We start from the raw sequence: 111,552 nt of genomic DNA, 5'->3' as shown, positions 1-111,552 counted from the left end.
GCGTGCCGATGGTGCTCTTCGGCATCGGCCTGTGGCTCTGGGCCGCGCGTCGCCCACGGCCCGCCACTGCCTGAGCGGCAAGCCCTCAGGGTAAGCCCGGGCTGCGCATTGGGTGCGCAGCCCTTGCGCTGCGCGGATTGCGGCCCCACAATTTTGCGTAATTACAGAAAATTACGATTCAAGCTCTTAGCCCGCCTTGCAGCTGTCCGCCTTCCATGCGCCTCGTTCCCAACTCCCTGCACGACGAAGTCGCCGCCACGCTGCGCGAGCAGATCTTCGCGGGCGAGCTGGCGCCGGGCAGTTTCCTGGACGAGGCGGCGCTGTGCGAGCGGCTGTCGATTTCGCGCACCCCCTTGCGCGAGGCGCTCAAGGTGCTCACGGCCGAAGGCCTGCTGCGGCACGAGCCGCGGCGCGGCTGCTTCGTGCGAGAGGTGACGGAGCGCGATCTCGACGAGATATTTCCGGTAATTGCGCTGCTCGAAGGCCGCTGCGCCTACGAGGCCGCGCGCAATGCCAGCGATTCCGAGCTGCACGACCTCGATGGCTTGCATGAACGGCTGGTGCGCCATGCCAAGGCCAAGCGCATCAACGACTACTACGCCACCAACCACCTCATTCATGAGGCGATCATCCAGCTGGCCGACAACAAGTGGCTGGCGCAGGTGATCGGCGACTTGCGCAAGATTCTCAAGCTCGCACGGCTGCAGCAATTGCATGCACCGGGCCGGCTGGAGCAAAGCCTGTCGGAGCACCTGGCGGTTTTTGCGGCCCTCAAGGCGCGCGACAGCGAAGGCGCGGATGCCGCCATGCGCACGCACCTGACCCGCCAGCGCGAGGCCCTGCGCGAAGTCGCGCGGCAGCAGAAATCAAGGGTGATGTCATGACCTGCACCAAGAAGGGCATCTCCCCGTCCCACAGAATTGGAGTGTGTCGATGAGTGCGACCGAATGGTTCCAGGCGCGGCTGCGTTCTGGCGACAAGACCGGCAGCAAGGTGCCCGTGGCGCCTGAAGGCACCGCCCGCAGCGCGCCCAAGGCTGCCGCAAAGCCCACTGCGCGCTCGACCGCCGAGCGCATGCAGGCCACCTTGCGCAGGGCCGACGAGGCGCTGTCGCCGCGTGCCTTGCGGCGCGTGCTCACGGCCTTGCAGTCGGTCATCGATCCGCGCGTGAGCGAGGTCGAGGGCGGCCGGAGGGCGCATGCCATTGCACTCGAATACGCAGCCGCCACGCCCGAAGAGCGCCGCGACTACTGGGCGCTGATGAGCGAGCATTTCGCGGCCGATCCGCAAAAGCTCAAGTCGGCGCGCGACCACCACCAGGCGGCGGTCGGAACGCCCGACGAAGGCCAGGCCGAACTGAAATTGCGTCGGGCGCTGGTGTCGCCCCGCATGCGGCTGCTGCAGCGCTTTGCGGTAGAGCCCGAGGGCATGCGCTTCCTGGTCGACCTGCGCGCCGAGCTGCTGCCTTTTCTCAAGTCCGACAAGCGGCTGATTGCGCTCGACGCCGAACTGGAGCACCTGTTCTCCACCTGGTTCGATGTCGCGTTTCTCGAATTGCGCCGCATCGACTGGGATTCGCCGGCTTCGCTGATCGAGAAGCTGATCCGCTACGAGGCCGTGCACGACATCAAGAGCTGGACCGACGTGAAGAACCGGCTCGACGACAGCGACCGCCGCTGCTACGGCTTCTTCCATCCGCGGCTGCCCAACGAGCCGCTGATCTTCGTCGAGGTGGCGCTGGTCGACCGCATCAGCGACGGCATCATGCCGCTGCTCGACGAAACCGCCGTGCCCATTCAGCCGGCCAAGGCCACCACCGCAATCTTCTATTCGATCAGCAACACCCAGAACGGGCTGCGCGGCGTGAGCTTCGGCGATTCGCTCATCAAGCGCGTGGTGGAGACCCTGCAGGACGAGCTGCCGCGCCTGAAGACCTTTGCCACGCTTTCGCCGATTCCCGGCTTTCGCGCCTGGCTGGCCAAGAACGCCGCGGAGCTGCTGCCGCGCCTGGATGAAAAGCGCGAGGCCGAACTCGGCCGCCTCATCGGTTCGCTGCCCCCCACCGCCGAGCGCCTGCTTGCGGCGGTAGACGGCGCAGCCACGCTCGACGCCAAGTCGCCGCTGCGCCAATGGCTGCTGCAGGCCGCCGCCGAATACCTGGGCCGCACGCTGATCGACGGCACGCCGGCCGATCCCGTGGCCCGCTTTCACCTGGGCAATGGTGCCCGGGTCGAGCGGCTCAACTGGGCCGGCGATCCGTCGCCCAAGGGCCAAAGGCAATCGTATGGCCTCATGGTCAATTACCTCTACGATCTCAAGCGGCTCGACAAGCATCGCGCATGGTTGGCCGAAGGCAAGGTGGCGGTTTCGGGAGATGTCGAAGGCCTGTTCTTCAAAAAAGGCTGAGAGTTCTGAAAGAAAGTCCGGCGCGCGAGGCGCCGGCGGCCGCATGCCGCGGCATTCCACAACGACAGGAGATGACAGATGACTCAGGGTTTTCAACGACGCGACGTGCTGCGCCTGGGCGCAGCCGGTGCAGCCGTTCTGTGCGGCGGTGCGCGTGCGCAGGGGGGTAATTGGCCGACGCGGCCGGTCAACATGATCGTGCCGTTCCCGGCCGGCGGCGGCACCGACGCCTTTGCGCGCCCGCTCTCGGCCCAGTTCTCCAAGGTGACCGGGCAAACGCTGGTGATCGACAACCGCGGCGGCGCCGGCGGCACCGTGGGCGCAAGCATTGCGTCCAAGGCGCAGCCCGACGGCTACACGCTCTTCATGGGCGCGGTTCACCACGCCATTGCACCGTCGATCTACCCCAAGCTCGACTACGACATCGAAAAAGATTTTGTGCCCCTGATGCTGCTGGCCAACGTGCCGCAGGTGGTGGTGGTCAATCCCAAGCGCGTGACCGCCACGACGCTGCAGGAGTTCGTTGCCGCCGCCAAGCGCAACCCCGGCAAGCTCAACTACGGTTCGGCGGGTTCGGGCACCTCGCACCACCTGGCGGGCGAGCTGTTCAAGCTGCAGACCGGCACTTTCATCACCCACATTCCGTACCGCGGCGCGGGCCCGGCGCTGTCCGACCTGATCGCGGGCAACGTCGACCTGATGTTCGACGGCCTCGGCTCTTCCGCCCAGCACATCAAGGGCGGCCGCATCAAGGCGCTGATGGTGGCCGGCGCCAAGCGCAACCCGGCATTCCCGGACGTGCCCTGCGCCGCCGAGGTCGGCCTGCCCGACTACACCGTGACCACCTGGTACGGCTTGTGGGCCCCCAAGGGCACGCCCGCCGACATGCAGGCACGTATCGTCGACGAGATGAAGAAGGCCCTGGCAACTGATGAGCTCAAGGCCATCTGGGCGCAGAACGGCTCGGAGATTCCGAGCCTCACCATGGCCTCGTACGGCGGCTTCGTCAATTCCGAGGTCAAGCGCTGGGCGTCGGTGGTGAAGGCCTCGGGCGCCAAGCTCGAGTAATGGGCGAGAGCACGGTCTCATTGCGCCGCGAGGGCCCGGTCGCGTTTGTCGCCTTGTCGAACGCCGGGCGCCTCAATGCGATGACGCGCGCCATGTGGCGCGAATTGCGTGCGGTGTTCGACGGCATCGGTCAAGCGAACGAGGCGGGGCTTCGGTGCGTGGTCATCAGCGGCGAGGGCGGTGCCTTCTGCGCGGGTGGCGACATCTCCGAATACCCGTCGTTCCGGTTCGACGAAAGCAGCTTGCGCGAATTTCACGAGAACGAAGTGTGGGCCGCGCTGCAGGCCATGCTCGATTGCCCATTGCCCCTGGTCGCCCAGATCGAAGGCGCGTGCATGGGCGCCGGTATCGAGATAGCGAGCTGCTGCGACATCCGGCTCGCAGGCGCGTCGGCAAAGTTCGGCGCACCGATCGCCAAGCTGGGCTTCCCCATGGCGCCGCGAGAGGCCGCGCTGGTTCACGGCGCCATTGGCGACGTGCTCGCGCGCGACATGCTGCTGGCCGCGGGGGTGCACGGCGCACAGCGCCTGTACGACGCCGGCTTCTTGCTGCAAGTGCTGCCCGACGATGAAGTGGCTGCTGCCGCCCAAGCCCACGCCGCACGCATCGCCGCACTGGCGCCGCAGGCCGCCCGGCTTCACAAGCGCACCTTCGCCATGCTGAAGGCCGGCGCGCAAACGACCGAGAGCCTGCTCGCAACCGCCTACGACTACGCCGACTCCGCCGAGCACCGCGAAGGCATTGCCGCCTTTCTTGCCAAGCGCAAACCGAATTTCTGAAGTACCTGCTCGATGAAGACGAAAGCCAATCCCAACCTGTTTGCCGCCTTGCGCGCGGCGTTTCCTGCCGACCTCGACGGCATTGCCGTTGAAACTGACAACGGCCTGTTCTATTCGTGGAGAGACCTCGACCGCGCGAGCGCGATGATCGCCAACCTGCTGGATGCGCTGGGCCTCGAAGAAGGCGCCCGCATCGCGGTGCAGGTCGAGAAGTCGGTCGAGGCGATGATGCTGTATCTCGCCACGCTGCGTGCCGGCTATGTGTTCCTGCCGCTCAACACCGCCTATCAGAGCGCCGAGATCGAATACTTCATCGGCAATGCCGAGCCTGCCGTGGTGGTGTGCACCAGCCGCAATGCCTCGTGGGTAGGCCCCATTGCCAATGCCGCGGGCACACGGCACGTGTTCACGCTGGACGACGACCGCACCGGCACGCTGCTGGAGGTTGCCGCGCAGTGCAGCGACCGGCACGTGGTGGCCCGCAAGAATGCGGACGACCTGGCCGCCATTCTCTACACCAGCGGCACCACCGGCCGCAGCAAGGGCGCCATGCTCACCCATGGCAACCTGCTGTCGAATGCCGAAGTGCTCAAGGACTACTGGGGCTGGACGAAGGGCGACGTGCTGATCCACGCGCTGCCCATCTTCCATGTGCACGGCCTCTTCGTTGCGCTGCACGGTGCGCTGCTCAACGGCAGCAAGATGATCTGGTTCTCCAGGTTCGACCCCCAGCGCGTGGTCGAGAAGCTGCCCGAAGCCACCGTGTTCATGGGCGTGCCCACGCTCTACGTGCGCCTGCTGGCCGAACCCGGACTCACGCGCGAGGCGGTGCGCAACATGCGGCTGTTCGTCGCGGGTTCGGCGCCGCTGCTCATCGAGACTTTCGACGAATGGCGCGAGCGCACCGGCCACACCATTCTCGAGCGCTACGGCATGAGCGAAACGGTGATGCTCACCTCCAACCCCTACAGCCCGGCGCAGGGCGAGCGCCGCGGCGGCACGGTCGGCTTTGCGCTGCCTGGCGTTCAGCTGCGCGTTCGCGACGACAGCGGCCGCGACTGCACCACCGACGAGATCGGCAACATCCAGGTCAGCGGCCCGAACGTGTTCGTGGGCTACTGGCGCATGCCGGAGAAAACGAAAGAAGAATTCACTGCCGACGGCTTCTTCAAGACGGGCGACGTCGGCAAGATCGACGGCCGGGGCTACATCACCATCGTCGGGCGCAGCAAGGACCTGATCATCAGCGGCGGCTACAACGTCTACCCGGCCGAGATCGAGGGCTACATCAACGAGTTGCCCGGCGTCGCCGAAAGCGCGGTGGTCGGCGTGCCGCACCCCGACTTCGGCGAGGTGGGCGTGGCCATCGTCATTCCCAAGCCGGGCGCCGCGCTGGACGCCGATGCCATCGTGGCGGAGCTCAAGTCGAAGCTCGCGAACTTCAAGATTCCGAAGCGCTGCTTTGTGGTGAACGAGCTGCCGCGCAACACGATGGGCAAGGTGCAGAAGGCGCTGCTGCGCGAACAGCACAAGGGCCTGTTCGCCTAGGTTTCGCCTAGATCTCGCCTAGTTTTGCGCCGCTTGCGGAGCCCTCGGTGCGAGAGCGGTGGTGCGCGGTTCATGAAAGATCATCGCGTCCACCACGCCGGATGAAGGCCGGCGGAACTCCACCCCGTAGCCTTCGAGCGTGTCGACGTTGAAGCTGCGTCCGTCAGCCGGAAGCAGCCGGTAGGTCGGCTGGCCCGGAATGGTCATGCCGAGTTCGCCTTGTGCGTCGAGCCTGATCTCGATGACACGGCCGCTGTGCAGGTAGTCGCCGGCGCACAGCCGGCGAAACGCCGGGTCCAGCACGTCGCCGGCCGCAACGCGGCGGAACACGATGTCGTCCACCATTTCCTCGAGAGGAACCTCCACGCGATCGATGCGGCCCTGCCGGTCGTAGCGGAAGGTGAGCGTCCGGTTGCTGGGGTGCATCACGGTCGGGCGGTCGGGTGTGATGAACACGTCGTAGTGGCGGTGCTCCAGCGGCTCCTCGAAGCCGCGCCAACGCCAGGCAAGGCCGTCGGCAGCCTGTTCGATGTGGATGCGTCCGTACGCCGGATGCTCGTAGCCGCCCACATAGTCTTCCAGCGCGTGGCTCGGCCGGGTGCCGCTTCGGCGGACTTCCGCCTTGGCTTTCTTGTCGAGGCCGAGCTGTTCCACTGCCTGTTTGCGCCGCGGCGCCAGGCGGCCGAACCAGTCGACCGGTGTGCGGCCGCAGATGCGGTCGAGCACCGCGTAGGTGAGGATGGCGGTGGTGCTGCCCGGCGCCCGGTTGGTCAGCACCACCACGCCCGCGCGGCGTTGTGGCTGCATGGTCATGAGCGTGCTCCAGCCGGCCCAGGAGCCCGAATGCGCAATGGTGCGCTCGCCCCGGTATTGCTCGCAGAAAAGTCCGAGGCCGTAGTGCGAATCGCCGATTTCGGGGAATTCGGAGCGGCCCATGTGCACGCGCGGCGTGGTCATCTCGCGCAGCGCCTGGGCCGAAAGCAGCTGGCGGCCATCCACCTTGCCGTCGAGCAGGAATCGCGCCCATTTCGCCAGGTCCGACACCGAGGCGTTGATGCCGCCTGCCGGCGTGGCGCGAATGGGCGAGAGCGGCGTGCGGTAACGCTCGTCGCCATCCATCGCGTGGGGGCGGGCGGCGTCTTCGGCGGCGCCAAGCGCCTCGATGGAAAAGCCGAAGTGGCTGAAGCCCAGGGGCTTCATCAAGCGTTCGGTGGTGAAGTCCTGGTAGCTCTGGCCGCTGATGCGCTCGGTGACCATTCCGGCGACCAGGTAGCCGAGGTTCGAGTACTGGAAGGCGTCGCGCAAGTCCTTGCTCGGTGCGAGGTGCCTGAGTGCGGCCAGCATCTGGGCGTTGCTCAGGTCACCGGGCATGTGGATCCAGTCGTGCCGCGGCAAGCCGCTGTGGTGGCACAGCAGGTCGCGCACTGTCAGTCGCTCGGTTGCCACCGGGTCGTGCAGGCGAAATTCCGGAAGCACCTCGCGCACCGGCCGTGACCATTCGAGCTTGCGCTCATCGACCAGCAAGCCAAGCCCTGCCGCGGTGAACGATTTGGTGATCGAGCACAGCAGGAACTGCGTGTCCACCGTCACGGGCAGGCCCGTCTCGGTATCGCGCGCGCCATAGCCCTTGAGCACGGCAATCTCGCCGTCCTGGATCACGGCCAGGGCAAGCCCGGGTACTTTCCATTCCTGCATCGAGGCTTCAACGAGGCTGTCGAGTTCGCTCCACATGGTCCGGTCCTTGCCTTTGCTTGCGCTTGAATAGGGCCGCGCATCCTAAAGCAAATGCCCGAAGCGCGGTCTTCTAGGCCTTGGCCAAGCCATTCATGAGCCCGCTGCGTGCGTGGCAGTTGATGTACTCGTAGCTCTGCTCGTCGGCCTTGAGCACCGACACCTCGTGGTACACGCGCAGCTGCAGCTGGAAGTTCAGCGCCTGCACGTAGCGCATGAAGCTGCCGAAAATCGCAACGTGCGTGGGGTGCGACTCGGCCCAGCGCTCCATGTCGGCGAGCGATCGCCAGAAGCTCAGGCCGAACGATTTCTCGAGCGGCGTGCCCTTGGCGTCGAGATGGCGCATGTAGCGGTTGCAGTAGCAGCCGATGCCCAGCCCCTGGTCGCGCAAGAACTCCATGCCTTCGCGCAGCACCGGTTCCATCTCTTCCAGATAGAGCGTGCGTTCGTGGCCGGCGGTGTCGGCCCATTCCTGCCCGGAGCGGATCATCGCGATGTTCTCGTGGCCCGCGATGCGCACGCGCTGCCCCGGCGTGGGAGCGCCCGCAATGATGGCGCGCGTGCCCGAAGGTGCCATCGCATCGGTCTGCGACAACGGAATGCGGTCGCGCATCGAACCCCAGTAGCCGTGCTCCTGCAGTTCGCCGCTCACGCCGCCCATCACCACGCCCACGCCCTCGAGGCGGTCCGGCGTGTTGAACATGGTCTCGAAGTGCTCGACGCGCGGTGAAACGGTTTCGCGGAAATAGCCAAGGCCGTCTGCCAGCCGCTCGTCGGAGCGCCACCATGCATCGACCTCGGGCGCGGCGCACCAGCGTGCATGGGCTGCGGGGTCGTCCCAGTACGCGATGGCGATCATGTTGTCGTAGCCGTCGGCATCGACGTGGTGTGCGAAGTCGTGATGACCCGGGCCGTCGGGCAGCGCGAAGCCGGCTGCGATCTTCATCAGCGCAGCACAAGCTCGCCCTTGCATATCGGCGCCGCGCGACTGCACGCCGAAGTAGCCCATCACCACCTGCCTCACCGCGGCCGGCGCGCGTGCCGACCAGACGGGGTAGGGCGGCGCGTAATCGTCCTCCACGCGGCGGTGGCGCGTGCGTGGGCATTTCAGGTGCTCTGCAATGGCGGATTCCATGGCGTGGCTCCTGCCGGTTCAGGCGGCCAGCTGCTGGCGCGCCGCGGCGGCCGGCTCGGGCGTGGCGACGATGGCTTCGAAGGCACCGCCTTCGACCTCGGGCGTACGCTGCAGCACCACCGGTTCGCGCCGCGTCTTGTTCAGCAGCAGCTGCGTCACGTCGGGCCGCGAGTAGTGGCCGCTCGGGTCGGCCGCGGCCTTGGCAAGCGCAATCATTCCAAGGTCGATGTCCGCGATCACCAGCCCTTCCTGGTCTTCGGCCAGGGGCGTACCGAGCGGCGAACCGTCGGGCGCGTAGATGCGCGCAAAGCCGCCGCCGACGCGCAGCAACTGCTGCTTGCCCGCATCGGTGCACATCAGTTCGCTCATCGCCTGTGAAACCGTGGCGCACGGCGCGACGACGAAGCATTGGCCCTCCGCCGCGTACACCTGGCTGGCCGCATTGTTGAGCTCGGCACCGAGGGCGAAGGCCGCGCCGCGGTAGAGCGAGAAGCTGGGCCAGGCGCCGCAGTGGATCTGCTCGTTCTGTGCATACATCGCATATTTGCTGAGCGGCTGCAGGTGCTCCCAGCATGAGAGCGACCCGATGTTGCCGATGGCCGTTTCGGCCACCGCAAGGTCGGAGCCATCGCCTTCGCCGAACACGGTGCGCTCCACGTGCGTGGGCTTCAGCTTGCGGCGCGTCTGCACGGTGTTGCCCTGGTCGTCGATCAGCGCCTGCGCAATGTAGAGGCTGCCCGCGGCCTTTTCGCTGTAGCCAAGGGACACCCAGATCTTGTGCTTGCGCGCGGCATCGCGAATGCGGTCGAACTCGCCCGACCCGACGACCAGCGCGTTGTCGTGATAGCGCTGCACGAACTGCATGCCCCAGGCCGGCGAATCGAGCCAGATCCACCACGGGTAGCCGGGCACCCAGGTCTCGGGAAAGGCGACGAGCTTCACGCCCTGGCCGGCCGCCTGGGCCATGAGGTCGATGGTCTTGTCGATGGTGCCGTCGAGATCGAGGAACACGGGCGCGGCCTGCACGGCGGCAACGCGGAGCTTGGGGTGAACGGTGGCGGGCATGGCGGGTCTCCAGGAGTGGGGGGGTGAAACAACTTCGCACACCTCGCACCGGGTTTGCGCGGTGGCATGCGGGTTGCTTCAAGCGTAGATTCGCCGCCGCGAAACCCCTTGACCCGAACTTGCGGCGTTCTTGTTCCAGCGTTGCATGCCGGCTTTTCGAAGAAACCCGAGGAACCCCGATGAACCAGTTGTTCAGCACCGATGCCGTTCCGCGCGACCAGCGGCTCGCCTACTGGACCGACATGATCTGCAACGTGTACGTGCAGCTCGGGTGCGATGCGGTGCGCAAGGACGATTCCGGCAATTTCGAAGGCAGCATCCGCCAGCACACGCTGCCGAGCCTTGATGTGTCGGTGGTCAAGTCAGGCCCGCAGAAGGTCATGCGTACGCCGAGGCACATTTCGCGGTCGGGCGACGATTACTTCCTTGTCAGCATTCAGGCTCGCGGCCAAGGCGTGGTGCGGCAGGACGGGCGCGACGCCGTGCTGGCGGCGGGCGACTTTGCGCTGTACGACAGCACCCGGCCCTATGAACTGCTGTTCGACAACGCCTTCGAGCAGATCGTGCTCAAGCTGCCTGGTGAACGCCTGCGCGGCGAACTGCACGACACCGAAGCATTGACGGCCACCACCGTATCGGGACGCGAGGGCGCGGGGCACCTGCTGCTCGGCATGATCCGCACGCTGCGTGAAGACATCGACACCTTGCAGCCTGCGTCGGCACTCGCGGTGGCCAACGGGGTGCAGAGCATTCTTGTCGCCGGGCTGCAAACGCTGCCCGCGGCGCGCGCGCCGGGCCTCAGCAACCTCACGGCCTACCACCTGGCCCGCGTGAAGCGACGCATCGACGAACAGCTGGCAGACCCGTCGCTGTCGGTAGGCAGCATTGCGGCGGAACTGGGCGTTTCTGCCAGCCACATTCACCGCATCTTCAAGAGCGAGCCGCTCACGCCTTCGCAGTACATCTGGGAGCGCCGGCTCGAAGCCTGCAGCCGCGATCTGCTCGAGCCGCGCCTCGCCGGCCGGCCGGTGGCCGACATTGCTTACGGCCGCGGCTTCAACGATGCGGCTCACTTCAGCCGCGCATTCCGCGAACGCTTCGGCTGCTCGCCGCGCGAGTGGCGGCAGCAGCGCGTTCAATAACAACAAAAAACAGAGGGCGCGGCCTTCGCCGGATTACTGCACCAGCAGCACTGACGTGTCGGTCTCGGAAATGACCTTGGTGGCCACCGAGCCCATCAGCGCGCGGCCAAAAATGCCGTGGCCGTGGGTGCCCAGCACAATCAGCTGGGCATGCGCGGCAGTTGCCGACTTGAGGATTTCCTCGGCCGCATGGCCGTGGCGCTGGTCGACGGTGAAGTTGCTCACGTTGTTCTGCGCGAGCAATGCCTTCACGGGGTCGAGCACCTTGGCGCTTTCTTCAGCGTAGTAGTCGTCGACCACCTGTTTGCTCAGGTGGCGCGCCACATGGCCGTGGACGCCGGTACACACATGCACGATGACCAGCTCATGCCCGTCCACGAACATGGCGCGGTTGGCGAGCAGGTAGTTGAGCGCCTTTTGCGTATAGGCGCTGCCGTCGACTGCGATGAGGATTTTCATGAGGCCGGTTATACGGCCCGCGCTTGCCTGCCGCAACGGGTCTCACCCGAGACCCAAGGGGCTTTCACTTCAACAGCCGCGCAGTGTGCGAAGCTGCGCGCTGGCTCAGCCCTGCAGCCCCTTCCAGAGCATGTAGGCGGCCAGCAGGTACAGGATGCTCGCGAACACGCGCTTGAGCTTTTTTACCGGCAGGTTGTGGGCCGCCTTGGCGCCCAGCGGAGCCGTAAGCACGCTGCACACCGCAATGACCGCGAGCGCCGGAAGCCAGATGTAGCCGAAGGCACCATCGGGCAGGCCCTGCACCGACTGTCCGCTCACCACATAGCCCAGCACGTTGGCCACCGCAATCGGAAAGCCGAGCGCGGCGCTGGTGGCCACGGCGTTGTGAATGGAGATGTTGCACCACGTCATGAACGGCACGCTGACGAAGCCGCCGCCTGCGCCCACCAGCCCCGAGATGAAACCGATGGCGCCGCCTGCCGACAGCTGGCCCGCCGTACCCGGCATCTGCCGCGTGGGCTTGGGCTTGCGGTCAAGAAACATCTGCGTGGCCGAGAAGCCCACGAACAGTGCGAACACGATGGCCAGCACGGTGCCCTTGAGCAGCGCGAACACGCCCAGGCTGCCCAGCAGGCTGCCGATGACAATGCCGGGCGCCAGGCGCCGCACGATGTCCCAGCGCACCGCGCCGCGCTTGTGGTGCGCCCGCACGCTCGACACCGAAGTGAAGATGATCGTCGCCATCGAGGTGGCAATGGCCATCTTCACAGCCAGGTCGGAAGCCACCCCGCGGTGCCCCATGATGATGGTGATGAACGGCACCATGAGCATTCCGCCCCCAATGCCGAGCAAGCCCGCCAGAAAACCGGTGCCCAGGCCGAGTGCGGCCAATTCGGCGATCAGGAGGGGGTCGAGCAGGGAGTTCACGCAGCGGAGCCTTGAAAAAAAGCAACGGCCCCGTGCAGCGCATGCCGGGGCCGTTTGAACGGAAAAAGGTGTCTGCAAGTGGGCGCCGAACCCGCATCCTGAACCAGGGTTCAGGTGGGCGAGGGCAGCAAGGCTTCGGGTTCATCTGACGCGAGATGATCACGCCCGCCAAGCGATGTACCAAGCCCGGCTCCGGAGAGCATTGGAACAAGGAAATATTAAGCCCGACGCGCACCGCAGACAGTTCGGATTTTACGCCCCCCGCGGGCCGGGCGCCTCTGTTCAGAGTAAATGGTCATCGCCCGCAAGGGCTTGATCGAGTTTCTGAATGAGCTGGGCGGCCTTGGCGTCGTCCTCGCCGGCCTCTGCCGCGGCTACCGCGGGCACAGCGATTGCCGGGGCGGCCGCAGATGCCGGTGCGGCTGCCGCGGCGGCCTGCTGCGCGGCCAGGTCGAAGGCCAAGTTGAGCGAAGCAAGCACGGCAATGCGGTCGCGCGCCTTCACCTTGCCGGCATCGCGGATCTTGCACATGGCCGCGTCCACCCGGTCGACGGCCTCGCGCAACTGCGCCTCGCCGCCTTCGGGGCAGCCGAGCAGATAGCTCTGGCCCATGATCTGAACTTCAATCTGCTTCATGCGGGGGAATCTTCGGAAGGTGGTTCGGCCGGCAGCCGCTCGAGCAGGGCGTCGAGGCGGGTGCGGGCCGCGGCGAGCCGCGACTTCAGCGCATCGCGCTCGCGCGTGAGCGCTTCGACCTGCTCCTGCAGCAGCGCATTGGTGCGCTGCACCTCTTCATGACGCACGAGCAGGCGTTCCACACGCTCGGCGATCTGGTCGATGGGGCTGGAAGCGGGCATGGTTGGCGATTGTAGTTTCCCAGGGAGGCGGTCCCCATGGCGCTGAACGCCGCGTGGGACCGGGACGGATTCTGCGGCCTGCGCGTTGCTCTTTCCAAACTTTCCGGAGCAGGCCGGCAACAGGCTGCGCAACTTTTGGCTTACTGCGCCTGCGAGAGGCCCTAGAATCCCGCCCGTTGGTGCCTGCGTCGTGGTTCACACGCCGCGGTTCAACGGGAAGCAGGAGTGAACGCCCCCGGAAGCGGGACAAGGCCGAAGCCGCCTGCGCTGCCCCCGCAACGGTCAAGCAGTCGACGCCATGCGCGTCAACCTCATCCATCAAGCCACTGGGCGCCCTGAAACAGGCGCCTGGGAAGGCGGTGAGGTCGCACTGCCAGCCCGGATACCGGCCAACGAGGCGGCTGCCGCATGCGCGATCGATTCGCGCGCATGAAGCAGCCATTGCGCCCAAACGCTGGCGGGGAGGCCGGCGACGGGCATAGACGTTCGTTCGGTCCATTCATGATTTCCTGCGTTTCCCTTTCCCTCGGCCGTGCTCCCGCGCGCCGTCGTCGCCTTGCCTGCCTGCCGCTCGCGCTGGCTTCCGCTTTCGGCGGCCTGGCACTGATGCAGCTGCCCTCGGCAGCGCACGCCCAGCAAGAGGCGCCCGCGCTGGGCGAAACCGTGGTCACGGCCAACCGCACGCCGCAGGCCCTGTCGGATCTGGTGGGCGACGTGTCCATCATCGACCGCCAGACCATCGAGCGCAGCGGTGCCGTCGGCGTGGCGGACGTGCTGGCGCGCCTGCCCGGCATCGAGATGACGCGCAACGGCGGCCTGGGCAGCACCACCAGCCTGTTCATCCGCGGCGCCGACACGCGCTTCACCGCCGTGTACATCGACGGCGTGCGTATCGACTCGCAATCGACCGGCGGCGCCGGCTGGGAAGGCATTCCCCTTGCGCAGATCGACCGCATCGAAGTGCTGCGCGGCCCCGCTGCGGCGGTGTACGGCTCCGACGCCGTGGGCGGCGTGGTCCAGCTCTTTACCCGCCGCGGCGAAGAAGGCGTGGCGCCCTATGCGGGTGTGGGCTTCGGCAGCCACGGCCTTCGCAAGGCGGAAGCGGGCGTGAGCGGGAAGTCGGGCGCGTTCGACTATTCGCTGGGTGTTGCGCATGAAGAGAGCAAGGGCTTCAACGCGCTGCCTATCGAAAAGCGCACGCCCTCCAGGGACGGCCTGACCGACCCCGACCGCGACGCATACCGCAACGACTCGGGCAACCTGCGGCTCGGCTACCAGATCAACCCGGCCCAGCGGCTCGAGGCCACGCTGCTCTACAGCGACACCGAAGCGGGCTACGACTCGCCGGTGAGCACCAGGACGCGGCCGCCGATCCGGTTTACCAACGACGTTTCGCAGAACACGCTGCGCACGGCGGGGCTTTCGTGGTCTGCCAAGTGGAACGACATCTACAGCACGCGCGTGCAGGTGACCGATTCGCAATCGGTCTACAAGACACAGCCTTCGTTCTACCGCACCGAGACGAATCTTCGCGGCTACCTGTTCCAGAACGAATTGCGCTTCGGCCCGCATCTGGTAACGGCCACCCTCGAGCGCCGTGAAGACGCGCTCGAGAACGCGCCCACCACCTTCACCGGCCTGCTTTCGCGCAAGCGCTCGCAGGACGCGGTTTCGCTAGGCTACGGCTTCGTGCAGGGCGCGCATTCGCTCCAACTGCATGTGCGGCATGACGACGACAGCGAATTTGGCGGCAAGACCACCGGCAGCGCCGCCTACGGCTACGCCATCACGCCCAAGCTGCGCGCCACCGTGTCGGCCGGAACCGCATTCCGCGCACCCACGCTGTACCAGCGCTTCAGCGAATACGGCACGCCGACCCTCAAGCCGGAGTCGAGCCGCAACGTCGAGCTTGGCTTGCAATACGCCGACGGCGGCACGCATGCGGGCATCGTCGTGTACCAGAACCGCGTCAACGACCTGATCGTGTTCGACGGCGGGGCCACGAATTGCGATTCGGGCTTTGGCTGCTACGCCAGCACGGCGCGTGCGCGCTACCGGGGCATCACGCTTTCGGGCGGCCACCGCATCGGCGACGTGACGCTGCGCGCATCAGTGGACTTCCAGGATCCGCGCGACCTGGAAACCGACAACCTGCTCGCACGCCGCGCGCGCCGCCATGGCACGCTGGGCGCCGACTGGCGCGTTGCCGGCTGGACGCTGGGCGCCGAGGTGCAATCGTCGAGCAAGCGCTTCGACGATGCGGCCAACACCCGCACGCTGAGCGGCTATACCGTGTTGAACCTGGTGGCCAGCACGCAGATCACGCGCGACATCGGCCTGGTGGCGCGCGTCGACAATGTGGGCGACAAGGACTACACGCTGGCACGCGGCTACGCCACCGGCGGCCGCAACGCCTACATCGGCCTGAAGTGGACGCCGCATTAAGCAAGCCTTGCCGCCGGCAACCCCGAAGGAAGAAAGATGGCCATGACCATTGCGCATGAATTCATCCTCGGGGGCCAGAAGAGCGGCAAGTCGCGCCGCGCCGAGCAGCGCGCCATCGACTGGATGGCCGAGGCGCCCGCTACGCGCCGCGCCGTGCTCATAGCCACCGCCCAAGCATTCGACGACGAGATGCGCGAGCGCATCGCGCGCCACCAGGCCGACCGCGCCCGCCGCGTGCCAGCCATGCGCACCGTGGAAGAGCCGGTGGAGCTGGCGCGCGCCATCGTCTCCGAAAGCGCGCCCGAAACGCTGGTGGTGGTCGACTGCCTCACGCTGTGGCTTACCAACCTGCTGATGCCGCTGCGCTCCGAGGGCGCAAAGCCGGCCACGCGCACGCCCGCGGCGCACGTCGCGATGCTGCTCATCGCGCTGCGAGAGGCACGCGGGCCGGTGGTGCTGGTCGGCAACGAAATCGGGCTGGGCGTGATTCCGCTCGGCCGGGAGACGCGTGCCTTCGTCGATACGCTGGGCCGCATGAACCAGGAAGTGGCAGCCGCATGCCATCGTGTCACGCTGATGGCGGCCGGGCTGCCGTTGACCTTGAAGGCGCCCGCCGCATGAAGATGAAGCACTGGATTCGATTTTTTTCCGCGGTACTCGGCCTTGGTGTTCTTTCGCTGGCCGCGCACGCCGTGGAAGTAACGGACGAGCGCGGCGTTACCGTGACGCTGCCGCAGCCGCCGCAACGCATCGTCACGCTGCTGCCGTCGTTGACCGAAGGAGTCTGCGCGCTCGGCGCCTGCTCGCGGCTGGTGGGTGTCGACAACTATTCCAACTCGCCGAGTGCGGTGCGCGCGTTGCCGCAACTGGGCGGAGGGCTCGACCCCAATGTCGAGGCCATCGTGGCGCTGCGGCCCGACGCGGTGCTGCTTGCCAAGTCGTCCCGCGTGACGCAGCGGCTCGAGGCTCTCGGCCTCAAGGTGGTGGTGCTCGAGCCCAAGAGCCATGCCGACGTGCAGCGCGTGCTCGGCAAGCTAGACCAGGTGCTTGGCACCCGCGAGGCGCCGAACGTGTGGCGCGTGATCGATGCCAGCGTCTCGGCGGCGGCCCAGTCGCTGCCCGACCGCGCGAAGGGCCTGCGCGTTTACTTCGAGGTCAACAGCGCGCCGTTTGCGGCCGGCGAGTCGTCGTTCATCGGCGAAACGCTCACGCGGCTGGGCGCGAAGAACATCGTGCCTGCGTCGCTCGGCCCGTTTCCCAAGCTCAACCCCGAATACGTGGTGCGCGCCAATCCTGACCTCATCATGGTCAGCGTGCGCAGCGCGCAGGGGCTGGAGCAGCGCCCGGGTTGGGGCGGCATCCGCGCAGTGCGCGAAGGCCGCATCTGCCGCTTCAGCGCCGACGAGTCCGACGTGCTCGTGCGCCCCGGCCCGCGCATGGACGAGGCGGCGCGTTTGATGGCACGCTGTCTGACGGAAAAGTCCGGCTGAAAAGCCGCAAGAATTCTCCGTCATGCACACGCACCATCAGCGCAGGGTCTGGCTCTTCGGCATTGCCTTGCTTGGCTTGGGCATTGCGTTCGCGCTGCTCGGGCTGGGCATCGGCAGCACCGGCTTCGAAAGCCTGCTGGCGGCATGGCGCGATCCGGTGGCACTGCAGATCGTGTGGGACATCCGGCTGCCGCGCACGCTCGGCGCCTGGCTCGCAGGGGCGCTGCTCGGTCTCGCGGGCGCGGTGGCGCAGGGGCTGTTTCGCAATCCGCTGGCCGATCCTTATCTGCTCGGCAGCGCATCGGGTGCTTCGCTTGGCGTGGCGGTGGCGCTCATGCTGTTCGGCGGCTCGGTTGCAAACATGCAGTGGGCACTGCGCCTTGGCCTTACCGGCGCAGCTTTCGTCGGGGCGGTGCTCGCGGTGATGCTCACGCTGCTGCTCGCGCGCGGCGTGCAGCAGACGCTTCGGCTGCTGCTGGCGGGCGTGATCGTCGGCGTGGTGCTCGGAGCCGCCAAGGACCTGATCACCATCGCGTCGGCCGATGTCCTGCAGGCCATCCAGGGCTTCATTCTCGGCAGCACCGGGTTGATCGGCTGGAGCGCATGCGCCGTGATGGCGGCTGCCGGCGTGGTGTGCCTTCTGCTGGGCTGGGCGCTTGCGCCGGTGCTCGACAGCCTTTCATTGGGCGAGGCAACTGCAAGGAGCCTTGGCCTGCCGCTGGGCGCCATGCGCGCCGCGCTGGTGGTGGTGCTCGCGCTGGCCACCGGCGCGGCCGTGGCGCAAACGGGCCTGATCGCCTTCGTGGGCCTTGCCTCGCCGCACCTCGTGCGCTCGGTCGTCAAGACCACGCATGCCGGGTTGATCGTGCTATCGACGGCCATGGGCGGGCTGCTGTTGATGTCCGCCGACCTGGCGGCGCGCTGGCTCATCGCCCCGCAGGAACTACCGGTGGGCGTGCTCACAGCCGTGCTCGGCGGCAGCTACCTGCTGTGGCTGATGCACAGGCGCAGCGCGCGGGGAGGCGTGGCATGAGCGGCCGCACTTCCGCGCTCGAGGCACGCGGCTTGAGCGCCACGCTCGGCAGCACCGAGGTGCTGCACGGCATCGACCTGAAGCTGGGCGCCGCGCGGTGGACCAGCATCGTCGGGCCGAATGGCGCGGGCAAGTCGACCTTGCTCAAGGCGCTTGCGGGCTTGCTGCCGCACCGTGGCGAGGTTTTCCTTTTTGGCGAGCCCGCGGCCAAGGTGCCGGGCCGCATTCGCGCACAGCGCCTTTCATGGCTGGGCCAGAGCGGCGCGGCGGGCGAGGGCAGCGCCGACGACCTGATGGTCTACGACATTGCGATGCTCGGCCGCCTGCCGCACCAGCGCTGGCTTGCCGCACCGAGCGCGGAAGACCGCGAGGCCGTGGAGCGCGCATTGCGCAGCACGCAGGCCTGGGAGTGGCGCGAGCGGCCGTTGGGCCAGCTCTCCGGCGGCGAACGGCAGCGCGTGCTGATGGCGCGCGCGCTCGCGGTCGAGGCCGAGCTGCTGCTCATGGACGAGCCGCTCGCCAACCTGGATCCGCCCCACCAGGCCGACTGGATGCAGACCGCGCGTGCCCTGGTGGCCGAAGGCCGCACCGTGGTCAGCGTGCTGCACGAACTGCCGATGGCACTTGCGGCCGACGAACTGGTCGTGATGAACCATGGCCGCGTGGTGCACCACGGCGGCAGCAGCGACCCGGCCACCCACGCAGCGCTCGAGCAGGTGTTCGACCATCGCATTCGCGTGCATCGCGTGGCGGACCAGTGGATTGCATTGCCGAATTGAACGACTTCAGAACCCCACACCATGCAGATCGAAACTCCCCCCAGCGACAAGCCCTACGACAAACCCGAAGGCGAACGCCGCGGCATCGTCATCGTCAACACCGGTGACGGCAAGGGCAAGAGCACGGCTGCCTTCGGCCTGGCGCTGCGCGCCCACGGGCGCGGCAAGGCCGTGAAGATCTACCAGTTCATGAAAGTGCCCTCGGCACGTTTCGGCGAGCACCGCATGTTCGAGCAGATCGGCATTCCCATTGAAGGCCTGGGCGACGGCTTCAGCTGGAAAAGCCAGGACCTGGAGCGTTCGGGCCAGCTGGCGCGCGACGGCTGGGAAAAGGCCAGGGCGGCCATTCTTTCGGGCGAGTTCTTCCTGGTGGTGCTCGACGAGATCACCTATCCGCTGATCTACGGCTGGCTGCCGCTCGAAGGCGTGCTCGAAACACTGCGCGAGCGGCCGAAGCATGTGCACGTGGTGCTCACCGGCCGTCGCTGCCCGCCCGAGATCGTCGAGCTGGCCGACACCGTGACCGACATGACCATGGTCAAGCACGCCTTCAAGGCCGGGATTCCCGCGCAGCGCGGCATCGAGGATTGAGCCATTGGCTGCCGCAGCCGCCTTGTGGCTTGCGCTGGCCATCGACCGTTGGCTGGGCGAGCCGGCGGCGCGCTGGCATCCCGTGGTGTGGATGGGGCACTACCTTGGCTGGTTCGGCTCCCGCCTCGCGCCGCTCGCGACCGATGCAAGGCCGCGCGATCTGCCGCTGTTCCTGAAGGGCGCGCTGGCCTGGTGCGTTGGTGCAATGGTCGTTGGCGCCATGGCCCTGACGGTGCAGGCAACCGCACTGCAATGGCTGCCCGGCTGGGCAACTGCCGTAGTGATCGCGCTCGCACTGAAGCCGCTCTTTGCATGGCGCATGCTGCGCAATGAAGTGCTGGCCGTGGAGGCGGCGCTCGCGGTGTCGCTGGAGGCGGGCCGTGCGCAGCTCGCCCGGTTGGTGAGCCGGGACGTCTCCATGCTCAGCGAAAGCGAAGTGCGCGAAAGCGCCATCGAGTCGCTGGCCGAGAACCTCAACGATTCGCTGGTCGCCCCGCTGTTCTGGTTTGTGCTGCTGGGCTTGCCGGGCGCCGCGGTCTATCGCTTCGCGAACACGGCCGATGCCATGTGGGGCTACCGCGGCGAGCGCGGTGGCCGCGACTGGACATGGTTCGGCAAATGGGCCGCGCGGGCAGACGACGTGCTTTCGTGGCTGCCGGCCCGGCTCACCGTGCTGCTGCTTGCGCTCGCGTCGCGGCAGTGGCCGCGAGGGCTGGCGCCAGAGGCGCGCCGCACGCCTTCGCCCAACAGCGGGTGGCCGATGGCGGCGATGGCATTGCTGCTTGGCGTGCGGCTGACCAAGCCCGGCGTGTACGCCTTGAATGCGGAAGGGCGGCGCGCCGAAGCGGCCGACACACAGCGCGCGGCGCAACTGAGCGGCAGGGCCGCGCTGGCGCTGGCGGCGTGTGCATCATTGGCGATCTTCGCCATTGCGAGGTGGGCATGACACTGGAACGAACGACACCAGCCCGTGCGCTGCATGGCGGCCCCGACGAGGCCGGCGCGGCGCGGCACGATTTCTCGACCAACGGCAACGCGACGGGCCCGTGCCCTGCCGTTCTGGCGGCGCTGCGCGCAGCCGATGCAACGCACTATCCAGACCCGGCCTACACGTCGCTGCGCCGCACATTGGGAGCCTTTCATGGCGTGGCCGCCGAACGCGTGGTAGTTGCGGCAAGCGCGAGCGAATTCATCCATCGCATCAGCGCCGCGTGGGCGCAGGGCGGCGGACTGGAGGTCTGCCTGCCGCTGCACAGCTATGGCGATTACGAGCGTGCGGCATCGTCCTGGGGCTTGCAGGTGTTGCGCACCGCTGAACCGCGGAGAAGGCCGGCGCTGCGCTGGTGCTGCGAGCCCTCGAGCCCGCTGGGCCAGGCCGATCTGGTGCCGCACGTGGACGCAGACGGTGCCTGCGTGCTCGACATGGCCTACGAGCCGCTGCGTCTCGAAGGCCGGCCGTCGTTCGACGCCGCACAGCGCAACCGCGTCTGGCAAGTTTGGACGCCGAACAAGGCGATGGGCTTGACGGGCGTTCGCGCTGCCTATGCCATCGCACCCGAAAACGACAAGGCCGCGGCCCTGAATCAACGCATCGAGCAACTGTCACCTTCATGGCCCATCGGCACGCACGGCGTGGCGCTGCTCGAAGCCTGGGCCGGCGACGAAGCCCAGGCGTGGCTCGCGCAAAGCCTGAACACCTTGCGAGCATGGAAGGCGCAGCAGCGCACCCTCTGCGAATCGCTGGGATGGGATTGCCTGCCGAGCGACGCCAACTTTTTCTGCGCGCGCACCGATGTGCCGTATCCGAAGCTCGCCGCAGAATTGCGCGCCGAAGGCATCAAACTGCGCGACTGTGCATCCTTCGGCCTGCCGGGCCACGTGCGGCTGGGCGTGTTGCCGCCGCAAAGCCAGCAGGCCCTCAAAGAGGCATGGACACGGGCGGCAAAAGCAGCCGAACATTGAACGGACGCAAGCAGGAATCCATCGCCACCATGCTCTACGCCATCACCACGCTCTTTCTTTGCCAACTGGCCGGCGAACTGCTCGTGCAGTGGCTGTCCCTGCCGATTCCCGGTCCTCTGATCGGCATGCTGCTGCTGTTCGTCGCGCTGCTCGTGCGCGGCGCCGTGCCCGAGGCATTGAGCGAGACCTCCGGCCATCTGCTGCGCAACCTCATGCTGCTGTTCATTCCGGCGGTGACCGGTGTCATGCTGCATTTCGAACGAGTAGGACGCGAGTGGCTGCCGTTCCTTGCGGCCGGCATCGTGGGCGCGGCCTTCACCATGACGGTGACGGCGCTCACGCTGCGCTGGATGATCCGCATCACGGGCAAGGAGGCTGAATGACCGCCCCGGCAAAGCTATCGGAGATCTGGGTCTTTCTTGCGCAGTCGCCGCTGCTCTGGCTGTCGCTCACGCTGCTGGCCTACCTGGGCGCGCTGTGGCTGCACAAGCGCAGCGGCAGCAGGCCGTTGGTCAATCCGGTGCTGGTGTCGGTGATCGTCATCGTCACGGTGCTGCTCGTCACGCGCACGCCGTACGACACGTATTTCGAAGGCGCCAAGTTCGTGCACTTCCTCATCGGCCCGGCCACCGTGGCGCTGGCCGTGCCGCTCTACGGCCAGCTCGCCCGGCTGCGCCGGCTGTGGCTGCCGATCGGCGTGGCGCTGCTGGTGGGCTCCGTCGCGGCCATTGTCTCGGCCATCGGCATTGCCTGGGTGCTGGGCGGCTCGCATGAATTGATGATGTCGCTCGCACCCAAGTCGGCCACCATGCCGATTGCAATGGGCGTGGCCGAAAAGATCGGCGGGCTGCCCTCGCTCGCCGCCGTGGCCGCCGCCGTCGCGGGCATCTCGGGCGCGATCATGGCGACTGGCCTGCTGAACCTGCTGCGCATCAAGGAACCGGCCGTGCGCGGCTTTGCGGTAGGCATGGCGGCGCACGGCATCGGCACCGCGCGCGCCATCCAGGTGAATGAAACGGCAGGCGCCTTTTCTGCGTTGGCCCTGGGGCTGAACGGCATCGCCACCGCACTGCTGGTGCCGTTGCTGGTCAAGCTGCTGGGCGTTTTCTGACCCGGGTTTTCTGACGCAGAATGGCGCTCCCATCGACGTTGGAGCGCACGGCATGGCCCAGTACACCGCAGAGATCCTCTGGCAGCGAGGCGAGCAGGACTTTCTCGGCAACAGCTACAGCAGAAGGCATTCGATGCGCTTCGACGGCGGCGCGGAAGTGCCGGGTTCCTCGTCGCCGCACGTGGTGCCGTTGCCGTTTTCAGATGCGGCGGCGGTCGATCCCGAAGAAGCCTTCGTCGCTTCGCTCTCGAGCTGCCACATGCTGTGGTTCCTCACCATGGCGGTGAAGCGCAAGTTCACCGTCGACCGTTATTTCGACGCGGCAAGCGGCATCATGGAAAAGATCGCCGAAGGCAAGCTGGCGATGACGGTGGTCACGCTCCGGCCCCAGGTCACGTTCTCCGGCGACAACCTGCCCACGCGCGAGCAGGTCGAACACATGCACCACCGGGCGCATGAGGAATGCTTCATTGCCAACTCGGTGAAGACCGAGGTGCGCTGCGAGCCGGTGTTCGGCTGAGTCCGTTCAAGCGGAGAACGGCTCAGCGCCGCTGCAGCCGCGGGCTCTTCGCAAACAGCTCGGCCGCCCAGTCCACAAAGGCCCGCACCTTCGCGCTCAGGTGGCGGTTGGGCGGGTAGACCACATGGATCGGCAGCGGGTCGCGGTGCCAGTCGGACAGCACCTCGATCAGCTCGCCGCTCTCCAGGAGCGGCTCGGCCATGAACGTGATGCACTGCGAAATGCCGAAGCCGCCGAGCACCGCCGCCATGTGGGCGTTGCTCTCATTTACCGACACGCGATACGGCCCGTTGAGCTCGATGGTCTCGTCGTCCTTCTTGAACTCGTGCGGGTATATGCGCCGCGTGCTGCCCGAAAAGTAGCTCACCACGTGGTGCCGCTTCTCGATGTCGTTGGGGTGCTGCGGAATGCCGTAGCGCTTGATGTAGGCGGGCGACGCCACCGTCACGAAGTGCAGTGTGCCGATGCGCCGCGCCACCAGCGACTGGTCGCTCAGCTCGCCGGCCCGGATCACGCAGTCCACGTTGTCGGTAATGAGGTCGACCGTGCGGTCGCTCACGCCCAGGTCGACCTGGATCTCGGGGTAGCGGTCGCAGAAGGTGGCCAGCGCGGGCAGGATGATCAGCCGCGCCACCGAGGTGCCCACGTCGATGCGCAGCCGCCCCGTGGGGTTGGCCTGCGCATTGGTCATGCTGGCTTCGATGTCGTCGAAGTCGTTCAGGAGGCGCGCCGCGCGCTCGTAGTAGGCCGCTCCGTCGGGCGTTACCGTCACGCGCCGCGTGGTGCGGTTGAGCAGCTTCACCCGAAGGCGCGATTCCAGCGCCTGGATCTGCTTGGTGACCGTTCCCTTTGGCAGGGCGAGCGAATCCGCGGCCCGGGTGAAGGTGCCTGCTTCCACCACGCGGACAAAGATCCGCATTGCCTGGATTTGATCCATTGATGACTGTTCCTGGGAACCCGGCCGCTGCCGAGGGGGAGCGGATTCTCACACAAGGTGACAATCCCTATCGTTTCCCGGATTGTTCGCCGTTTGGAAACAGAGTAGGGGCAGGTTGCCTGTTTAACACCACACTGGCCGCCTTATATTTCGACTATCGCCAATCCTCCTGAGGTTGCCTCCATGTCACCCCGTCCGTCGTCCCGCTCTGCCGAAGCCGCTGCTCTTGCCGCGGCGCAAGGCGTGGAAGCCGATCTTTCGATCGAGCTGCCCGGCCGCGCGCCGGTGGATGCCCGGGTCTACGGGCAACGCCCGCGCGGTGAAACGGTGCCGCTGGTGCTGCATTTCCATGGCGGCACCTTCGTTTGCGGCAACCTGGACAACGGGCGCAACGTGGCTCGGCTGCTGGCTGGGGCCGGTGCGGTGGTGGTGTCGGTGGCGTATCCGCTGGCACCCGAATCGCCGTTTCCCGAGCCCATCGAAGTGGGCTATGCGGCGCTCGAGTGGCTCTACAAGCAGCGCGTCAAGCTCGGCGGCAAGGGCGCCCAGGTGTACTTGGCCGGCGAAGAAGCCGGCGGCAATTTGGCCGCCGGGGTGGCGCTGATCGCCCGCGACCGGGCGCATCCGCCGCTGGCGGGGCAAATCCTGCTGTCGCCCATGCTCGACCCGTGCGCTGGCACCGCGTCGCTGCGCAAGGCCACCAACGACGAGGCCGAATGCCGCTGGGCCAAGGGCTGGGAAAAGTACCTGAGCTGCCCCTCGAACGCGACCCATCCCTACGCCGTGCCGAGCGGATCGCTCCGGCTTGGTGCGTTGGCACCCGCGCTGGTGCTGGTGGGCGCCGACGACGCCATGCGCGATGAGGCGCTGACTTTTGCCGGCCGCCTGCGCGCAGCCGGCATCGACGTGACAAGCAGCGTGCTGCCCGGCGCCGCCAACTGGCCCAAGGCCCTGTACGACCCCGAGCCCTCGGGCTGCAAGGCCTGCGAAGCCAGCGTGCAGCAGCACTTCCGCGAATTTTTCAGTGCCACCACGCCGCCTCCGGTAGCACCCAAGCCCAGCTAGGTGGGCCGGTCGCGGCAGCCCAGCCAGACGTCGCGACGCCTTTCCCCGGCCCACCGGTAACCCCGGTCAATTTCGAATTCCGCCTCCTGGTGCCAAAAGCGCCGGGGTGGCCTGTTGCATCCCAAAAAGTCATCGAGAAGGACGAACCATCATGTCGAACAATAAGCAAAAACTGTCTTCCGTCGCCCGCAAGGGCCTGTGGCCCACAGTGACCGGGCTCACCGCACTGCTGGCTGTGGCCGCCGCGGTGCTCGGCATGCAAAGCTTCAAGGCGGAGGCCACGGCACCCGCCGCGGCGCAACAGGGCACGCCGGTGTCCGTGGCTACCGTGGCCGAGAGCGAAATCAACGCCTGGGACGAGTTCTCGGGCCGGCTCGAAGCCGTGCAGCGCGTCGATGTGCGCTCCCGCGTGGCGGGCGCCGTGCAGGCGGTGCACTTCCGCGAAGGCGCCCTAGTGAAGCAGGGCGACCTGCTGATCACCATCGATCCCGCACCGTACGCCGCCGAAGTGGAGCGTGCCGAAGCCCAGGTGGCTTCCGCCCAGGCCCGCCAGGCATTCAGCCGCAGCGAGCAGGAGCGCGCCAAGCGCCTGTGGGACCAGCAGGCCATTGCCCAGCGCGAATACGACGAGCGTGTGAACGCCAGCCGCGAGGCCGATGCCAACCTGCGTGCCGCGCAAGCGACGCTGCAGTCGGCGCGCCTCAACCTGGGCTACACGCAAGTGCGTGCGCCCGTGTCGGGCCGCATCGGCAAGCTCGAAGTGACCCAGGGCAACCTGGTGGCCGCGGGCCCCGGCGCACCGGTGCTGACCACTCTGGTGTCGGTGAGCCCGATCTATGCGAGCTTCGACGCCGACGAACAGGTGATCACCCGCGCCCTGAAGGACCTGCCGAGCGGCGCCAGCGCACGCGGCCAGATCGAGAGCATTCCCGTGCAAATGGGTACCTCGGGCTTCGACGGCACGCCCTTCATCGGCAAGCTGCAGCTGATCGACAACCAGGTCGATGCCCGCAGCGGTACCGTGCGTGTGCGTGCTTCGTTCGACAACAAGGACGGTGCGCTCATTCCGGGCCAGTTCGCCCGCATCCGCATGGGCCAGGCACGCAACGACGCCGCACTGCTGGTGAGCGAACGCGCCATCGGCACCGACCAGAACAAGAAGTTCGTGATGGTCGTGGGCGAAGACAACAAGGCCATGTACCGCGAGGTGACGCTCGGCGCATCGGTCAACGGGCTGCGCGTGGTGAGCAAGGGCCTGAAGGCTGGCGAACGCGTGGTGGTCAACGGCCTGCAGCACATTCGCCCCGGCGCACTGGTGGTGCCGCAGAACGTGACGATGGACGCCAAGGCCGACACCAAGCAACAACAACCGGAACGCGTCGCGGAAGCCGCGAAGTCCTGAACTCGGAGGGGAGCGCATTTGCGCTCGCCGGAGAAACAACATGAATCTCTCTAAATTCTTCATCGACCGGCCGATCTTTGCCGGCGTGCTGTCGCTATTGATATTGATAGCCGGCCTGATCGCGCTGCGCGGGTTGCCGATTTCGGAATACCCCGAAGTCGCGCCGCCCTCCGTGGTGGTGCGTGCCCAGTACCCGGGCGCCAACCCCAAGGTGATTGCCGAAACCGTGGCCACGCCGCTCGAAGAGCAGATCAACGGTGTGGAAGGCATGCTCTACATGGGCAGCCAGGCCACCACCGACGGCGTGATGACGCTGACGGTGACCTTCCGCCTCGGCACCGATCCCGACAAGGCCCAGCAGCTGGTGCAGAACCGCGTCTCGCAAGCCGAGCCGCGCCTGCCCGAAGAAGTGCGCCGCCTCGGCATCACGACCGTCAAGAGCGCACCCGACCTGACGATGGTGGTTCACCTCGTTTCGCCGAACAACCGCTACGACATCAACTACCTGCGCAACTACGCGGTGCTGAACGTGAAGGACCCGCTCGCGCGCATCGAAGGCGTGGGCCAGGTGCAGATCTTCGGCGGCGGCGACTACTCGATGCGCGTCTGGCTCGACCCGCAGAAGGTTGCGCAGCGCGGCCTCTCGGCAAGCGACGTGGTGGCTGCGATCCGCGGCCAGAACGTGCAGGCCGCGGCCGGTGTGGTCGGCGCTTCGCCGGGCCTCTCTGGCGTGGACATGCAGCTCTCGATCAATGCGCAAGGGCGCCTGCAGAGCGAAGAAGAGTTCGGCGACATCATCGTGAAGAGCGGCACCGACGGCGCCGTGACCCGCCTGCGCGACATTGGCCGCCTGGAAATGGGCGCTGCCGACTACTCGCTGCGTTCGCTGCTGAACAACGACCCGGCCGTCGGCATGGGCGTGTTCCAGGCGCCGGGCTCCAACGCGCTCGACATCTCGTCCAACGTGCGCAAGACGATGGCCGAGCTCAACAAGAACATGCCTGAAGGCCTGGAATACCGCATTGCGTATGACCCGACGCAGTTCGTGCGCGCATCGATCGAATCGGTGATCCACACGCTGCTCGAAGCCATCCTGCTGGTGGTGCTGGTCGTGATCCTGTTCCTGCAGACCTGGCGCGCTTCCATCATTCCGCTACTGGCCGTGCCGGTGTCGGTGATCGGTACCTTTGCGGTGCTGCACGTCCTCGGTTTCTCGATCAATGCGCTGAGCCTGTTCGGGCTGGTGCTGGCCATCGGTATCGTGGTGGACGACGCCATCGTGGTGGTGGAAAACGTCGAGCGCAACATCGAGGCGGGGCTGACGCCGCGCGAAGCCACTTATCGTGCAATGCGCGAAGTGTCCGGGCCCATCATCGCGATTGCGCTGGTGCTGGTGGCCGTGTTCGTTCCGCTGGCTTTCATCAGCGGCCTCACGGGCCAGTTCTACAAGCAGTTCGCGGTGACCATCGCGATCTCGACGGTGATCTCGGCCATCAACTCGCTCACGCTGTCGCCGGCTCTCGCGGCACTGCTGCTGCGCGGCCACGACCAACCGAAGGACGCGCTGACGCGGGGCATGGACAAGGCCTTCGGCTGGCTGTTCCGCGGCTTCAACAAGCTCTTCAGCCGCGGCTCGGAAGCCTACAGCGGCGGCGTCAAGAGCGTGATCTCGCGCAAGACGCTGATGCTGGTGATTTACCTCGCGCTGGTCGGCGTGACCTTCGGCCTCTTCAAGGCGGTGCCCAGCGGCTTCGTGCCGGCGCAGGACAAGCAATACCTGATCGGCTTTGCCCAGCTGCCCGACGGTGCCACGCTCGACCGCACCGACGAAGTGATCCAGCGCATGGGCGAGATCATGAAGAAGAACCCGAACGTGGAAGACGCCATCGCGTTCCCGGGCCTGTCGATCAACGGCTTCACCAACAGCTCGAACTCGGGCATCGTGTTTGCCACGCTCAAGCCCTTCGACCAGCGCAAGCGCGCCGACCAGAGCGGCGGTGCAGTGGCCGGCCAACTCAACGGTGCCTTCGCCAGCATCCAGGACGCGTTCATCGTGATGTTCCCGCCGCCGCCGGTGGCGGGCCTGGGCACCACGGGCGGCTTCAAGCTCCAGCTGGAAGACCGCGCCTCGGTCGGCTACGACCAGATGGACGCCGCGGTGAAGGCCTTCATGGCCAAGGCCTATGCAGCGCCCGAGCTCACGGGCATGTTCACGAGCTGGCAGGTCAACGTGCCGCAGCTGTATGCGGACATCGACCGCACCAAGGCCCGCCAGCTCGGCGTGCCGGTGACGGACATCTTCGACACCATGCAGATCTACCTCGGTAGCCTGTATGCGAACGACTTCAACAAGTTCGGCCGCACGTACAGCGTGCGTGTGCAGGCCGATGCGCCTTACCGCGCCCGTGCCGAAGACGTGGGCATGCTGAAGGTGCGCTCGACCACGGGCGAGATGGTGCCGCTGTCGGCGCTCATGAAGGTGAACTCGACCTTCGGCCCGGAACGCGCCATGCGCTACAACGGCTACCTGGCAGCCGACATCAACGGCGGCCCGGCTCCCGGCTATTCGTCGGGCCAGGCGCAGGATGCGATCACCAAGATTGCGGCCGAGACGCTGCCCAAGGGCGTGACCTTCGAGTGGACCGAGCTGACCTACCAGGAAATCCTGGCCGGCAACTCCGCCTTCCTGGTGTTCCCGCTGGCCATCCTGCTGGTGTTCCTGGTGCTGGCCGCGCAGTACGAAAGCCTGACGCTGCCGATCGCGATCATCTTGATCGTGCCCATGGGCATCCTGGCTGCGATGACCGGCGTATGGATATCGGGGGGTGACAACAACGTCTTCACGCAGATCGGGTTGATCGTGCTGGTGGGGCTGAGTGCGAAGAACGCGATCCTGATCGTGGAGTTTGCGCGGGAGCTCGAGTTTGCCGGCCGCACGCCCATCCAGGCTGCGATCGAAGCCAGCCGCCTGCGCCTGCGCCCGATTCTCATGACCTCGCTGGCCTTCGTGATGGGCGTGCTGCCCCTCGTGCTGTCGACCGGCGCTGGCTCTGAAATGCGCAAGGCCATGGGCGTGGCGGTGTTCGCCGGGATGATCGGCGTGACGGCCTTCGGCCTGTTCCTGACGCCGGTGTTCTACGTGCTGATGCGCCGCCTGGCGGGCAACCGCGCACTCAAGCTGCATGGCGACGTGCCGCACGGGGAAGACTTTGCCCATCCCGCTGCACCGGCACCGTCGTCCCATGGTGGTTCGGGCGGCGGCGGGCTGCACCCGCTGCCTGCTGCGCCGCGCCCTTCGCACGGCTCGCACGACTGATCGAGAAGAAAGCTCATCATGAAATTCTCAGTACAACCTTGGGTCAAGCCGCTTCGCACCGCCTTGCTGCCGCTGGTGGCAGCCCTGGCGCTGGCCGGCTGCGCGACCGTGCCCTCCGGCGTGCCGGAGATCCAGACCACCGCCCAGTTCAAGGAGCAGGGCGCCGCCCCGCCCACGGGCTGGACGCGTGCCGTGCCTTCCGAAGCGCAGGCCCGCGGCGCCTGGTGGCTGGCCTTCAACGACCCGGTGCTCAATGCGCTGGTCGAAAAGGCGGACGTCAACAACAACAACATCCAGGCCGCCGCAGCCCGGCTTGCGGAAGCTCGCGCCCTGGCGCGCAGCGCCCAGGCCGACCGCCTGCCGCAGATCGGCCTGGGCGCCGGTGCCAATCGCGGAGCGGGCCTCGACAAGGCCACGGCCAGCACCCGGCCGGGCACGATGACCAACATCGGCGCCACCTTCTCGTACGAGGTCGACCTGTTCGGCCGGCTCTCGGGCGCAAGCAATGCGGCCAAGCTCGATGCGGCGAGCCGTGAAGCGCTGCTGCAAAGCACGCGCCTTGCCGTGCAGGCCGAGGTGGCGCAAACCTACCTGCAACTGCGTGCGCTCGACGCAGAGCGCGCCCTGGTGCGCGAGCAGGTCGAGGCCTATCGCGACACGCTGCGCCTGACGCAGCGCCGCCAACAGGCCGGCGACATTGCCGAGCTCGACGTGGCACGCGTGCAGACAGAGGTGTCGTCGACCGAGTCGGATGCGCTCGCGCTCGACCGCCAGCGTGCGCAGGTCGAGCATGCGCTTGCGGTGCTGGTGGGCGATTCGGCATCGAGCTTCGGCCTGCGTACCGATGAGTGGGCCACCGCGCTGCCGTCGGTGCCGCCGGGTGTGCCGGCCACGGTGCTCACGCGCCGCCCGGATGTTTCGGCCGCGCAGAACGCCGTGCTCGCGGCGCAGGCTCGCGTGGGCGTGGCACAGGCCGCGTGGTTCCCGGACATCTCGCTGACCGGCGCCGCCGGCTATGCGTCGCCCGAAATCGGCGACCTGTTCAAGTGGTCGGCCCGCTCGTGGGGCGTGGGTGCGCTGCTTTCGCTGCCGATCTTCGACGGCGGCCGCCGCGAAGCCGGTGTGCAGGGCGCCAACGCGCAGCTAGACGGTGCGCTGGCCAATTACCGCAGCCAGGTGCTGGTGGCGTTCCAGGAGGTGGAAGACCAGCTCTCCGCCATCCGCATCCTGCAGGAGCAGTCGACCGTGCAGGCGCAGGCCGTCACTTCGGCCCAGCGCGCGACCAGCCTGTCGGACACGCGCTACCGCAACGGCTACATCAGCCAGCTCGACCTGCTCGACGCCCGCCGCAGCGAGTTGCGCAACCGGCGCCAGGCACTGCAGGTGAAGTCGGCGCAGTACCAGGCGGCGGTGGGGCTGATCCGCGCCATCGGTGGCGGGTGGGAACTGCCTGCGGCCACTGCGCAGGCGCAGCCTCAGCCCGGCGCGCCGGGCGCGGTACAGACCGCGGCACGCTGATACACCAAAGGGGCGCAAGCCCCTTTTTCTTCGGGCGGCCGGGTTTCGAGGGAAGCGGCGTGCGGTGACAACGGACAATAGCCGCATGACAACCCGATGCGTGATGGTTCTGGGCACGACCAGTGGCGCCGGCAAGAGCTGGCTGGTCACTGCGCTGTGCCGCTGGTATGCGCGGCAGGGCCTCAAGGTGGCGCCTTTCAAGGCGCAGAACATGAGCAACAACGCCCGCGTGGTGGATGGAGGCGAGATCGGCAGCGCGCAATACTTTCAGGCGCTGGCGGCGCGCGCCGTGCCGCACGTGCGCATGAACCCGCTGCTGCTCAAGCCCGAGCGCGACACCCACAGCCAGGTGGTGCTGATGGGGCAGGTGAACCAAGAGCTCACCGCCATGCCCTGGCGCGGACGCAGCGAGCGCGTGTGGCCGCAAATCGCGCAAGCGTTCGATGAACTGCGCGCCGAGAACGACGTGGTGGTGATCGAAGGCGCCGGCTCGCCCGCCGAGATCAACCTGATGGCCAGCGACATCGTCAACCTGCGCGTGGCCCGCCATGCAAATGCCCGCTGCCTGCTGGTAACTGATATCGACCGCGGCGGCGCCTTCGCGCATCTCTACGGCACCTGGGCATTGATGCCCGAAAGCGACCGCGCATTGCTGCGCGGCTTCGTGCTCAACAAGTTTCGCGGCGACGCATCGCTGCTGGCCCCGGCGCCGCAGCAGCTGCAGGCGCTGACCGGCATCGCCACGGTCGCGACGCTGCCGATGTGGTGGCAGCACGGCTTGCCGGAGGAAGACGGCGTGTTCGACGATCGGAGCCGCTCGAACGGCATTGTCACGCGCACCGTGGCGGTGGTGGCGTATCCGCGCATCAGCAATCTGGACGAGTTCCAGCCGCTCAAGAATGTGCCCGGCGTTCGGCTGGTGTGGGCGCGCGCACCGGCGGACCTGGCGGGCGCCGACTGGATCGTGCTGCCCGGCTCCAAGCACACCAGCGGCGACCTGGCCTGGCTGCGCGCGCAGGGGCTCGACCGCGCCATTGCGGCGCACGCGGCCGCCGGCGGTGCCGTGTTGGGCGTTTGCGGCGGCTTGCAGATGCTGGGCGAGGCGCTGGTCGATCCGCACGGCATCGACGGCAATGCGCCCGGCCTGGGGCTGTTGCCGCTGGTCACCGTGTTCGAGCGCGAGAAAACCGTGCGCCACCGGGACGCCGCTTTCGGTGAACTGGGCGGCCAATGGGCTGCGCTTTCGAACGTGCCGGTGGCAGGCTACGAAATTCACCACGGCCACACCGCGATACACCCGCAAATGGCGCAGGACGGCCATGCCGTGATGCCCGAAGGCTTGGCCTGGCAGAACGCGCGCGGCAATGTGCTGGGCCTGTACCTGCACGGTCTGTTCGAAGACGCGGCCGCGTTGCACGCGCTCTTCGGCGCCGGGGCCCCCACGCTCGATTCGACCTTCGACGGCCTGGCCGATTTCATCGACACCCACTTCGAGGCCGGCGTACTGCACGGCCTGATTGCATGACCGACAAGAACACCATTCCTTCCATCGCCGACATCCGCGACGACGCGCTTGCGGCACGGCTGCAGGGCGCGCTCGACAACAAGACCAAGCCGCTCGGCGCGCTCGGCCGCCTCGAAGGGCTGGCCCTGCGTATCGGGCTGATCCTGGGCAGCGAAACGCCCGTGCTCGAAGCGCCGCAGATGCTGGTGTGCGCGGGCGACCATGGCCTGGCGGCGCGCGGTGTCTCCGCGTTTCCGAGCGACGTGACCTGGCAGATGGTCGAAAACTTTCTTGCAGGCGGCGCGGCCGTGAGCGTGCTGGCGCGCCAGCATGGGCTGGCGCTGACGGTGGTCGATTGCGGCGTGCGGCGCGACTTCCAGGCGCGCCCGGGACTGGTGTCGCGCCGCATCGCCGCCGGCACCTCCGATGCATCGGCCGGCCCCGCGATGACGGCAGGGCAATGCGCGCAAGCCATTGCCAATGGTCGCGAGGTGGTGCACGCGCTCCCCGGCAATGCCTTGCTGCTCGGCGAAATGGGCATCGGCAACAGCTCGGCGGCGGCCATGCTGCTTGCGCGCCTGGCGAACCTCGACATCGATGCCTGCACCGGTGCAGGCACGGGACTCGACGCCGCCGGGCTGGCGCGCAAGCGCACGGTGCTGCGCGAAGTGCTGGCCCTGCATGCATCGGCCGTCGCGCCGCTGGATGCATTGGTTGCATTCGGCGGCTTCGAAATTGCCACGCTGGTCGGCGCGGTGCTGCAGGCGGCAGAAGAGCGGCGCGTGATTGTTGTGGATGGATTCATCGCGAGCGCGGCGGTGCTCGTGGCAGGGGCGCTGCAACCGCACGTGGCCCAGCGCTGTGTGGCCGCGCACAGTTCGGCGGAACCGGGGCATGCGCTGTTGTTGAAGCACCTCGGGCTGGAGCCGTTGCTGAATCTCGACTTGCGCCTTGGCGAAGGCTCTGGCGGCGCGCTGGCTTGGCCGCTGCTCGAATCGGCTTGCCGCATCCTGCGCGATATGGCGAGCTTCGAGGCGGCGGGCGTGTCGCGCAAGGACGGCTGAACTCCATGAACGGCGTTCGCCACTACCTGCTCGCACTGCAGTTCTTCACGCGGGTGCCGGTGACCGGGCGACTCGCTGAGTGGGTCGGATTCAGCCCGCAGATGCTGCGCGCGAGCGCGGCGCATTTTCCGGGCGTCGGCTGGCTCGTGGGGTTTGTGGGGGGCGCCGTTTTTGTTCTGGCCCTACAGGGCCTGCCGGGCCCAGCCGGTGCACTGGCCGCGGCGCTGCTGAGCATGGTGGCAACCGTGCTGCTCACCGGGGCCTTTCATGAAGACGGGCTCGCCGATGTGGCCGACGGGCTGGGCGGATCGGCCGACCGCAACCGCGCGCTCGAGATCATGAAGGACTCGCGCATCGGTGCCTTCGGCGCCATTGCGCTGGTGCTGGCGCTCGGCCTGAAGGTGGCGCTGCTTGCTTCGCTGGCGGGGCAGGGCATGCAAGCAGTGGCAGCCGCCATCGTCGGTGCGCATGTGCTGTCGCGGCTGGCGCCGCTGTTTTTGATTCGTTGGCTGCCGTATGTGGGCGATGCCGGTGCGAGCAAGGCCAAGCCGCTGGCCGATGCAATCGGCGGCGGCGCCTTGCTGGTCGGCGTGCTCTGGTCGGTTCCTGCCCTTGCGCTGGTGCTGGTGACGCAAGGCCCCGCGAGAACAGCGGCCGTCGTTGCGGCATGTGCCGTTGCGGCTTTGGTCATGGCGCGCATGTTCCGGCGCCGACTGCGAGGCTTCACCGGCGACGGCCTCGGCGCCACGCAGCAGGTGTGCGAGCTTGCGATCTATCTTGCACTGGCGTGGCAGTCATGAGGCTGTGGCTGGTGCGCCATGCGCAAACCGACGCCGCGCCGGGCCTTTGCTATGGCGTCACGGATGTCGGTGTGCCCATCGAGGCGACGCTGGCGGTAGCGCGCGCGGTGGAGTCCCGCATTCCTGCGGGCATCGCACTGGTCCATTCGCCTTTGCGGCGTTGTGCCGAACTGGCAAAGGCCATCGGCACGCTGCGCCCGGACCTTGCCATGCGGGCGGACGAGCGCCTGGCCGAAATGGACTTCGGCGCCTGGGAAGGCCGGCCGTGGGCATCCATCACCAGTGCCGACTTTGATGCATGGACCGGCAATTTCGCCGACGGTCTTCCGGGCGAGTACGGCGAAAGCACGGCCAGTTTCATGCAGCGCACGGGCGCTGCTTTCGACGAGTGGCGCGCGTCGGGCCAGGACGCGGTGTGGGTCACGCATGCGGGCGTGATGCGCGCCGTGCAACTGCTGCATGGCGGCGTGCGGCGCGTGGACGCCGCCGCGCAATGGCCGTCGGCGCCCATTGACTATGGGGCGTGCCTGCTGATCGAATGCGGGTGACGCGCGACAGCGTCCGCGCCATTCCATTGCCTCATTCGCGCCATGCCCGCACAGCCTTCCCACGAGCGCCTTTACGTTCGCCTCGACGAGGACCCCTTGCACGGGCCCGAGGCTGCGATGCCGGCGGGCTCATTGCGGGCCTTTTCGGTCGCGGCGCCGCTGCGCGCGCATGTCGCGCACATCCTGCTTTACCGCGAAGCGCTGCCTGACGGGCGCGAAGTGCTCGAGCGCGTGCTGCCCGACGGCGCGGTGCGGCTGGTCTTCAACCTTGGCGACGCGCCCTCGGCGGGTGAGGGCGCCGGGCAGCCCGTCGAAGCCATTGGCGCTTCGGCCGCGCCGGCGCTGGTGCGGCTGCGCGGCAGGGTCGAAGGGCTGTCGGTCACGCTGCGCCCCGGTGCGGCCGCGGCGTTGCTCGGCATGCCGGCGGGCGAGATTGCCGGCACTGCGGTGCACCTCGATCAACTCTGGCGTGGCCAAGGCGCCGAACTGCGTGAACGCATGGCAGCCGCGCCCGACGACGCCTCGCGCGTTGCGGTGCTGTGCGCCATGCTCGGGCAGCGGCTGGCGCAGGCCGATGCGGCCCTTCAACCGGCCACCCCTATGGCCGCGATAAAGGCGGCGCAGCTGATCGCGCAGTCAGGCGGTCGGCAATCGCTGCGCGATGTGGCTGCGGCGGTCGACGTCGGCGAGCGTCGTTTGCAGCAATTGTTCCAACAGCAGGTGGGCCTCTCGCCGCGCACGTGGGGCAGGCTCGCGCGGCTGCATGCCTGTTTGCGCGCCTTGCGGCAGCCACGGCTACGCACGCCCGGCTGGGCGGAGCTGGCGCTCGATGGCGGCTTCTACGACCAGTCGCACCTGGTCAACGAGTTCAAGGCACTGAGCGGCCTCACGCCGACCGAGTTTCTCGGCCGGGCGGTTTCGGTTTCTTCCAATACGGCGGCCTGAGGCGGCAGTACCTTCGGGCTTCGAACTCGGAGAAAAGGAAAGAACTCGATGCAAGCCGAAGAAACCAAGAAGCCGTTGAAGGGCCGCGTGGCCGTGGTGACCGGCGCCAGCCGGGGCGCGGGCCGCGGCATTGCCCTGGAGCTGGGCGCGGCGGGGGCTACCGTGTACGTGACCGGCCGCAGCACGCGCGTGCAACCGGCTGAAAGCTACGACCGCATCCTCGCGCTCTCGGAACTCGAATCCCTGCCAGGCAGCATCGACGAGACGGCCGACGAACTCACGCGCATGGGCGGCCACGGCATTGCGGTGCGCTGCGACCACACGCAGGAAGACGAAGTGGCAGCCCTCTTCGCGAGGGTGCAGCGCGAGCAGGGCCGCCTGGACCTGCTGGTGAACAACGCCTGGGGCGGGCACGAAACCTTCGACGGCGTGTTCGAGGCGCCGTTTTGGGAGCACCCGCTTTCCAACTGGGACTCGATGTTCGACCGTGGCGTGCGCAACCACCTGCTCGCGAGCCGGTTCGCAGCGCCGCTCATGGTGACGCAGAAGAGCGGGCTGATCGCGATCACCAGCTTCTGGGACCGCGACAAGTACCTGCGGGGCAACCTGTTCTACGACCTCGCCAAGTCGGCGATGAACCGGTTGGCCTTCGGCATGGCCGAGGAGCTGCGCCCGCACGGCGTGGCGTCGCTCGCGCTTTCACCGGGCTGGATGCGAACCGAGTTCGTACTGGCCGGGCACAAGACGGACGAGGCGCATTGGCATGAACGCCCGGCGCTCGCAAGAACCGAGTCGCCTCGCTACCTGGGCCGCGCCATTACCGCGCTGGCGGGCGATGCGGGGGTGATGCAGAAAAGCGGCGGTGTGCACCGCGTGGCCGATCTGGCGCGTGAATACGGCTTCACCGACATCGACGGACGGCAGCCCGAAGCATTCGAGCTCTAGCCTGGAGAAGAGTCGGCCTCAGGCCGACTTGGGCCGAGGCGTTTTCGGCTTGTAGTCGCAGTAGAGCGCTACCGCGCATTCCCAGCACTTCGGCGTGCGCGCCACGCAGATGTAGCGCCCGTGCAAGATGAGCCAGTGGTGCGCATGCAGCCGAAACTCGAAAGGCACGCGCTTCTCCAGCTTGAGCTCCACTTCGAGCGGCGTCTTGCCCGGCGCAAGCCCGGTGCGGTTGCTGACGCGAAAGATGTGCGTGTCCACGGCAATCGTCGCCTCGCCGAATGCCACGTTGAGCACCACGTTGGCGGTCTTGCGCCCCACGCCGGGCAGGGCCTCGAGCTCGGCGCGCGTGCGCGGCACTTCGCCGCCATGCAGTTCCACCAGCATGCGGCAGGTCTCGATCAGGTGCTTGGCCTTGCTGCGGTAGAGCCCGATGGTCTTGATGTATTCCTCCAGCCCCTCCACGCCCAGCCTCAGGATGGCTTGGGGCGTGTTCGCCACTGGAAAAAGCTTGCGCGTGGCCTTGTTCACGCCCACATCGGTGGCCTGCGCCGAGAGCAGCACGGCGGCCAGCAGCTCGAAGGGCGTGGCGTATTCGAGCTCGGTTTCCGGGGTGGGGTTGGCCGCCTGCAGGGTGGCGAAGAAGAGGGGGATGTTGTCTTTTTTCATGGGGTCTGGAAGCGCGGCGCCCGCATGCCGTACGGGGAGCGGGCAGCGATAGTTGCAATATATCGTTGAAAGGCGATGGCCTTACGCAGCTTTATTGCCCGCGGCTTTCGCCACAATAGCGCTCCAGAAAGTGAGACTTCCCATGCAATTCGCTTCCCGCCTCGACAACGTCGAAACCTCCGCCATCCGCGAACTCTTCAAGCTGCTGGGCAAGCCCGGCATCATCAGCTTTGCGGGCGGATTTCCCGACAGCGCCATGTTCGACGTCGAGGGCCTGAAGGAGGCGAGCCAGAAGGCGCTGACCGAAGAGCCCGGCGGCGCGCTGCAATACGGCGCCACCGAAGGCTACGAGCCGCTGCGCACGCAGCTCAGCGCCTTCATGAAGACCAAGGGCGTCGACGTGGACCCGAGCGGCCTCATCGTCACCACCGGCAGCCAGCAGGCGCTCGACCTGCTGGGCAAGACCATGATCTCGCCCGGCGACAAGGTGATTGTCGAAGGCCCGACCTTCCTGGCCACCATCCAGTGTTTTCGGCTGTACGGCGCCCAGCTCATCAGTGCGCCCATCGACGCCAACGGCGTGAAGACCGACGAGCTCGAAAAGCTCATTGCCGAGCACAAGCCCAAGTTCGTCTACCTGATTCCCACCTTCGGCAACCCGAGCGGCGCCATGCTGAGCCTGGAGCGCCGCAAGAAGGTGCTCGAGTTGGCCGTCAAGTACCAGACGCTGATCGTCGAGGACGACCCGTACGGCGACCTGTACTTCGGTGAGGCACCGCCGCCTTCGATCATGGCTTTGAGCAAGGACGTGCCGGGCAGCCGCGAGCTGCTCGCCCATTGCGGCAGCCTGAGCAAGGTGCTGAGCCCGGGCCTGCGTATCGGCTGGATGATCGCCCCCGCCGAGCTGCTGGCCAAGGCCACCATGTGCAAGCAGTTCAGCGATGCGCACACCAGCACCTTCTCGCAAGCCACGGCCGCGCAATACCTCAAGAGCGGCCGCATGCCGGCCACGCTGGCGCATGTGCGCGAGGTGTACGGCCAGCGGGCGCAGGCCATGGGCGCGGCGCTGAAGCGCGAACTGGGCGACGCGGTGAGCTTTACCCAGCCGCAGGGCGGCTTGTTCTTCTGGGCCCGCCTGACGGGGGCCAACGGCAAGCTGGCCGATGCAACCGAACTGGCCAAGCGCGCCATCGAGCAGCTGGTGGCCTTTGTGCCGGGCGCGCCGTTCTATGCGGAGAAGCCCGACCTGGCGACGCTGCGGTTGAGCTTTGCGACGGCAGACGTGGCGAAAATCGAAGAGGGCGTGAAGCGCCTCGGCCAGGCGCTGTAGCGCTTCAGGGCGAGCGGTGCAGCCGCGGCGCCGCCAGCAGCGCCAGGTTGTCTTCGACGGCCGCATCCACATTGGGATAGCGGCCTTTCATTTTCGATAGCGTCATGATGGTCTGAAGCGCCTTCAGGTCCTTGACCGAAGGCGCGACCTTGATCTGCGCAATGGCCGCCGATGCGTTGCCGCCGTTGACCAATGCCATTACCTTGCTTGCCCAGTCGTTTGCGCGCGCCATGTCTTTACCTGCTTTCCATTGAACCGCCGACTGTACACAGCGCGGCGCGTTACGATCACCCATGAGAAAAACCTTTCAGCTTCAGGTCGAAGGCAAGCACCCCGACCGCCTCCTCGAAGCCATCAAGCACGAGATTCGCAAGTACATCAAGCGTGAACGCCGGCGCGTCCTGCCCGAGGGCGCGGACTTCTGGGACTTCGACTGCAAGTTTGGCACCTCGGCTGAAACCGCTGAACCCGTGCACCTTTCGGCGATCACGGGCCTGATCGACGGCGTCGTCAAAGAGGCCGGCAAGCAGTTCTATGTCGAGATCCTGGCCAAGGCGGGCAAGCGCACGCCGCGCCTGGCTGGGGAGCGTGCGGAAGAGCCTCCCGAAGAGGACTGATTCCTGCGCGTCTTGAGTGATCGGGGCCGCTCAGTTCAGGGCGTGTGCAAAGGCCACCGGGTACTCCCCTCCGCGAATGTCCCCCGCCTTCGGCTCCTCCTTTATTTCGCTGCGGGGAGCACCCGATGCCCTGTGCACTGGGGTGCCCTGAACTGGACAGCGCAACGTCAAGTAAATCGCTACAGCAATGCCTGCGCGAGCTGCAGCCCGTAGCGCTGCTCCGCATCCTGCAGCGCACGCGCAATCGACGGGTGCAGCCGCACCCCGTTCTTAGATTGGGTTTCACGGCGCTTCAAGCCGCCTTCGCCCGGCAGGCGCACCGGCTTGGCGGGATCGATGGGCGCGTTGTTGCGGCACTGGGCCGCCACGTGGTCCATCTGACGCAAGAAGGCTTCCTTGCCGCCGAAGGCGTGGAGGTCGTGCAGCGTGATGTGCACCGTCGCACCCCAGCCCTCGGGCGGATCGGCCCGGCCGTGGCCTGCGAGGCCGGCGGTCAGCGTTTCGACCAGCAGCGCCATTCCATAACCCTTGTGGCCGTGGCTGAGTCCGCCAACGGGCAGCAGCGTGCCGGGCGGCTGGTCAAACAGTACCTGCGGGTTGTTCGTAGGCTTGCCGGCGGCGTCGATCAGCCATTCTTCGGCAAAAGTCTCGCCGGCCGCGCGCTTGCGGTTGCTCATGCCGTTGGTGGTGACGGAAGCCGAAATGTCGACCATCACGCCGCCCTGCGACAGCGGAAAGCCCATGGCCAGCGGATTGGGCGTGAACACCGCCTGCGTGCCGCCGAAGGGCGCGACGCTGGCCGTGTTGGGGTCGGAGCAGGCGAGCAGCATCAGCATGTCTTCCTGCAGCGCGCGCAGCATGTAGACCGCGAGGCAGGCGATGTGATGGCTGCGGCGGATTACGAGCGAGGCGGTGCCGAGCTCGCGGGCACGCGGAAGCAGCATGTCCATGCCCTGGTCCATGAGCCAGGGGCCGGGCAGGCGCTTGCCGTCCCACAGCACGGCGGCGGGCCGATCAGACAGAACCTCCGGAGCGCCGTCCGGCGTCATGCCGCCGGATTCGATCTCTTTCACGTAGCCGGCCAACAGGGCGAGGCCGTGCGTGTCGTGGCCCAGCAGGTCGCCTTCGACCAAGGTGCGCGCAACGCTGTCGGCCATCGAGGCAGCGAGCCCGGCTTTTTGCAGCAGGGCGCTGCCGTAGTCCCTGAGCGCATCTGCGCTGTAGAGCGGGGCGGTGTTGTCGGTCATTTCAGTATCTCCAGCACTCTGTCCAAGCCGCCTTCGTTGATGGCCACCATGGCTTGCTCGCGCACCTTGGGCTTGGCGTGGTAGGCCACGGATAGGCCGGCTTCGCCCATCATCGGCAGGTCGTTGGCGCCGTCGCCCACGGCAATGGTCTCCTGCGGCGAAATGCCCATGAGCGATGCGACTTCGAGCAGCGTGCGGCGCTTCTCGGCGCCGTCGCAGATGTCGCCCCAGCTTTGCTGCACCACCTGGCCGGTGAGTTGGCCATCGGCTTCATCGAGCAGGTTGGAACGCGCAAAGTCGATGCCCAGGCGGTCTTTCACCCGGTTGGCAAAGAAAGTGAAGCCGCCCGACACCAGCAGCACTTTGAGGCCGGCCGCCTTGCAGGCCGCGACCAGTTCGGCCGCACCTGGATTGAGCTTCAGCCGCTGGTCGTACACCTGCTGCAGCGCCTCGACCGGCACACCCTTCAAGAGCGCCACGCGGCGCCGGAGGCTTTCCTTGAAGTCCTTGATCTCGCCGCGCATCGTGGCTTCGGTAATGGCCGCAACCTCGGCTTTCTTGCCCACGGCATCGGCGATCTCGTCGATGCACTCGATGTTGATCAGCGTCGAATCCATGTCGAACGCGATCAGCTTGAAGTCGGCGAGCTTCAGCGGCGGCTTCACGCGCTGGATGACGAGGCCGGGAGAAATTTCTGTAGCACTCATGCGGGGGCGGTTTCCTTGACGATGGGTTGGCCGAGGCTGCGCAGCACGTCGCGCACCATCTGCGCGCGGTCCTTCGGCTCTTTCAGTTCGCGCTCGATGCGCAGCTTTTCGTTGCCGGCAAGCTTGATGTGCTTGTTCTTCTGGATCAGGTGGATGATCGCCATCGAATCGACCGGCGGGTCTTTCTTGAAGGTGATGTGGATCACGCCCGGCGCCGCATCGACCTTGACCACGCCATACGGCCGGGCCAGCACGCGCAGCCGATGCGTGTCGATGAGCGTCTGCGCCTGCGGGGGCAGCTTGCCGAAGCGGTCGACGATTTCTTCCAGCAGCGTGTCGATCTGCTCGGGCGTCTTGGCGGTGGCCAGCTTCTTGTAGAACGAGAGGCGCAGGTGCACGTCGCCGCAATAGTCGTCTGGCAAGAGGGCGGGCGCGTGCAGGTTGATCTCGGTGGTGACCGACAGCGGCGCGAGCAGGTCGGGCTCCTGCCCGGCCTTGAGCGCGCGCACGGCTTCGCTCAGCATCTCGTTGTAGAGCTGGAAGCCGATCTCCATCATGTTGCCGCTCTGGTTCTCGCCCAGCACCTCGCCGGTGCCGCGAATCTCCAGGTCGTGCATGGCCAGGTAGAAGCCGGAGCCCAGTTCTTCCATCTGCTGGATGGCGTCGAGCCGCTGGGCCGCCTGCTTGGTCAGGCCCTCGGTGTCGGGCACCATGAGGTAGGCATAGGCTTGGTGGTGCGAGCGACCGACGCGGCCGCGCAGCTGGTGCAGCTGCGCCAGGCCGAACTTGTCGGCGCGGCTCATCACGATGGTGTTGGCGGTCGGCACGTCGATGCCGGTCTCGATGATGGTCGAGCACAAGAGCAGGTTGTAGCGCTGCGCCACGAAGTCGCGCATCACGCGCTCCAGCTCGCGCTCGGGCATCTGGCCGTGGGCCACGGCAATGCGTGCCTCGGGCAATATCTCCTCGAGCTTCTGGCGCCGGTTCTCGATGGTCTCGACCTCGTTGTGCAGGAAGTACACCTGCCCGCCGCGCTTCAGCTCACGCAGCACGGCTTCGCGGATCACGCCGGTGCCTTCGTTGCGCACGAAGGTCTTGATGGCCAGGCGCCGCTGCGGCGCAGTGGCAATCACGCTCAGGTCGCGCAGGCCTTCGAGCGCCATGCCCAGCGTGCGCGGAATCGGCGTAGCGGTGAGGGTGAGCACGTCGACCTCGGCGCGCATCGCCTTCATCGCCTCCTTGTGGCGCACGCCGAAACGGTGCTCCTCGTCGATGATGAGCAGGCCCAGGTTCTTGAACTTGACCGATTGCGAGAGCAGCTTGTGCGTGCCGACCACGATGTCGACCGTGCCTTCGGCGAGGCCCTTGGCCGCCGCGGTGATTTCCTTGGCCGAACGGAAGCGGCTCATTTCCGCGACTTTCACCGGCCACTTGGCGAAGCGGTCGACCAGCGTCTGGTAGTGCTGCTCGGCCAGCAGCGTGGTGGGTGCGAGAAACGCCACCTGCTTGCCGCCGGTGATGGCGATGAACGCGGCGCGCAGCGCCACCTCGGTCTTGCCGAAGCCCACGTCGCCGCAGACCAGCCGGTCCATCGGCTGCGGCGAGATCATGTCTTGCACCACCGCGTGGATCGCGGCCTTCTGGTCGGCCGTTTCCTGAAAGCCGAAGTCGTTGGCGAACACTTCGTAGTCGGCGGCCGAATAGCGGAAGGCGTGGCCTTGCCGAGCGGCGCGGCGTGCGTAGATGTTGAGCAGCTCGGCGGCGGAGTCGCGCACCTGTTCGGCGGCCTTGCGCTTGGCCTTTTCCCACTGGCCGGAGCCCAGCTTGTGCAGTGGGGCCTCGTCGGCGCTCACGCCGGTGTAGCGGCTGATCTGGTGCAGCTGCGAAACGGGCACGTAGAGCGTGGCCTTGTCGGCGTACTCCAGGTGCAGCATTTCCTGCAGCAGCGGCTTGCCTTCGGCATCCACGCCCTGGCCCAGGTCCATGTGGATGAGGCCGCGGTAGCGGCCAATGCCGTGGGCCGTGTGGACCACCGGGTCGCCCACGTTGAGCTCGGACAGGTCCTTGATCAGCGCCTCGACGTCACTGACCTGTTCCTGCTTCTTGTTGCGGCGGCGCGTGGTTGGCGCGGTCGCGAAGAGCTCGGTTTCGGTGACGAGGTCGATGCCCTGTTCGCGCCATGCGAAGCCCGAGGCCAGCGCGGCGGTGGCGATGCCGATCTTCTCGTCGGTAGAAGCCTCGAACTCGGCCAGCGAGTCGAAAGCCGGCGGGCTCACGCCGCTCGCGCGAAGGAAGTCAAGCAGGCTTTCGCGCCGGCCTTCGCTTTCGGCAATCAGCAGCACCCGGTGCGGCGTTGCCTTGATGTGGGCCTTGAGGCCGACCAGCGGGTCTTCGGCGCCGCGCACCACCGCAAACGGCGGCAGCCGGTCGAATTCCGCATATGGCGTTTCGGCTGCGATGTCGCCTCGGATGGCCAGTTGCGCGTGCGGCTTGGCCCTTTGGTAGAACTGCTCGGCATTGAGAAACAGCGCCTCGGGCGGCAGCGCCGGCCGCTCGGGGTCGCCGCGCACCAGGCGGTAGCGCTCGTTGGTGTCTTGCCAGAAATGCTGGAACGCGGGTTCGAGGTCGCCGTGCAGCACCACGGTGGCGTCGGGGCCGAAGTAGTCGAACACCGTGGCCGTCTCGTCGAAGAACAGCGGCAGGTAGTACTCGATGCCGGCGGTGGCCACGCCGTTGCCCATGTCCTTGTAGATGCGGCTCTTGGTCGGGTCGCCTTCGAGCAGTTCGCGCCAGCGGCTTCTGAAGCGCGCGCGGGCGTCGTCGTCCATCGGGAACTCACGGCCCGGCAGCAGCCGCACTTCGGGCACGGGATAAAGGCTGCGCTGGGTGTCGGGGTCGAATGTGCGGATCGAGTCGATCTCGTCGTCGAACAGGTCGACGCGATAAGGCACGAGCGAGCCCATGGGGAACAGGTCGATCAGGCCGCCGCGCACCGCGTATTCGCCGGGGCTCACCACCTGCGTCACATGGCTGTAGCCGGCCAACGTGAGCTGGGCCTTGAGCTTCGATTCCTCGAGCTTCTGCTTGGCCTTGAAGTGAAAGGTGTAGCCGGCCAGGAAGGCGGGCGGCGCGAGCCGGTAGAGCGCGGTGGTGGCGGGCACCAGCACCACGTCGGCTTCTTTCTGGCTGATGCGCCAAAGCGTGGCGAGCCGCTCGCTGATCAGGTCCTGGTGGGGCGAAAAGCTGTCGTAGGGCAGCGTTTCCCAGTCGGGGAACAAGGCGCAGCGCAGGTCCGGCGCAAAGAACGCCATCTCGTCGATCAGGCGCTGGGCGTCGTTCGCGTCCGCTGTGAACACCGCGGTGGCCCGGCCGGCGGCTTTTTCGCGCACGCCCAGTTGCGCCAGCAGCAGGGCGTCGGCCGATAAGGGAGGACGCGGCAGCGTGAATCGCTTGCCCGCCGTTAGGTGGGGGAGGTCCATTGAGCGCTTCTGAAAATGCACGACACCCCGCGCCGGCTGGCGAGGGGTGTGAAGCTGTCGATTCTAGAATGGCGGCCCCTTATTCGCTTGCCGGCCCTTGGCCGCTGCCGGACCCCATGTCTTCTTCCCGATTCTTCGTGCTGATTCCTTGCGCCGGTTCCGGCCACCGTGCGGGTGGCGTGCAGCCCAAGCAATACCAGCGGATCGCCGGGGCATCGATGGTGGCCCACACGGTGGAGGCTTTTCGGGCGCTGGCGAGTCGCTTTGCAGGGCTGGCAGTGGTGGTGTCGCCTGAAGACCGCGACATTCAGGCGGCGCTGCCGCGTTTTCCGGCCACGGGTGAATTCCTGCTGCAGGTAGGCGGCGTCACGCGCGCGGCCACGGTGCGCAACGGGCTGGCGGCGCTGCGGCAGAAAGGGGCCGGGGCGCATGACTGGGTGCTGGTGCACGACGCGGCACGCTGCCTGGTCACGTCGAGCCAGATCGAGGCGCTGATCGCGGCTTGCGAGCACGACGCCGTCGGCGGGCTGCTTGCGCATCGGCTGGCGGACACGCTGAAGGTTTCTTCCGGCGACAGCCGGGTGTCGCAAACGCTTCCGCGCGCCGACAAGTGGCTGGCCCAGACGCCGCAGATGTTCCGCATCGGCATGCTGCTCGATGCGCTGGAGCGCACTGGCGACGCGGTCACGGACGAAGCGGGCGCCATCGAGGCGATCGGCCTGTCGCCGCTGCTGGTGCCGGGCAGCGCACAGAACTTCAAGGTGACCTTCCCTGAAGATTTTGCGTTGGCCGAAGCGGTTCTGCTCGGTCGCAAGAAGGGGTCGGTATGACCGCGCCCTTCAATATTCGCGTCGGCGAGGGCTGGGACGTTCACCAGCTCGTGGCCGGGCGCAAACTGATTCTGGGTGGGGTCGAGGTGCCGCACACCACCGGCCTACTGGGGCATTCGGACGCCGACGTGCTGCTGCATGCCATTACCGACGCTTTGCTCGGCGCGGCGGGCCTGGGCGACATCGGCCGGCATTTTCCCGATACGGACGTGCAGTTTCGCGGCGCGGATTCGGCCGTGCTGCTTGGCGAGGCGGCCCGGCGCGTGCGTGCCGCGGGATGGGAGATCGGCAATATCGACAGCACCGTGATTGCGCAGGCCCCCAAGCTGGCGCCGCACATTCCGGCGATGTGCCAGCGCATTGCACAGACGCTGGGGCTTGCGCCCGAGCAGGTCAACGTCAAGGCCAAGACGGCCGAGAAGCTCGGCCCCGTCGGCGAGGGCCGGGCGATGGAAGCGCGCGCCGTGGCGCTGCTTTACCGCTGACCGGCGGCCGTCCTATGCCCGCCGGCTGGGCGCTTCGGCCGGTTTTGGCGCCGGCATGGCGCGCGGCATGCGGATGTGCGCCGCAAGGCCGCGTCCCGGCGTGCTGGTGAGCGCGAAGGTGCCGCCCATGCGCTCGATGTTCTTGGCCACGATCGACAGGCTGAGGCCGGCGCCGGCCGCCGAAGTGCGCGCCACGTCGCCGCGGAAGAAGGGCTTGGTCAGCTGCGAGAGCAGGGCGGGCTCGACGCCCGCGCCGTGGTCGCGCACCTTGATGAGCACCGCATCGTTGTTGGCTTGCGCCTGGATCACCACGTCGGCCACGCCCGTGGAAGGCGTCTTGCCGTAGCGCCGGGCGTTTTCCACCAGGTTGGAAATAACGCGGGTGAGCTCGACCTCGTCGCCCATCACGCGCAGATCAGGCGGCACGTCGACCCGGATGTTCATTTCTTCGTAGTCCTGCACGGCGTAGGTGCAGGCATCGACCACGTCGCGCAGCAGCACGGGCTTGGGGTCGACATGGTCGGGGCGTGCGTAGTCGAGAAACTTGTCGATGATGGCGTCGAGCTGGGCGATGTCGGCCGCCATGTGGTCGCGCGCGTCTTCGTCGGCCACGCTCATCTCGGTTTCGAGCCGCAGGCGTGCCAGCGGGGTACGCAGGTCGTGCGAAATGCCGGCCAGCATGATGGCGCGGTCTTGTTCGATCTTGGCGAGCTGGTCGGCCATGCGGTTGAAGCCGATGTTCACCGCGCGGATTTCGTTGGTGCGGGCACGCTCGTCGAGCCGGTGCGCCTCGTATTCGCCTTCTCGCACCTGCATGGTGGCGCGCGAAAGCTGCTTGAGGGGTAGGTTGATCAGCCGGGTGATCAGCGCCGCGCCGGCCAGCGAGAGGGCCATGGCCGTGCTGAGCCACACCAGCCAGGTGCGGCCGCCCACGCGGCTGAAGCGTGTCGGGTCGAGCAGGAGCCAGTAGGCGTCGCTCTCGATGGTGAAGCCGATCCACAGGCCCGGCTCGTCGTTGACGCGGCTCGCCACCGTGGTGCCTTCGCCGAGCTGGTCGATCAGCTCTTCGGTCACCCGCTGGTCGAGCGCGCCGCTGGTGTAGGGCTGAAACCGGTCGTTGGGCTCGCGCGGAAGGATGCGCACGCCTTCCTGGTCGGCCAGCGTCTTGATGAGCGACACCCGCGTGATCGCGTCCGAATACACCAGCGCCGCGCGCGTGAGGTTCACGAGCGAGGCGATCTGGTGCGCGGTCTGGATGGCGCGGGGCTCGTATTCGAGCGAGCGGAAAGTCTGCAGCCACGCGACCGTACAGCCGATCAGCAGCAGGGCGAGCAGGAAGAATGTGCGCCAGAAAAGGCTGAAGCCGAGCTTCAGGCCCGGTCGCCGGTCACGCTGGCCGGTGCCCTCGAGAGGGCTTGGCATGGTGACCTGGGCGCCGTCCTCCTGGGCTGGGCTGGGTCTGGCAGATTGCAGGCCGATGGCCACCTCTGAACGTCGTTCAGGCCGCGCCGTCCGGCACGAACACGTAGCCCACGCCCCACACCGTCTGGATGTAGCGGGGCGCCGCGGCGTCGGCCTCGACCAGCTTGCGCAGGCGCGAGATCTGCACGTCGAGGCTGCGGTCGAAGGGCTCGAACTCGCGTCCGCGGGCCAGTTGGGCCAGCTTTTCGCGCGACAGCGGCTGGCGCGGATGGCGCACCAGCGCCTTCAGCATTGCGAATTCGCCGGTGGTGAGCGAAAGCTCCTCGCCGTCCTTCTTGAGCGTGCGGGAGCCGAGATCGAAGGCGAAAGGCCCGAAGGTCACGGTTTCGTTCTCGGTGGAAGGGGCGCCCGGCGCCTCGAGAGGCGGACGGCGGCGCAGCACAGCGTGCACGCGGGCCAGCAGTTCGCGGGGGTTGAAGGGCTTGCCAAGGTAGTCGTCGGCGCCGACCTCGAGACCGACGATGCGGTCGACGTCTTCGCCCTTGGCGGTGAGCATGATGATCGGCGTGCGGTCGTTGGCGGCGCGCAGGCGTCGGCAGACCGAAAGGCCGTCTTCGCCGGGCATCATCAGGTCGAGCACGATCAGGTCGACCGTGTCGCGCAGCAGGATGCGGTTGAGCGCCTTGCCGTCCTCGGCCACGATCACTTCGAAACCTTCCTGGGTCAGGTAGCGGCGAAGCAGGTCGCGGATGCGGGCGTCGTCGTCGACGATCACGATCTTGTCAGTGCGAGCGGGAACTTGAGTCATTTCTACAACGTTGAATTTGTAACAGCGCCGATTCTGAAGGCGTTAGGCCCTCGTTGAGCCGGTTTTACTTATGGTTTGACACTAAGTTACAAAACTTGCGGTCGCTCGCTGTCTAGTGATCCTACGTTAGCCCGGCAGTGGCAAAGTCCACCTCATTGATGACTTTCGTTCAATGAGAACTCTTCTTTTCGCGTTTCCGATCCTCGTCGCCTGCGGCTGTGGCCCTGCCTTGGCTGTGGCCGGCGACTTTCTCAAGGTCGGCGACGTGCGCCGAAGCGAGGTGCGCGAAGCCGTTGCCGCCCACCGCGCGGCCCAGCGCGACGAGATCCGGCGGGAGGAGGCGGCCGCTGGCCGGCGCCTGACGGCGGCCGAGCTCTTTGAACTACGGCAGCAGGTGCGAAGGCAGTGGACGCCCCCTGGGACCCCGTCGCGCCCGAATTCGGCAGAATCGCAGCCGGCCGAGCGAATCGCGCCGGCGCCGATTTCGGCCAGCCGCGCGCTGACCTTGCCGCGCAGCCAGCGCCGCTGAGGCGGCGCGGCGCGTTCGGCGTCTTGAATACCAATCCAGGGAGTATCTCGTCTTGAAAAAAATCAAACTGATCGCGGCTTGCGTCGCATTGGCCGCGGCTGGGGCCGCGGGCACCGCCATGGCCCAGAACATGGCCGCGCCGCCGCAGAACGTGCTGCAGCTCACGGCTTCGGGCACGGTCGAAGTGCAGCAAGACCTGCTGAGCATGACGCTCACCACCACGCGCGACGCCACCGACGCCGCCACTGTTCAGTCGCAGCTCAAGGCCGCGGTGGACGCAGCGCTGGCCGAAGCAAAGAAAAACGCCCAGCCGGGGCAACTCGACGTGCGCACGGGCAACTTCAGCCTGTCGCCGCGCTACACCCGCGAAGGCAAGATCAACGGCTGGCAGGGCTCCGCTGAAATGGTGCTCGAGGGCCGCGACTTTCCGCGCATCACCCAGACCGCTGGGCGCATCACCACGCTGAACGTCGGCAATGTGGGTTTTGCACTGAGCCGCGAGCAGCGTGCCAAGAGCGAGACTGAGGCGCAGACGATCGCCATCGAGAACTTCAAGCAGAAGGCCACCGAACTGGCCAAGGGCTTCGGCTTCGGGGGCTATACGCTGCGCGAGGTCTCGGTGAACGCGAACGACAACGGCCCGATCCGGCCGCGCGTCATGGCGGCATCCGCCAAGTCTTTTTCGGCTGACGCGCCGGTGCCGGTGGAAGCTGGCAAAACGAGCGTGGTCGTGAGCGTCTCCGGGTCGGTGCAGCTCAAATAAGAAGAAGGCGCGGCCGGCGCGCCGGCCGCTTCGTGCTGATTACTGGGCCGTCCAGCCGCCGTCCATTTGCCAGGCCACGCCGCGCACCTGGTCTGCGGCGGGCGAGCACAGGAACACCGCCAGCCCGCCGAGCTGTTCGACCGTGGTGAACTGCAGCGAAGGCTGCTTTTCTCCCAGCAGTTCGTTTTGCGCCTGCTCGGCCGAAATGCCTTCGCGCGCGGCGCGGTCGTCGATCTGCTTTTGCACCAGCTGGGTCAGCACCCAGCCAGGGCAGATTGCATTGCTGGTGATGCCGGTGGTTGCGGTTTCGAGCGCAACCGACTTGGTGAAGCCGACGATGCCGTGCTTGGCCGCCACATAGGCCGACTTTTGCGCCGAGGCGACCAGCCCATGGGCCGACGCCACGTTGACGATGCGTCCCCAGTTGGCTTCGCGCATGGCCGGAATTGCAAGCCGCGTCGTATGGAATGCGCTGGTCAGGTTGATTGCGATGATCGCGTCCCAACGTTCGGGCGGGAAGTCCTCGACCTTTGCCACGTGCTGGATGCCGGCGTTGTTCACGAGGACGTCGACGCGGCCGAACCTGTCCGCGGCGAACTTCATCATGTCTTCGATCTGGTCGGGTTTGCTCATGTCGGCGCCGTGGTATTCGGCGCGCACGCCGAGCGCCTCGATCTGCGACTTGGGAGCCTCGGCATCGCCAAAGCCATTGAGCACGATGTGTGCGCCCTGCTGTGCAAGGGCCTTGGCAATGGCAAAGCCAATACCGCTGGTGGACCCCGTGACAAGCGCGGTTTTGCCTTTGAGCATAAAGATCAATCTCCGGATGAATTAGGATGCGACGAGACCATTATCCGCACCAGGACGACTTCGTTTTCATGACCGACCCGACGCTTCATCACGTGGCGTGCGATGACGCCCAGGGCGGTCATCGCATGGCTTATTGGCAATGGGGCGATGCGCGCAGTGCACATGTGGTGATGTGCGTGCACGGGCTCACCCGGCAAGGGCGCGATTTCGACGTGCTGGCCCAGGCCATCGTGGCGCGTGTTGGTGGCAATGTGCGCGTGGTCTGCCCCGATGTTGCGGGGCGCGGTCGAAGCGACTGGCTGCGCGACCCGGCTCTTTACCAGGTGCCGGTCTATGCGGCCGACATGCTGGCGCTGGTGGGCGAGCTGCACCGCGAACAGCCGATCGATACCTTCGACTATCTGGGTACCAGCATGGGCGGGCTGATCGGCTTTGTGCTGGCGGGCCACAAGCAATTGCCGCTGGCCCGGCCAATACGCCGCTTCGTCGTGAACGACGTCGGCCCGACGATCGAGGCCAGCGCCCTCCAGCGCATCGGCGCCTACGTGGGGCAGGGCGGCCGCTACGACAGCGTGCAGCAAGCAGCAGATGCCATGTGGTCGATCTCGACCACTTTCGGCCCGCACACGCCGGCGCAGTGGCTTGCCTTGTCGCAGCACATGGTGGTGCCGGCGTCGCAGCGCACGGCCGATGGGTCGGGCAAGCTCGAAGCCGGCAACGATGACGCTGCGGGCCCGTGGGTGCTTCACTACGACCCGGCCATTGCCGTGGCGCTGCGCGCCATCACGCCCGAAGCCGCGGCCCAGGGCGGCGCGGTGATGTGGAGCCTTTACGACGCCATCGACGCGCGCACGCTTGTGACGCGCGGCGCCCAGTCGGATCTGCTCTCGCGCGAAACGGCCCTGGCCATGACCGAACGCGGCCCGCGCGCAAAGCTGATCGAGTTCGAAGGCGTGGGCCATGCGCCGACCTTCATCGACCCTGCGCAGGTCTCTGCGGTCACATCCTTCCTGTTCGATTGAGGCCAACGTGAAGCGCGAGTCTTCCAGCCTTCAAACGGCGAACACGTCCGACGCGGTCATGGTGGACTATCCCTTGTCCGCCGCAACGGCCGATCGCACCCCGGTCATGGAGAACATGCTGGCGCGCGCGCGGGCATTTGCCGAGCCGTTGATTGCCGACGAAAAGCTCGACACCGGCGAAAACACGCTGGCGCACGCCGATGCGGTGGCGGCCATCGTCGCGAAGATGGGCGGCTCCGAGGCCATGCAGGCCGCGAGCTACCTGGTGTACGCCTGCCAGCACCTCAACCGCCCGCAGGAAGTGATCGCCAAGGTGTTCGGCGACAACTTTGCGGCGCTGGCGGTGGAAACCACCAAGCTGGTTCGCGTGCAGGAGCAGGCGCGCTCGGCATCGCAAGGCCACCATCTGTCCGAAGGCGCAGGGGCGCAGACCGAGAACGTGCGCAAGATGCTGCTCGCGTTTTCGCGCGACCTGCGCGTGGTGATGCTGCGCCTGGCTTCGCGGCTGCAGACCTTGCGGCATGCCGCGGCCAGCAAACAGCCCGCGCCCGAGAGCGTGGCGCGCGAATCGCTGCAGGTGTTTGCGCCGCTGGCCAACCGGCTGGGCATCTGGCAGGTGAAGTGGGAGATCGAAGATCTTTCGTTCCGCTTTCTCGAACCCGAAACCTACAAGCTGATTGCGCGCCTGCTCGACGAAAAACGGGTCGAACGCGAAGGCCACGTCGAGCAGTTGCGCTCGCAGCTCGAACGCGAACTGCAGGCCGAGGGCGTGCGCGCCACGGTGCAGGGCCGGCCGAAGAACATCTACAGCATCGTCAAGAAAATGCGCGGCAAGTCGCTCGACTTTGCGCAGGTGTTCGACATCCTCGCGCTGCGCGTGGTGGTGCCCGACGTGAAGGACTGCTACGCGGCGCTGGCCTGGGTGCACTCGCACTTCCTGCCAATCGACGAAGAGTTCGACGACTACATCGCACGGCCCAAGCCCAACGGATACCAGTCGCTGCACACCGTGGTGCGCGAGGTGGTCGATGGCAAGGCCGGCAAGCCGATCGAGATCCAGATCCGCACGGAAGAAATGCATGACCATGCCGAACACGGCGTGGCGGCTCACTGGGCCTACAAGGAAGCGGGGCACAAGGGCTATGCGGGCGTGTGGGCGAGCGGGGAATACGACGCAAAGATTGCCGTGCTGCGTCAGCTGCTGGCCTGGGAGCGCGATCTTTCGGGTGGCTCGCAAGGGCAGGGCCTCTTCGACGATCGCATCTATGTATTGACGCCCGACGCCGCCATTGTCGAATTGCCGCAGGGTGCGACACCGGTCGACTTTGCCTACACCGTGCACACCACGCTCGGCCACCGGTGCCGCGGCGCGCGTGTCGATGGAGCGATGGTGCCGCTGAATACGCCGCTTTCCAACGGGCAGACGGTGGAGATCATCGCGGCCAAGGAAGGCGGCCCTTCGCGGGACTGGCTCAACGCCGAGCTCGGCTACCTTGCAAGCCACCGCGCGCGCGCGAAAGTGCGCGCGTGGTTCAACGCGCAGATCACGCACGAAACCGTGGCGCGCGGGCGCGAGGCCGTCGAGAAGCTGCTGCAGCGTGAAGGCAAGACCTCCACGCGGCTGGAAGACCTGGCTTCGCAGCTGGGGTTCAAGTCGGCGGACCATCTGTTCGAAGTCGTGGGCAAGGACGAGTTTTCGCTGCGCAACATCGAGATGCTGCTGCGTCCGCCGGAGCCCGCGCCCAACCCCGACGACGGCGTGCAGCTCAAGAAGCCGCGCGCGAGCGAAAAGTCGGGCAAGGGCGGCGTGCTGGTGGTGGGCGTGTCTTCATTGATGACGCAGCTTGCCAAGTGCTGCAAGCCGGCGCCGCCCGACCCCATCAGCGGCTTTGTGACGCGCGGCCATGGCGTGAGCGTTCACCGCACCGACTGCAGCAACTTCCGGATGATGGCCTCGCGCGATGGCGAGCGCGTGATCGATGTCGAGTGGGGCGCCGCCAAGGGCGGCGAAGCACCGATGTATGCAGTCGACGTGGCTGTGGAAGCGGCTGACCGCCAGGGCTTGCTGCGCGATATCTCGGACGTGTTCGCACGAGAGAAGATGAACGTGATCGGCGTGCAGACCCAATCGGTCAAGGGCACGGCGTGGATGACTTTCACTGTGGAGATCTCCGATGCAGCGCGGCTCGCGCAGGTGCTTGGCGTGGTTACGGCGGTTGCCGGTGTGCGATCTGCACGTCGCCGCTAAAAAGCGCGTTTTCTCCTGCTACAATAGCTGCTTCTCGGACACATCCTTAGGCGCGTAGCTCAGCTGGTTAGAGCACCACCTTGACATGGTGGGGGTCGTTGGTTCGAGTCCAATCGCGCCTACCAATTTCTGTTTCAACTTCCGGCCAACCACCGGGTCTGTTGAACAGAGCTTTCACCGGGTTCCCCGGTGTCTCAATCGTCCTTGCGGTAAGCAGACAAAGACCATGGCCATGTTGTTGTGCTACCTTGGCCGCTCTGCAAACCTTTTCCAAATTTCTTGATAAGCGATCTGATGAATACGCGATCAACGCTGGTTGATCGGGCTCATGCCGAGATGCGCCTGGCCGCATTGCTCCGGCAAGCCCCCATTGAATTTGCGCGTGCGGTCTACGGCATCAACGACCACGCGAGCGGCCGTACCGACACCATGGCAGCGCGCGAAATTGCACGTGCCCTGCAGCAGGGCATTGCTGTGACGCAGGAGCGCGCCGAACAGCGCTCCCGCGCCTACCTGCCCACGGCCGGCCATGAACACTGCCCGCGTTGCTGGGTGGTGTACGGCCACAAGAGCCCCCTGCGTTTTCGAGAGGCGACCGCGGAGCGCCCCGAGAGCGCCGGCTGCAACGCCTGCGGCGCCGAGTACGCGACAACGCCCGATTGAGGCGGCGGATGCGCGGTCAGGGTAAACCTTGTCGCGATGCAGCAAAACCGCTACCTAGAATTGATCGGATGACATGGGCATCCATGTGAAGGAGTCCGCAGTGCAGAGCAAGAAGTCCGGGGTGAAGCCGGTGCAACGTGTAATCAAGAAGTACCCCAACCGAAGGCTCTACGACACCGAGACATCCACCTACATCACGCTCACCGAGGTGAAGCAGCTGGTGATACAGAACGCCCAGTTCGTGGTGCGCGATGCCAAGACCGGGGACGACCTCACGCGCAGCATCCTGCTGCAGATCATTCTCGAAGAAGAGGCGGGTGGCGCCCCCATGTTCACCGAGCAGGTGCTGGCCAACATCATCCGGTTCTACGGGCAGGCGATGCAGGGCTACATGGGGCCGTACCTCGAGAAGAACATCCAGGCCATGACCGAAGTGCAGGCCCAGCTCGCCGAAAAGGCAGAAGGCCTGACGCCCGAAATGTGGTCGCGCTTCATGACCATGCAGTCGCCGATGCTCCAGGGGCTGATGGGTAATTACGTCGAGCAGTCCAAGAACGTGTTCCTGCAAATGCAGGAACAGATGCAGAAGAACACCGAGCAGGTTCTGGGCGCATTCGGCATCAAACGCCCCTGAAATCCCGGTCCCGGCCGATAGCTGGGACAATAGAGGCATATATGAGCGAAGTTGCCTCCCCCGAACGTACCGCCACGCCGGCTGCCCCCAAGGTCGGTTTTGTGAGCCTGGGCTGCCCAAAGGCCCTTACCGATTCCGAATTGATCCTGACCCAGCTCAGCGCTGAGGGCTACCAGACGGCCAAGACCTTCGAAGGCGCCGACCTGGTGATCGTCAACACCTGCGGCTTCATCGACGATGCGGTGAAGGAGAGCCTGGACACCATCGGCGAGGCCCTGGCGGAAAACGGCCGCGTCATCGTCACGGGGTGCCTGGGCGCCAAGACGGGCGACCAGGGCGGCAACCTGGTTCGGCAAATGCACCCGAGCGTGCTGGCCGTGACCGGTCCGCACGCCACGCAGGAAGTGATGGATGCGGTGCATGCCAACCTGCCGAAGCCGCATGACCCGTTCGTCGATCTCGTTCCCAACACCTTCGGCATTGCCGGGCTCAAGCTCACGCCGCGCCACTACGCATACCTGAAGATCAGCGAAGGCTGCAATCACCGCTGCACCTTCTGCATCATTCCCTCGATGCGCGGCGACCTGGTGTCGCGGCCGGTCGGCGACGTGCTCGGCGAGGCCAAGGCCCTGTTCGAAGGTGGCGTGAAGGAGCTCTTGGTGATCAGCCAGGACACCTCGGCCTACGGGGTAGACGTGAAGTACCGCACCGGGTTCTGGGACGGCAAGCCGGTCAAGACTCGCATGCTCGAACTGGTGCGCACGCTGGGCGAAATTGCCGAGCCGTACGGCGCCTGGGTCCGTCTGCACTATGTGTACCCGTACCCGAGCGTGGACGAGATCATTCCGTTGATGGCGAGCGGGCAGGTGCTGCCTTACCTCGACGTGCCCCTGCAGCACAGCCACCCCGATGTGCTCAAGCGCATGAAGCGCCCGGCAAGCGGCGAGAAGAACTTGGAGCGCCTTGCGCGCTGGCGCGAGGTTTGCCCCGAACTCGTGATCCGCAGCACCTTCATCGCAGGGTTTCCCGGCGAGACCGAGCAGGAGTTCGAGCACCTGCTCGACTTCATTCGCGAAGCGCAGATCGACCGGGCGGGCTGCTTTGCCTACAGCCCGGTGGAAGGCGCGACGGCCAATGACATTCCCGGCATGCTGCCGACGGCCGAGCGCGAAGCGCGCCGTGCCCGCTTCATGGAAGTGGCTGAAGCCGTTTCGATTGCCAAGTTGCAGCAGCGCATTGGTGCAACGATGCAGGTGCTGGTGGATTCAGCGCCCGGCATGGGCCGCAAGGGCGGCGTTGGCCGCACTTATGCCGACGCGCCCGAGATCGACGGCACCGTGCGCCTGCTGCCACCCGAAAAAATCAGCAAGACGCTCAAGGTGGGTGAATTCACCAAGGCCCGCATCGTCGGAGCCGAAGGCCACGACCTGATCGCCTTGCCGATCTGAGCCGTTCAGCCCTCCAGCTCGAAACACGCCGCCGCTGCGTTGCCAGGCATGCGGCGGCACTCGCCGACCTGCAAACTAAAGGCTGAATGACAGCCTGAAAAGTTGCGCGCCTACAGACGCGCGGAACGCAAGGCTTGAATGTGGCTGCCTCTGCTTCGAGGAGGTTCCATGTTCTTCCAACTCTTTCAATCCGGTTCCAGCCTTCACCTCAAGAGGGCGGCGACATTGCTGCAAGAGGCGCAGATGGCGCGCCTTGAGCACCAGGCGGCGGCGGAGCACCACGCCGCCTTGGCAAAGATGTACGCAGACCGAGTGAAGCGCCTGACCCACGAGGTCTATCCGCTGCCTGCTCCCGGCGTTGACCCCGACGCGAGGGCCGAGCAGGAGAAGCCCGCCATCTACTCGATTGAAACGAGCCGCAGACCCAAGTCGAATCTGCTGACGTAGCCAGGACTCCAAAAAGAAAAGCCCGCGGAAGCGGGCTTTTCGATGGGCTTGGGTGGGGCGGCCACGGCCCGGCTGTTTTCAGTCATCCGAGCGTGAAATGACCAGAAGGCTCATAAACAACGCTCCGAGGAACATGCCGATTAACAAGGTAAATGCTGCAATCACGATGGTTTCCAGTAGGTTTGATGCCCATATTTTCAAACCAAACGTAACCTTTTGTGCGTTTTTTCGTTACCTTTGGAAGCATATTGATGGAAAAGTGTGACTTTCGCCACACTTTTCCGGCTCGAAGCCACATGCGCTGCGGCAAGGCTAGGCGCGCGTGATGAACCAAGCCCACAAACCCACGCCGGTGGCGATCCAGACGGCAAGGACGAGAACCGCACCCGCGATGCTTCGGGGCTTTGCGCCTCGCTCTTTCATCCACGTGTCTGCGCGGACGCGGCATTCCTCGAGAACAGCCGAGGGAATGAGCCGGATGTTCAGCCAGATCAGGCCGGGCAACAGCAAGGCGTCGTCCAGATAGCCAAGTACCGGAATGAAATCTGGAATCAGATCGATCGGGCTCAGCGCATACGCAACGACAAAAGCGGCGAGCGCCTTTGCGAACCAGGGCGTGCCAGGATGCCGGTAGGCAAACCACAGCGTGACGGCGTCGCGCTTGATCCGCGAGGCCCACTGACGGATGTTTTGAAAAATGGACATGGACGAGAAGAGGCCGTCGGCCGGCCCGAGTATGGCGGACCGTGCGGAACACTTGGTTGGTCGGATCGGTCGCAACCTTGGCGTGGTAAGGTGCACGGCGGGCTTCAAGGCCTGTCGCAACTCCCGCAGATCCGTCCTGTGATCGCGCAGCGAGTTGAACGCCGCGCTCATCAGGTTGGGTTTGCGGTTCACCTTTACTGGCAACGCGGTGTATTGACTCGGTTGCCGCGCTTCATGAGACTGTGCGCGATCATTCGTCGATGTACTGCGTCAGAATGGCGAAAAGCCGCTCCCCGGTGAGCAGGTTGCTGCATCACTTCATGAGACGAAGCCCGTTCCACTTGTCCGAATCCGTGTCGTCGAAAACCGTTTCGCAAAAACTCCCGCTTCGGGACTGCGATGGTGTGCGCGAATGCGGCGGATTTCCGTCGGTCTGGCCTGCCTTGGCCATGACCGGCTTTCGTGAGGGAGAGCATCCCTCGATCATGTTCCCAGGGAAAAGAAAAAACCCCTGTAAATCACAGATTCACAGGGGTTTCAGCTTGGTAGGGGTGGTGCCCAGAAGAGGACTCGAACCTCCACGATGTTACTCGCTAGTACCTGAAACTAGTGCGTCTACCAATTCCGCCATCTGGGCCCACATAGCTGCCGAAGCAGTTATGTTTTGAATTTCAGGAAAGAGAGAATCATATCAAAAATAATGGCCACTCCAGCGGTCTGCTGGATGAATTTGAAGGAACTGTTCAGGGACATCGCGACGGACACGGTTTCGTGCAGCGCGACGACGGCGAAGCCGACATCTATTTGCCCCCGAACGAGATGCGTGCAGTGCTGCACAAAGACCGCGTCAAGGCGCGCGTGGTGCGGCAAGACAGGCGCGGGCGCCCCGAGGGGCGGGTGGTCGAAATCGTCGAGCGCCCCGAGCAGCCGATCATCGGCCGCCTGTTGCATGAAGGCGGCATCTGGCTCGTCGCGCCCGAAGACAAGCGCTACGGACAGGACGTACTGATTCCCAAGGGCGCGACCGGTCCCGCGAAGGTGGGGCAGGTTGTTGTGGTGCAGCTCACCGAGCCGCCGGCCCTGTTCGGCCAACCCGTGGGCCGCGTGAAGGAAGTGCTCGGCGAGATCGACGATCCGGGGATGGAGATCGAAATTGCCGTGCGCAAGTACGGGGTGCCGCACGAGTTTTCAGCCGACTGCCTGGCCGAGGCCAAGGCCTTGCCGGACAAGGTTCGGCCAGCGGACAAGAAGGGCCGCATCGACCTGACCGACGTGCCGCTGGTCACCATCGACGGCGAGGACGCGCGCGACTTCGACGACGCGGTGTACTGCGAACCCGCGAAGGTTGGCCGAGGCAAGGGATGGCGACTGCTGGTGGCCATTGCGGACGTCAGCGCCTATGTGCAGACCGGCTCGGCGATCGACATCGACGCCTACGACCGCGCGACCAGTGTCTACTTTCCGCGCCGCGTTATCCCGATGCTGCCGGAAAAGCTTTCTAACGGCTTGTGCTCGCTGAACCCCGAGGTCGAGCGCCTGTGCATGGTGTGCGACATGCTCGTGGCCGCCGACGGCGAGATTTACGCCTACCAGTTCTACCCGGCGGTGATGTTCAGCCATGCGCGCTTCACCTATACCGAAGTGGCGGCCATTCTGGGCAACACGCGCGGCCCCGAGGCAGCCAAGCGCAAGGACCGCGTGAAGGATCTGCTGAACCTGGCCGATGTCTACAAGGCCCTGCTCAAGCAGCGCGGCAAGCGTGGCGCGGTCGACTTCGAGACCACCGAGACGCAAATCATTTGCGACGACGCGGGCCGTATCGAGAAGATCGTGCCGCGCACACGCAACGAAGCGCACCGTCTCATCGAAGAAGCCATGCTCGCGGCCAACGTGTGCAGCGCCGACTTCATCGCCGAAGGCAAGCACCCGGGCCTGTTCCGCGTGCACGAAGGCCCGACGCCCGAGAAGAAGGAAATCCTGCGCGGCTATCTGAAGGCCATGGGCGTGGGATTGAGCATTACCGACGACCCGCGGCCCGGCGAATTCCAGGCGATTGCCGAGGCCACCAAGGAGCGGCCCGACGCGCAGCAGATCCACACCATGCTGCTTCGCTCGATGCAGCAGGCGATCTACACGCCCATCAACAGCGGCCACTTCGGACTGGCGTACGAGGCCTATACGCACTTCACGAGCCCGATCCGGCGCTATCCGGACCTGCTGGTGCACCGCGTGATCAAGGCAATTCTCGGCAAGACGCGCTATCAGCTGCCGATGCTGCCGACGCCGGGCGAGGCGCATGCCAAGCTCGCCAAGCGGCTGGCCTCTCGCGTCAAGGCGCCGACGACCAAGCCGCAGAAGGCCACTGTTGCTCCCACCAAGGAAGTGCTGGCATGGGAAGCCGCCGGCCTGCATTGCAGCGCCAACGAGCGCCGTGCCGACGAAGCCAGCCGCGACGTCGAGGCGTGGCTCAAGTGCAAGTACATGCGCGAGCACCTGGGCGAGGAATACGGCGGCGTGGTCACCGCGGCCACCACCTTCGGCATCTTTGTGACGCTGGACGCCATGTATGTCGAGGGACTGGTGCACATCACCGAGCTTGGTGGCGAGTATTTCAAGTTCGACGAAATGCGCCAGGAACTGCGCGGCGAGCGCACCGGCATTCGCTATGCGATCGGCACCCGCGTGCGGGTGCAGGTGAGCCGCGTCGACCTGGACGGGCGCAAGATCGACTTCCGCCTGGTGCGCGAGGGTGAAGAGCTCACGTCGCGCGCCATGAAGGACAAGGGCGTGGGCTCGGCCGGCGTGCCCGTCAAGGCGTCAGCCAAGCGCAGCTCGCGCCACAAGGCCGAGGCCGCGCCCGAACAACGCAGCGACCGCGCGGCCACTGCAGCGCCGGGGCCTCAATCGGCGATGCAGGCCTTCAAGTCGGCGGTGAAAAAGGCCGCAAACAAGATGAAGGGCCGCAAGCCACCGCGTCGCACATGACGCACAACGCATCGCACCCATACACAAGCAATACAGACAAGCTGAGAAGGAGACACTGAGCATGAGCGTGGAAAACAACAAGGGCCGCGTCGCAATCGTCACGGGTGCCGGCACGGGCATCGGACGCGCCGCGGCGCTCGCATTGCTGGCCGATGGCTGGAGCGTGGGGCTGGCGGGGCGCCGCCCCGAGCCGCTGGAGCAGGTGGCGGAAGAGTCCGGGGCTGGGGCGCGCGCCTTTGCCGTACCCACCGATGTGGCCAACGCCGAATCGGTGCAGGCGCTGTTCGCCGCCGTGGTCGAACGCTTCGGCCGTGTCGACCTGCTGTTCAACAATGCCGGCGTGGGCAACCCGCCGGGCCCGTTTGAAGACTGGACGCCCGATCAATGGCGCGGTGTGGTCGACATCAACCTGAACGGCATGTTCTTCTGCATCCAGCAGGCGTTCCGCACGATGAAGGCGCAGACCCCGCGAGGCGGCCGCATCATCAACAACGGTTCCATCTCGGCCACTGCGCCGCGGCCGAATTCGCCGGCCTACACGGCGACCAAGCATGCGGTCGAGGGCCTCACCAAGACCGCGTCGCTCGACGGGCGCAAGTACGACATCGCAGTCGGCCAGATCGATGTGGGCAATGCCATGACCGAACTGGCTGCGCGCATGGCCAAGGGCGTGCCGCAAGCCAACGGCGAACTGGCGATCGAGCCGTTGATGGACGTCAAGATCGTCGGGCAGTCGGTGCTCTACATGGCAAACCTGCCGCTGGAAGCCAACGTGCTGTTCCACACCGTGATGGCGACGAAGATGCCCTTCGTCGGACGCGGCTAGAGCCTCCTCGTCAGCCGGGTGCCTGGCGTGCCAGCGCACCGGCCGTTAGCGGAGGTGCATCGGCCGGCCAGGTGCCGGCGATCTGGCCGTGGCGCCAGACGGCGCTTTGCGCAGCCTCGAATGGCGATTGTTTTGACGCCATCGCGGCGCCGATCATTCCGGCCAGCACGTCGCCCGTGCCGGCGGTTGCGAGCGCGGCATTGCCGGTCGGGTTGAGCACAGGCGGCGCGCCGCTGTTGTCGGCGATGACCGTTCCAGAGCCTTTGAGCACGGCAATTGCGCCATAGCGCGATGCCAGTTCGCGGGCTGCTGCCAGCCGGTCGGCTTGAATGTCGGCGGCCGTGCAATCCAGCAGGCGCGCGGCTTCGAGCGGATGCGGAGTGATGACGGTCGGCTTTCCGCGTCGGCTGCGTGATGCCAGTTGCGTTTGCAACGCGCTGTCGCTCGAAATGGCGTTCAGTGCATCGGCATCGAGCACCAGTGACGCCGCCGTCGCCAGCACGCGCGGCAGTACCGCGCGTACGTCCGTGCCTCCGCCGCATCCGCAGACCGCTGTCATGCCCGAGAGATCGAGCGCATCGGCGTCTCGCAGCATCAATTCGGGCTGTGCAAAGTCGACAGGGGCAGCGCTCGGGTCGAGCAAGCCCACGAACACACGTCCGGCGCCCGCATGCAGCGCGGCCGATCCGGCCAGCAGCGCGGCGCCGGCCATGCCCGGTGCGCCGCCGATCACTGCGACATCGCCATAGCTGCCCTTGTGCGATGCGTGGCTGCGTGGCGGGGCCGCCGGGCGGCCCGCAAGGCGCGCGGCGGGCGGTTCAGCGATGCTGCCGCCGCAACCCAGGTCGTCGAACCACACCGTGCCTGCGGCATCGCGGCCTTGCGCCGTAAAGAGGCCTGGCTTCAGGGTCAGAAAGGTGATGCAGAAGCGGGGCGATGCGGCACCCGAATGAGGGATGGCGCTTGAAACGCCGGTGTCGGCGTTCAGCCCGGACGGCACGTCAACGCTCAGAACCGGTTGCGCCGACGAATGCATCTGGCGCAGCCATTCGGCCATGGCGTTCTCGATCGGCCGGGCGGCGCCGATACCGAGCAGCGCATCGATGGCCAGTCCATAGGTCGCGGGCGGGTTGGGCGCGAAGATCACGCCGGCATCCCTGGCTCGCTGCAGCGATGCCTTCGCGTCCGGCGGCAGGCGGTTCTCATCGCCGGCGAAAGTGACGATCGGCAGAAAGCCACGGTGCTGCAGCTGCGCGGCTGCTTCAAAACCGTCGCCGCCATTGTTTCCGGGCCCGCAGGCGACCCATACCGTGCGCGCATGCGGCGCAACTGCCATGGCCAGCCGCGCCACGGCAAGGCCGGCGCGCTGCATCAGCGTGTGGGCGGGCAGGGCGGCTGCAGCTGCCTGCTCGATGCGCCGCGTTGCCGCAATATCGAAAAGGTCGGCGACGGTTTCTGGCGTGATGCGTTGCATCGGGTCATTTTGCCGCCCCATGCGCCCATGCGCCCATGCGCCCATGCGCCCAGGCGCCCATGCGCCCAGGCGCCCAGGCGGGAGCGGCGTCGGTCTCTCTAGGAAAGGTGGAGCCGCTCGACGCCCAGGCCTTCCAGGTCGACGCCGGCATCTCGGCCCCTGATCAGGTCGGCCACCACCCGCGCGCTGCCGCACGACAGCGCCCAGCCGCTCGAGCCGTGGCCCAGGTTGAGCCAGACACCCGGCACGCCGCTGGCGCCGAGTACCGGGGGGCCGTCGGGCAGCATCGGCCGCGCTCCCTTCCATTGCTGCACGCCCGACTGCAGCGTGACCGCGCCCGGGAACCAGTCGTGCAGCACCTTGTAGAGCGTTTGCACCGCGGATGGGTTCATGGTGCTCAGCGAACCGCCGATTTCGGCGCTCCCGGCCACGCGCACGCGCTGGCCCAGGCGCGAGATCGCGACCTTGTAGCGTTCGTCCATCACCGCACTGCGCGGCGCGTTGAGCGATTCGCGGATTGGCGCGCTGATGGAGTGCCCGTAGATGGGGGCGAGTGGAATCCGAAGCCCGAGCGGCCGCACGAGCGCTGCCGAGGCCAGCCCGGCGCAAACCACCACGGCGTCGAACCGCAGCGGCGGGGAGCCACTTGCGAGCGAAACGGAGGTGGGCTCGGCGCGGCTCAGCGGTGCGATGTCGCAGTTGAAATGGAACTGGGCGCCAAGTGCCTCGGCCTCCCACTTGAGCAGCAGCGCGAACTGGCGGCAGTTGGCCACTTCGTCCTCGGGCAGGTAGATGGCGCCTGCAAGCGCGGTGTCGGTGCTGAGCGCGGGTTCGATGCGCCGGGCCTCGTCGGCGTCGACTTCGCGAAAGACGCTGCCCGCCGCGCGCAAGACGTCGAGGCCGGGCTGAACCAGCTTTTTCTCGCGCTTGGAGCGCAGCAGCACAAGGTAGCCGTCGCTGCGTTCGTAGCTGAGTTCGCGCGCCTCCGTCACCTCGTGCAGGCGGGTGCGGCTGTAGAACGCCAGCCGCTGCATGCGGGCGCGGTTCGCCAGGTAGGTTTCGAGCTTGCAGGCCTTCTGCCAGCGCGACATCCAGCCGATATCGCGTGAGTTCAGCGGCCAGCGCAGTTTGATGGCGCCGTGGGAGGAGAGTAGTGAACGCAGCACCTTGGCGCGCATGCCCGGTGCGGCCCACGGCGTTACATAGCCCGGTGCGACCACGCCCGCATTGGCAAAACTGGCTTCCTCGGCGGCCGCGCCGCGGCGCTCGAACACAGACACTTCATGGCCGTCCGAAGCCAGTTCCCAGGCGGTGGTGACGCCGATGATGCCGGCGCCCACGATCGCGATTTTCATTGAATGCTTGAGTAAGAAGAGATGGCTGACGCCCGTCGGTAGGCGTGCAGCTATTGTCTTCGCAGTGCGTGTTCCGTTTGTAAGGCAATCGCGAGAACGGGGTCGTCGTGCAGTGCGGCGTGCCACAGCATCAGGCCGACGGGCAGCTCGCCGGCGGCATGGCAGGGCAGCGAAATGGCGCAGCCGTCGAGCATGTTGACGATCGACGGGTTGCGCAGCAGCATTGCGTTGACGCGAAAAAACTCTTCGTCGCGCTCGGCGCCCGGTGCCACGCTCGCGATGGGAGGCGCGGTGATCGGCACGGTCGGCGACAGCACGGCGTCGTAGGGCGCGAGCGCCGCTTCGACGCGGGCAATCCAGGCGCATCGGGCATTCACGAGATCGATGTATTCATGCGCCTTCATGCCGGCGCCTTTGAGAATGCGCTGCGCAACGCGCGGGTCGTAGCCGGCGCCGCTGCGTTCCAGCAACAGGCGGTGCCAGGCGTAAGACTCGGCCGCCGAAAATCCGCCGGTGGCGTTGATGGCCTGCAGCTCTGCCAGTTCCGGCAGCGCGATTTCCTCGATTTGGGCGCCAGCGGCGCGCAATGCTCGCAGCGAACCTTCGAAGGCCTGGGCCACGGCAGGCTCGATGCCGTCGAAAAACACGTTCTTGACCACGGCCAGCCGGTAAGCGCCCAGGGCGGCTGCGCCGGCAGTCACGCGGCGCCCCGCGAGGATTTCATGTGCGGTGACGGCGTCCCGCACCGATCGCGTCATGGCGCAAACGGTGTCCAGGGTGGTCGACAGCGGCAGGGCGCCGTCGGCCGAAACCAGGCGGGCGGTGCTCTTGAAGCCCACGATGCCGTTCAGCGCCGCGGGAATGCGGATCGAGCCGCCGGTGTCGGAGCCCAGTCCGATGAATGCCGCCCCCGTAGCCACCGAAATGGCGGCGCCGGAAGAGGAGCCTCCCGGAATGCGCGGGGTGGCCGAGTCGCTCGCGTTGGCCGGCGTGCCGTGATGGGGGTTGACGCCCACGCCCGAGAAAGCGAACTCGCTCATGTTGGTGCGCCCGGTCAGCACTCCGCCCGCGGCGCGCAGCCGCGCCACGGCCACGGCATCCGCTTTGGCGGCCGGGGCGTGCGAAAGCACAACGGAGCCCGCGGGAGTCGGCTGCCCGTCGATGTCGAACAGGTCCTTGGCGGTGAATGCAAGCCCGGCAAGCCGGCTTTGCAGCGCCGGCCGGTCGGCTTGCCGGCGCGCTTCGTCGAACAGCGTGCGGGTGAAGACGTGGTTGCAGGCCGGCGATTCGGAAATCTCGATGGCGCGCTCCATTTCGGTGCGTGCATCGCTGCCGCCTGCCAGAAGGTTCAGACGGGCGGCGTGAAGGTCGTTCATGAGTGGGCTGCGAGGGCGCGGGCGGCTCGGTTCCGGGGTGGGACAAGGGGGAAAGGACAGGACGGGCCGTGCTATACTCGTTGGGTTTCGCTGATCATGCGACGGCTCTCGCCGCACCCAGCCAGACACATTCGCAAACCGGCCCAATCAAGGTGTTGTGACTCCATTCGAAGGAGGCGCAAAACGGGCTGGATTTTAGACCCAACCTTTGGAGTAATTTCAATGTCGACCACCATGCGCGAAATGCTGGAAGCCGGTGTCCACTTCGGTCACCAAACCCGCTTCTGGAACCCCAAGATGGCTCCGTTCATCTTCGGCCATCGCAACAAGATCCACATCATCAACCTGGAAAAGTCGCTTCCGATGTTCCAGGACGCGATGAAGTACGCCAAGCAGCTCACCGCCAACCGCGGCACCATCCTCATGGTCGGCACCAAGCGCCAGGCCCGTGAAATCGTGGCTGCCGAAGCCCGCCGCGCCGGCGTGCCTTTCGTTGACACCCGCTGGCTTGGCGGCATGCTGACCAACTTCAAGACCGTCAAGACCTCGATCAAGCGTCTGAAGGACATGAAGGCCCAGCAAGAAGCCGGCCTCGAAAGCCTGAGCAAGAAAGAGCAGCTCACGTTCACCCGTGAAATCGAGAAGCTCGAAAAGGACATCGGCGGCATCCAGGACATGACTGCGCTGCCCGACGCCATCTTCGTGATCGACGTGGGCTTCCACAAGATCGCCGTGGCAGAAGCCAAGAAGCTCGGCATTCCGCTGATCGGCGTGGTGGACTCCAACCACTCGCCCGAAGGCATCGACTACGTCATTCCTGGCAACGACGACTCGTCGAAGGCTGTCACGCTGTACGCCCGCGGCATCGCCGACGCGATCATCGAAGGCCGCAACAGCGCCACCGGTGACGTGGTCAAGGCCATTGCCGAAGGCAGCGACGAATTCGTCGAAGTCGAAGAGGGCGCCTCGGCCTGATCGAGTGCTCTCACGCGCCTGAAGAAGGGGCTTTGGTGCCCCTTTTTTTTAATCTGATTTTTTGGACACGGAGATAGAACAATGGCTGCAATCACCGCAAGCATGGTCGGCGAACTGCGCGCAAAGACCGACGCGCCCATGATGGAATGCAAGAAGGCCCTGACCGAGGCCGACGGCAACATGGAAAAGGCCGAAGAGCTGCTGCGCATCAAGCTCGGCAACAAGGCGGGCAAGGCTTCGGGTCGCATCACCGCCGAAGGCGTGGTCACGGCGTTTGTCGAAGGCTCGGCCGGCGGCATGATCGAAATCAACTGCGAAACCGACTTCGTCACCAAGAACGACAGCTTCCTGGCCATGGCCAACGCTGCCGCGATGCTGGTCGCCAAGAACAATCCCGCCGACATCGCTGCGCTCGGCGCGCTGCCCTATGAGCAGGACGGCTTCGGCCCCACGCTGGGAGACGTGCGCAAGGGCCTGATCGGCAAGATCGGCGAGAACATGAGCTTCCGCCGCTTCAAGCACTTTGCCGGCAACGGCAAGCTGGCTTCGTACCTGCACGGCACGCGCATCGGCGTGATGGTCGAGTTCGAAGGCGACGAAACGTCGGCCAAGGACGTGGCAATGCACATCGCCGCCATGAAGCCGGTCGCTATTTCGGCTGCAGACGTGCCCGCCGACCTGATCGAGAAAGAGCGCGCCGTTGCCGCCGGCAAGGCCGAAGAAGACCGCAAGACGGCCGAAGCCGAAGGCAAGAAGGCGCAGCCTGCCGACATCGTTGCCAAGCGCATCGAAGGCGGCGTACAGAAGTACCTGAAGGAAGTCTCGCTGCACAACCAGCCGTTCGTGAAGAACGACAAGCAGACCGTCGAGCAGATGCTCAAGGCCGCCAACACCACGATCAAGGGCTTCACCCTTTACGTGGTCGGCGAAGGCATCGAAAAGAAGGTCGACGATTTCGCAGCCGAAGTGGCAGCGCAAGTTGCTGCCGCCAAGGCCGCCGCGTAAAAACTGTTACGCCCCAAAGCGACGGCGCACGTGTGTGTGCCGCCGCTTTTTCACCGCCTCGTTCTACACTCGCCCCCGCCAACCCAAGTAAGGAAATTGCCCATGTCTGATCCCCGTCCAGCCCACAAGCGAATCTTGTTGAAGCTGTCGGGTGAAGCGTTAATGGGAGACGATGCCTTTGGTATTAACCGTGCGACCATCGTCCGCATGGTCGAAGAGGTGGCCGAGGTGGTGAACATGGGCGTGGAAGTCGCCGTCGTCATCGGCGGCGGCAACATCTTCCGCGGCGTCGCGGGAGGTTCGGTCGGCATGGATCGCGCCACGGCCGACTACATGGGCATGCTGGCCACGGTGATGAACTCGCTGGCGCTGGCCGATGCCATGAACAAGCAGGGTTTGGTGGCTCGCGTGATGTCCGCCATTGCCATCGAGCAGGTGGTCGAGCCGTATGTGCGGCCCAAGGCGCTGCAGTATCTCGAAGAGGGCAAGGTCGTGGTTTTTGCCGCGGGTACCGGCAACCCGTTCTTCACCACCGACACGGCTGCCGCACTGCGCGGTGCCGAAATCGGCGCCGAGCTGGTGCTCAAGGCGACGAAGGTCGACGGTGTCTATTCCGCCGACCCCAAGACCCATCCGGATGCAACGCGCTATTCCACGCTCACCTTCGACGAGGCAATCGCGCAAAATCTCGGCATCATGGACGCCACGGCCTTCGCGCTGTGCCGCGACCAGAAGTTGCCGATCAAGGTGTTCTCGATCTTCAAGAACGGCGCACTCAAGCGCGTCGTCATGGGCGAGGACGAAGGCACGCTGGTGCATGCCTGAGGAGTATTGAGATGACCACCCCTAACATTGCAGAAATTCGCAGCACGACCGATGCGAAGATGAACCAGTCGCTGGCTGCGTTCCAGAACAACCTCACCAAGATCCGTACCGGCCGGGCCAATTCCGCGCTGCTCGACTCCATCCATGTGGAGTACTACGGCTCGCAGGTTCCCCTGAGCCAGGTGGCCAACGTGTCGGTGCTCGACTCGCGCACCATCAGCGTCCAGCCCTGGGAAAAGGGCATGGGCGCCAAGATCGAAAAAGCCATCCGCGAAAGCGACCTGGGCCTGAACCCGGCCTCGATGGGCGACCTGATCCGCGTGCCGCTTCCCGCAATGAGCGAAGAGCGCCGCAAGGAAATGACCAAGCTGGTTCGCAACGAAGGCGAAAGCGCCAAGATCGCCACGCGCAACCTGCGCCGCGACGCGAACGAAGCGGTCAAGAAGCTGGTCAAGGAAAAGCTCGCCTCCGAAGACGACCAGAAGCGCGCCGAGGCCGAGATCCAGAAGGTCACCGACCGCCACATCGCGGAAATCGACCGGCTGGTCGCGGCCAAGGAAGCGGAGATCATGGCCGTTTGAGGCTGCGCATGGCCTCGTCTTCGCTGCAGATTCCCCACCACATTGCCATCGTCATGGATGGCAACGGACGCTGGGCCACGCGGCGATTCCTGCCTCGCGTGGCGGGCCACAAGCAGGGCGTCGAATCGCTGCGCCGCTGCGTCAGGGCCTGCGTCGATCGCGGCGTGGGCGTTCTCACGGTGTTCGCGTTTTCGTCTGAAAACTGGAACCGGCCGCCCGAAGAGGTTTCGGGGCTCATGGAAATCATGGTCGGTGCGCTCGCGCGCGAGGTGCCCAAGCTGAGCCGCGACGGCGTGCGGCTGCACTTCGTAGGCGAGCGGGCCGGGCTCTCCAAGAAAATGGTGCAAGGCCTGGTCGATGCCGAAGAGGCCACGGCGCAGAACACCAAGCTCATCCTCAACGTCTGCTTCAACTACGGCGGCCGTTGGGACATTGCACGTGCTGCGGCCAAGCTGGCGGAGCAGGGCGAGCCGCTCACCGAAGCCAACCTCGATCGCGCCATGGCCTTGGCCCATGTGCCCGACCCTGACCTGCTCATTCGCACTGGCGGCGAGCAGCGCCTGTCGAATTTCCTGCTGTGGCAAAGCGCCTACGCGGAGCTTTTCTTCAGCAACAAGCTGTGGCCGGAGTTCGACGAAGCCGAGCTTGATGCGGGAATTGCTGCATTCCAGCTTCGCGAGCGCCGTTTCGGCAAGACTTCCGCGCAGGTCACGGCCGGCAGCGATTCCACCTCAGATCGCCAGTTGGCCTGACGGCCTTCAATGGCCCGAAATACCGCCGCATGCTCAAACAACGCATTCTCACGGCCATCGTCCTGCTGGCGATCTTGCTGCCGGCGCTTTTCTATCCCTCTCACGTTCCATTTGCCTGCGTCATGCTGGTGCTGATCGGTGCCGCAGCCTGGGAGTGGGGCCGCCTCAACGGATACGGGCAGCAACTGTCAGTGTTCCTTGGCTTGGAGACGGTGACGCTTTGCGCGTTGTCGTGGTGGCTCGGTTTGCTCGAGCGGCCGCTGATGCTCATGTGGCTGCTGGCCAGCGCGGCGTGGGTGCTCGGTGGCTCCGCACTGCTGCGTGTCGCGGTGCCGGGCTGGCCCCGCATTCCGCGCGGCCTGCGGCTGGTTGGCGGATTGCTGGCGCTCTGGGTGGCGTGGCTCGCGGCGGTGCAGGCGCGCATGGTCGGCATCAATTTTCTGCTTTCCATTCTTGTGCTGGTCTGGGTGGCCGACGTCTTCGCCTATTTCGCGGGCCGCGCCTTCGGCCTCAAGTTCACCCGCGGCAAGCTCGCACCCGCCATCAGCCCCGGCAAGAGCTGGGAAGGTGTGTGGGGCGGCATGGCAGGCGTGGTGGTTCTGGCCTGTGCGTGGGTGTGGGCCGACAGGGCGGCCGGGGCAACCGTGGCAAGCCTCTACACCCGGCTGCATGAGCGCGGCTGGTGGCTGCTGCTCGTGGGCGTGGTGTTTCTTGCCGCGATGAGCGTTGTCGGCGACCTGGTCGAATCGCTGATCAAGCGCAGCGCCGGCGCCAAGGACAGCAGCCGCCTGCTGCCGGGCCACGGCGGCGTGCTCGACCGCGTGGATGCCCTCTTGCCGGCGCTTCCCATCGCAATGATGCTGGGTTCCTTGTGAACACACCCAAACAACGCATCACGGTGCTGGGCTCGACCGGCTCGGTCGGGGTCAGCACGCTCGACGTCATCTCCCGGCACCCCGAGCGCTTCGAGGTTTTTGCACTCTCCGCAGCGACCAAGGTCGACGAACTGCTGGCGCAATGCGCGCGGTTTTCGCCCCGTTTCGCGGTCATGGCCAGTGCGCCGCATGCGGCGCTGCTGGCGGAAAAGCTCGAGCAGAACAATCTCCCCACGAAAGTCCTGAGCGGCCCTGATGCTATAGAAAAAATAGCGTCACACGAAGAAGTCGATGCCGTCATGGCCGCCATCGTGGGCGCTGCGGGCCTGGGCCCGTGCCTGGCGGCCGCGCGCGCCGGCAAGCGGCTCCTTCTGGCCAACAAAGAGGCACTGGTGGTCGGCGGTGAGCTTTTCATGCGCACCGTGCACGAAGGCGGTGCCACGCTGCTGCCGATCGACAGCGAGCACTCGGCCATCTTCCAGTCGCTGCCTGAAGATCCGTCTACCTGGTCGCGGCGCATCGACAAGATCATCCTGACCGCTTCGGGCGGCCCGTTTCGTACACGCGCGCCCGGCACCCTGGGCACGGTCACGCCTGAGCAGGCCTGCGCCCATCCGAACTGGGTCATGGGGCGCAAGATTTCTGTCGATTCCGCCACCATGATGAACAAGGCGCTCGAGGTGATCGAGGCGCGCCACCTGTTCGGCGTGTTGCCCGAGCAGATCGAGGTGGTCATCCATCCGCAGAGCGTGGTGCATTCGATGGTCCAGTTCACCGACGCCTCGGTCATTGCGCAACTCGGCACGCCCGACATGCGCGTGCCCATTGCCGTCGGCCTGGCTTGGCCCGAGCGCATCGAAAGCGGGGCGGGGCGCCTGGATTTCCGCCAGATGGCGGCGCTGAGCTTCGATGCTCCGGATGCAGCGCTCTTCCCGGGCTTGGGATTGGCCTGGCACGCGCTTCGCGCGGCCCCCGGGACCACGGCGGTGCTCAATGCAGCCAACGAAGTCGCAGTCGAGGCCTTTCTTGACCGGCGACTTCGCTTCGATCGCATTCATGCGGTCAACATGGAAACTTTGGAAGCCATTTCTCCCTCCAAGCCCGCATCGCTGGCGGACCTGCTGGCGCTCGATGCCAGTGCCCGCGCGGCCGCCAATGCCGCAGCGCTGCGCTTTGCGGCCTGATACGCCGGACAACCGAGGACTCGGATGCTCACTGTCATAGCCTTTGTGGTTGCCATCGGCGTGTTGATTGCCGTGCACGAATACGGCCACTACCGCGTCGCCGTTGCTTGCGGCGTCAAGGTGCTGCGGTTCTCGGTCGGCTTCGGCAAGACGCTCTACCGGTGGCAGCCCAAGCGCCAGCGCGACGGCCAGTCGACCGAATTCGTCATCGGCGTATTTCCCCTCGGCGGCTACGTCAAGATGCTCGACGAGCGCGAGGGGCCGGTGGCGCCCGAAGAACGGCACCGCGCGTTCAACACGCAGCCGCTGCGCTCGCGCGCGGCCATCGTTGCCGCCGGACCCATTGCCAACCTGCTCCTTGCGGTGGTGCTCTACACGACCGTCAACTGGATCGGCGTGGATGAGCCCGTCGCCAAGCTGGCCCGCCCCGTTGCGGCTTCCCTGGCCGAGGTAGCGGGCCTTCGCGGCGGCGAGCATGTCACGCGCGCCGGTTTCGACGGCGACCTGGAGCCGGTGCAGTCGTTCGAGGACCTTCGCTGGCGCATGACGCGCGGTGCCCTCGACGGCCGGGACCTGACACTCGAAATCGCAGGCGAGGGCGGTCGGCCCGAACGCCAGGTCGTGCTGCCCCTGAGCCGCATGCAGGCCAAGGACGCCGATCCGCAGATGTTCCGCAAGATCGGCGTGCTCGCTCCTCTTACGCGGCCTGAGATCGGCGAGGTCATGGCGGGCAGCGCCGCAGAGCGCGCCGACCTGCGCAATGGCGATCTGGTCCGGGCCATCGGCAGAACGCCCATCGTCGATGGGCAGCAATTGCGCGAGTTGATCCGGACTTCGATCGATGGCGATCAGCCGCGCGTGCAAACCTGGCAGGTGCAGCGCGGCGGCCAAGTGGTCGAGCTCGAAGTCAAGCCCGAGCTGCGTGAAGAAGCGGGCGTGAAGGTCGGCCGGATCGGCGCCTACGTGGGCGCGCCGCCGGAAATGATCACGGTTCGGCAGGGGCCCGTCGATGGTGTCTGGCGCGGCATCGTACGCACCTGGGAGGTCTCGGCGCTCACCGTTCGCATGATGGGCAAGATGGTCATCGGCGAAGCTTCGCTCAAGAACTTGAGTGGGCCGCTCACGATCGCCGACTATGCGGGCAAGTCCGCAAGCCTCGGACTGACCCAGTACCTGGTGTTCCTTGCACTGATCAGCGTGAGCTTGGGCGTTCTCAATCTCATGCCGCTGCCGGTCCTCGATGGGGGGCACCTGATGTATTATCTTTGGGAGGGCCTGACCGGCAAGAGCGTCTCTGACGCTTGGATGGAACGGCTTCAGCGCGGCGGTGTCGCCTTGCTGCTGGTCATGATGTCGGTCGCACTCTTCAACGACGTCACGCGGCTCTTTGGTTAACTTTCTGCCGGCCCTTTCCGCGCCGGCCCAATTCACAGATGAACACAAACTTCAGTCGCTTTCGCCTGCGTAGCGTTGCCGCGGTAGTGGCCAGCGCCCTGGCGGCCACGGCAGCCTGGGCCGTCGAGCCTTTCACGGTGCGCGACATTCGCGTCGAAGGCTTGCAACGCGTGGAGCCCGGCACGATCTTCGCATCGCTGCCGCTGCGTGTGGGCGACACCTACAGCGACGAACGCGGATCGGCCGCCATCCGCGCGCTGTTCGACCTGGGTTTGTTCAAGGACGTGCGCATCGACGTCAACGGAAACGTGCTGGTGGTGATCGTCGAAGAGCGGCCCACCATCGCTGACGTCGATTTCGTCGGCGCCAAGGAATTCGACAAGGCCGCGCTCCAGAAGGCACTGCGCGAAGTCGGCCTGGCTGACGGCCGGCCCTACGACAAGGCGCTGGCCGACCGTGCCGAGCAAGAGCTCAAGCGCCAGTACGTGAGCCGCAGCCTCTACAACGCGCAGGTCGTGACCACCGTCACGCCCATCGAGCGCAACCGCGTCAACCTCACGTTCACCGTGACCGAAGGCGACTCCGCCCGCATCCGCGAAGTGCGCGTGGTCGGCAACAAAGCCTTCAGCGAATCGACGCTGCTGAGCCTGTTCGACCAGGACAGCGGCGGTTTCATGAGCTGGTACACCAAGTCGAACCAATACTCGCGCACCAAGCTGAACGCCGACCTGGAAACGCTTCGCTCGTACTACATCACGCGCGGCTACCTCGAGTTCCGCATCGATTCGACCCAGGTGGCCATCTCGCCCGACCGGCAGGACCTGACGGTGACGGTGAACATCACCGAAGGCGAAAAATTCGTGGTGGCCGGCGTCAAGCTCGACGGCAACTACCTCGGCCGCGACGAAGAGTTCAAGTCGCTTGTGACCATCAAGCCCGGCGAGCCGTACAACGGCGAGCAGGTCACCGAAACCACCAAAGCCTTTACCGATTATTTCGGCACCTTCGGCTATGCGTTTGCGCGTGTGCAGGCCCGTCCTGAAATCGATCGCGTCAACAACCGCGTGACGCTGACGCTGCAAGCCGAACCGTCGCGCCGCGTCTATGTGCGCCGCGTGGCCGTGGGCGGCAACGCCAAGACGCGCGACGAAGTGATCCGGCGCGAGTTCCGCCAGTTCGAGGCTTCGTGGTACGACGGCGACAAGATCAAGATTTCGCGCGATCGCGTCGACCGCCTCGGCTTCTTCACCGAAGTGAACGTCGAAACCCAGGAAATCCCGGGTTCGCCCGACCAGGTCGACCTGGTCGTGAACGTTGCGGAAAAGCCGACCGGCAGCCTGCAACTCGGCGCCGGCTACTCCAGCTCCGAAAAGGTGGCTCTCACCTTCGGTATCTCGCAGGAGAACGTGTTCGGTTCGGGCAACTTCCTGGGCCTGCAGGTCAACACCAGCAAGTACAACCGCACGCTTTCGCTGACCACGACCGATCCGTACTTCACGCAGGACGGCATCTCGCGCACGGTGAGCGTCTATCACACCACGACGCGGCCGTACAACTACTCGATCGACGGCGACTACCAGCTGGTCAACCAAGGCGCGTCCATCCGCTTTGGTGTGCCGTTCAGCGAGGTCGATACCGTCTTCTTCGGGATCGGTCTGGAGCGCTACGCATTCGATGCGCAGAGTTCGTTCGCCTTCCTCACGCCGAAGTCGTACCGCGACTACTTCCAGTGCAAGACCGATGAGACCGGCCTGTTCGTCTCGCGATGCGACCAGGACAGCGTGTGGGGCGTGCCGCTGACTATCGGCTGGGGCCGCGACAACCGCGACAGCGCGCTGGTTCCGACGAGCGGGCGCCTGCAGCGCGCCAACGTCGAGTTGGGTGTCGGCGGGGACATGAAGTACCTCAAGACGAGCTACCAGTACCAGCAGTTCTTCCCCATCAGCAAGCAATACACCTTTGCGATCAACGGCGAAGTCGGCTACGGCAAGGCGTTCGGCGGCAAGACCTTCCCGATCTTCAAGAACTTCTATGCCGGTGGCCTGGGTTCGATCCGCGGCTTCGAGCAGAACTCGCTCGGTCCGCGCGATGCGCCGTTGCTCGGCCAGACCGAAGGCGCCGCCTTGGGCGGTACCAAGAAGGCGATCTTCAATGCCGAGCTCAGCACGCCGTTCCCCGGCGCTGGCAATGACCGCACCTTGCGTCTGTATGGCTTCTTCGACGTCGGCAATGTGTTCGGCTCGCGTGCCGAAGGCCTGACCGATGCGCAGTACAAGGCCCAGAAGAAGCTGCGCGCTTCCGTGGGCCTCGGCGTCAGCTGGATTTCGCCGCTCGGCCCGCTGCGCCTGGCCTACGCCTTCCCCATCAAGTCCCAGAAGGAAGTGGTGGATCCCGCGACCGGCCTGGTCACGATCCCGAAGGATAGAATTCAGCGCTTGCAATTCCAGATCGGAACTTCTTTCTAAATGACGCATTTGATCCGCGCCGCAGCTGGCGCGTTGTTGATCCCCATTTTTGCGCTGGTTGCCGCGCCTGCTGCCCAGGCGCAGGAGACTTTTCGCATCGGATTCGTGAATCCGGATCGCGTGCTGCGCGAGGCCCAGCCGGCCAAGGCCGCGCAAGCCAAGCTCGAGTCCGAGTTCCTCAAGCGCGAGAAAGACCTCACGGCGCAAGGCGAGGCCTTGAAGTCGGCGTCCGAAAGGTTCGAGCGCGAGGCGCCTACCTTGTCGGAAAGCCAGCGCACGGCCCGCCAGCGTGGGCTGGTCGATCAGGACCGTGACTTCCAGCGCCGCCGCCGCGAGTTCCAGGAAGACCTCAATGCGCGCAAGAACGAAGAGCTCCAGCAGGTCTACGAGCGTGCCAACCGCGTGGTGAAGCAGGTGGCCGAGGCTGAAAAGTACGACGCCATTCTGCAGGAAGCGATCTACATCAATCCGAAGCACGACATCACGGACAAGGTGATCAAGGCGCTGAACGCCTCGACCACTTCTTCCGCGCCTGCGGGCGGCAAATAACGCCGCGAAAACGGCGTGGCATTGCAGCTCGGAGCCATTGTTGACGCCCTCGGGGGCGAGCTCCACGGGGACGCTGCGCTTTCCATCGAGCGGCTAGCTCCGCTTCAGAACGCCCAGCCTGATGCGCTCAGTTTCCTGAGCCATCCCAAATACCAGCAGGAGCTGGCGGCATCCAAGGCCGCCTGCGTGATCGTTTCGCCGGCCATGCGCGAAGCGGCAGCGGAGCGCGGAGCGTTCATCGTCGCGGCCGATCCGTATCTCTACTTTGCGCGGCTCACCCAACTCTGGAAGGCGCACCATGCGCGCCCCGAGGCCGACCGCATCCATCCCTCCGCCGTCATCCATCCTGAAGCCCATGTGGACGCCACCGCGCGCATCGGTGCCTTGTGCGTGGTGGAGCGGGGCGCACGCATCGGAGCCGGCACGGTCCTGAAGTCGCGCGTGACCGTCAGCGAAGACTGCGTGCTCGGCGACCGCTGCCTGCTGCATCCCGGCGTGGTGATCGGCGCCGACGGCTTCGGCCTGGCGCCGCACAAGGGAGAGTGGGTCAAGATCGAGCAGTTGGGCGCAGTGCGCATCGGCAACGACGTCGAAATCGGGGCCAACACCTGCATCGACCGCGGCGCGCTGGACGACACCGTCATCGAAGACGGCGTCAAGCTCGACAATCTCATTCAGATCGGCCACAACGTGCGCGTGGGCAAGCACACCGCCATGGCGGGCTGCGTCGGCGTGGCGGGTAGCGCCACCATCGGCGCGCACTGCACCTTCGGCGGCGGTGCCATCGTGCTGGGCCACCTGACCGTTGCAGATGGCGTGCACGTTTCGGCGGCCACGGTGGTCACACGCTCGATCCACAAGGCCGGCCAGTACACCGGCATGTTCCCCATCGACGACAATGCGAGCTGGGAAAAAAATGCTGCAACGCTCAAGCAGTTGCACAGCCTGCGCGAACGACTGAAGGCGCTGGAGAAGGCCCCCCAGAAAAAATGAAGACGATGCAGGAACAGAAAATCATGACGACGACGCTCGATATCCATCAAATCCTCAAGCTGCTGCCCCACCGTTACCCGTTCCTGCTGGTGGATCGCGTGCTGGACATGGAAAAGGGCAAGCGCATCACGGCGCTCAAGAACGTGACGATGAACGAGCCGTTCTTCAACGGCCACTTTCCTCACCGTCCGGTCATGCCGGGCGTGCTGATGCTCGAAGCCATGGCGCAGGCGGCGGCGCTGCTGTCGTTCCATTCGCTGGACATCGTGCCCGACGACAACACGGTCTACTACTTTGCCGCCATTGACGGCGCGCGCTTCAAGCGCCCCGTGGAGCCGGGCGACCAGCTCACGCTCGAAGTCGAGATCGAGCGCATGAAGGCTGGCATCTCCAAGTTCAAGGGCCGTGCCCTGGTGGGCGCCGAGCTCGCCTGCGAGGCCACGCTCATGTGCGCCATGCGCCAGATCAACTGATCTTGCGGCGGTTACAACAAGGCATGACGCAGGTTCATCCGACAGCGCTCATCGATCCGAAGGCAGAACTCGACGCCTCGGTTTCGGTCGGGCCGTACACCACCATCGGCCCGCATGTGCGGGTTGGCGCCGGCACGACCATCGGCGCGCATTGCGTGATCGAGGGCCGCACCACCATCGGCCGCGACAACCGGATCTTTCAGTTTTCGTCGCTCGGCGCCGTGCCGCAGGACAAGAAATACGCCGGCGAACCGACCGAGCTGGTCATTGGCGACCGCAACGTCATTCGCGAGTTCTGCACCTTCAATCTCGGCGTGCCGGGGGCGGGTGGCATCACGCGCGTGGGCAACGACAACTGGATCATGGCGTACACGCACATCGCGCACGACTGCCGTGTCGATGACCACACCACCCTGGCCAACAACACCACGCTGGCCGGCCACGTGCACCTGGCCGACTGGGTCACGATCGGCGGGCTGACGGGCATTCACCAGTTCGTTTCGGTCGGTGCCCACGCCATGGTCGGCTTTGCCAGTGCCGTGTCGCAGGACGTGCCCCCCTTCATGCTGGTCGACGGCAATCCGCTTGCGGTGCGCGGCTTCAATGTGGTGGGCCTTCGCCGCCGCGATTTCTCGGCAGCCCGGCTGGCTGCGGTGAAGCAGATGCATCGCCTGCTGTATCGGCAGGGCAAGACGCTCGAAGAAGCGCGTGCTGGCATCAACGCCTTGGCGGCTGAAACTCCTGAAGCGGCCGAGGACGTGGCGCTGATGGAGCGTTTTCTCTCCAACTCGACGCGCGGCATCGCGCGTTGAAGTAACAGTCGCATGGGCAAGGACGAACAGCGACGGTTCGCGCTGGTCGCGGGAGAGGCGTCCGGCGACCTGCTGGCGGGCCTGCTCCTGGACGGCCTGCAGGCGCGCTGGCCGTCGCTCCAGACCGCCGGCATTGGCGGGCCCCGAATGCTCGCGCATGGCTTCCAGAGCTGGTGGCCGCAAGAAAAGCTCGCGGTGCGCGGCTATATCGAGGTGCTGCGCCACTATGCCGAAATCGCCGGGATCCGCCGCCAGCTCAAGGCGCGGCTGCTGCGCGAATGGCCCGAACTCTTCATTGGCGTGGATGCGCCTGACTTCAACCTCGATCTTGAGGCCGGGTTGCGCAGCCGCGGCATGAAGACGGTGCACTTCGTCTGTCCTTCGATATGGGCCTGGCGTGCAGAGCGCATCGAAAAGATCCGCGCCGCGGCCGACCATGTGCTGTGCATTTTTCCGTTCGAGCCCGCACTGCTGGCGGAAAACGGGGTGCAGGGCAGCTACGTTGGCCACCCGCTGGCCAATGTGATTCCCATGTCGCCCGATCGTGGCGCCGCCCGCGCAGCGCTGGGTCTGGCGCCGGATGCGGAGGTCGTCGCCTTGCTGCCCGGCAGCCGCCGCTCGGAAGTGCGCTATCTGGCTGCTCGATTCTTCGCCGCCGCGGCGCAAATGCTCAAGGCAAGGCCGGCATTGCAGTTTGTCGCCCCCATCCTGCCGGGGCTGCGCGTGGAGGTCGAGGCCTTGCTGCAGGCCAGCGGCGCCGCAGGCCGGGTGAAGCTGCTCGACGGCCAGTCGCATGCCGCGTTGGCTGCCTGCGACGTGACGCTGATTGCCAGCGGCACCGCCACGCTCGAGGCAGCGCTTTTCAAACGGCCGATGGTCATTGCGTACAACATGAACGCGCTCTCGTGGCGCCTGATGCAGCGCAAGCAGCTCCAGCCCTGGGTAGGTTTGCCCAACATCCTGGCGCGCGAGTTCGTGGTGCCAGAGCTGCTGCAGGAGGCAGCCGCGCCCGAGGCGCTGGCCCACGCCACGCTGGAGTGGCTCGACGCGCCTGAAAAGACCCGCGCGCTGCAACAAAAATTTTCAGAGCTGCACGTGCAACTGCAGCGCGATACGCCGACACTTTGCGCCGATGCGATCCAGAAAGTTCTTGAAGGCTGAGCAAGCGGCCCTGGTGTGGGACGCGCCCGGCCTTGTTGCGGGCGTCGACGAAGCGGGCCGCGGTCCGCTGGCCGGCCCGGTGGTGGCTGCGGCCGTCATCCTGGACGACCAGCGCCCGATTCGGGGCCTGGCCGACTCCAAGACGCTCACGGCCCTTCAGCGCGAGCGCCTGCACGACCAGATCCTTGCCAAGGCGCTGTGCTGCTCGGTGGCCCAGGCCACGGTCGAGGAGATCGACACCCACAATATCCTGCAGGCCACGATGCTCGCGATGCGCCGTGCGGTGGAGGGCCTGCGCCTCAAACCCGCGAAAGTGCTGGTGGACGGCAACCGCCTGCCGACGCTCGACGTGCTGGCCGAGGCCATCGTGAAGGGCGACGCGCGAGTCAAGGCGATTTCCGCTGCTTCGATCCTTGCCAAGGTCCACCGCGACCGCCTGTGCGAGCAACTGCACGTCGAATTTCCGCACTACGGCTTTGCCGGCCACAAAGGCTACGGCACGCCGGAGCATCTGGAGGCGCTGCTGCGCCATGGCGCCTGCGTCCACCACCGACGCTCGTTCAGCCCGGTGGCCGCGGCCCTGGCGCGTGCCGCCGGCGAAGTTGCTGTGCCCGCCGACGCCTCCATGCCGCTCGCGGTGGCCGCATCAACGGTCGAGACCGTGCATCTCGACCTGCGCACGGCCCCCTGAGATGCTCGACGCATGACCACTCCATCGGGCGTGAGCCACATCAGCTCGCGCGATAACCCGCTGCTCAAGGACTTGCGCAAGCTGGCACAGGACCCGGGCGCCTACCGCAAGCTTGGCCGCGTGTGGCTCGAGGGCGACCACCTCTGCCGCGCCGCGCTCGCCAGAGGCATCAAGCCCGCCATTGCCGTATTTTCAGAATCGTTCTGGCCGCAGTGTCCTGCCGAATGGGCGATTATTGCTATCAAAACCGTAGTGATCGACGATGATCTCTTGCGTGGCGCCAGCGGACTGGAGTCGCCCGCGCCCATGGGTTTCGTGCTCGACCTGCCCGAGCGGCCGGCGCTGCTGCCCGACGCGCCGAGCGTCGTGCTCGACCGCCTCCAGGACGCCGGCAATGCCGGCTCCATCCTGCGCAGCGCGGCGGCCTTCGGGTTCAGGCAGGTAATTGCGCTCAAGGGCACCGCCGCGCTGTGGGCACCCAAGGTGCTGCGGGCCGGCATGGGCGCGCATTTCGGCCTGCGATTGATCGAAGGCGTGGAGGCCGATGCGCTCGACGAACTGAAGGTGCCACTGGTGGCCACCAGCTCGCACCGGGGCGAATGGCTGCAGGAGGCCAAACTGCCGCATCCCTGCGCCTGGCTCATGGGGCATGAGGGGCAGGGCGTTTCGGCGGCGCTCGAAGCCCGGGCAACGCACCACATCCGAATTGCGCAACCGGGTGGCGAGGAATCGCTGAACGTGGCCGCTGCAGCGGCCATCTGCCTGCACGCGAGCGGCGCGGCAGGCCTTGCGCGGGTGAAATCCTGATTTCTGGACGCCATAAAGGCGTCGGCCCCGTATGTTTTCCGGGCTTTCAAGTCAGGAGGGTGACGCCGCCGGGCTACAATCGGGGGCTTACTCGCAATAGCGTCGCCCGGCCGCCTTTAACGCCAAAATCCCCTTAAGCAGCAGTCCGCAGGCAACGCGCCTGGGGCTCCGGGCGACCGTAACCATCCGGAGAACCCAGTGCTTTTGTCTCTCAAGGGAAGTTTCCCGCCCGCCATACTGGCGCTCGCAGACGGCACGGTCTTTCAAGGCAATTCGATCGGAGCCGCCGGCTCCACGACCGGTGAAGTGGTGTTCAACACCTCGATGACCGGTTACCAGGAAATCCTCACCGACCCGAGTTATTGCCAGCAGATCGTGACGCTCACGTATCCGCACATCGGCAACTACGGCGTCAACGGGGAGGACATCGAAGCCGACAAGATCCATGCTGCTGGCCTGATCATCAAAGACCTGCCGCTCGTCGCATCCAATTTTCGCAAGACCGCGACGCTGACCGAATACCTCGTGGCTGGCAAGACGGTGGCCATCGCGAATATCGACACCCGCAAGCTCACCCGCCACCTGCGCACCCATGGCGCGCAGAACGGCTGCATCCTGGGCCTGGCCGCAGGCGAGGCCGTGACGCAGGCGCTGATCGACAAGGCCATTGCCGCCGCCAAGGGTGCGCCCAACATGGCCGGGCTCGATCTGGCCAAGGTCGTGTCGGTGAAGCAGACCTACGAGTGGACCGAAACCGAGTGGAAACTGGGCGCCGGTTATGGCGTGCAGATCACGCCCAAGTTCCATGTGGTGGCGTTCGACTATGGCGTCAAGAAGAACATCCTGCGCATGATCGCGCAGCGCGGCGCCCGCATCACCGTGGTGCCGGCGCAAACGCCTGCCGCCGATGTGCTCAAGCTCAAACCCGACGGCATCTTCCTGGCCAACGGCCCGGGCGACCCGGAACCCTGCGACTACGCCATCAGCGCAGTCAAGGAGCTCATCGAAACCGGCATTCCCACCTTCGGCATCTGCCTGGGGCACCAGATCATGGCGCTGGCCTCCGGTGCGAAGACCTTCAAGATGAAGTTCGGCCACCACGGCGCGAACCATCCGGTGAAAGACCTGGACAACGGCCGCGTGAGCATCACGAGCCAGAACCACGGTTTCGCTGTCGACGAGAAGTCGCTGCCGGCCAATTTGCGCGCCACCCACATCAGCCTGTTCGACAACACGCTGCAGGGCCTGGCACGCACCGACAAGCCGGCGTTCTGCTTCCAGGGCCACCCGGAAGCCTCGCCCGGCCCGCACGACATCGGCTACCTGTTCGACCGCTTCACCGCGCTCATGGAGCAGGCACGTGGCTGATGCACCCGCGGTGCTCGACGTCTCGGTCATCGCCGCCTTGCGCGATGCCGAGGGCAAGATCTATGTGCTGCGCGGCCTGAAGGTCATGCTGGCGCAGGACCTTGCCGCGCTCTACGGCGTCGAGACCCGGGTGTTGTTGCAGGCCATGCGCCGCAACCTCGATCGTTTTCCAGCGGACTTTGCCTTCACCCTGGAGAACCACGACCTCGAGAATTTGAGATCACAACTTGTGATCTCAAAACCCGAGAGGCCGGGTTCCGGCGGCGCGCGCTACCGCAGCGTGGCGTTCACCGAACAGGGCGTGGCCATGTTGTCGAGCGTGCTGCGCAGCGAACGCGCCGTGGCCGTCAACATCGAGATCATGCGTACCTTCGTCAAGCTGCGCAGCATGCTGTCGGAGCACGCCGATCTCAAGCGCAAGCTGAACGCGCTGGAACAGCGATACGACCAGAACTTTCGCGATGTATTCAACGCGATCCATCAACTGATGGATGAGCCGAAGCCGGGCGCCTACAGCGGCCGCGGCATCGGTTTCACCAAGGACAAATAAGATGCCCAAGCGCTCAGACCTCAAATCCATTCTCATCATCGGCGCCGGCCCGATCATCATCGGCCAGGCCTGCGAGTTCGACTACTCCGGCGTGCAGGCTTGCAAGGCATTGCGCGAAGAGGGCTACAAGATCATCCTGATCAACAGCAACCCCGCGACGATCATGACCGACCCGGCCACGGCCGACGTCACCTACATCGAGCCGATCACCTGGCAAACGGTCGAGAAGATCATCGCCAAGGAACGCCCCGACGCCATCCTGCCGACCATGGGCGGACAGACCGCACTCAACTGCGCGCTCGATCTCTGGCGCAACGGCGTGCTCGACAAGTACACCGGCGCGGCCACCAACAAGCCGGTCGAGCTCATCGGCGCCACGCCAGAAGCCATCGACAAGGCCGAAGACCGCCTGAAGTTCAAGGACGCGATGACCAAGATCGGCCTCGGCTCGGCACGCTCCGGCATTGCCCACTCGATGGAAGAAGCCTGGGCGGTGCAAAAGTCGGTCGGCTTTCCGACCGTGATCCGCCCGAGCTTCACGCTCGGCGGCACCGGCGGCGGCATTGCCTACAACCCGGAAGAGTTCGAGACCATCTGCAAGCGCGGCATCGAAGCCTCGCCGACCAACGAACTCTTGATCGAAGAGTCGCTGCTCGGCTGGAAAGAGTACGAGATGGAAGTCGTGCGCGACAAGGCCGACAACTGCATCATCGTCTGCTCGATCGAAAACCTGGACCCCATGGGCGTGCACACCGGCGACTCGATCACCGTGGCCCCCGCTCAGACGCTCTCCGACAAGGAATACCAGATCCTGCGCAACGCCTCGCTGGCCGTGCTGCGCGAGATCGGCGTGGACACTGGCGGCTCGAACGTGCAGTTCTCCATCAACCCGAAGGACGGCCGCATGGTCGTCATCGAGATGAACCCGCGCGTCTCGCGTTCGTCGGCGCTGGCCTCCAAGGCCACGGGTTTCCCGATTGCCAAGGTCGCGGCCAAGTTGGCCGTGGGCTACACGCTCGACGAGCTGCGCAACGAAATCACCGGCGGCGCCACGCCCGCATCGTTCGAGCCGTCGATCGACTACGTGGTCACCAAGATCCCGCGTTTCGCATTCGAAAAATTCCCGCAGGCCGATTCGCGCCTGACCACGCAGATGAAGTCCGTGGGTGAAGTGATGGCCATGGGCCGCACCTTCCAGGAATCGTTCCAGAAGGCCCTGCGCGGCCTTGAAGTGGGCGTGGACGGCCTCAACGAGAAGACGCAAGACCGCGAAGTGCTCGAAAAGGAGCTGGGCGAGCCCGGTCCCGAGCGCATCTGGTACGTGGGCGATGCCTTCGCCATGGGCCTGAGTGTCGATGAGGTGTTTGCGCTGACCAAGATCGACCCCTGGTTCCTGGTGCAGATCGAGGAGATCGTGAAGATCGAACTCGAGCTCGAAACCAAGTCGCTCGACGACATCGACAAGGACACGCTGCTCGCGCTCAAGAAAAAGGGCTTCTCCGATCGCCGCCTGGCCAAGCAGCTCAAGACCACTGACACGGCCATCCGCGAGAAGCGCCGCGCGCTGGGCGTGCGCCCGGTCTACAAGCGCGTGGACACCTGCGCGGCCGAGTTCGCGACCAACACGGCCTACATGTACTCGACCTATGAAGACGAGTGCGAAGCCGACCCCACCGACAAGAAGAAGATCATGGTGCTCGGCGGCGGTCCCAACCGCATCGGCCAGGGCATCGAGTTCGACTACTGCTGCGTGCATGCCGCGCTCGCCATGCGCGAGGACGGCTACGAGACCATCATGGTCAACTGCAATCCTGAGACCGTGTCGACCGACTACGACACCTCCGACCGCCTGTACTTCGAGCCGCTCACGCTCGAAGACGTGCTCGAGATCGTCGACAAGGAAAAGCCGCTCGGCGTGATCGTGCAGTACGGCGGCCAGACGCCGCTCAAGCTCGCGCTCGACCTCGAAGCCAACGGCGTGCCGATTATCGGCACCTCGCCCGACATGATCGACGCGGCCGAAGACCGCGAGCGCTTCCAGAAGCTGCTGCATGAGCTGGGCCTGCGCCAGCCGCCGAATGCCACCGCCCGCACCGAGCCGGAAGCGCTCGAAAAGGCTGCGGCTCTCGGTTACCCGCTGGTGGTTCGCCCGAGCTACGTGCTGGGCGGCCGCGCGATGGAAATCGTGCACGAGCAGCGCGACCTCGAGCGCTACATGCGCGAAGCCGTCAAGGTGAGCCACGACTCGCCCGTGCTGCTCGACCGCTTCCTGAACGACGCCGTCGAGTGCGACGTCGACTGCATCCGCGACGGCGAAGGCGCCACGCTGATCGGCGGCGTGATGGAGCACATCGAGCAAGCTGGCGTGCACTCGGGCGACTCCGCCTGCTCGCTGCCGCCCTACAGCCTGAGCGCGGAAACCATTGCCGAGCTGAAGCGCCAGAGCGCCGCAATGGCGAAGGCGCTCAACGTGGTCGGCCTGATGAACGTGCAGTTCGCCATTCAGCAGAAGGACGGCAAGGACGTCATCTACGTGCTCGAAGTGAACCCACGCGCTTCCCGCACCGTGCCTTACGTGAGCAAAGCCACCGGCATCCAGCTGGCCAAGGTGGCGGCACGCTGCATGGCCGGCCAGTCGCTCAAGTCGCAGGGCGTGACCAAGGAAGTGACGCCGCCTTACTTCAGCGTGAAGGAAGCCGTGTTCCCGTTCGTCAAATTCCCGGGCGTCGACACCATCCTCGGCCCCGAGATGAAGTCGACCGGCGAAGTGATGGGCGTCGGCAAGACCTTCGGCGAAGCGTTCGTGAAGTCGCAGCTGGGCGCCGGTACGCACCTGCCGAAGTCGGGCAAGGTTTTCATCTCGGTGAAGAACAACGACAAGGCGCGCGCGGTGGAAGTGGCGCGCGGCCTGGTCAAGCTGGGCTTCGAGATCATCGCCACCAAGGGCACGGCCGCCGCCATCGGCGCCGCGGGCATCGAATGCGCGACGGTGAACAAGGTGACCGAAGGCCGTCCGCACATCGTGGACATGATCAAGAACAACGAGATCGCACTGGTCATCAATACGGTGGAAGAGCGCCGCAATGCGATCAACGATTCGCGCCAGATCCGCACCTCGGCGCTGCTCGCGCGCGTGACCACCTTCACCACCATTTTTGGTGCCGAAGCGGCGGTCGAAGGCATGGGCTTCATGGACGAGCTCGGCGTGATCTCCGTGCAGGAGATGCACGCGCAGCTGGCAGCCGCCTGAGCGTGGCCATGGAAACGCAGCTCGTCGAACTCGACCTCGCGGACTGGAACGCGGCCACGCCCAACGAGGCGTGGATCGCCGAACTGGAAGCGGGCAAGGTGCTGTACTTTCCCCGCCTGGGCTTCGAGCTGCTGCCCGAAGAGCGCAGCTTGCTCACGCCGAGCTTGCTGTCGCCGGATGTGCGCAACATCAGCCTCGACGCCAACGGGAAGCTCAAGGGCGCCGTCGGCGACGAGGACGTGCAGCGCAGGGCAACGGCAATGGTGGGGCGGTTTCGCGCGCAGGCGCAGCAACTCATCCACGGCCTGCTGCCGCACTACACGCCGGCGCTGCGGCTGGCGCCGACCAGCTACCGGCCGGCACAGGTCGAGACGCGCGTGCAGTCGTGGCGCGCCGACGACCGCCGATTGCACGTCGATGCGTTTCCCTCGCGGCCCAACTACGGCGAGCGCATCCTTCGGGTGTTCACCAACGTGAACCCCCAAGGTGCGCCGCGCGTGTGGCGAGTGGGCGAACCGTTCGAGGACATTGCCAAGCGCTTCTTGCCGCGTGCCAAACCCTATGTGCGCTGGCAGGCAAAGCTGCTGCAGGCGCTGCATGTGACCAAGTCGTTCCGCAGCGAATACGATCACCTGATGCTGCAGCTGCACGACGGCATGAAGTCGGACATGGCCTACCAGGAAAACTCACCCCAGGAGAAGGCGGAATTCCCGCCGGGCTCGGTGTGGGTGTGCTTTTCCGACCAGACCTCGCACGCCGTCATGGCGGGCCAGTACATGCTCGAGCAGACCCTTCATCTGGCTGCGTCGAAGCAATACAATCCCGATTCGAGCCCGCTCGCCATCCTGAGCCGGCTGACCGGACGCACACTCGTCTGATCCTTTCCCCCAATCGACCGCCGAACGGCAGCGTTCGGCGGTTTCGCTTTATGGAGAACCAAACATGGCCACCATCCCAATTACCAAGCGCGGTGCCGAGAAGCTGCGCGCCGAGCTGCATCAGCTCAAGACCGTGGACCGCCCCTGGGTCATCAATGCGATTTCCGAAGCCCGCGCGCAGGGTGACCTGAGCGAAAACGCCGAGTACGAGGTCGCCAAGGACCGCCAGGGCTTCATCGAAGGCCGCATCCAGGAAGTCGAAGGCAAGCTGTCGGCGGCGCAGATCATCGATCCGGCCGAACTCGATGCCGGCGGCAAGGTGGTGTTCGGTTCCACGGTGGAACTCGAGGAAGAAGAAACCGGCGAAGCGGTCAAGTACCAGATCGTCGGCGAGGACGAAGCCGACCTGAAGCTCGGACTCATCAATATCTCCAGCCCGATCGCGCGCGCGCTCATCGGCAAGGAAGAGGGCGACGTCGCCGAGGTGCAGGCCCCGGGCGGCCTGAAGCGCTACGAGATCGTGGCGGTTCGCTACATTTGATTCGCGCCCGATGAAAGACCGCCTCGCGCTGCTGCTGGCCGCCTTCTGGTGGGGCAGCCTCACGACGATCGGCTTTCTGGTCGTGCCGATGCTTTTCGCACGGCTCGGCAATCCCGCCGTGGCGGGCAATTTCGCAGGGCAGCTGTTCGAAGCGCAGAGCTGGATCGCCATCGGCTGCGGCTTGCTGCTGCTGGTTCATTTCAGGACCAAGATGGATGACCGCATCGACAACGCCTCGATGACGGCTATCTTCCTGATACTGGGTGCCTTGCTGCTGGCGCTACTCCAGCAATACGCGGTGGCGCCCCGGATTCTTGCGCGCGACAACCTGAAGCTATGGCACGCCGTGGGAAGCGGCATGTACCTGGTTCAGTGGCTGTGCGCGGGAGCGCTGCTGTGGCGCATGGGCGCTGCAAGAGCGCCCGCGGCAAGCTGAGGACCGGCGGCGGGACTGCTGCCACCGGCCCCATCTCAGTTCATTCTTTCCAGAACTTCGCGACCCAGTTCGCAGGCCGGATGTAGCGGAAAGCCCGGTTGCGGCGGCCCGCCAGCGCATCGGGTGGGTTGCATTCGCCGTGGAACACCATGATGCGCGCGTCTTCGGGCACAAAAGGCTCTTCCCAGTAGTTGGCCGGCCACGTGGGTATGCCGTGGTACTTGAAGCTCGGGCACCAGGCCGCGGGCCAATAGCCCAGCTTGCCTTGCTTGTGCATCATGGCGGACAGGTAGGTCTGCTCGTTGCGGTACTCGGCCTGCACCTTGTCCATGTTCTCGCGAAAGTAGGCCAGCACGTCGGCATGGGCACCCAGCTCAAAGCGGTAGACCGATGAGTTGCCGGTGATCCGCTGGCGCCGCCAGGGACGCGCGTAGTCGTGAATGATCAGGAACTCGCCCGGGTGCTCGAAGAATGCATCGAGGCTGCCGACGATCACCACGTCCACGTCCAGGAAAAGGGCGGTGCCGCGCAGGCCGTGCAGGTCTTTTTCGAAGGTGGTGAGCTTCTTCCACGCGCCGTCGCGCTGGCCGGGCGCCAGCTGCAGGTTGAGCGGAGGAATCGGCAGGCAGGTCACTTCGGGGCGAATGCCGGTGCCGTCGTCCGTCAGGCACACGAACTTGAAGTCGCCGCTCAGATTGCGGCGCACCATCGCGTAGAGGCGGTTGACGTATTCGGGGCCGTATTTCGTGCCCCACTTCATGCAGAGGATATGGCGCTGGGCGCCTTGCGCTGGCACCAAGTTCAGTCTGCCTGGTTACGCTTCTTGGCCGAGAGCGGCCGCTTCGCCTTGGCGCGCTTGATGGTGCCGCCAGGGGTGAGCCGCTGGTTGCCGAGCACGCGCAGGGTCTTGATTTCGGGGCGCTGGCCGCCGCGCTTGCTGTACTTCAGCACCTTGACGTCGCGCGGGCCCGGCATGCGGTCTTCGTCGACCACGCGTTCCTTCTCGGGCTTGGGGCGCCACAGCACCAGCAGCTTGCCGATGTGCTGGATGGGCGCTGCGTCGAGCTCTTCGGCCAGTTCCTGCAGCATGGCGTCGCGCGCCAGCCGGTCGTCGGAAAAGACGCGGATCTTGATCAGGCCGTGGGCCTTGAGCGCCGCATCGGCCTCTTTTTTAACGGCAGGGGTCAGCCCGTCTCCACCGACCATGACGATCGGATCCAGGTGGTGAGCTTCGGCGCGGTGCACCTTGCGCTCGGCAGGGGTAAGTTGAATGGCGGGCATCCCCGTATTATCGAGGGTAGAAAGCAACCTCTCGAAACGCCGGGCCGCTTCCGAGCGAATACCGCAGCGCGAAGCACGGGAGGCCACCCATGAGCACTAAGGCAAAAAGCAAAAAAGTCAACAAGGCGTGGCTGCACGACCACATCAACGATCCGTACGTGAAGCTGGCTACGCGGGAGGGGTACCGCGCACGCGCTGCCTACAAGCTCAAGGAAATCGACGAGTCGCTGGGGTTGGTAAAACCGGGCCAACTGGTGGTCGACCTGGGTTCCACGCCCGGCGCCTGGAGCCAGTACCTGCGGCGGCGCATGTCGCCGGACGGCGCCGCAGCGGGGGAATTGAACGGCACGATCATTGCGCTGGACATCCTGCCGATGGAGCCCATCGAGGGCGTGACCTTCCTGCAAGGCGATTTCCGCGAGCCGGAGCTGCTGGAGCAGGTGCTGGGCGTGCTGGCGGGCCGCAAGGCCGACCTGGTGGTGTCGGATATGGCACCCAACCTCTCGGGCATTCATTCGGCCGACGCCGCCCGGGTTGCGCACCTGATCGAGCTTGCAATCGACTTCGCCCAGCACCACCTGAAGCCCGAAGGAGCGCTGGTCGCCAAGCTCTTCCACGGAAGCGGCTACGACGAGCTGGTGAAGCTGTTCAAGGCGAACTTTCGCACCGTGAAGCCCTTCAAACCCAAGGCCTCGCGCGACAAATCGTCTGAAACCTTTTTGGTCGGCATGGGTCTGAAAGCCCAGGAAACGCTTTGATACCTTGACGCTGCAACCCCTTGAACGGGCCGCCAAAGGGTGTCAATGGGGCGCAAACCCTTCGGAGGCTATGGCTGCATTAGGGAAATGCCGGCTTTTCGTAGCTTGAAAAGCCTAAAATGGGGCGCAATTGCGTACCCACAGCGCGTTCTTTTCACAATCTTGTCACGCGCTTTCGACTGGAGCTTCGTTTGAACAATCAGTGGTTTTCCAAAGTTGCCGTATGGCTCGTCATTGCCATGGTGTTGTTCACTGTGTTCAAGCAGTTCGACACCCGCGGCGGCGTCGGCTCGGGGACGGTGAGTTATTCGGAATTCCTGGATCAGGTCCGAAACAACCAGATCAAGAGCGCCGTCATTCCTGAAGGCGCGGGCGGCGGAGAAATCATCGCCGTCACCAATGACGATCGCAAGATCCGCACGACCGCCACGGTGCTCGACCGCGGCCTGGTGGGCGACCTGATCGACCACAACGTCAAGTTCGACGTCAAGCCGCGCGAAGAGGGCTCGCTCCTCATGACACTGCTGGTGAGCTGGGGCCCGATGCTGCTCCTGATCGGCGTATGGATCTACTTCATGCGCCAGATGCAGGGCGGCGGGAAGGGCGGAGCGTTCAGCTTCGGCAAGAGCAAGGCCCGCATGATGGACGAGAACAACAACACGGTCACTTTTGCCGACGTCGCGGGTTGCGACGAGGCCAAGGAAGAAGTCCGTGAAGTGGTCGACTTCCTCAAGGACCCGCAGCGCTTCCAGAAACTGGGCGGTCGCATTCCGCGCGGCCTGCTGCTGGTCGGCCCTCCGGGTACTGGCAAGACCTTGCTCGCCAAGTCGATCGCCGGCGAAGCCAAGGTGCCGTTCTTCTCGATCTCGGGCTCCGACTTCGTTGAAATGTTCGTCGGCGTGGGCGCGGCCCGTGTGCGCGACATGTTCGAAAACGCCAAGAAGAACGCCCCTTGCATCATCTTCATCGACGAAATCGATGCTGTGGGCCGCCAGCGCGGTGCCGGCCTGGGTGGCGGCAACGACGAGCGCGAACAAACCCTGAACCAGATGCTGGTCGAGATGGACGGTTTCGAAACCAATCTCGGCGTGATCGTGGTGGCTGCAACCAACCGCCCCGACATCCTGGACGCCGCGCTGCTGCGCCCGGGCCGTTTCGACCGCCAGGTGTACGTCACGCTGCCCGACATCCGCGGCCGCGAGCAGATCCTCGGCGTGCACATGCGCAAGGTGCCGCTCGGCCAGGACGTGAACCCGAGCGTGATCGCGCGCGGCACGCCCGGCATGTCCGGTGCCGACCTGGCCAACCTGTGCAACGAAGCCGCCCTGATGGCCGCACGCCGCAATGCGCGCGTGGTCGAAATGCAGGACTTCGAGAAGGCCAAGGACAAGATCTTCATGGGCCCCGAGCGCAAGAGCATGGTCATGCCCGAGGAAGAGCGCCGCAACACGGCTTACCACGAGTCCGGCCACGCCCTCATCGGCAAGTTGCTGCCCAAGTGCGACCCTGTCCACAAGGTCACCATCATTCCGCGCGGCCGCGCCCTTGGCGTGACCATGAGCCTGCCGGCACAAGACCGCTATAGCTATGACCGCGAATACATGCTGAACCAGATCAGCATGCTGTTCGGCGGCCGAATCGCCGAAGAAGTGTTCATGCACCAGATGACCACGGGCGCTAGCAACGACTTCGAGCGCGCAACCTCCATCGCCCGCGACATGGTCACCCGCTACGGCATGACCGATGCACTCGGCCCGATGGTCTATGCCGAGAACGAAGGCGAAGTGTTCCTGGGCCGCTCGGTCACCAAGACCACGAACATGAGCGAACAGACCATGGAAAAGGTCGATGCGGAAGTCCGCCGCATCATCGACGAGCAGTACGCCCTGGCGCGCCGCCTCATCGAGGAAAACAGCGACAAGATGCACGCCATGGCCAAGGCCCTGCTCGAGTGGGAGACCATCGACAGCGAACAGCTCGACGACATCATGGCCGGCCGCGCACCGCGTCCGCCCAAGGACTGGACGCCGCGCATTCCGCCCTCGGGCAGCGGCGGCAGCGGCGGTACGCCGGCTGTCAATCCGGATCCGGCACCGACAGCTGCCTGAAGTGCATCCGGCTTCACACAACAACGGGGCCCTTGGCCCCGTTTTTCATAGCGAAGGTGCCCCATGACGGCAGCTTCGTCGACCTGGCAGACCGCTCGATTCGCCATCGATCTCGCGCAGCCGCGCGTGATGGGCATCGTCAACGTCACCCCCGATTCGTTTTCAGACGGCGGGGCGCATGCCTCCACCTCTGCGGCGCTGCAGCATTGCGAGCAGTTGCTGAAAGAGGGCGCCGACATCCTCGACATTGGTGGCGAGTCGACCCGACCCGGCAGCCCGGCCGTGCCGCTCGATGCCGAACTGGCGCGCGTGCTGCCGGTGGTGCGCGAGGCGGTCAAGTTGGGCGTACCTGTTTCTATCGACACCTACAAGCCTGAGGTCATGCGCGCGGTGCTCGATCTCGGCGCCGACATCGTCAACGACGTCTGGGCGCTGCGGCAGCCCGGCGCGCGAGAAGCCGTGGCCGCGCATCCCTCGTGCGGCATTTGCCTGATGCACATGCACCGGGATCCGCAAACCATGCAGACCGCGCCCATGCAGGGCGACGTGCTCCCCGAGGTGCTGTCGTTCTGGGCCGAGCAGGTAGCGCAACTTCGGCTGCTGAACGTCGATCCGTCGCGGATCACCCTGGACCCCGGCATTGGTTTCGGCAAGACGGTGGCGCAAAATTTTGCCTTACTGGCACGCCAGCGTGAACTTCTCGACGCCGGCTATCCGCTGCTCCTGGGTTGGTCTCGCAAATCTTCGATCGGCACGGTCAGCGGCATTCCGGCTGTGGCCGAACGCCTGGTGCCCAGCGTGACGGCCGCAATGCTCGCGGTCGACCGCGGCGCGGCCATCGTGCGGGTGCATGACGTGCGCGACACGGTGTCCGCACTCGCGGTGTGGCGGGCCATGAAGGACCAAGAGCCGCAGTCGGTAGCACCAGCTTCAACCAATCAACAAAAACGACAAACCTCATGACCCGTAAATACTTTGGCACCGACGGCATCCGCGGCACGGTCGGCCAGTCTCCCATCACACCCGATTTCGTTCTGCGCCTTGCGCATGCGGTGGGCCGCGTGCTCAAGAAGGGCGAGTCGCGTCCCACGGTGCTGATCGGCAAGGACACGCGCATTTCGGGCTACATGCTCGAATCCGCGCTGGAATCGGGCTTCAACTCAGCCGGGGTCGACGTCGTGCTGCTGGGCCCGCTGCCCACTCCGGGCGTGGCCTACCTCACGCGCGCACAGCGCGCGAGCCTGGGCGTGGTGATCAGCGCCAGCCACAACGCCTATCCGGACAACGGAATCAAGTTTTTCAGTGCGCAGGGCAGCAAGCTCGACGACGAATGGGAGCTCGCGGTGGAAGCCGCGCTCGAAGAGGCGCCCGTGTGGGCAACCTCCGCCGAACTCGGCAAGGCGCGCCGCCTCAACGATGCGCCCGGCCGCTACATCGAATTCTGCAAGAGCACCTTCGCCAACGACCTGACGTTGCGCGACATGAAGCTCGTGATCGATGCGGCGCACGGCGCGGCCTACCAGGTGGCACCGAACGTGTTCCACGAACTGGGGGCCGAGGTCACCAGCATCGGCTGCGCACCCGACGGGCTCAATATCAACAAGGGCTTCGGCGCCACCCATCCTGAGGCGCTGGTCGCCGCCGTGACGGCGCAGAAGGCCGACTACGGTATTGCGCTCGACGGCGACGCCGACCGGCTGCAACTTGTCGACGCAAGCGGGCGCCTTTTCAACGGCGACGAACTGCTCTACCTCATGGTGGCCGAGCGCATTGCGCGCGGAGAAAAGCCGGTCGGCGTGGTCGGCACCCTCATGACCAACAAGGCTGTCGAGGTGGCGCTGCGCAACCAGGGCATCGAGTTCGTGCGCGCCAAGGTGGGCGATCGGTACGTGCTCGAAGAGCTCGACAAGCGCGGCTGGCTGCTCGGCGGCGAAGGCTCCGGCCACTTGCTGGCGCTCGACCGCCACACCACCGGCGACGGCATTGTGAGCGCGCTTCAGGTGCTGCAAGCCTGCGTGCGCAGCGGCAAGACGGTGGCGCAACTGCTGGCGGACATTACGCTGTTTCCCCAGACCCTCATCAACGTTCGTCTCACACCGGGGCAGGACTGGAAGAGCAACAAGGCGCTGGCCAGCGAAACCCAGCGCATCGAGGCCGAGCTCGGCGACGGCGGGCGCGTGCTGATTCGTGCGAGCGGCACCGAGCCGCTGGTGCGCGTGATGGTCGAGGCACGCGACGCCAAGCAGGCCGAGTCTTGCGCAAAACGCCTTGCCGCGACCCTCGAGCCCGCACAGTGACGGCGATGATCGAAGTCGTTCTTGCGAACTACGGCAATGCCGCGCATTCGGCCGCACTGGTCGACTTGCTCGACAGCTATGCGCAAGACCCTGCCGGCGGCGGCACGCCGCTCAAAGCCGAGGTGCGCGCCGGCCTCCCTGCTGCGCTGGCGGCGCGGCCGCAGGCCTTCAGCGTGCTGGCTTACGACGGTGCGCAGCCCGTCGGGCTCATCAACTGCATCGAAGGTTTTTCGACCTTCGCCTGCAAGCCGCTGGTCAATGTGCATGACGTGGTCGTGCTGGCCAGCCATCGCGGCCGGCGAGTTGCGCAGCGCATGTTTGAACGGGTGGAGCAAGAAGCCCGTTCGCGCGGCGCCTGCAAGCTCACGCTGGAAGTGCTCTCGGGCAATGCGCCGGCGCTGCGCAGCTACGAGCGCGAGGGGTTTGCCAGCTACCAGCTCGATCCGGCATTCGGGCACGCGGTGTTCTTGCAGAAGAAGCTCTGAAAAAGAAAAAAGGCCGAAGCGCGTTTGGCGCCGTCGGCCCTCACCCCAGCCCTCTCCCCGAGGGGAGAGGGGGTAAGACGAATCAGAAGCGCGTGACGGGCGCTTCAGCTTCGGTCTTGCTGGGCGCGTACTTGCCCAGCTCCCACTTCGCAATCGCATTGCGGTGCACTTCGTCCGGGCCGTCCGCAAAGCGCAGCGTGCGCGCGCCGGCGTAGGCGTAGGCCAGCGGAAAGTCGTCGCACATGCCGCCGCCGCCATGCACCTGCATGGCCCAGTCGATCACCTGGCAGGCCATGCTCGGGGCCACCACCTTGATCATCGCGATTTCGTTCTTCGCAACCTTGTTGCCGGCCACGTCCATCAGCCAGGCGGCCTTGAGCGTGAGCAGGCGCGCCATGTCGATCTTGCAGCGCGCCTCGGCAATGCGCTCTTGCGTCACGGTTTGCGATGCGACCGTCTTGCCGAAAGCCACGCGCGACGAGGCGCGCTTGCACATCAGTTCGAGCGCACGCTCGGCCAGGCCGATCAGGCGCATGCAGTGGTGAATGCGTCCGGGGCCAAGGCGACCTTGGGCAATTTCAAAACCGCGGCCTTCGCCAAGCAGGATGTTGTCGACGGGCACGCGCACGTTCTCGAAGTGCATCTCGACGTGGCCGTGCGGCGCGTCGTCGTAGCCCATGACGTTGAGCGGGCGCACGATGCGAATGCCCTCGGCATCCGCCGGAACGATCACCATGCTCTGCTGCGAGTGCCGCGGCGCATCGGGGTCGCTCTTGCCCATGGTGATGAAGACGGCGCAACGCGGATCGGCGGCGCCTGAAATCCACCACTTGTGGCCGTTGATCACGTACTCGTCGCCCTGGCGCTCGATGCGGGTCGAGATGTTGGTGGCATCGCTGGACGCAACGTCGGGTTCGGTCATGGCGAAGGCCGAGCGGATCTCGCCTTCGAGCAGCGGCTTGAGCCAGCGCGCCTTGATGGCCTCCGAGCCGTAGCGGGCAATGGTCTCCATGTTGCCGGTATCGGGCGCCGAGCAGTTGAAGGCCTCCGAAGCCCATTGCACGCGGCCCATGATCTCGGCCAGCGGTGCGTATTCCTGGTTGGTGAGGCCTGCGCCTTCATAGCCCGAGGCGGAGGCGCTGTCGACCGGCAGGAAAAGGTTCCACAGCCCCTGGGCCTTGGCCTTCTCTTTCACCTTCTCGACGGTCTTGAGCGCTGTCCAGCGCTTGCCCGCAGCCGTGTTGGCGGCCAGCTCGGCTGCGTACGCGGCTTCGGCCGGGTAAATGTGCTCGTCCATGAACGCGGTGACGCGTTTCTGCAATTCCTTGGTCTTGGCCGAATATTCGAAATCCATGCTGTCTCCTGGTGGGGTTTTGGGGGCTGGTTACGCCTTTTGGGCAAACTGCCAGGCCATCTCGGCCATCGGTCGCGCGCCGCGGGCGGAGGCCACGGCTTGCTCGCTCGACGCGGTACCGGCCTCGACCCGCTTGGCAATGCCTTGCAGGATCGCGGCCATGCGGAACAGGTTGTAGGCCTGGTAGAAGTTCCAGTCGGGCGCCAGCGCCTCAGGCGTGCTGATGCGCGTGCGCTCGCAGTAGCGGCGGATGTATTCGCTTTCGGTGGGGATGCCCAGCGCCGCGACATCCACGCCGCCGATGCCGCGGCCGGTGGTAGGGGGCATGTGCCAGGACATGCAGTGGTAGCTGAAGTCCGCCAAAGGATGGCCCAGCGTGGAGAGCTCCCAGTCGAGCACGGCAATGATCCGCGGCTCAGTGGCGTGGAACATCACGTTGTCGAGGCGGTAGTCGCCATGCACGATCGAGACCTTGCTCTCGTCGCGTGCGCTGGCCGGCATGTGGGCGGGTAGCCAGTCGATCAGGCGCTCCATGGCCTCGATCGGCTGCGACAGTTCACCGGCGCCGTCGGTGGAGGCCTTGTACTGCTTGCTCCAGCGGCCGATCTGGCGCTCGAAGTAGTTGCCCGGCTTGCCATAGTCGGCAAGGCCGCGCTCGGCAAACTTCACGGTGTGCAGCGCCGCAATGACGCGGTTCATCTCGTCGTAGTAGGCCGCGCGTTCGGTGTTGGTGAAACCGGGCAGCGACTGGTCCCACAGCACGCGGCCCTGCATGAACTCCATCACGTAGAAGGCGCGGCCGATGACCGATTCGTCCTCGCACAGGCAATGCATGCGCGGCACGGGCACATCGGTACCGGCAAGACCGCTCATGACCTTGAACTCGCGCTCCACCGCGTGGGCCGAGGGCAGCAGCTTGGCAACGGGGCCGGGCTTGGCGCGCATCACGTAGCTTTGCGTCGGCGTCACCAGCTTGTAGGTGGGGTTCGATTGCCCGCCCTTGAACATTTCGACCGTGAGAGGGCCCTTGAAGCCATCGAGGTTCTTCGTGAGCCAGGCCGCAAGCGCTTCGATGTCGAAGGCATGCTGCTGCGAAACGGCGCGGGTGCCGATGAAGTTCGAGAAGTCCTGGCTCATGTCTCTGTCTCTTTTTTGGTTTTCTCAGCTCTCAGCTTCGGAGACGCGCATCAGGGCTGCGCGGTCCAGCACGACCAGCCCGCCCGGCTCGATCCGGATGGTGCCCTCGCGCTCCATGGTCTTGAGCTCCTGGTTGACCCGCTGGCGCGAGGCGCCGAGCAGCTGCGCGAGTTCTTCCTGCGCCAGTTGCAGGCCGATGCGCGTCTGGCTGCCGTCTTCCAGGTTGGGCACGCCGTAGCTGCGCACCAGGTGAATGAGCTGCTTGGCCAGGCGTGCGCGCAAGGGCAGGGTGTTGAGGTCTTCCACCAGCCCGAACAGCGTGCGGATGCGGCGCGCCTGCAGGCGCATCAGCGCTTCGTACAGCTCCACGTGGGTGGCCAGGATCTTCTGGAAATCGGCCCGCGCCACGCAGAGCACCGTGGTGTCGCCATGCGCATAGGCGTCGTGCGTGCGCCGGTCCCCATCGAACATTGCCACGTCGCCGAACCAGATGCCCGGCTCCACGTAGGTCAGCGTCACCTGCTTGCCCGAGACGGCCGTCGAGCTCACGCGCACCGCGCCCTTGGCACAGGCAATCCAGTGATCGGGCGGATCGCCGCGGGCGGCGATCAGGTCGCCGTCCTTGTAGCGTTTGACAAAAGCACATCGAAGAATGTCGTGCCGTAGCGATGGAGAGAGAGAAGAAAACCAGCGACCACTGTTGATCGCTTCACGTTCTTCGATGGTAAGAATGGGGTCGTCCATTGGTCTGTCCTGTCGGCGACTGAAAGGCTGAAGGGTGTCACGGGAGTGACGTCGTGCCGCTATTCGTACTGCGGCGGCTTCTTCTCGAGAAACGCGGCAATGCCGATCCCGGCATTCGGGTGGTGAAGGTTGCGAACGAAGTGGTCGCGCTCCTGCGAGAGCTGCGACGCGAAGGTGGCGCCGCGCGCCTCGCTGAGCAGCTCCTTGATGCTGGCCAGCGAGTTGGGTGCGCGGGCGTTGAGCTTGGCCGCAAACGCCAGCGCACTTGCGAGCGCCTGGCCGTTTTCGCTCAGTTCGTTGACCAGCCCGAGCGCATGCAGCCGCGGCGCGCCGATGCGCTCGCCGGCCATCAGCCATTCGCTGGCCAGCTGGCGCGGCAATGCCTGGCCCAGGTGCCAGCTCAGGCCGCCATCGGGCGAGAGCGCCACATTGCTGTACGAAGCCGCAAAAATCGCGTCGCGTGCAGCCACCACGAAGTCGCAGGCCAGTGCCAGCGAAAAGCCCGCGCCCGCCGCCGCGCCTTCGACCGCCGCAATGATCGGCTTGGGAAAGGTGCGGATGGAGTCGATCCAGTTGTGCAGGCCCTCGATGCTCTCGGCCTGCACCGAGGGGTCGCGCTGGCGGTTGTCGGAGAGCCGCTGCAGCGAGCCGCCGGCGCAGAACCACGCGCCTTCGCCCACGATGACGACGCTGCGGATCTCGTCGCTGCTCTCGGCGCCGTTGAGCGCCTCGATGCCTGCGGCGTAGATCTCGGGGCCCAGCGCGTTGCGCTGGGTCGGGTTGGCGATGGTCAGCACCATGGTGCGTCCTTCGCTGGTGCTCTTGAGTTCGGCGGTCATCGGTGTCGTGCTTTCTTGACTTGGCGTCTGTTTATTCTTCTTCGTGCAGCAGGCTCAGGCCGAGCGCACCGCGGCGGCGCAGCCACGGGCTCGGGCGATAGCGCGGATCGCCGTAGACGGTCTGTAGGTTGAACAGCACCTCGAGCATGTTGGTCGGGCCGTACAGGTTGCCCATGGCCAGCGGGCCACGCGGGTAACCCAGGCCCAGCTGCACGGCCGTTTCAAGATCGGCCGGCGAGCACACGCGCTGCTGGCACATGTCGGAAGCAATGTTCACGATGGTGCCGATCACACGCTGCGTGACGAAGCCGCCGCTGTCGCGGATCACGCTCACGGCCTTGCCGTCGCGCGCGAAAAGGGCATGCGCCGCATCGCGGATGTCGCGCCGCGTGGCCGGGTTGGTGGCGAGCACGCGGCGCTTGGTGGCGGCATCGTCGATCAGCATGTCGATGCCGATGGTGCGCGTGGCGTCCAGGCGCTCGACCGCAGCCACGGTGGTCACGTCGAAGCCCAGCGGCGCCACCAGGATGAGCGAAGTGGGCGCGGCCGTGGCACCGCTGTCGATCTGGGCGCCCAGGGCATTTACCAGCCGCAGCAGCTCGGCACGGCGCGCCGCACGCGGCGAAACCCAGACCGAAGGCAGCGCCGCCACGGTCGGCGGCGCGGCTTCGGCGGGCTGCTGCATCACGCCGTCGTTGTAGTTGTAGAAGCCTTCGTTCGTCTTGCGGCCGAGCACGCCCGCAGCGAGCCGCTGCGCCGTGATCACGCTCGGGCGGAAGCGCGGCTCTTCGTAGTACTGGCGATAGATCGATTCCATCACCGGATGCGACACATCGAGCGCCGTCAGGTCCATCAGCTCGAACGGGCCAAGGCGAAAACCGGCCTGGTCCTTCAGGATGCGGTCGATGGTGGCGAAGTCGGCCACGCCTTCGCCCACGATGCGCAGCGCCTCGGTGCCGTAGCCGCGGCCGGCATGGTTGACGATGAAACCGGGGGTGTCTTGCGCCTGTACGGCGCTGTGGCCCATTTGCACTGCATAGCCGGCCAACTGCTTGCAGACCTCGGCGGAAGTCTTGAAGCCCGCCACCACCTCGACCACCTTCATTAACGGCACCGGGTTGAAGAAGTGAAAGCCCGCCACGCGCTCCGGGTGCTTGAGCCCGGCCGCGATGGCCGTGACTGAAAGCGACGAGGTGTTGGTGGCGAGCGTGGCCGTGGGTGCAACAACCGATTCGAGCTCACGGAACAGGGATCGCTTGACCTCGATGTCTTCGACCACCGCTTCGATCACGAGGTCGCAGGCGGCCAGGGCTGCCACCGAATCGACCGCTTTGACGCGGGCGATTTGCGCATCGCGCGCCGCGGCGTCGATCTTGCCTTTCTCGTGCAGCTTGTTCCATTGGGCCGCGAGGGCTTCACGCCCGCGTTCCGCGGCACCTTCAAAACTGTCGAGCAGCAGCACTTCGCTGCCCGCTTGCGCTGCAATCTGGGCGATGCCTCGGCCCATGGCGCCGGCGCCGACGACGCCGATCCGGGTGTAGTTCACTGTCATTGGAAGAAGATTTTCGCTGGTTGAGGTGTATCCGGGCCTGAGGGCAGGCGAGGGCGCGGAGCGTGCACAGCCTTCGATTTTGCAGCCACCGGGCGCAGCGGCTTCCCGGGTTTTACGCGAGGCCCGGCCTTCAGGCCGCGCGGCGGCTGCGATCGATGGCCACACTCGAGCCGATGGCCAGCAGCAGCAGGGCGAGGCCGACCCAGTTCATCCATGCCACCGCATCATTGGCGAGCAGCCATCCGCCCAGCCCGGCGCCCATCGCCTGGCCGATGTAGATGCCGGAGCTGTTGAGCGCCACGGAGCCCGGCGCAAGAGCAGGCGCCAAACCTACCAGCCGCGCCTGCTGCGCCGAGTTGGTCGCAAAGCACCCCAGGCCCCACGGCACGAGAACGGCCGCCAGCCAGGGGAGCGTGCCGGCCCACGGCCAGAGAAAGAGACTGAGCGCGATCAGCGAACTTGTCAGCAGCACCATGCGGCCCGCACCCACCCGGTCGATGAAGCGGCTCACCAGCATGTTGCCCAGCAGCCCGAAAACGCCGAACAGGGCCCACATCAGGCTCAGCGTGGTGGGGTCGGCGCCGAAGTTCTGCTTGAGGATGGGGCCGAAGTAGCTGAACAGGACGAACTGCCCGGCACCCTGCAACGCCGTGACCGAGACAATGCCCATCAGCACCGGGCTGCGGAGCACGCGTGACCATGCAGCCGCTGTGAGCGCCGCGGGGCGGATGCCGCGCGGAAGCGTCAGCCAGATCGACACCGCGCTCACGATGCTGAGCACTGCGACCGCCGTGAAAGCCATGCGCCAGCCCAGGTGGCCGCCAATCAGCGCGCCGAGCGGCAGGCCCAGCACCGAGGCCATCGACCAGCCGAGAAAGACGAACGTCACGGCGCGCCCGCGCTGCTCCGGCGGCACCAGCATGCCCGCGCAGGCCGCGGCCTGCGGCGTGAAGATGGCAGGCGCTACCACCGTTAGCATGCGCACCGGCAGCAGGGCGCCGAAACTCGGCATCAAAGCCGCAACGACGTGCCCGGCGGCATACCAGACGAGGGTGAGGGCGAGCAGCTGGCGTCTGTCCCAGCCCGCGACCACCGCCGCCAGCAACGGTGCGCCAAGACACATCACCACTGCGGCAACCGTGATCAGCTGGCCCGCGGTAGCAACGGTAACCGCCAGCGACGTGCTGATTTCATTGAGCGTGCCGGGCACCACCATCACGCCCGTGCCGATCACGAAATTGCCGGCCAGCAGCGCCCAGAGCGCGCCCCGGGGCGCAGGCCGGCTCACTGAAGGACCTTCGCCTTCGGCTGCGGTATTCGCCTTGGGGCGGCCCGGCGGCTCATGAAATCACCGGCGAACCTGCAGCGCGCCGGGATTCACGATGTTGGTGGGGTTGCCCTTGATGAAGCTCACCACGTTGTCGAAGGCCTGCCCGAAATAGCTCTCGTAGCTGTCTTGCTCCACGTAGCCGATATGCGGCGTGCAGATGCAGTTTTCGAGGCGCAGGAGCGCGTGCCCCTGCAGCGGCGGCTCGCTCTCGAACACGTCGACCGCCGCCAGCCCCGGCCGGCCGCGGTTGAGCGCCGCCAGCAGGGCGTCGGGCTCGACCAGCTCCGCGCGCGAGGTGTTGACGAAAAGCGCTGTCGGCTTCATGCGCGAAAGGTCTTCGAGCGTGACCAAGCCCATGGTTTCTTCGTTGAGCCGCAGGTGCACCGACAGCACATCGGCGGCGGCAAAGAACTCGTGACGGTTCTGCGCCACCTGGAAGCCGTCGGACCGGGCCTTGGCGCAGCTTGCCTCGCGGCCCCAGATGACGACTTGCATGCCGAAGGCTTGGCCGTAGCGCGCAACCAACTGGCCGATGCGGCCGTAGCCCCAGATGCAGAGCGTCTTGCCCTTGAGCACCGAGCCCAACCCGAAGTTGGGCGGCATCGAAGCCGATTTGAGCCCCGATTGCTGCCACGCGCCGTGCTTGAGGTTGCTGATGTACTGCGGCAAGCGCCGCATGGCCGCCATGATCAGCGCCCAGGTGAGTTCGGCGGGCGCCTGGGGGGAGCCGGTGCCCTCGGCCACGGCCACACCCCGTTCGGTACACGCTGTGACGTCGATATGGTTGCCCACCCGCCCTGTCTGCGAAATGAGCTTGAGCTTGGGCAGCTTTTCGATCAGCTGGCGCGAGATATGGGTGCGCTCGCGGATCAGCACGATCACGTCGGCGTCTTTCAGGCGGATTGACAGTTGACCAATGCCCTTGACCGTGTTGGTGTAGACCTTGGCCGCGTACGCGTCCAGCTTGGTGGCGCAGCGCAGCTTGCGCACGGCGTCCTGGTAATCGTCGAGGATCACAATGTTCATGGCGTGCCATTGTGCCTCGCAGCATTGGCATGACGCGCGTGTGAACGTTTGGATACCCGCCCCGGGCAATGGTCACCGGGGGTTGCATGGCCTCAATGCAGGCGTGTGGAGGCTGGCGCGGTGTTCACGGTTTCCATGGCCTCCAGTGCCGCCAGGCGGTCGAGTTCGGCGCAAACGTCGGCCATGCGGCCGGAAATCACCATGCGGTTGGTGCTGCGCTTTTCGCCTTGCAGGCCGTCCACCACGCGAATAACGCGCAGGGGCCGTACAGGTGCGGGTGCTGCCGCATCAGAGGCGGCCGGACCATGAGCCCGGGCCGTGCACGACGGCCGGACTGCGACGTAGCGCAAGCCTGCGGAAGCACTGCCGCTGTCGCGACGGTGCGGGCGGCGCGCCGGCAGCAGCCGGCTTGCGAGCGATTGCAGCGGCATCCACAAATCAACGATGGCGAGGAGGGCGATTCCCATGTGAACTCCAAAAAAGTCTGAGGTTGAACACAGGCAGGATTTCTTTGATCGGGCGCAACAGGGTGATGGCGACTTAGCGCCATACGCCCGCCACCTGTTGCGACCGGATGGGGTGCTGCTCTAGGCAGGGCGCGGGGCCTACATCAGCATGGTGTTGCGAATGAGACCGACCGCCAGGCCTTCGATTTCGAACGGCTCGCCCGGCTGGACCACGATGGTCGGGTAGTCGGGGTTTTCGGCGTGCAGCTCGATGACCTGCTTGTTGCGCTTCAGGCGCTTGACCGTGACTTCGTCGCCGAGGCGGGCCACCACGATCTGGCCGTTGCGGGCTTCCTTGGTGGCTTGCACCGCCAGCAGGTCGCCGTCCATGATGCCGGCGTCGCGCATGGACATGCCGCGCACCTTCAGCAGGTAGTCGGGCTGGCGCTGGAACAACGTGTTCTCGACGTAGTAGGTCTGGTCGACGTGTTCTTGCGCGAGGATGGGCGACCCCGCCGCAACACGGCCGATGAGAGGCAGTGCCAGCTGCGCCATGCCGGGCAGCGAGAGAGAGAACTGGTTGCCTTCGCGATGGCGCGACTCGTTGAGCGACCGCAGCGCGTCGCCCTTGAGCCGGATGCCGCGCGAGGTGCCGCTGACGAGTTCGATCACACCCTTGCGGGCCAGCGCCTGCAGGTGCTCTTCAGCGGCGTTGGCCGACTTGAAGCCCAGCTCATTGGCGATTTCTGCCCGCGTGGGCGGAGCGCCGGTGCGTGCGATGGCGCTCTGGATCAAGTCCAGGATTTGCTGCTGGCGGGCGGTAAGCTTCACGGCGAACTGCATATGTTGTTCCTTGCGGCACTGGCTAGATATCCAGTACCTGTATTTTTAACCAGTTTTTAAAAGTTGGCAAGCCATGGTTAATTCGCTCTCGCCGAGCCTGCGGCGCATTGTGGTTCTGGGAACCGGCGGCACCATTGCCGGCCGTGCCGCCAGCGGCGGCGACAACATCGGCTACACGGCCGGCCAGGTGGGTGTGGCAGACCTGCTCGGCGGCATCGAAGCACCCGAAGGCCTGGCGCTTGCGGCCGAGCAGGTGGCGCAGCTCGACAGCAAGGACATGGAGCCCGGTGTCTGGCTGCAGCTCGCCCGACGTTGCGCTTTCTGGCTGGCAGAGGCTGATGTGGCCGGCGTGGTGATCACGCACGGCACCGACACCCTCGAGGAAACCGCCTTCTTTCTTCAGGCCGTGCTTGCGCCCGGCAAGCCCGTGGTGCTGACCTGCGCCATGCGTCCGGCCAGCTCGCTCTCGCCCGACGGCCCGCAGAACGTGCGCGACGCCATCGCGGTCGCGGCCACGCCGGCGTCGCGGGGCGTGACGGTGGTCTGCGCAGGCGCGATCCACAGCGCCTTCGATGTCCAGAAGGTGCACACCTACCGGCAGGATGCGTTTGCTTCGGGCGATGCCGGTCCGGTCGGCTATGTGGAAGAGGGGGCGGTTCGGCGTTTGCGGGACTGGCCTGAATCACCGACAGGCAGGAGTTCAAAAATTCTCGAAACAGGCGAGGGCGCGCCGATGCAATGGCCGAGGGTCGAAATTCTCACCAGCCACGCCGGTGCGACCGGCACTATCGTCGACTTGCTGCTTCAGGAGCGCGCGGCGGGCATCGCCGAGCCGGTGCGCGGCCTGGTTCTGGCCGCGACAGGCAACGGCACGGTGCACCATGCGTTGGAAGCTGCCGCGCTTCGTGCGCAGGACGCGGGGATTGCCGTGCTGCGCGCCACGCGTTGCGCGAGCGGGCGCATTCTTCCGAGGCCCGATGACAAGCTGCGCGATGCCGGTGCCCTGACGCCGGTCAAGGCGCGGATCGCGTTGATGCTGGAACTGATCGGAACAACCGCCTGAGGGGCCGCGGGCACAAGCGGGCAGGCGCGCAAGCTGCCAAGGCAGCCCGCCGGCCTGCTGAACTTCAGTTGCTCAGTGCGGCCAGTGCGCGCTGGGTGATCTCTTCGACCGTGCCGACGCCCTTGATGGCGCGGTATTTAGGCGCCGAGGCCGGATCGGCCTTGGCCCAGGCCGAGTAGTAGTCGACCAGCGGACGCGTCTGCTGGCTGTACACCTCGAGCCGCTTGCGCACGGTTTCCTCCTCGTCGTCCTTGCGCTGGATCAGTTCTTCGCCGGTGATGTCGTCCTTGCCCTCGACCTTCGGCGGATTGAACTTCACGTGATAGATGCGGCCCGATGCGGGGTGCGAGCGGCGGCCGCTCATGCGTTCGATGATGTCGCTGAAGGGCACGTCAATTTCGAGCACGTAGTCGAGCTTGACGCCCGCTGCCTTCATGGCGTCCGCCTGCGGAATGGTGCGCGGGAAACCGTCGAACAGGAAGCCGTCGGCGCAATCGGGTTGCGCGATGCGTTCTTTCACGAGGTTGATGATGAGGTCGTCGCTCACCAGGCCACCCGATTCCATGACCGCCTTGGCTTGTTGGCCGAGCGGTGTGCCGGCCTTGACGGCTGCGCGCAGCATGTCGCCGGTCGAAATTTGAGGAATGCCGTACTTCTGGCAGATGAAGGCCGCTTGCGTGCCTTTGCCCGCCCCGGGCGCGCCCAGCAAAATTAGTCTCATGGTGTCCTCGGACGGTTCTTAGATCTTGTGTCGCGCCAAGCGCCGGCCCGGGAGCCGTGCAAGGCGGAATTGCGTCGAGGATAGCATGCGTGAGCGTGAAGAATTTCCGTTACAGCCGCTCGTGCGGCGCCCGCTTCAGGGGGCGGGGCTGGCCGCGAACAGTGCGCGCACGCGGGCCAGGTCTTCAGGGGTGTCGATGCCCGGCCCGGGAGCCGCATGGGTGACATGCACCGCGATGCGATGCCCGTGCCAGAGCGCACGCAGTTGCTCCAGCGCTTCGGTCGCCTCGACCGGAGCCGGTGGCAACAACGGGAATTTGCGCACGAAGCCCGCGCGGTACCCGTAGATGCCGATGTGGCGCAGCGGAGCCGGACTGGGCAGCGCAGTCGGCACGCGGTTGACCGAGCCGTCGCGCCACCAAGGAACGGGTGCGCGGCTGAAGTACAGCGCGTTGCCTTGTACGTCGAGCACCGCCTTCACCACGTTCGGGTTCAGGAAGTCGTCGAGCGAATCGATCTCATGGGCCGCGGTACTCATCGCCGCTCCTGGGCGAAGAGCGAGCGCGGACGCAACAGCGTCGATCAGCGCGGGATCGATCAACGGTTCGTCGCCTTGCACATTGACGACGATGTCGTCGCCATCGAGCGCGAGTTGTTCGCAGGCCTCGGCAAGGCGATCGGTGCCGCTCGGATGGTCCTGGCGCGTGAGGATGGCCTCCACGCCGTGCTGCTTGCAGGCCGCGACGATGGACAGGTCGTCCGCGGCAACCACCACCCGCAGCGCGGTCGATCGGCCCGCCCGCTGCGCCACGCGCACCACCATGGGCAAGCCGGCGATGTCCGCCAGCGGTTTGTTGGGTAGCCTGGTCGAAGCCAGGCGCGCCGGCACCAGAACGGTAAAGCTCACAGCCCCAGCTCTTCGTCGGACAGCGTGCGCGCCTCGTTCTCGAGCAGCACCGGAATTCCGTCGCGCACCGGATAGGCGAGGCGGGCGCTGCGCGAGCAGAGCTCCTGCTTTTCGGCGTTCCAGGTCAGCGGGCCCTTGGTGACGGGGCAGACGAGCAGTTCAAGCAGCTTGGTATCCATCGAGCGATGATAGCTTTGCGTCGAGCGCGGCGAAGAATTCCGGCGCGGGTGCAAACTGCAGCGGCACGGCAAGCGCGCCGGGAGCTTTGCGCCACAGCTTGACCGCGTCTTTTTCAGTGCAGAGCAGCAGGTGTCCGGCGCCGGAAGGGGCTTGCCAGCCATCGAAATCGAAGTGGTCGGGCAGCGCAATCGTCTCGGCCAGCGTCAGGCCGCGCGCCCGCAGCATTTCGAAAAACGCCTCGGGCCGTGCAATGGCTGCGAGGGCAATCACCGCCTTGCCGGTGAGGGTGCTCAGCGGCACGCGTTTGCCGTCGCTCGCCACGGCGCCGTGCGCCAGTGCGCGAGTGGCGGTGTAGCCGCCGCCGAATGCCGGCCGCTCGCCGCTGTGAAGCACCAGGTCGCACCGACGCGGCCAAGCCTCGCGCAAGGGGCCGGCGGGCAGCCGCCAGCCGTTGCCGATTCCGCGGTCGTCGAACACGCAAATCTCGATATCGCGCGCAAGCGCCAGGTGCTGCAGTCCGTCGTCGCTCACGATGACTTGGGTTGTCGGGTGCCGTGCCAGCAGGGCTTGAGCGGCTTCGGCGCGGCGCCGCGCCACGAAAACGGGCGCACCGGTGGCATGGCGGATCAGCGCCGGCTCGTCGCCGACATCTTGCGGATCGCTTTCGTCCAGCACTTCACGGCAGTCGCTGGTCCGGCGGCCGTAGCCACGCGAGATCACGCCAACGCGCAGGCCGCGGGCCTGCAGATGCCGAACCACGGCCATCACGACCGGCGTCTTGCCGGCGCCGCCCGCGATGACGTTGCCGACCACGATCACGGGCACCGGTACGCGCTCGGCCTTCAGCCAGCCGAGCCGGTAGAACCAGCGCCGCACCGCAAAAAGCGCCGCATAAAGAAGCGACAGAGGCCACAGCAGGCAGGCCAGCACACCGCGCTGCAGCCAGGCGCGCTGCAGCCGAGAGGCCGGTGCGCCGGTACTGCTGCTGCGGCCGTAGGGCGGCACTCAGCGTCCTGCTTGCGCCGTCGACTGGGCTGCGAAGGTGATCTGCACCAGGCCCGCGCGGCGCGCCGCTTCCATGACCGTGATCACGGACTGGTGCGGGCTGCTGGCATCGGCGCTGATGATGACCACGCTGTCCTTGCCGCCCGTGGCTGCCGCCCCGAGCGCAGCAGCCACGGTTGCCACGTTGCGGTCGGCCACGGGCGTCTTGTTGATCGAGTAGCGTCCGTCGGCGGACACCGCCACGATTACTTCCTTGGGATAGTCGCGCTGCGAATCGACGTCCGCCGTCGGCAGGCGCAGCTGCATCTCGGTGAACTTGCTGTAGGTGGTCGACAGCATCAAAAAGATGAGCACGACCAGCAGCACGTCGATGAACGGGATCAGGTTGATCTCGGGCTCGTCCCGCGCCCCGTGGCGGAAATGCATGCGGCCGCGGCTCATGCCAGGTCTCCGTCGGACGGCGCGGCAGTGGCGAGCGTGAAGGCGACCATCATTTCCGCAGCGCGTTCAGGTGGCGCGCAAAGCGCTCGCCCGACAGTTCGAGGTTCAACAGGTATTCGTCGACCCGGCTGCGGAAATAGCGCCAGAAGATCAGCGTCGGAATGGCCACGATCAGGCCAAAGGCCGTGTTGTAGAGCGCAATCGAAATACCGTGCGCCAGTTGCGCCGGGTTGCCGGAACCCACCGCACCGCTTCCGGGCGACTGCGAGCCGAAAATCTCGATCATGCCGATCACCGTGCCCAGGAGCCCGAGCAGCGGTGCCGCCGACGCGATGGTCGCCAGCGCGGGCAGGTAGCGCTCCAGCTTGTGCGCCACGGTACGGCCCGAGGCTTCCATGGCTGCGCGCAGGTCGTCCTCGGTGCAGCGCGGGTTGGCGTTGAGCGCGCGCAGCCCGGCGGCCAGCACCTGGCCGAGCATCGAATTGCGTTCGAGCTTGGTCACCACGTCCGGGCCGGGAACTGCGCCGTGCGAAACGGTCATCGCCTCGTCGAGCAGTTTTGGCGGAAGGACCTTCACGGTCTTCAGGCTTGTGAAACGTTCTATAACCAGCGCGAGCGCGATGACCGAACAAGCGAGCAATGGCCAAATCGGCCAGCCCGCGGCAACTATGATGGAAAACAAGAAAATCCTCCGGCCCGTAGACTGCAAATGCGCGGCGATTATCCACCGAGCTCACCATCGCCACGCGGCTTGTTTGTATGTAAGCAAAGACGCACAGATTCTGTGGATAACTTTGTGACTAACCCGATGCGCAACAGCTCCGGACCCGCATGGGACGGGCCTCCCATTAGATCGATTGAATTTTGAGCAGCACTTTTTTCAATGAAATCAACAGTTTGCACGACAAACCGTGCGCCTGTTTCGCATCAGGGGCTCACCGGCGGTGGGTGGCCGCTCACTGTGGAAGAGTGGCTGCCGGCCACTTGCGCGATTTGTGAACTTGCGTGAACCGAATGCCACACCGGGCCCCCGGATCTGGGCTGTCGGCGCGTTGTGCCGCGCAGTTGCCGATGCGCTCGACGCGCGGTTCAACCCCGTCACGGTGCGCGGCGAAATCTCGGGTTTTTCGCGCGCCTCAAGTGGACATTGTTACTTCGCGCTCAAGGACGCGTCCGGCCAGCTGCGCTGCGCGATGTTCCGGCGCGCGGCCGGCCTGCTCGATTTTTCGCCGCGGGACGGTGACCAGGTCGAGGTGCGTGGGCGCCTGGCGGTCTACGAGCCGCGCGGCGATCTGCAACTGGTGGTCGAAAGCCTGCAGCGCGCGGGGCAAGGGGCATTGTTCGAGCAGTTCCTGCAGCGAAAGGCGCGGCTCGAAGCCGAAGGGCTTTTCGATGCCGCGCGCAAGCGGGCCCTGCCCACCATGCCGCGCTCGGTGGGCCTGGTCACCTCGCTCGGCGCAGCGGCCTTGCACGACGTTGTCACGGCGCTGCGGCGCCGCGTACCGCACATTCCGGTGGTTCTGGCGCCTGCAGCGGTCCAGGGCGCAGGTGCGCCGGCTGAACTCGTTCGTGCGCTGCAATCACTGTATGCATTGCAGCCGCCGGTCGACGTGATCCTGCTGGTGCGGGGCGGCGGCTCCATCGAAGACCTTTGGGCCTTCAACGACGAAACCCTGGCCCGCACCATCGTCCAGAGCCCGGTGCCGTTGGTCTGCGGCGTGGGGCACGAAACCGACTTCACCATCGCCGACTTTTGCGCCGATCTGCGCGCGCCCACACCCACGGCGGCGGCGGAACTCGTCAGTGCTCCGCAGGCGATGTGGCTCGGTGCGCTCGACCTTCTGGACGAGCGCCTCGGCGATGCGGTGGGTGCGCGCCTCGACGTGCTGGGCCAGCGGCTCGACCAGGCGGCGGCGCGACTCGGCCGTCCCTCGGCGCTCGTGGCGCGTCAGCAGCTTCGGTTGGCGCACCATTCCCAGCGGCTGCACTACGCATTGCGATCGAGAGCCGAGCGTCTTGCCCATGTGCCGCGCTCCATTTCGGCCGATTTCCCGTTGAAGCTCGAGCGCGCGCTGGCACAGCGGCGCGAGCGCCTCGAGCGCGTGGCCTCGCGCCTTCGGTTGCTCGACCCGGCCCTGGTGCTGCAGCGCGGCTACGCCTGGCTCACTGGCCCCGACGGGCGCGCGATCGTCAGCGCGAAGAAACTGAACGCGGGCGACGCCGTGGTTGCGCGGCTCGCCGATGGTTCGGTCGACCTGACCGTCAGGCCCGGCGAGACGGGACCACGTCCGACGCCGGGTGCGTAATTCCTTTCTAGAATCCTTTATTCCCCGCAACCAACCCACGAGAAAAAACCATGGAACATGTGCTCCCACCCCTGCCATATGCGCTCGACGCACTGGCACCCGAGTACTCGAAGGAAACTCTCGAGTACCACTACGGCAAGCACCACAACGCCTACGTGGTGAACCTGAACAACCTGCAAAAGGGCACCGAGTTCGA

108 protein-coding genes, 2 tRNA genes, 1 pseudogene and 1 riboswitch (1 of these 112 only partly in view) are annotated in these 111,552 nt (G+C 65.9%); of the genes and pseudogenes, 73 read left to right on the top strand and 38 right to left on the bottom strand.

Annotation, left to right across the window (positions count from 1 at the left end):
* The 6 genes from lgt to V9L21_RS11870 all read left to right on the top strand — a co-directional run.
* Positions 1–74 carry the 3' end of a prolipoprotein diacylglyceryl transferase gene (gene lgt, locus V9L21_RS11895; RefSeq protein WP_337312058.1) on the top strand. Its footprint begins 748 nt before the window's first position, so the window shows 74 of its 822 coding nt (coding positions 749–822); its start codon lies off the left edge, out of view; the stop codon is at positions 72–74.
* 141 nt (positions 75–215) lie between these two features.
* Positions 216–884, top strand: coding sequence for a GntR family transcriptional regulator (locus V9L21_RS11890; protein ID WP_337312056.1), 669 nt, complete (start codon positions 216–218; stop codon positions 882–884).
* A 49-nt stretch (positions 885–933) separates the two neighbouring features.
* Entirely contained in the window at positions 934–2,406 is a 1,473-nt protein-coding gene (locus V9L21_RS11885) for a malonyl-CoA decarboxylase (protein WP_337312054.1), read from the top strand.
* Positions 2,407–2,484: 78 nt separating this feature from the next.
* Positions 2,485–3,474 carry a Bug family tripartite tricarboxylate transporter substrate binding protein gene (locus V9L21_RS11880; RefSeq protein WP_337312051.1) on the top strand — a complete coding sequence of 330 codons (990 nt, stop codon included), beginning with the start codon at positions 2,485–2,487 and terminating at the stop codon, positions 3,472–3,474.
* Positions 3,474–4,253: an enoyl-CoA hydratase/isomerase family protein gene (locus V9L21_RS11875; RefSeq protein ID WP_337312049.1), complete on the top strand. Its 780-nt coding sequence runs from the start codon at positions 3,474–3,476 to the stop codon at positions 4,251–4,253. The genes V9L21_RS11880 and V9L21_RS11875 overlap by 1 nt, the downstream gene beginning before the upstream one ends.
* A gap of 12 nt (positions 4,254–4,265) precedes the next feature.
* Positions 4,266–5,801, top strand: a complete 1,536-nt coding sequence (locus V9L21_RS11870; protein ID WP_337312047.1) for a malonate--CoA ligase — start codon at positions 4,266–4,268, stop codon at positions 5,799–5,801.
* Positions 5,802–5,819: 18 nt separating this feature from the next.
* Here V9L21_RS11870 and V9L21_RS11865 read toward each other — a convergent pair whose 3' ends face one another.
* The 3 genes from V9L21_RS11865 to V9L21_RS11855 all read right to left on the bottom strand — a co-directional run bounded on the left by V9L21_RS11865 (position 5,820) and on the right by V9L21_RS11855 (position 9,732).
* Positions 5,820–7,532, bottom strand: coding sequence for a serine hydrolase (locus V9L21_RS11865; protein WP_337312045.1), 1,713 nt, complete (start codon positions 7,530–7,532; stop codon positions 5,820–5,822).
* Positions 7,533–7,605: 73 nt separating this feature from the next.
* Positions 7,606–8,667: a phenylacetaldoxime dehydratase family protein gene (locus V9L21_RS11860; RefSeq protein WP_337312043.1), complete on the bottom strand. Its 1,062-nt coding sequence runs from the start codon at positions 8,665–8,667 to the stop codon at positions 7,606–7,608.
* A gap of 18 nt (positions 8,668–8,685) precedes the next feature.
* Positions 8,686–9,732 (bottom strand): carbon-nitrogen hydrolase family protein, encoded by a 1,047-nt coding sequence (locus V9L21_RS11855; protein WP_337312041.1) that lies wholly within the window; start codon positions 9,730–9,732, stop codon positions 8,686–8,688.
* 179 nt (positions 9,733–9,911) lie between these two features.
* Between V9L21_RS11855 and V9L21_RS11850 the strand changes: the two genes are divergently transcribed.
* Positions 9,912–10,874 carry a helix-turn-helix domain-containing protein gene (locus V9L21_RS11850; RefSeq protein WP_337312038.1) on the top strand — a complete coding sequence of 321 codons (963 nt, stop codon included), beginning with the start codon at positions 9,912–9,914 and terminating at the stop codon, positions 10,872–10,874.
* 33 nt (positions 10,875–10,907) lie between these two features.
* Here V9L21_RS11850 and V9L21_RS11845 read toward each other — a convergent pair whose 3' ends face one another.
* The 4 genes from V9L21_RS11845 to V9L21_RS11830 all read right to left on the bottom strand — a co-directional run bounded on the left by V9L21_RS11845 (position 10,908) and on the right by V9L21_RS11830 (position 13,117).
* Positions 10,908–11,333 carry a universal stress protein gene (locus V9L21_RS11845; RefSeq protein WP_126749671.1) on the bottom strand — a complete coding sequence of 142 codons (426 nt, stop codon included), beginning with the start codon at positions 11,331–11,333 and terminating at the stop codon, positions 10,908–10,910.
* A gap of 105 nt (positions 11,334–11,438) precedes the next feature.
* Complete coding sequence (locus V9L21_RS11840) at positions 11,439–12,260, bottom strand: sulfite exporter TauE/SafE family protein (protein ID WP_157614262.1); 822 nt, start codon at positions 12,258–12,260, stop codon at positions 11,439–11,441.
* Positions 12,261–12,542: 282 nt separating this feature from the next.
* The gene (locus V9L21_RS11835) at positions 12,543–12,896 is read right to left on the bottom strand and encodes a cell division protein ZapA (protein WP_337312035.1); all 354 of its coding nucleotides are present in this window, start codon (positions 12,894–12,896) and stop codon (positions 12,543–12,545) included.
* Positions 12,893–13,117 carry a DUF904 domain-containing protein gene (locus tag V9L21_RS11830; protein WP_093023459.1) on the bottom strand — a complete coding sequence of 75 codons (225 nt, stop codon included), beginning with the start codon at positions 13,115–13,117 and terminating at the stop codon, positions 12,893–12,895. The genes V9L21_RS11835 and V9L21_RS11830 overlap by 4 nt, the downstream gene beginning before the upstream one ends.
* A 161-nt stretch (positions 13,118–13,278) precedes the next feature.
* Positions 13,279–13,525, top strand: a riboswitch (cobalamin riboswitch).
* A gap of 93 nt (positions 13,526–13,618) precedes the next feature.
* Here V9L21_RS11830 and V9L21_RS11825 point away from each other — a divergent pair.
* The 11 genes from V9L21_RS11825 to V9L21_RS11775 are packed head-to-tail and all read left to right on the top strand — an operon-like array spanning position 13,619 to position 23,048.
* Positions 13,619–15,562 carry a TonB-dependent receptor domain-containing protein gene (locus V9L21_RS11825; protein ID WP_337312033.1) on the top strand — a complete coding sequence of 648 codons (1,944 nt, stop codon included), beginning with the start codon at positions 13,619–13,621 and terminating at the stop codon, positions 15,560–15,562.
* 42 nt (positions 15,563–15,604) lie between these two features.
* The gene (gene cobU / locus V9L21_RS11820; protein WP_337312243.1) at positions 15,605–16,183 is read left to right on the top strand and encodes a bifunctional adenosylcobinamide kinase/adenosylcobinamide-phosphate guanylyltransferase; all 579 of its coding nucleotides are present in this window, start codon (positions 15,605–15,607) and stop codon (positions 16,181–16,183) included.
* Complete coding sequence (locus V9L21_RS11815; protein WP_443304713.1) at positions 16,180–17,052, top strand: ABC transporter substrate-binding protein; 873 nt, start codon at positions 16,180–16,182, stop codon at positions 17,050–17,052. The genes cobU and V9L21_RS11815 overlap by 4 nt, the downstream gene beginning before the upstream one ends.
* Positions 17,053–17,074: 22 nt before the next feature.
* On the top strand, positions 17,075–18,085 hold the full coding sequence (locus V9L21_RS11810; protein WP_337312031.1) for a FecCD family ABC transporter permease: 1,011 nt from the start codon (positions 17,075–17,077) through the stop codon (positions 18,083–18,085).
* Complete coding sequence (locus tag V9L21_RS11805) at positions 18,082–18,864, top strand: ABC transporter ATP-binding protein (RefSeq protein WP_337312029.1); 783 nt, start codon at positions 18,082–18,084, stop codon at positions 18,862–18,864. The genes V9L21_RS11810 and V9L21_RS11805 overlap by 4 nt, the downstream gene beginning before the upstream one ends.
* A 21-nt stretch (positions 18,865–18,885) precedes the next feature.
* Positions 18,886–19,455, top strand: coding sequence for a cob(I)yrinic acid a,c-diamide adenosyltransferase (cobO, locus tag V9L21_RS11800; protein ID WP_281151129.1), 570 nt, complete (start codon positions 18,886–18,888; stop codon positions 19,453–19,455).
* A gap of 4 nt (positions 19,456–19,459) precedes the next feature.
* On the top strand, positions 19,460–20,401 hold the full coding sequence (gene cbiB / locus V9L21_RS11795; RefSeq protein WP_443304710.1) for an adenosylcobinamide-phosphate synthase CbiB: 942 nt from the start codon (positions 19,460–19,462) through the stop codon (positions 20,399–20,401).
* The gene (locus V9L21_RS11790; RefSeq protein ID WP_337312026.1) at positions 20,398–21,417 is read left to right on the top strand and encodes an aminotransferase class I/II-fold pyridoxal phosphate-dependent enzyme; all 1,020 of its coding nucleotides are present in this window, start codon (positions 20,398–20,400) and stop codon (positions 21,415–21,417) included. The genes cbiB and V9L21_RS11790 overlap by 4 nt, the downstream gene beginning before the upstream one ends.
* A 29-nt stretch (positions 21,418–21,446) precedes the next feature.
* A complete protein-coding gene (locus V9L21_RS11785; protein WP_157616725.1) occupies positions 21,447–21,800 on the top strand; it encodes a CidA/LrgA family protein in 354 nt (117 codons plus the stop codon).
* A complete protein-coding gene (locus V9L21_RS11780) occupies positions 21,797–22,528 on the top strand; it encodes an LrgB family protein (RefSeq protein WP_337312024.1) in 732 nt (243 codons plus the stop codon). Before V9L21_RS11785 ends, V9L21_RS11780 begins: the two co-directional genes overlap by 4 nt.
* A gap of 52 nt (positions 22,529–22,580) precedes the next feature.
* Positions 22,581–23,048 (top strand): OsmC family protein, encoded by a 468-nt coding sequence (locus V9L21_RS11775; protein WP_337312022.1) that lies wholly within the window; start codon positions 22,581–22,583, stop codon positions 23,046–23,048.
* Between the two features lie 22 nt (positions 23,049–23,070).
* On the opposite strand, the gene V9L21_RS11770 is transcribed toward V9L21_RS11775, so the two are convergent.
* The gene (locus V9L21_RS11770; RefSeq protein ID WP_337312021.1) at positions 23,071–23,985 is read right to left on the bottom strand and encodes a LysR family transcriptional regulator; all 915 of its coding nucleotides are present in this window, start codon (positions 23,983–23,985) and stop codon (positions 23,071–23,073) included.
* Positions 23,986–24,168: 183 nt separating this feature from the next.
* Between V9L21_RS11770 and V9L21_RS11765 the strand changes: the two genes are divergently transcribed.
* The 10 genes from V9L21_RS11765 (at position 24,169) to V9L21_RS11720 (ending at position 37,092) form a co-directional block, all read left to right on the top strand.
* Positions 24,169–25,050, top strand: a complete 882-nt coding sequence (locus V9L21_RS11765) for an alpha/beta hydrolase (protein WP_281151122.1) — start codon at positions 24,169–24,171, stop codon at positions 25,048–25,050.
* A gap of 151 nt (positions 25,051–25,201) precedes the next feature.
* Positions 25,202–26,452: an efflux RND transporter periplasmic adaptor subunit gene (locus tag V9L21_RS11760; RefSeq protein WP_337312018.1), complete on the top strand. Its 1,251-nt coding sequence runs from the start codon at positions 25,202–25,204 to the stop codon at positions 26,450–26,452.
* Between the two features lie 40 nt (positions 26,453–26,492).
* Complete coding sequence (locus V9L21_RS11755; RefSeq protein WP_337312016.1) at positions 26,493–29,768, top strand: efflux RND transporter permease subunit; 3,276 nt, start codon at positions 26,493–26,495, stop codon at positions 29,766–29,768.
* An 18-nt stretch (positions 29,769–29,786) separates the two neighbouring features.
* Positions 29,787–31,286: an efflux transporter outer membrane subunit gene (locus tag V9L21_RS11750; protein WP_337312014.1), complete on the top strand. Its 1,500-nt coding sequence runs from the start codon at positions 29,787–29,789 to the stop codon at positions 31,284–31,286.
* 85 nt (positions 31,287–31,371) lie between these two features.
* Entirely contained in the window at positions 31,372–32,811 is a 1,440-nt protein-coding gene (locus V9L21_RS11745; protein ID WP_337312012.1) for a cobyric acid synthase, read from the top strand.
* Positions 32,808–33,854: a nicotinate-nucleotide--dimethylbenzimidazole phosphoribosyltransferase gene (gene cobT / locus V9L21_RS11740; RefSeq protein ID WP_337312010.1), complete on the top strand. Its 1,047-nt coding sequence runs from the start codon at positions 32,808–32,810 to the stop codon at positions 33,852–33,854. Before V9L21_RS11745 ends, cobT begins: the two co-directional genes overlap by 4 nt.
* A gap of 5 nt (positions 33,855–33,859) precedes the next feature.
* Positions 33,860–34,654 carry an adenosylcobinamide-GDP ribazoletransferase gene (cobS, locus tag V9L21_RS11735; protein ID WP_337312009.1) on the top strand — a complete coding sequence of 265 codons (795 nt, stop codon included), beginning with the start codon at positions 33,860–33,862 and terminating at the stop codon, positions 34,652–34,654.
* Positions 34,651–35,202: a histidine phosphatase family protein gene (locus V9L21_RS11730; RefSeq protein ID WP_337312007.1), complete on the top strand. Its 552-nt coding sequence runs from the start codon at positions 34,651–34,653 to the stop codon at positions 35,200–35,202. The genes cobS and V9L21_RS11730 overlap by 4 nt, the downstream gene beginning before the upstream one ends.
* Positions 35,203–35,244: 42 nt before the next feature.
* Positions 35,245–36,147: a helix-turn-helix domain-containing protein gene (locus tag V9L21_RS11725; RefSeq protein ID WP_337312006.1), complete on the top strand. Its 903-nt coding sequence runs from the start codon at positions 35,245–35,247 to the stop codon at positions 36,145–36,147.
* A gap of 48 nt (positions 36,148–36,195) precedes the next feature.
* Complete coding sequence (locus tag V9L21_RS11720; protein WP_337312004.1) at positions 36,196–37,092, top strand: SDR family NAD(P)-dependent oxidoreductase; 897 nt, start codon at positions 36,196–36,198, stop codon at positions 37,090–37,092.
* Positions 37,093–37,110: 18 nt separating this feature from the next.
* Here V9L21_RS11720 and nth read toward each other — a convergent pair whose 3' ends face one another.
* Positions 37,111–37,758 (bottom strand): endonuclease III, encoded by a 648-nt coding sequence (gene nth / locus V9L21_RS11715; RefSeq protein ID WP_337312002.1) that lies wholly within the window; start codon positions 37,756–37,758, stop codon positions 37,111–37,113.
* A 142-nt stretch (positions 37,759–37,900) separates the two neighbouring features.
* On the opposite strand from nth, the gene V9L21_RS11710 reads away from it, so the two are divergent.
* On the top strand, positions 37,901–39,088 hold the full coding sequence (locus V9L21_RS11710; protein WP_258506755.1) for an aminotransferase-like domain-containing protein: 1,188 nt from the start codon (positions 37,901–37,903) through the stop codon (positions 39,086–39,088).
* A 4-nt stretch (positions 39,089–39,092) separates the two neighbouring features.
* Here the strand turns inward: V9L21_RS11710 and V9L21_RS11705 are convergent, their stop codons facing one another.
* A complete protein-coding gene (locus V9L21_RS11705; protein ID WP_309954529.1) occupies positions 39,093–39,320 on the bottom strand; it encodes a hypothetical protein in 228 nt (75 codons plus the stop codon).
* A 61-nt stretch (positions 39,321–39,381) separates the two neighbouring features.
* Between V9L21_RS11705 and V9L21_RS11700 the strand changes: the two genes are divergently transcribed.
* Positions 39,382–39,705: a DUF6172 family protein gene (locus V9L21_RS11700; protein ID WP_337312000.1), complete on the top strand. Its 324-nt coding sequence runs from the start codon at positions 39,382–39,384 to the stop codon at positions 39,703–39,705.
* Positions 39,706–39,884: 179 nt separating this feature from the next.
* Here the strand turns inward: V9L21_RS11700 and V9L21_RS11695 are convergent, their stop codons facing one another.
* The 3 genes from V9L21_RS11695 to mfd are packed head-to-tail and all read right to left on the bottom strand — an operon-like array spanning position 39,885 to position 45,138.
* Entirely contained in the window at positions 39,885–40,952 is a 1,068-nt protein-coding gene (locus V9L21_RS11695) for an Ldh family oxidoreductase (RefSeq protein WP_337311998.1), read from the bottom strand.
* On the bottom strand, positions 40,949–41,659 hold the full coding sequence (serB, locus tag V9L21_RS11690) for a phosphoserine phosphatase SerB (RefSeq protein WP_337311996.1): 711 nt from the start codon (positions 41,657–41,659) through the stop codon (positions 40,949–40,951). The genes V9L21_RS11695 and serB overlap by 4 nt, the downstream gene beginning before the upstream one ends.
* Positions 41,656–45,138, bottom strand: coding sequence for a transcription-repair coupling factor (gene mfd / locus V9L21_RS11685; RefSeq protein WP_337311994.1), 3,483 nt, complete (start codon positions 45,136–45,138; stop codon positions 41,656–41,658). The genes serB and mfd overlap by 4 nt, the downstream gene beginning before the upstream one ends.
* A gap of 116 nt (positions 45,139–45,254) precedes the next feature.
* On the opposite strand from mfd, the gene ispD reads away from it, so the two are divergent.
* Together ispD and ispF are read left to right on the top strand one after the other, a co-directional pair.
* Positions 45,255–45,968 carry a 2-C-methyl-D-erythritol 4-phosphate cytidylyltransferase gene (gene ispD, locus V9L21_RS11680; protein ID WP_337311992.1) on the top strand — a complete coding sequence of 238 codons (714 nt, stop codon included), beginning with the start codon at positions 45,255–45,257 and terminating at the stop codon, positions 45,966–45,968.
* Positions 45,965–46,453, top strand: coding sequence for a 2-C-methyl-D-erythritol 2,4-cyclodiphosphate synthase (ispF, locus tag V9L21_RS11675; protein ID WP_337311990.1), 489 nt, complete (start codon positions 45,965–45,967; stop codon positions 46,451–46,453). The genes ispD and ispF overlap by 4 nt, the downstream gene beginning before the upstream one ends.
* A 12-nt stretch (positions 46,454–46,465) precedes the next feature.
* Here the strand turns inward: ispF and V9L21_RS11670 are convergent, their stop codons facing one another.
* Together V9L21_RS11670 and ompR are read right to left on the bottom strand one after the other, a co-directional pair.
* Positions 46,466–47,875: a sensor histidine kinase gene (locus V9L21_RS11670; protein ID WP_337311988.1), complete on the bottom strand. Its 1,410-nt coding sequence runs from the start codon at positions 47,873–47,875 to the stop codon at positions 46,466–46,468.
* A 76-nt stretch (positions 47,876–47,951) separates the two neighbouring features.
* Entirely contained in the window at positions 47,952–48,683 is a 732-nt protein-coding gene (gene ompR, locus V9L21_RS11665; RefSeq protein ID WP_126749638.1) for an osmolarity response regulator transcription factor OmpR, read from the bottom strand.
* Between the two features lie 172 nt (positions 48,684–48,855).
* Here ompR and V9L21_RS11660 point away from each other — a divergent pair, with 172 nt between their 5' ends.
* A complete protein-coding gene (locus V9L21_RS11660; protein ID WP_337311986.1) occupies positions 48,856–49,212 on the top strand; it encodes a hypothetical protein in 357 nt (118 codons plus the stop codon).
* A gap of 52 nt (positions 49,213–49,264) precedes the next feature.
* Positions 49,265–49,975, top strand: a complete 711-nt coding sequence (locus V9L21_RS11655; protein ID WP_337311984.1) for an SIMPL domain-containing protein — start codon at positions 49,265–49,267, stop codon at positions 49,973–49,975.
* A 39-nt stretch (positions 49,976–50,014) separates the two neighbouring features.
* On the opposite strand, the gene V9L21_RS11650 is transcribed toward V9L21_RS11655, so the two are convergent.
* Complete coding sequence (locus V9L21_RS11650; protein WP_337311983.1) at positions 50,015–50,785, bottom strand: 3-hydroxybutyrate dehydrogenase; 771 nt, start codon at positions 50,783–50,785, stop codon at positions 50,015–50,017.
* 26 nt (positions 50,786–50,811) lie between these two features.
* On the opposite strand from V9L21_RS11650, the gene V9L21_RS11645 reads away from it, so the two are divergent.
* The 7 genes from V9L21_RS11645 to V9L21_RS11615 all read left to right on the top strand — a co-directional run bounded on the left by V9L21_RS11645 (position 50,812) and on the right by V9L21_RS11615 (position 57,247).
* Complete coding sequence (locus V9L21_RS11645; RefSeq protein WP_337311981.1) at positions 50,812–51,807, top strand: alpha/beta fold hydrolase; 996 nt, start codon at positions 50,812–50,814, stop codon at positions 51,805–51,807.
* 58 nt (positions 51,808–51,865) lie between these two features.
* Positions 51,866–54,055, top strand: a complete 2,190-nt coding sequence (locus V9L21_RS11640; RefSeq protein ID WP_337312236.1) for a RelA/SpoT family protein — start codon at positions 51,866–51,868, stop codon at positions 54,053–54,055.
* A 48-nt stretch (positions 54,056–54,103) separates the two neighbouring features.
* Positions 54,104–54,180, top strand: a tRNA-Val gene (locus V9L21_RS11635).
* 169 nt (positions 54,181–54,349) lie between these two features.
* Positions 54,350–54,718, top strand: a complete 369-nt coding sequence (locus tag V9L21_RS11630; RefSeq protein WP_337311979.1) for a hypothetical protein — start codon at positions 54,350–54,352, stop codon at positions 54,716–54,718.
* 73 nt (positions 54,719–54,791) lie between these two features.
* Positions 54,792–55,352 carry a polyhydroxyalkanoate synthesis repressor PhaR gene (phaR, locus tag V9L21_RS11625; RefSeq protein ID WP_041946121.1) on the top strand — a complete coding sequence of 187 codons (561 nt, stop codon included), beginning with the start codon at positions 54,792–54,794 and terminating at the stop codon, positions 55,350–55,352.
* 41 nt (positions 55,353–55,393) lie between these two features.
* On the top strand, positions 55,394–56,800 hold the full coding sequence (gene rimO / locus V9L21_RS11620; protein ID WP_337311977.1) for a 30S ribosomal protein S12 methylthiotransferase RimO: 1,407 nt from the start codon (positions 55,394–55,396) through the stop codon (positions 56,798–56,800).
* Between the two features lie 168 nt (positions 56,801–56,968).
* Complete coding sequence (locus tag V9L21_RS11615; RefSeq protein ID WP_337311975.1) at positions 56,969–57,247, top strand: hypothetical protein; 279 nt, start codon at positions 56,969–56,971, stop codon at positions 57,245–57,247.
* Between the two features lie 312 nt (positions 57,248–57,559).
* Here V9L21_RS11615 and V9L21_RS11610 read toward each other — a convergent pair whose 3' ends face one another.
* Both V9L21_RS11610 and V9L21_RS11605 read right to left on the bottom strand, forming a co-directional pair.
* Positions 57,560–57,952 carry a YkvA family protein gene (locus V9L21_RS11610; protein WP_337312234.1) on the bottom strand — a complete coding sequence of 131 codons (393 nt, stop codon included), beginning with the start codon at positions 57,950–57,952 and terminating at the stop codon, positions 57,560–57,562.
* 552 nt (positions 57,953–58,504) lie between these two features.
* Positions 58,505–58,589: transfer RNA gene (locus V9L21_RS11605), tRNA-Leu, on the bottom strand.
* A gap of 80 nt (positions 58,590–58,669) precedes the next feature.
* On the opposite strand from V9L21_RS11605, the gene rnr reads away from it, so the two are divergent.
* Both rnr and V9L21_RS11595 read left to right on the top strand, forming a co-directional pair.
* Positions 58,670–60,937, top strand: a complete 2,268-nt coding sequence (gene rnr, locus V9L21_RS11600; protein WP_337312232.1) for a ribonuclease R — start codon at positions 58,670–58,672, stop codon at positions 60,935–60,937.
* A gap of 61 nt (positions 60,938–60,998) precedes the next feature.
* Positions 60,999–61,763: an SDR family oxidoreductase gene (locus V9L21_RS11595; RefSeq protein WP_337311973.1), complete on the top strand. Its 765-nt coding sequence runs from the start codon at positions 60,999–61,001 to the stop codon at positions 61,761–61,763.
* Between the two features lie 10 nt (positions 61,764–61,773).
* On the opposite strand, the gene V9L21_RS11590 is transcribed toward V9L21_RS11595, so the two are convergent.
* The 3 genes from V9L21_RS11590 to V9L21_RS11580 form a co-directional block, all read right to left on the bottom strand.
* A complete protein-coding gene (locus V9L21_RS11590; protein WP_337311971.1) occupies positions 61,774–63,237 on the bottom strand; it encodes an NAD(P)H-hydrate dehydratase in 1,464 nt (487 codons plus the stop codon).
* 98 nt (positions 63,238–63,335) lie between these two features.
* Positions 63,336–64,592 carry a D-amino acid dehydrogenase gene (locus V9L21_RS11585; protein ID WP_337311969.1) on the bottom strand — a complete coding sequence of 419 codons (1,257 nt, stop codon included), beginning with the start codon at positions 64,590–64,592 and terminating at the stop codon, positions 63,336–63,338.
* A 50-nt stretch (positions 64,593–64,642) separates the two neighbouring features.
* Positions 64,643–65,968 carry an amidase gene (locus V9L21_RS11580; protein ID WP_337311967.1) on the bottom strand — a complete coding sequence of 442 codons (1,326 nt, stop codon included), beginning with the start codon at positions 65,966–65,968 and terminating at the stop codon, positions 64,643–64,645.
* Between the two features lie 222 nt (positions 65,969–66,190).
* Here V9L21_RS11580 and rpsB point away from each other — a divergent pair, with 222 nt between their 5' ends.
* The 22 genes from rpsB to V9L21_RS11470 all read left to right on the top strand — a co-directional run bounded on the left by rpsB (position 66,191) and on the right by V9L21_RS11470 (position 88,534).
* Positions 66,191–66,943 carry a 30S ribosomal protein S2 gene (gene rpsB, locus V9L21_RS11575; RefSeq protein WP_126749808.1) on the top strand — a complete coding sequence of 251 codons (753 nt, stop codon included), beginning with the start codon at positions 66,191–66,193 and terminating at the stop codon, positions 66,941–66,943.
* Between the two features lie 81 nt (positions 66,944–67,024).
* Positions 67,025–67,948 carry a translation elongation factor Ts gene (gene tsf, locus V9L21_RS11570; RefSeq protein ID WP_337311965.1) on the top strand — a complete coding sequence of 308 codons (924 nt, stop codon included), beginning with the start codon at positions 67,025–67,027 and terminating at the stop codon, positions 67,946–67,948.
* A gap of 102 nt (positions 67,949–68,050) precedes the next feature.
* Positions 68,051–68,773 carry a UMP kinase gene (gene pyrH, locus V9L21_RS11565; RefSeq protein ID WP_012747709.1) on the top strand — a complete coding sequence of 241 codons (723 nt, stop codon included), beginning with the start codon at positions 68,051–68,053 and terminating at the stop codon, positions 68,771–68,773.
* A gap of 11 nt (positions 68,774–68,784) precedes the next feature.
* Positions 68,785–69,354, top strand: a complete 570-nt coding sequence (gene frr, locus V9L21_RS11560) for a ribosome recycling factor (RefSeq protein WP_337311963.1) — start codon at positions 68,785–68,787, stop codon at positions 69,352–69,354.
* Between the two features lie 8 nt (positions 69,355–69,362).
* The gene (gene uppS, locus V9L21_RS11555; protein WP_337311961.1) at positions 69,363–70,106 is read left to right on the top strand and encodes a polyprenyl diphosphate synthase; all 744 of its coding nucleotides are present in this window, start codon (positions 69,363–69,365) and stop codon (positions 70,104–70,106) included.
* A 29-nt stretch (positions 70,107–70,135) separates the two neighbouring features.
* Positions 70,136–70,981, top strand: a complete 846-nt coding sequence (locus tag V9L21_RS11550; protein WP_337311959.1) for a phosphatidate cytidylyltransferase — start codon at positions 70,136–70,138, stop codon at positions 70,979–70,981.
* Positions 70,978–72,165, top strand: coding sequence for a 1-deoxy-D-xylulose-5-phosphate reductoisomerase (ispC, locus tag V9L21_RS11545; protein WP_337311957.1), 1,188 nt, complete (start codon positions 70,978–70,980; stop codon positions 72,163–72,165). Before V9L21_RS11550 ends, ispC begins: the two co-directional genes overlap by 4 nt.
* Before the next feature lie 24 nt (positions 72,166–72,189).
* Positions 72,190–73,560 carry an RIP metalloprotease RseP gene (rseP, locus tag V9L21_RS11540; protein ID WP_337311955.1) on the top strand — a complete coding sequence of 457 codons (1,371 nt, stop codon included), beginning with the start codon at positions 72,190–72,192 and terminating at the stop codon, positions 73,558–73,560.
* Between the two features lie 38 nt (positions 73,561–73,598).
* A complete protein-coding gene (bamA, locus tag V9L21_RS11535) occupies positions 73,599–76,025 on the top strand; it encodes an outer membrane protein assembly factor BamA (RefSeq protein ID WP_337311953.1) in 2,427 nt (808 codons plus the stop codon).
* The gene (locus V9L21_RS11530; protein WP_337311951.1) at positions 76,026–76,574 is read left to right on the top strand and encodes an OmpH family outer membrane protein; all 549 of its coding nucleotides are present in this window, start codon (positions 76,026–76,028) and stop codon (positions 76,572–76,574) included.
* 15 nt (positions 76,575–76,589) lie between these two features.
* Positions 76,590–77,567, top strand: a complete 978-nt coding sequence (gene lpxD, locus V9L21_RS11525) for a UDP-3-O-(3-hydroxymyristoyl)glucosamine N-acyltransferase (protein WP_337311949.1) — start codon at positions 76,590–76,592, stop codon at positions 77,565–77,567.
* A 23-nt stretch (positions 77,568–77,590) separates the two neighbouring features.
* Positions 77,591–78,040: a 3-hydroxyacyl-ACP dehydratase FabZ gene (fabZ, locus tag V9L21_RS11520; RefSeq protein WP_157614172.1), complete on the top strand. Its 450-nt coding sequence runs from the start codon at positions 77,591–77,593 to the stop codon at positions 78,038–78,040.
* 23 nt (positions 78,041–78,063) lie between these two features.
* Positions 78,064–78,852, top strand: coding sequence for an acyl-ACP--UDP-N-acetylglucosamine O-acyltransferase (gene lpxA, locus V9L21_RS11515; protein WP_337311948.1), 789 nt, complete (start codon positions 78,064–78,066; stop codon positions 78,850–78,852).
* A gap of 12 nt (positions 78,853–78,864) precedes the next feature.
* Positions 78,865–80,013 carry a lipid-A-disaccharide synthase gene (gene lpxB, locus V9L21_RS11510; RefSeq protein WP_337311946.1) on the top strand — a complete coding sequence of 383 codons (1,149 nt, stop codon included), beginning with the start codon at positions 78,865–78,867 and terminating at the stop codon, positions 80,011–80,013.
* Entirely contained in the window at positions 79,985–80,704 is a 720-nt protein-coding gene (gene rnhB, locus V9L21_RS11505; protein WP_337311944.1) for a ribonuclease HII, read from the top strand. Before lpxB ends, rnhB begins: the two co-directional genes overlap by 29 nt.
* A gap of 12 nt (positions 80,705–80,716) precedes the next feature.
* Entirely contained in the window at positions 80,717–81,511 is a 795-nt protein-coding gene (locus tag V9L21_RS11500) for a TrmH family RNA methyltransferase (protein ID WP_337311942.1), read from the top strand.
* A gap of 198 nt (positions 81,512–81,709) precedes the next feature.
* Positions 81,710–82,879 carry a glutamine-hydrolyzing carbamoyl-phosphate synthase small subunit gene (carA, locus tag V9L21_RS11495; protein WP_337311940.1) on the top strand — a complete coding sequence of 390 codons (1,170 nt, stop codon included), beginning with the start codon at positions 81,710–81,712 and terminating at the stop codon, positions 82,877–82,879.
* A 10-nt stretch (positions 82,880–82,889) separates the two neighbouring features.
* Positions 82,890–83,429: an ORF6N domain-containing protein gene (locus V9L21_RS11490; RefSeq protein ID WP_337311938.1), complete on the top strand. Its 540-nt coding sequence runs from the start codon at positions 82,890–82,892 to the stop codon at positions 83,427–83,429.
* Position 83,430: 1 nt separating this feature from the next.
* The gene (gene carB, locus V9L21_RS11485) at positions 83,431–86,679 is read left to right on the top strand and encodes a carbamoyl-phosphate synthase large subunit (RefSeq protein WP_337311936.1); all 3,249 of its coding nucleotides are present in this window, start codon (positions 83,431–83,433) and stop codon (positions 86,677–86,679) included.
* Positions 86,680–86,687: 8 nt separating this feature from the next.
* Positions 86,688–87,557 carry a Kdo hydroxylase family protein gene (locus tag V9L21_RS11480; RefSeq protein WP_337311934.1) on the top strand — a complete coding sequence of 290 codons (870 nt, stop codon included), beginning with the start codon at positions 86,688–86,690 and terminating at the stop codon, positions 87,555–87,557.
* Between the two features lie 64 nt (positions 87,558–87,621).
* Complete coding sequence (gene greA, locus V9L21_RS11475) at positions 87,622–88,098, top strand: transcription elongation factor GreA (RefSeq protein ID WP_126749827.1); 477 nt, start codon at positions 87,622–87,624, stop codon at positions 88,096–88,098.
* A gap of 10 nt (positions 88,099–88,108) precedes the next feature.
* Positions 88,109–88,534, top strand: coding sequence for a DUF4149 domain-containing protein (locus tag V9L21_RS11470; protein WP_337311932.1), 426 nt, complete (start codon positions 88,109–88,111; stop codon positions 88,532–88,534).
* 40 nt (positions 88,535–88,574) lie between these two features.
* Here the strand turns inward: V9L21_RS11470 and V9L21_RS11465 are convergent, their stop codons facing one another.
* Positions 88,575–89,294 carry a glycosyltransferase gene (locus tag V9L21_RS11465; RefSeq protein WP_337311930.1) on the bottom strand — a complete coding sequence of 240 codons (720 nt, stop codon included), beginning with the start codon at positions 89,292–89,294 and terminating at the stop codon, positions 88,575–88,577.
* 41 nt (positions 89,295–89,335) lie between these two features.
* Positions 89,336–89,815, bottom strand: a complete 480-nt coding sequence (locus V9L21_RS11460) for a YhbY family RNA-binding protein (protein WP_337311928.1) — start codon at positions 89,813–89,815, stop codon at positions 89,336–89,338.
* Positions 89,816–89,904: 89 nt separating this feature from the next.
* Between V9L21_RS11460 and V9L21_RS11455 the strand changes: the two genes are divergently transcribed.
* The 5 genes from V9L21_RS11455 to V9L21_RS11435 all read left to right on the top strand — a co-directional run bounded on the left by V9L21_RS11455 (position 89,905) and on the right by V9L21_RS11435 (position 95,463).
* Positions 89,905–90,573, top strand: a complete 669-nt coding sequence (locus V9L21_RS11455; RefSeq protein ID WP_337311927.1) for an RlmE family RNA methyltransferase — start codon at positions 89,905–89,907, stop codon at positions 90,571–90,573.
* Between the two features lie 191 nt (positions 90,574–90,764).
* Positions 90,765–92,681: an ATP-dependent zinc metalloprotease FtsH gene (gene ftsH, locus V9L21_RS11450; protein ID WP_126749832.1), complete on the top strand. Its 1,917-nt coding sequence runs from the start codon at positions 90,765–90,767 to the stop codon at positions 92,679–92,681.
* A gap of 63 nt (positions 92,682–92,744) precedes the next feature.
* On the top strand, positions 92,745–93,644 hold the full coding sequence (gene folP / locus V9L21_RS11445) for a dihydropteroate synthase (RefSeq protein WP_337311925.1): 900 nt from the start codon (positions 92,745–92,747) through the stop codon (positions 93,642–93,644).
* Entirely contained in the window at positions 93,641–94,978 is a 1,338-nt protein-coding gene (glmM, locus tag V9L21_RS11440) for a phosphoglucosamine mutase (protein ID WP_337311923.1), read from the top strand. Before folP ends, glmM begins: the two co-directional genes overlap by 4 nt.
* A gap of 5 nt (positions 94,979–94,983) precedes the next feature.
* The gene (locus tag V9L21_RS11435) at positions 94,984–95,463 is read left to right on the top strand and encodes a GNAT family N-acetyltransferase (RefSeq protein WP_337311921.1); all 480 of its coding nucleotides are present in this window, start codon (positions 94,984–94,986) and stop codon (positions 95,461–95,463) included.
* A gap of 82 nt (positions 95,464–95,545) precedes the next feature.
* Here the strand turns inward: V9L21_RS11435 and V9L21_RS11430 are convergent, their stop codons facing one another.
* The 9 genes from V9L21_RS11430 to lexA form a co-directional block, all read right to left on the bottom strand.
* On the bottom strand, positions 95,546–96,817 hold the full coding sequence (locus V9L21_RS11430) for an acyl-CoA dehydrogenase family protein (RefSeq protein ID WP_337311919.1): 1,272 nt from the start codon (positions 96,815–96,817) through the stop codon (positions 95,546–95,548).
* 30 nt (positions 96,818–96,847) lie between these two features.
* Positions 96,848–97,954: a phosphotransferase gene (locus V9L21_RS11425; protein ID WP_337311917.1), complete on the bottom strand. Its 1,107-nt coding sequence runs from the start codon at positions 97,952–97,954 to the stop codon at positions 96,848–96,850.
* Positions 97,955–97,978: 24 nt separating this feature from the next.
* On the bottom strand, positions 97,979–98,698 hold the full coding sequence (locus V9L21_RS11420; RefSeq protein ID WP_157614137.1) for a Crp/Fnr family transcriptional regulator: 720 nt from the start codon (positions 98,696–98,698) through the stop codon (positions 97,979–97,981).
* Positions 98,699–98,757: 59 nt separating this feature from the next.
* Positions 98,758–99,537, bottom strand: coding sequence for an oxepin-CoA hydrolase, alternative type (locus V9L21_RS11415; RefSeq protein WP_337311914.1), 780 nt, complete (start codon positions 99,535–99,537; stop codon positions 98,758–98,760).
* Positions 99,538–99,568: 31 nt separating this feature from the next.
* Complete coding sequence (locus V9L21_RS11410; RefSeq protein WP_337311912.1) at positions 99,569–101,089, bottom strand: 3-hydroxyacyl-CoA dehydrogenase; 1,521 nt, start codon at positions 101,087–101,089, stop codon at positions 99,569–99,571.
* Between the two features lie 130 nt (positions 101,090–101,219).
* On the bottom strand, positions 101,220–102,377 hold the full coding sequence (locus V9L21_RS11405; protein WP_337311910.1) for an MFS transporter: 1,158 nt from the start codon (positions 102,375–102,377) through the stop codon (positions 101,220–101,222).
* 60 nt (positions 102,378–102,437) lie between these two features.
* Positions 102,438–103,445, bottom strand: coding sequence for a D-2-hydroxyacid dehydrogenase family protein (locus tag V9L21_RS11400; RefSeq protein WP_126749840.1), 1,008 nt, complete (start codon positions 103,443–103,445; stop codon positions 102,438–102,440).
* 92 nt (positions 103,446–103,537) lie between these two features.
* Positions 103,538–103,912, bottom strand: coding sequence for a hypothetical protein (locus tag V9L21_RS11395; protein ID WP_337311907.1), 375 nt, complete (start codon positions 103,910–103,912; stop codon positions 103,538–103,540).
* 138 nt (positions 103,913–104,050) lie between these two features.
* Positions 104,051–104,734, bottom strand: coding sequence for a transcriptional repressor LexA (gene lexA, locus V9L21_RS11390; RefSeq protein ID WP_126749842.1), 684 nt, complete (start codon positions 104,732–104,734; stop codon positions 104,051–104,053).
* A gap of 73 nt (positions 104,735–104,807) precedes the next feature.
* Between lexA and V9L21_RS11385 the strand changes: the two genes are divergently transcribed.
* A complete protein-coding gene (locus tag V9L21_RS11385; RefSeq protein WP_337311904.1) occupies positions 104,808–105,797 on the top strand; it encodes an asparaginase in 990 nt (329 codons plus the stop codon).
* A gap of 64 nt (positions 105,798–105,861) precedes the next feature.
* On the opposite strand, the gene adk is transcribed toward V9L21_RS11385, so the two are convergent.
* The 6 genes from adk to V9L21_RS11355 all read right to left on the bottom strand — a co-directional run bounded on the left by adk (position 105,862) and on the right by V9L21_RS11355 (position 109,732).
* Positions 105,862–106,518 (bottom strand): adenylate kinase, encoded by a 657-nt coding sequence (gene adk, locus V9L21_RS11380; protein WP_126749844.1) that lies wholly within the window; start codon positions 106,516–106,518, stop codon positions 105,862–105,864.
* A 135-nt stretch (positions 106,519–106,653) separates the two neighbouring features.
* Positions 106,654–107,424 carry a 3-deoxy-manno-octulosonate cytidylyltransferase gene (gene kdsB, locus V9L21_RS11375; RefSeq protein WP_337311901.1) on the bottom strand — a complete coding sequence of 257 codons (771 nt, stop codon included), beginning with the start codon at positions 107,422–107,424 and terminating at the stop codon, positions 106,654–106,656.
* Positions 107,421–107,603, bottom strand: a complete 183-nt coding sequence (locus tag V9L21_RS11370; RefSeq protein WP_013541700.1) for a Trm112 family protein — start codon at positions 107,601–107,603, stop codon at positions 107,421–107,423. Before V9L21_RS11370 ends, kdsB begins: the two co-directional genes overlap by 4 nt.
* Complete coding sequence (lpxK, locus tag V9L21_RS11365) at positions 107,584–108,609, bottom strand: tetraacyldisaccharide 4'-kinase (protein ID WP_337311899.1); 1,026 nt, start codon at positions 108,607–108,609, stop codon at positions 107,584–107,586. The genes V9L21_RS11370 and lpxK overlap by 20 nt, the downstream gene beginning before the upstream one ends.
* Entirely contained in the window at positions 108,610–109,035 is a 426-nt protein-coding gene (locus tag V9L21_RS11360) for an ExbD/TolR family protein (protein WP_126749852.1), read from the bottom strand.
* Between the two features lie 64 nt (positions 109,036–109,099).
* Positions 109,100–109,732, bottom strand: a complete 633-nt coding sequence (locus tag V9L21_RS11355) for a MotA/TolQ/ExbB proton channel family protein (protein WP_126749848.1) — start codon at positions 109,730–109,732, stop codon at positions 109,100–109,102.
* A 313-nt stretch (positions 109,733–110,045) separates the two neighbouring features.
* On the opposite strand from V9L21_RS11355, the gene xseA reads away from it, so the two are divergent.
* Positions 110,046–111,356 carry an exodeoxyribonuclease VII large subunit gene (gene xseA / locus V9L21_RS11350; RefSeq protein WP_337311897.1) on the top strand — a complete coding sequence of 437 codons (1,311 nt, stop codon included), beginning with the start codon at positions 110,046–110,048 and terminating at the stop codon, positions 111,354–111,356.
* A gap of 50 nt (positions 111,357–111,406) precedes the next feature.
* A pseudogene (locus V9L21_RS11345) lies at positions 111,407–111,552 on the top strand (superoxide dismutase [Fe]); the annotation flags it as partial.

This window comes from Variovorax sp. CCNWLW235, from assembly GCF_037204085.1.
In the GTDB taxonomy this organism is placed as follows: Bacteria; Pseudomonadota; Gammaproteobacteria; order Burkholderiales; family Burkholderiaceae_C; genus Variovorax.
This window is presented reverse-complemented; position numbering and strand designations above follow the sequence as displayed.

What these genes read in the sequence shown, in the direction of transcription:
- V9L21_RS11890 (WP_337312056.1), top strand. Translation starts at nt 216, where the DNA reads ATGCGCCTCGTTCCCAACTCCCTGCACGACGAAGTCGCCGCCACGCTG.
- V9L21_RS11885 (WP_337312054.1), top strand. Translation starts at nt 934, where the DNA reads ATGAGTGCGACCGAATGGTTCCAGGCGCGGCTGCGTTCTGGCGACAAG.
- V9L21_RS11880 (WP_337312051.1), top strand. Translation starts at nt 2,485, where the DNA reads ATGACTCAGGGTTTTCAACGACGCGACGTGCTGCGCCTGGGCGCAGCC.
- V9L21_RS11875 (WP_337312049.1), top strand. Translation starts at nt 3,474, where the DNA reads ATGGGCGAGAGCACGGTCTCATTGCGCCGCGAGGGCCCGGTCGCGTTT.
- V9L21_RS11870 (WP_337312047.1), top strand. Translation starts at nt 4,266, where the DNA reads ATGAAGACGAAAGCCAATCCCAACCTGTTTGCCGCCTTGCGCGCGGCG.
- V9L21_RS11865 (WP_337312045.1), bottom strand. Translation starts at nt 7,532, where the DNA reads ATGTGGAGCGAACTCGACAGCCTCGTTGAAGCCTCGATGCAGGAATGG.
- V9L21_RS11860 (WP_337312043.1), bottom strand. Translation starts at nt 8,667, where the DNA reads ATGGAATCCGCCATTGCAGAGCACCTGAAATGCCCACGCACGCGCCAC.
- V9L21_RS11855 (WP_337312041.1), bottom strand. Translation starts at nt 9,732, where the DNA reads ATGCCCGCCACCGTTCACCCCAAGCTCCGCGTTGCCGCCGTGCAGGCC.
- V9L21_RS11850 (WP_337312038.1), top strand. Translation starts at nt 9,912, where the DNA reads ATGAACCAGTTGTTCAGCACCGATGCCGTTCCGCGCGACCAGCGGCTC.
- V9L21_RS11845 (WP_126749671.1), bottom strand. Translation starts at nt 11,333, where the DNA reads ATGAAAATCCTCATCGCAGTCGACGGCAGCGCCTATACGCAAAAGGCG.
- V9L21_RS11835 (WP_337312035.1), bottom strand. Translation starts at nt 12,896, where the DNA reads ATGAAGCAGATTGAAGTTCAGATCATGGGCCAGAGCTATCTGCTCGGC.
- V9L21_RS11830 (WP_093023459.1), bottom strand. Translation starts at nt 13,117, where the DNA reads ATGCCCGCTTCCAGCCCCATCGACCAGATCGCCGAGCGTGTGGAACGC.
- V9L21_RS11825 (WP_337312033.1), top strand. Translation starts at nt 13,619, where the DNA reads ATGATTTCCTGCGTTTCCCTTTCCCTCGGCCGTGCTCCCGCGCGCCGT.
- cobU (WP_337312243.1), top strand. Translation starts at nt 15,605, where the DNA reads ATGACCATTGCGCATGAATTCATCCTCGGGGGCCAGAAGAGCGGCAAG.
- V9L21_RS11815 (WP_443304713.1), top strand. Translation starts at nt 16,180, where the DNA reads ATGAAGATGAAGCACTGGATTCGATTTTTTTCCGCGGTACTCGGCCTT.
- V9L21_RS11810 (WP_337312031.1), top strand. Translation starts at nt 17,075, where the DNA reads ATGCACACGCACCATCAGCGCAGGGTCTGGCTCTTCGGCATTGCCTTG.
- V9L21_RS11805 (WP_337312029.1), top strand. Translation starts at nt 18,082, where the DNA reads ATGAGCGGCCGCACTTCCGCGCTCGAGGCACGCGGCTTGAGCGCCACG.
- cobO (WP_281151129.1), top strand. Translation starts at nt 18,886, where the DNA reads ATGCAGATCGAAACTCCCCCCAGCGACAAGCCCTACGACAAACCCGAA.
- V9L21_RS11790 (WP_337312026.1), top strand. Translation starts at nt 20,398, where the DNA reads ATGACACTGGAACGAACGACACCAGCCCGTGCGCTGCATGGCGGCCCC.
- V9L21_RS11785 (WP_157616725.1), top strand. Translation starts at nt 21,447, where the DNA reads ATGCTCTACGCCATCACCACGCTCTTTCTTTGCCAACTGGCCGGCGAA.
- V9L21_RS11780 (WP_337312024.1), top strand. Translation starts at nt 21,797, where the DNA reads ATGACCGCCCCGGCAAAGCTATCGGAGATCTGGGTCTTTCTTGCGCAG.
- V9L21_RS11775 (WP_337312022.1), top strand. Translation starts at nt 22,581, where the DNA reads ATGGCCCAGTACACCGCAGAGATCCTCTGGCAGCGAGGCGAGCAGGAC.
- V9L21_RS11770 (WP_337312021.1), bottom strand. Translation starts at nt 23,985, where the DNA reads ATGGATCAAATCCAGGCAATGCGGATCTTTGTCCGCGTGGTGGAAGCA.
- V9L21_RS11765 (WP_281151122.1), top strand. Translation starts at nt 24,169, where the DNA reads ATGTCACCCCGTCCGTCGTCCCGCTCTGCCGAAGCCGCTGCTCTTGCC.
- V9L21_RS11760 (WP_337312018.1), top strand. Translation starts at nt 25,202, where the DNA reads ATGTCGAACAATAAGCAAAAACTGTCTTCCGTCGCCCGCAAGGGCCTG.
- V9L21_RS11755 (WP_337312016.1), top strand. Translation starts at nt 26,493, where the DNA reads ATGAATCTCTCTAAATTCTTCATCGACCGGCCGATCTTTGCCGGCGTG.
- V9L21_RS11750 (WP_337312014.1), top strand. Translation starts at nt 29,787, where the DNA reads ATGAAATTCTCAGTACAACCTTGGGTCAAGCCGCTTCGCACCGCCTTG.
- V9L21_RS11745 (WP_337312012.1), top strand. Translation starts at nt 31,372, where the DNA reads ATGACAACCCGATGCGTGATGGTTCTGGGCACGACCAGTGGCGCCGGC.
- cobT (WP_337312010.1), top strand. Translation starts at nt 32,808, where the DNA reads ATGACCGACAAGAACACCATTCCTTCCATCGCCGACATCCGCGACGAC.
- cobS (WP_337312009.1), top strand. Translation starts at nt 33,860, where the DNA reads ATGAACGGCGTTCGCCACTACCTGCTCGCACTGCAGTTCTTCACGCGG.
- V9L21_RS11730 (WP_337312007.1), top strand. Translation starts at nt 34,651, where the DNA reads ATGAGGCTGTGGCTGGTGCGCCATGCGCAAACCGACGCCGCGCCGGGC.
- V9L21_RS11725 (WP_337312006.1), top strand. Translation starts at nt 35,245, where the DNA reads ATGCCCGCACAGCCTTCCCACGAGCGCCTTTACGTTCGCCTCGACGAG.
- V9L21_RS11720 (WP_337312004.1), top strand. Translation starts at nt 36,196, where the DNA reads ATGCAAGCCGAAGAAACCAAGAAGCCGTTGAAGGGCCGCGTGGCCGTG.
- nth (WP_337312002.1), bottom strand. Translation starts at nt 37,758, where the DNA reads ATGAAAAAAGACAACATCCCCCTCTTCTTCGCCACCCTGCAGGCGGCC.
- V9L21_RS11710 (WP_258506755.1), top strand. Translation starts at nt 37,901, where the DNA reads ATGCAATTCGCTTCCCGCCTCGACAACGTCGAAACCTCCGCCATCCGC.
- V9L21_RS11705 (WP_309954529.1), bottom strand. Translation starts at nt 39,320, where the DNA reads ATGGCGCGCGCAAACGACTGGGCAAGCAAGGTAATGGCATTGGTCAAC.
- V9L21_RS11700 (WP_337312000.1), top strand. Translation starts at nt 39,382, where the DNA reads ATGAGAAAAACCTTTCAGCTTCAGGTCGAAGGCAAGCACCCCGACCGC.
- V9L21_RS11695 (WP_337311998.1), bottom strand. Translation starts at nt 40,952, where the DNA reads ATGACCGACAACACCGCCCCGCTCTACAGCGCAGATGCGCTCAGGGAC.
- serB (WP_337311996.1), bottom strand. Translation starts at nt 41,659, where the DNA reads ATGAGTGCTACAGAAATTTCTCCCGGCCTCGTCATCCAGCGCGTGAAG.
- mfd (WP_337311994.1), bottom strand. Translation starts at nt 45,138, where the DNA reads ATGGACCTCCCCCACCTAACGGCGGGCAAGCGATTCACGCTGCCGCGT.
- ispD (WP_337311992.1), top strand. Translation starts at nt 45,255, where the DNA reads ATGTCTTCTTCCCGATTCTTCGTGCTGATTCCTTGCGCCGGTTCCGGC.
- ispF (WP_337311990.1), top strand. Translation starts at nt 45,965, where the DNA reads ATGACCGCGCCCTTCAATATTCGCGTCGGCGAGGGCTGGGACGTTCAC.
- V9L21_RS11670 (WP_337311988.1), bottom strand. Translation starts at nt 47,875, where the DNA reads ATGCCAAGCCCTCTCGAGGGCACCGGCCAGCGTGACCGGCGACCGGGC.
- ompR (WP_126749638.1), bottom strand. Translation starts at nt 48,683, where the DNA reads ATGACTCAAGTTCCCGCTCGCACTGACAAGATCGTGATCGTCGACGAC.
- V9L21_RS11660 (WP_337311986.1), top strand. Translation starts at nt 48,856, where the DNA reads ATGAGAACTCTTCTTTTCGCGTTTCCGATCCTCGTCGCCTGCGGCTGT.
- V9L21_RS11650 (WP_337311983.1), bottom strand. Translation starts at nt 50,785, where the DNA reads ATGCTCAAAGGCAAAACCGCGCTTGTCACGGGGTCCACCAGCGGTATT.
- V9L21_RS11645 (WP_337311981.1), top strand. Translation starts at nt 50,812, where the DNA reads ATGCGACGAGACCATTATCCGCACCAGGACGACTTCGTTTTCATGACC.
- V9L21_RS11640 (WP_337312236.1), top strand. Translation starts at nt 51,866, where the DNA reads ATGGTGGACTATCCCTTGTCCGCCGCAACGGCCGATCGCACCCCGGTC.
- V9L21_RS11630 (WP_337311979.1), top strand. Translation starts at nt 54,350, where the DNA reads ATGAATACGCGATCAACGCTGGTTGATCGGGCTCATGCCGAGATGCGC.
- phaR (WP_041946121.1), top strand. Translation starts at nt 54,792, where the DNA reads ATGGGCATCCATGTGAAGGAGTCCGCAGTGCAGAGCAAGAAGTCCGGG.
- rimO (WP_337311977.1), top strand. Translation starts at nt 55,394, where the DNA reads ATGAGCGAAGTTGCCTCCCCCGAACGTACCGCCACGCCGGCTGCCCCC.
- V9L21_RS11615 (WP_337311975.1), top strand. Translation starts at nt 56,969, where the DNA reads ATGTTCTTCCAACTCTTTCAATCCGGTTCCAGCCTTCACCTCAAGAGG.
- V9L21_RS11610 (WP_337312234.1), bottom strand. Translation starts at nt 57,952, where the DNA reads ATGTCCATTTTTCAAAACATCCGTCAGTGGGCCTCGCGGATCAAGCGC.
- V9L21_RS11595 (WP_337311973.1), top strand. Translation starts at nt 60,999, where the DNA reads ATGAGCGTGGAAAACAACAAGGGCCGCGTCGCAATCGTCACGGGTGCC.
- V9L21_RS11590 (WP_337311971.1), bottom strand. Translation starts at nt 63,237, where the DNA reads ATGCAACGCATCACGCCAGAAACCGTCGCCGACCTTTTCGATATTGCG.
- V9L21_RS11585 (WP_337311969.1), bottom strand. Translation starts at nt 64,592, where the DNA reads ATGAAAATCGCGATCGTGGGCGCCGGCATCATCGGCGTCACCACCGCC.
- V9L21_RS11580 (WP_337311967.1), bottom strand. Translation starts at nt 65,968, where the DNA reads ATGAACGACCTTCACGCCGCCCGTCTGAACCTTCTGGCAGGCGGCAGC.
- rpsB (WP_126749808.1), top strand. Translation starts at nt 66,191, where the DNA reads ATGTCGACCACCATGCGCGAAATGCTGGAAGCCGGTGTCCACTTCGGT.
- tsf (WP_337311965.1), top strand. Translation starts at nt 67,025, where the DNA reads ATGGCTGCAATCACCGCAAGCATGGTCGGCGAACTGCGCGCAAAGACC.
- pyrH (WP_012747709.1), top strand. Translation starts at nt 68,051, where the DNA reads ATGTCTGATCCCCGTCCAGCCCACAAGCGAATCTTGTTGAAGCTGTCG.
- frr (WP_337311963.1), top strand. Translation starts at nt 68,785, where the DNA reads ATGACCACCCCTAACATTGCAGAAATTCGCAGCACGACCGATGCGAAG.
- uppS (WP_337311961.1), top strand. Translation starts at nt 69,363, where the DNA reads ATGGCCTCGTCTTCGCTGCAGATTCCCCACCACATTGCCATCGTCATG.
- V9L21_RS11550 (WP_337311959.1), top strand. Translation starts at nt 70,136, where the DNA reads ATGCTCAAACAACGCATTCTCACGGCCATCGTCCTGCTGGCGATCTTG.
- rseP (WP_337311955.1), top strand. Translation starts at nt 72,190, where the DNA reads ATGCTCACTGTCATAGCCTTTGTGGTTGCCATCGGCGTGTTGATTGCC.
- bamA (WP_337311953.1), top strand. Translation starts at nt 73,599, where the DNA reads ATGAACACAAACTTCAGTCGCTTTCGCCTGCGTAGCGTTGCCGCGGTA.
- V9L21_RS11530 (WP_337311951.1), top strand. Translation starts at nt 76,026, where the DNA reads ATGACGCATTTGATCCGCGCCGCAGCTGGCGCGTTGTTGATCCCCATT.
- fabZ (WP_157614172.1), top strand. Translation starts at nt 77,591, where the DNA reads ATGACGACGACGCTCGATATCCATCAAATCCTCAAGCTGCTGCCCCAC.
- lpxA (WP_337311948.1), top strand. Translation starts at nt 78,064, where the DNA reads ATGACGCAGGTTCATCCGACAGCGCTCATCGATCCGAAGGCAGAACTC.
- lpxB (WP_337311946.1), top strand. Translation starts at nt 78,865, where the DNA reads ATGGGCAAGGACGAACAGCGACGGTTCGCGCTGGTCGCGGGAGAGGCG.
- rnhB (WP_337311944.1), top strand. Translation starts at nt 79,985, where the DNA reads ATGCGATCCAGAAAGTTCTTGAAGGCTGAGCAAGCGGCCCTGGTGTGG.
- V9L21_RS11500 (WP_337311942.1), top strand. Translation starts at nt 80,717, where the DNA reads ATGACCACTCCATCGGGCGTGAGCCACATCAGCTCGCGCGATAACCCG.
- carB (WP_337311936.1), top strand. Translation starts at nt 83,431, where the DNA reads ATGCCCAAGCGCTCAGACCTCAAATCCATTCTCATCATCGGCGCCGGC.
- V9L21_RS11480 (WP_337311934.1), top strand. Translation starts at nt 86,688, where the DNA reads ATGGAAACGCAGCTCGTCGAACTCGACCTCGCGGACTGGAACGCGGCC.
- greA (WP_126749827.1), top strand. Translation starts at nt 87,622, where the DNA reads ATGGCCACCATCCCAATTACCAAGCGCGGTGCCGAGAAGCTGCGCGCC.
- V9L21_RS11470 (WP_337311932.1), top strand. Translation starts at nt 88,109, where the DNA reads ATGAAAGACCGCCTCGCGCTGCTGCTGGCCGCCTTCTGGTGGGGCAGC.
- V9L21_RS11465 (WP_337311930.1), bottom strand. Translation starts at nt 89,294, where the DNA reads ATGAAGTGGGGCACGAAATACGGCCCCGAATACGTCAACCGCCTCTAC.
- V9L21_RS11460 (WP_337311928.1), bottom strand. Translation starts at nt 89,815, where the DNA reads ATGCCCGCCATTCAACTTACCCCTGCCGAGCGCAAGGTGCACCGCGCC.
- V9L21_RS11455 (WP_337311927.1), top strand. Translation starts at nt 89,905, where the DNA reads ATGAGCACTAAGGCAAAAAGCAAAAAAGTCAACAAGGCGTGGCTGCAC.
- folP (WP_337311925.1), top strand. Translation starts at nt 92,745, where the DNA reads ATGACGGCAGCTTCGTCGACCTGGCAGACCGCTCGATTCGCCATCGAT.
- glmM (WP_337311923.1), top strand. Translation starts at nt 93,641, where the DNA reads ATGACCCGTAAATACTTTGGCACCGACGGCATCCGCGGCACGGTCGGC.
- V9L21_RS11435 (WP_337311921.1), top strand. Translation starts at nt 94,984, where the DNA reads ATGATCGAAGTCGTTCTTGCGAACTACGGCAATGCCGCGCATTCGGCC.
- V9L21_RS11430 (WP_337311919.1), bottom strand. Translation starts at nt 96,817, where the DNA reads ATGGATTTCGAATATTCGGCCAAGACCAAGGAATTGCAGAAACGCGTC.
- V9L21_RS11425 (WP_337311917.1), bottom strand. Translation starts at nt 97,954, where the DNA reads ATGAGCCAGGACTTCTCGAACTTCATCGGCACCCGCGCCGTTTCGCAG.
- V9L21_RS11420 (WP_157614137.1), bottom strand. Translation starts at nt 98,698, where the DNA reads ATGGACGACCCCATTCTTACCATCGAAGAACGTGAAGCGATCAACAGT.
- V9L21_RS11415 (WP_337311914.1), bottom strand. Translation starts at nt 99,537, where the DNA reads ATGACCGCCGAACTCAAGAGCACCAGCGAAGGACGCACCATGGTGCTG.
- V9L21_RS11410 (WP_337311912.1), bottom strand. Translation starts at nt 101,089, where the DNA reads ATGACAGTGAACTACACCCGGATCGGCGTCGTCGGCGCCGGCGCCATG.
- V9L21_RS11400 (WP_126749840.1), bottom strand. Translation starts at nt 103,445, where the DNA reads ATGAACATTGTGATCCTCGACGATTACCAGGACGCCGTGCGCAAGCTG.
- V9L21_RS11395 (WP_337311907.1), bottom strand. Translation starts at nt 103,912, where the DNA reads ATGGGAATCGCCCTCCTCGCCATCGTTGATTTGTGGATGCCGCTGCAA.
- lexA (WP_126749842.1), bottom strand. Translation starts at nt 104,734, where the DNA reads ATGCAGTTCGCCGTGAAGCTTACCGCCCGCCAGCAGCAAATCCTGGAC.
- V9L21_RS11385 (WP_337311904.1), top strand. Translation starts at nt 104,808, where the DNA reads ATGGTTAATTCGCTCTCGCCGAGCCTGCGGCGCATTGTGGTTCTGGGA.
- adk (WP_126749844.1), bottom strand. Translation starts at nt 106,518, where the DNA reads ATGAGACTAATTTTGCTGGGCGCGCCCGGGGCGGGCAAAGGCACGCAA.
- V9L21_RS11370 (WP_013541700.1), bottom strand. Translation starts at nt 107,603, where the DNA reads ATGGATACCAAGCTGCTTGAACTGCTCGTCTGCCCCGTCACCAAGGGC.
- V9L21_RS11360 (WP_126749852.1), bottom strand. Translation starts at nt 109,035, where the DNA reads ATGCATTTCCGCCACGGGGCGCGGGACGAGCCCGAGATCAACCTGATC.